Raw genomic sequence first — 112,582 nt, forward strand, 5'->3', positions numbered from 1 at the left:
CTGACTCTTGTCGAATCTTCCATCGGGCTCAGAGGAGGTCCCGCATCGCCGACGTCACCGCCGTTCCAACGGGCCTGTGAACAATACGAACCTGCGCGCACCTCGTCAAATCAATTACGCCCGCCCCCGGCTCCACGAGCCTCAGCCCCACGGGAGCCCCCACGAGAGCCCCACGGGAGCCCCCACGGGAGCCCCCACGAGAGCCCCACGGGAGCCCCACGAGTCTCGTGAAAACCCTTTGCGCCGGACGTGTGACGGAGCGCACGCTTGTTCGGTGTCGATTCTCGAGGCCGTCGATCTGAAGAAGACATTCGCCACTGTCACCGCCGTCGACGGGGTCAGCCTCGACGTCGGCGCCGGTGAGATCATCGGGTTGCTCGGGCCGAACGGGGCGGGCAAGTCCACCACCCTGCACATGCTCCTGGGGCTCATCACACCCGACTCCGGAAGCATCCGCATGTTCGGCATGGAGCTGGGCAGCCACCGCGTCGAGGCCCTCAGCCGCATCAACTTCGCCGCGAGCTACGTGGATCTCCCCGGTGTCCTGCACGTCCGCGAGGTCCTGGACGTCTTCGCCCGCCTGTACGGCGTGCGCGATCCGAAGTCGCGCGTCGAGGAGCTGATCGAGCTGCTGGATCTCGGACCGCTGCGCAGACGCAAGGTGATGGAGCTCTCCTCGGGTCAGCGCACCCGCGTGCAGCTGGCCAAGGCGCTGGTCAACGAGCCGAGCCTGCTCATCCTCGACGAGCCCACCGCCAACCTCGACCCGGACGCGGGCGACCGGATCCGCAACCTCCTGGTCCGCCTGGCCAGGGAGAACGGCCGGGCGATGCTCATCACCTCGCACAACATGCAGGAGGTGGAGCGCATGTGCGACCGCATCCACTTCATGTCCTCGGGGCGCATCGTCGCCAGCGGCAGCGCCGCCGAGCTCGCCGGTGTCTACGGCGCGGAGAGTCTGGAGGAGGTCTTCCTAAAGGTGGCCCGATCATGACCGAGAGCACGCCCATCATGACCGTCACCCATCCCCCGCTCAGCTTCGCCGCCCGCAGGGCGCGCATCGGCGGCGTCGTCATGCGGGACTTCGCCGCGCTGCGCCGCAGCCCGATCCGGATGTTCGAGATCGTGTTCTGGCCCACGGTCGAGCTGATGGTCTGGGGCTTCGTGACCCTGTTCCTGCAGTCGCAGCAGGTCCCGTTCGTGGCGGCCTTCCTGCTCGGCGCCGTGCTGCTCTGGCAGGTGCTGCAGAAGGCCAGCAACGAGATCTCGATCGCGTTCCTGGAGGACATCTGGAGCAGGAACCTGCTCAACGTCCAGGTGAGCCCGCTGTCCACGGTCGAGTACGTGATCGGCCTGATCGTGTTCTCCTTCGGCAAGGTGGTCTTCGCCATCGCGGTCATGGCGGGCCTGGCGCTGGCCTTCTACGGGTTCGGCATCACCAGCTTCGGCGTGGCCCTGGTCCCGTTCATGGCGCTGCTGCTGGTGATGGGCTGGTCGCTTGGCCTGGTGGGCATCTCGGCGGTCCTGCGCTTCGGGGAGAACGCACAGGTGATCGCGTGGTCGCTGGTCTTCGTCGTACAGCCGCTGGCCGGGATCTTCTACCCGGTGGAGGTGCTGCCCGCCCCGCTCCAGACCGTCGCCTCGCTCATGCCGGCCACCCACGTGTTCACCGGCATGCGGACCGTCCTGAACGGCGGCGCCGTACCGTGGGACAGCCTGGCGTGGGCCGCGGCGCTGGACGTCGTCTACCTGGCGGCGACGCTGGGCCTGTTCGCGTGGGCGCTGCGGTACGCCCGGGCCCACGGCAAGCTCTCCCGCTTCGGGGAGTGACGGAGGACCACGCGAAGGCCGCGCGTCAGCGCGGCACGGTGGCCGACATCGCCGCCACGATCACGCTGACCAGGCCCTCGACCACCTCGGTGCGGTCGACCTCGGGATGTTCCAGCCACCAGTCTCCGGTGGCCTGGACCATCCCGACGAAGGCGTGCCCGAGCACCTGGGCGCGGACCGGGTCGATGCCCTCCGCCGTGGCGGTGATCACCTCGCCGAGTTCCTCGCCCAGGCCGCGGACGATCGCGGCCATCTGGGAGTGGGTCCGGCTGTCCTCCGCCCCCGCCCGGTGGAACAGGAACCGGTACAGGTTGAGGTTGGAGCCGATCATGTCGAGGTAGGCGGTGATCGTCGATCTGGCCCGGCCGCGCAGGTCGGCGTCGGCGTTGTCGAACTGCTCGCGCAGCAGGCCGATCACGACGGTGATGTGCCGGTTCGCCAGGGCCTGGTAGAGCCCGCTCTTGTCGCCGAAGTGCCGGTAGAGGATGGGCTTGGTGATCCCGGCCTCGGCCGCGATCGAGGCCATGGACGCCTGCGGCCCCTCCCTCCTGATCACCCGGTCCGCGGCGTCCAGGAGGGCACGGCGGCGATCCGGATCGCGTCCGCTCACGGCTTTCCCTCTCTCGGAGGAGATCTCGGGGGACGACGGCGCTCTTCCCCCTCTTGGTCTTTCCCGGAGGAAATCGATCCTTTCCGGAGAGAACAGCATAGGTGCGAAGCTGATCCACAAGCCTTCGGAACCAGGCGTTCAAGTGGGATGAAAGCGAGTTTCCGGTAATCTTTCCGATCTCTCCAGGAGGTGGCAGGTGACCGGAACAGGCGCCGTGGCGGTACCGGGTTACGAGGTGGCCGGCGTCCTCGGTCAGGGCGGTTTCGGAATCGTCTACCGGGCCCGGCAGCTGGCCGTGGACCGGGAGGTGGCGCTCAAGATCGACAACCGGGTGCTCGTCTCCGAGCGCGACCGGCGCCGCTTCATGCGCGAGGTCACCTCGGCCGGGGCGCTGTCCGGCCACCCGCACGTCGCCCACGTCTACGACGCCGGGGTGCTGCCCGACGGCAGGCCGTACATGGTGCTGGAGCTGTGCCCGGGCGGGTCCCTGCTGGACAGGATCCGCGCCGAGGGACGGCTGGCCCCCGCCGAGGTCGCCGACATCGGCATCCGGATCGGGGACGCCCTGGCGGCCGCGCACGCCGCCGGGGTGCTGCACCGCGACATCAAACCCGCCAACATCCTGATCAACCGCTACGGCAACGTGGTGCTGTCGGACTTCGGGCTGGCCACGATGCCGTCGTCGGGCGGCGAGGTGTCGGTGACCCGCGAGTCGCTCACCCCCGCCTACGCGCCGCCCGAGGCGTTCGAGCTGGTGGAGCCCAACGCGCTGGGGGACGTCTACTCCCTGGCCGCCACGCTGTACGCGCTGCTGACGGGCCGTCCGCCGCGCTTCCCGGAGAGCGGCGTGGTCAACATCGCGGTCATCATGGCCCTGCACCGGCAGCCGATCCCGGACATCCCGGGCGTGCCGCCGGAGCTGACCGAGGTGCTCCGCCAGGCCCTGGCCACCGATCCGGCCCGCCGCACCCCGTCGGTGGCCGCGCTGCGCGACGCCCTCACCGACCTGCACCTGGAGCGGCACGCCTCCGCCTCCCGGCCGCTCCCCCCGCGCCCGTCCGGGTCCGTCTCCGCGCAGGCGCACCCGTCGCTGCCGAGCCTCGGGGGCCCCGCGCCGGCGCACCGGCCGGGTGCCGCGCAGGCTCACCAGCCGGGTCCGGCGCTCCCGCATCTGGCCACCGCTCCCCCGCCGTACGGCGCACCGCTCGGGCAGCCGGGAGCCGGGCCGTACGGCAGGCCGGGCGGGGGCGTGGAGCAGATGCGCGCGCACATGACCTCCCCGGGGGCCCGCGGCGCCGCCAGCACGCAGACGCCCGCGGCCGTCCCGGCGGCTCCCGGCGGTCCCGGCACGAAGGTGTTCGTCGCCGTGGTGGCGGCGTTCGTGATCCTGCTGCTGGCCGGGGCCGGGCTGATGTACCTGGAGGCGAACCGCGACACCGATCCCGGGACCACCCAGAACGGCCCCGGGGCGCAGAACGGGACCAAACAGAACGAGACCCAGCAGAACGGGACCGGGCAGAAGGACACCTCGGACACCCCGCAGGTCGCCAGACCCGAGACGGTCACCGCGGCCTGTCCCGCGGCGGGAGTCTCCGGGGCGGGCGCCGCGTGCGTGGCGGAGGCCGAGTGCTGGAGCGGCCTGGTCATCAACGCGGGTGACGCGAGTGCCGCGCGGCTCGGCTGCGAGGAGAAGCACGCCTGGGAGACCTACGCGATCGCCACACTCCCCGCCGACGCCCAGACCTACCACCAGCAGACGCTGGAGAGGAACCCGACCGTCAAGCAGGTGTGCTCGGCGCGGATCATGCTCGCCTCCCGGTACGGCGACGCCCGCGCGATCGCGGCCGGGAAGTGGCGGTCGACGGTGCTGCCGCCCTCGAAGGCGCAGTTCGACAAGGGCGACCGCACCTACCGCTGCCTCGGCGGGGTCCTCGGGTCGGAAGAAGCGGGCAGCGTTTTCCGCCCATACTGATCCGTAGCGGGACACAGCCTGGCATCGTGGCCGTGAAGGGAGTGACCCACGATGACTCAGGCTCGTATAGGCGTGACCGGCCTCGCGGTGATGGGGGCGAACCTCGCCAGGAATCTGGCCAGGCACGGGCACGTGGTGGCCGTGCACAACAGGTCGCAGTACCGCACGAAGACGCTGGTCGAGGAGTTCGGCCACGAGGGGGAGTTCGTCCCGTGTGAGACGCCGCAGGAGCTGGTCGCGGCGCTGGAGCGTCCCCGGCGCATCCTCATCATGGTCAAGGCGGGCGTGCCGACGGACGCGGTGATCGAGGAGTTCGCCCCGCTGCTGGAGCCGGGCGACATGCTCGTCGACGGCGGCAACGCGCACTTCCTCGACACCCGCCGCCGCGAGGCGGCGCTGCGCGAGCGCGGGATCCACTTCGTCGGGGCCGGGGTGTCCGGCGGAGAGGAGGGGGCGCTGCTCGGACCGAGCATCATGCCGGGCGGGTCCGCGGAGTCCTACGCGGCGCTCGGCCCGCTGCTGGAGGACATCGCCGCGAAGGTCGACGGGGTGCCGTGCTGCACGCACATCGGTCCCGACGGCGCCGGGCACTTCGTGAAGATGGTGCACAACGGCATCGAGTACGCCGACATGCAGCTCATCGCCGAGGCCTACGACCTGCTCCGGCAGGGCCTGGGCATGTCCCCGGCCGAGCTGGCCGACGTCTTCGCCGAGTGGAACCGGGGCGAGCTGTCGTCCTATCTGATCGAGATCACCGCCGAGGTGCTCCGGCAGGTCGACGCCCCGACCGGCAAGCCGTTCGTGGACGTCGTCGCCGACCGGGCCGAGCAGAAGGGCACCGGCCGCTGGACGGTGCAGATCGCGCTGGACCTCGGGGTCCCGGTGAGCGGCATCGCCGAGGCGGTGTTCGCCCGCGCGACCTCCGGTGCCGTGGAGCTGCGTCAGGCCGCGCGCGGCCTGCCCGGCCCCACTCCCCACACGACCGGGCCCGCGCGCGAGGCCCAGGCCGGCACGGACTTCGTGGAGGACGTACGGCAGGCGCTGTACGCCTCGAAGATCGTCGCCTACGCCCAGGGCTTCGACCAGATCCGGGCCGGCAGCGCCGAGTACGGCTGGAACGTGGACCCGGGCGCGCTGGCCACCATCTGGCGGGGCGGCTGCATCATCCGGGCCGTCTTCCTCGACCGCATCCGCGAGGCCTACGAGGCGGCGCGGACGCCCGCGACCCTGCTGGTCGCGCCGTACTTCACCGACGCCCTGGCCGTGGCGCAGGACGCGTGGCGTCGGGTGGTGGCCCGGGCCGTGGAGCTGGGCATCCCGGCGCCGGGCTTCTCCAGCGCGCTGGCCTACTACGACGCGCTGCGCGCCGAGCGGCTGCCCGCCGCCCTGATCCAGGGCCAGCGGGACTTCTTCGGCGCCCACACCTACCGGCGCATCGACCGCGAGGGGGTCTTCCACGTCTTCTGGTCCGGTGACCGCATGGAGATCGAGGGCTGAACCCCGGTGACCGGCCCGGTGACCCTCCGGCCGGGGCCGGTCACCGGGCCGCACCGTCAGGACCGCTCCCCCGGCCGGTCCACGATGGCCGAGGCCGTCTCCGCGGAGCTGTAGACGCTGCCCGAGGGGAAGACCAGCTCCGAGCCGATCCGCTCGTCGCGCAGCCACACCCTGGAGGACCCGAGGCAGCGGAAGGTCTCCGGCTGCAGGACGAGATACTCCCGCATCAGGGGCTGCCCCGCGGGCGTGTGGAAGACGCCGATGCCCGGCCGGCCTACCGCGTCCCGGACGTCGAGCGCCACCCCGACCCCGGGGATCCGCGCCATGGCGCGGTAGATCGCCGCCTCCAGCTTCGGCGGCATGGCGGCCGCCTGCCCCAGATAGACCGCCTGCTCCAGATAGAGCGAGAGCACCCGGAAGGCCCGCACGTCGGGGTCCTCGGTCAGGTGCGCCTCCTCGGCCGGCAGGTCGATCCAGTGCCGGTCCCCGCGGACGTGCGCGAGGAGCTTGTCCGGGTCCCGGGGCAGCTTGCGGAGTTTTTCGGCGTACGCCTCGGGTGAGAGGTCGTCATTGCCGGGATCCGGCGGGACGTCGGTGACCTCGAACCGTCCCATGGGGTCATACCCGGCCCTCTGGCGGCCGTCGTAGCGGGTCCACTCCTCGAACACCCGCGGTTCGGAGTCCTGCCCGGGCTGCCGGACGATGTACTTGCGGTACAGCCACTGGTCCGGGCGCGGTTCCGAGGCCGTCGACCGGGACTCGGCGACGAGGGCCGCCTGTTCGAGCACCACGGCCTTGTCGGCGTACCGCACGGCCTGCGGAGGGTCGCCGTGCGCCGTTCCCCCCTCCCCGCCGGACCGTCCGCCCGCCTGCGTGACCACCAGCACGACGGCCGTCACGAGGGCGAGGGCCCCGGCGAGCACGACCCCGGCCCGGCCGATGGACCGGCGCCGCATGACTGCGCCCCGGCCGCCGGACCGGCGCCACGCCCGCCGTACCCGCCCCCGTCCGGCCGGCACGGCGGCGGCCTCCGTCAGCAGGCGGTCCCGGGCGGGCCGCAGCCGGTCGGCCTCCGCCCTCGGCGCCTCCGCGCGCATCCCGCGCAGCGTCTCCAGGTCATCCATGACGCGTCCCCTCCTCGACAGCCGTCGGATCGACGCCGCCGAGCGCGGCGCGGGTCCTCTTCCTGGCCCGGTGCAGCCGTGAGCGCACCGTGCCGACGGGGATGTCCAGCGCGTCGGCGACCTCTTCGTAGCTCAGGTCGGCCCACGCGACCAGCAGCAGCACGTCCCTGTCCCCCACCGACAGGGACGCCAGCGCCCCGGCCAGCTCGCGCTGGGCGGCCGAGGCCGTCACCTCGGCCTCCACCCGGTCGGCGTAGCTCTCGGCCACCTCGTCGGCGCCGGTCCTGGCCAGCGCCCGGTAGGAGCGGACCTCCGTGCGGCGGTGCTTTCCGATCAGGTTGGCGGCGATGCCGTACAGCCAGGGGCGGGCGTCCGGCCGGGTCGTGTCGTAGCGGTCGCGCCGACGGAACGCGGCCAGGAAGGTGTCGGACACGATGTCGTCGGCCAGGGAGTCGCCCAGCCGCCGGGTGACGTACCGGTGGAGTTCCGGCGCGTGCCGGTCGAACAGCAGCGCGAAGGCGTCCGGTTCGTCGAGGGAACGCCGGATCACCTCGGCGTCGTCGGCGCCGTGGGCCGCACCTGGGCGGTCTGCGTGCGCGATCAATCGGGCTCCGATCGTCCGGCCCCGGATCGGCCGGGGTCCGCGGTGTCATCACCCTCTCTCACCCGGTGCCCCGCTTCGAGTTCACGGTCCCCGCCTCCCTCCGCGCCTGCGCCCCGGTGGCGTTCGGCAGGATGGCAGGGTGCGCATACGTCCCATTTCCCCGTCGGCGCTGGTCGAGGAGATCACCGATCTGGTCATCGCGAGGCCCAGGGACTCCTGGACGCGGGTGGCGGTCGACGGCGCGCCCGCCGCCGTGCCGGGCGACCTCGCCGACGCCCTGGTCGAGCCGCTGCGGATGAGCGGCCGGGGGGTGCTGCGGGTCTCCGCGGCCGACTTCCTGCGCCCGGCGTCACTGCGGTTCGAGTACGGCAGGACCGACCCCGACGCCTTCTACACCGACTGGCTGGACGTCGGCGGGCTGGACCGCGAGGTCCTGGGACCGCTGGAGCCCGGCGGCTCGGGCAAGGTGCTGCCCTCGCTCTGGGACACGACGATCGACCGGGCCACCCGCGCGCCGTACGTCACCATGCCCCCGGGCGGGGTGCTGCTGCTGGACGGCGCGCTGCTGCTGGGACGCTGGCTGCCGTTCGACCTGACGGTCCACCTGCGGCTGTCCCCGGCCGCGCTGGCCCGCAGGACCCCGCCGGAGCTGCACTGGACGCTGCCCGCCTACGAGCGCTACGAGCAGGAGGCCGAGCCGACGGAGACCGCCGACGTCGTCGTCCGCATGGACGACCCGAGGCATCCGGCGCTCGTGATCCGGTGATCTCCCCCGGGCGCTCGGGGTGCGGGAAGCGCATTATGTGTAGAGTGCACATCACTTCCGACGTCCGGCAAGAAGGGCGACCCACGTGGACGAGCCGGGTTCCGGTCCCCGCCCCAACGGAATCGTCACCGTCATGGCAGTGGCCGGCATCGTCGCCTCGCTCACCCAGACCCTGGTCATCCCGCTGATCGGCGAGCTGCCGCGGATACTGGGCACCACCGCCTCCGACGCCTCCTGGGTGGTCACGGTCACCCTGCTGGCCGGGGCCGTGACCACCCCGGTGATGGGACGGCTGGGCGACATGTACGGCAAGCGGCGCATGATGCTCGCCTGCGCGGTCCCGCTCATCCTGGGCTGCGCCGTGTGCGCGGTCGCCGGATCGCTGACCCCGATGATCATCGGCCGGGGTCTGCAGGGCATGGGCATGGGCATGATCCCTCTGGGCATCAGCGCCCTGCGCGACGCGCTGCCGCCCGATCGGGTCGGCCCCTCCATCGCGCTGATGAGCTCGTCCATGGGCATCGGCGGCGCGCTCGGCCTGCCGGTCGCGGCCGCCGTCGCCGAGTACGCCAGCTGGCGGGTGCTGTTCTGGGCCACCGCCGTACTGAGCCTGCTGGTGGCCGTGCTCATCCGGGTGCTGGTCCCGGTCACCTCCGCCACGGCCGGGGGCCGCGTCGACGTCGTCGGCGCGATCGGCCTCGGCGCCGGTCTGGTGTGCCTGTTGCTGGGCGTCTCCAAGGGCGCGGACTGGGGCTGGGCGAGCGGCACCACGCTCGGGCTGCTGGCCGCCGCGGCGCTCGTCCTGCTCGTGTGGGGCTGGTGGGAGCTGCGGGCCGGGGACCCGCTGGTCGACCTGCACGTCACCGCCCGGCCCCAGGTGCTGCTGACCAACCTGGCCTCGATCGTGGTCGGCTTCGCGATGTACGCCCAGGCTCTGATCGTCATGCAGATCCTGCAGCTCCCGTCGGCCACCGGGTACGGCCTGGGCCAGTCGATGCTGGCCGCGGGGCTGTGGATGGCCCCCTCCGGCCTGATGATGATGCTCGTCTCCCCGGTCGGCGCCCGTCTGTCGGCCGCGCGCGGCCCCAAGGTCACCCTGGTGGTCGGCAGCCTCATCATGGCGCTCGGGTACGGCTCGTCCGTGCTCCTGCTCGGCTCCGCCTGGGGCCTGCTGATCGTGACCTGCGTGTGCGGCGTCGGCGTGGGGTTCGCCTACGGCGCGATGCCCGCCCTCATCATGGGCGCCGTGCCCCGCTCCGAGACCGCCGCCGCCAACAGCTTCAACACCCTGATGCGCTCCATCGGCACCACGGTCTCGGCGGCGGTGGTCGGCGTCATCCTGTCCCAGATGACCATCGCGTTCGGCGGCCACAGCCTGCCCTCCGAGGCCGGTTTCCGCACCGGCATGCTCGTCGGCTGCGGCGCCGCCCTCCTCGCCACGGCGATCACCTCGGCCCTCCCGGCCCGCCGGTCCGGGCGGGCGGTCGTCCCCGTCGCGGCCTCCGCCCCGGCCGTCAAGCCCTGACGTCCGGGAGCCGTACGGGGACGTGAACCGTCACGGCCTGCCGTACGTCATGGTCGTTGGCGGTTCCGGAACCCCCAGGAGGTCTCATGCGCCGCGTTCTCGGTCTCACCGCAGGTCTGGCCCTCGCCTTCACCGCGCTCGCCCCGGCCGCCCCCGCGGCGACGGCCTCCGCCCCGGCCTCGGCCCCGGCCGACCCGCTCATCTCCATCGCCGTGAAGGTCCGGGCCACGCCCCTGGCCCGTCCCGGCGGCAGGGTCACCTACGTCATCGACTACGCCCAGACCTGGACGCCGTCCTTCGCCCCCTACTGGGGCGCCTTCTGGGTGGGGGGCAGGTTCCCCGCGGGGGCGCGCGGCCCGTCCAAGGCCACGCTCTACGACACGGCGGGCAAGCGCCTGGCCGTACTGCCCTGCCGCCGGTACGCCGACGGCACCTGGTGCGACGCCCACGTCCGGATGCCGCACCAGGGACGGATCGTCATGTCCGCCCGGCTGTCGGCCAAGGCCGGGCGGACCGCCACGGCCCGCCTGGGGTTCGACAGCTTCGAGCCGCTGAACGAGGCGCAGTACGCCAGGCACTACAGCCGCAAGCAGGCGCGGGAGAGGTTCCGCGAGTTCCGGTTCACCAAGACCGTCACCACGAGGGTGCGCACCCGGTGACCCCCGGAGATCACCCGGTGGTCACCTGATTGACCGAGCCGGAGGAACGCACGTAGATGCGGCCGCCGACGGGCTGCTCGGCGGTCAGCAGGCCGAGCGCGGCCTCGTCGCCGTCGGCGGTCACGGCCAGGAAGCGGCGGCCGTCGGCCTCCAGCCGGCCGACGACGATGCCGGTGCGCTTCCCGCTGCGGCGGTGCTTGACGGTGTAGGTCTCGATCGTGGCCCAGCCGTCGGCCATGACGGCCTGCTCGACCGGGGGCGCGGAGTCGATCTCGGCCTGGAGCTCGGCGCTGCGGTCCGGGCGCCAGGGGGCGGGGGTGGTGGAGTAGACGCCGACGGAGTACTTGCTCAGCGAACCGCCGTTGGCGCCGACCATGCCGTAGGCGCCGGGCAGCGCGCGCATCCGGTGCACGACCTCGGCGATGGCGTGCATGGAGTAGTTGTTGCCGGGCCCGCCGAAGAAGGGCAGGCCGCCGGTGAGCGTCAGCTCCCGCGATCCGTCGACCGGCAGCCCGAGGCCGTCGCAGACGTTGGTCACCGCGATGGGGAAGCAACTGTACAGATCGATGACCTCCAGTTCGTCCACGCCGATGCCGGCCTGCTCCAGGGCGTGCCGGGCGGCGGTCACGGCGGCCGGGCCGGCGCTGAGGTCGGGACGGTCCAGCAGGTCGCGCTCGCGCAGGTCGGCGTGGCCGTGCAGGAAGACCCACCGGTCCTCCGGGACGCCCAGCCGCCGGGCGGCGGCCACGGACATCAGCAGGACGGCCGCCCCCTGGTTGACCTTCTCCCGGGCGACGATGTAACGGGTGTACGGCTCGGCGATGATCCGGTTGGCCTCGGTCGGGGTGACGAGCTCCTGCGCGCTGCGCTCGGTGGGGGCGGCGGCGTGCGGGTTGGCGGCGGCGACCTTGGTGAACGGGGCGAACAGCGCGCCCATGCCGGCGGCGTACTCTCGCCTGCCCTGGCCGAGCCGGGCCCGTCGCGCGTTGTCGAACAGCGCGTACTGGCTGGGCGCGTCCATCAGGCGGTGGGCGACCTGCACCGGCGTGACCAGGCCCTCCAGCCCGTATCCCCGGTCCTCCAGGTCGCCGCCGACGGTCTCGCCGAAGTCGGGCCTGTCCGGCGTCCCGGCCAGGTGTCCGATGGTCGAGATGGCCTCGGACCCGAAGATGAGGGCGACCTCGGCCGATCCGGCCGCGATCGTCGCGGCCAGCTCGTTGACCAGGTGCTGGGGCGCCTGCCCGCCGACCACCTCCAGGATGGCCCGGCGGGGATCGGCTCCGACGCGCCCGGCGACCGAGCGGGGGTAGTTGTCGGATCTGCCCAGCGGCGAGGGGATGCCGGGGGCGGAGATCTCGAACTGCCGCACGCCCGCCACGGTGTCGACGGCGGCGGCCACCGCCGCGGCGTCCGCCCCGGTGTCGGCCAGCGCCTCCCGCGCCGCCGCCGCGGCCAGCCCGACCGGTGACAGGCGGCGGTAACCGGGCTCGCCGATCCGCTCCGAGGCCTGCCCCACGCCGACGATGACCGGCGTGCGGGGGTCGAGGTCCGGCAGTGTCATCTTCATGCTCCAGCGGCGGATTGGCCTGGTGCCGTACCGTACGACCAGGCGATATTTATAGACATTTTTCGTCTCTAACCGGTCGGAGCGTAACCCCGCCGGAGGAACGGGGCAAGGGCGTTACTGTTCTGTCCGGGACTGCTGTCCGGGACTGCTGTCCGGGACTGCTGTCCGGCACTGTTCCGTCCGGGAGGTGACGCCGTGTCCGAACCCCTGGCCGCCGCCACCGGACCGGGCCGGCCGCGCGACGCCGAGGTGGACCGCAAGGCGCTGCGGGCCGCCGTCGAGCTCTACGCCGAGCTCGGCTGGGCCAAGTTCACACTCGACGCGGTGGCGCGGCGCGCCGGGATCGGCAAGGCGGCGATCTACCGGCGCTGGCCGACCCGGGAGAGGCTGATCACCGAGGCCCTGGAGCAGGCCCTGGTGCTGCCCGCCATCGCCATCGACACCGGCTCGCTCCGGGAGGACCTGCTGGAGCTGGCCCGCTCGGCGATGGGTTACTACCTGGGCCCGTACGGGCTGGCGGGCCTGCGCCTGCGCGTGGAGGCGCACGCCTGCCCGGAGCTGCTGGCCGGGCTGGCGGCGGGCGCGCAGCGCTCGCGGGTGCTGGAGGCCCGCGCCGTCGTCCGCCGCGCCATCGCCCGCGGCGAGCTGGGTGAGCGGGCGTCCCCGACGCTCATCCTCGACACCCTGCTGGGCGCGCTGCTCAACCACGTGCTGGCCACGCCCGAGGACCTGCGGGCGGAGATGACGGCGCGCAGCGAGCAGTACGTCGAGGACGTCACGGCGTTCGTCCTCACCGCCGCCACCTCGATCTACCCGGGTTCCTCGCCCGACCGCGCGGCGAGCGAGGTGTAGACGGTCACCTCCTCGGGGCGGATCAGCCCGTCCTGGATGGCGCAGATGAGCAGTTTCTCCTTGGTGGGCGCGGGCCGTCCCGCCGCGGCGTACTTGACCCTGGCCCGGTCGATGTACTGGCGCACGGTCCGCTCCTTGATCCCCATCCGCGCCGCCACCGAGGCCTTCGACATCGACTGGAACCAGAACAGCAGCGCGGCCCGCTCCTTGTCCGACAACTGCGGCCGGTGCGGGCGCTCGTCCGTCGCGATCGCCTGCGCCATCGGCGGCGTCACGCTCGGCCGGTCGGCGGCCACCTCCAGGATGGTCTCCAGGCAGGAGTCCCGGGTGGCCCGCCCCTTGCCGATGAACGCCGAGGCCCCCGCGTCCAGCACGGCGCGCACCGTCTCCGGCTCCTCGTGCTCGGAGAAGACGACGATCCGCTGCCCGCCCGCGCACAGCTCGGCGACCCGGTCGACGACCATGGTGCCGTTGAGGTTGAGGTCGAGCAGCAGCACGTCGGCGGTCGTGCCCAGGACCGACTCGATCGTGGGGCCCTGGGCGACGAGCTCCACCGGGCCGGGCGTGGCGAACCATGATCTGACGCCGTCCACCACGACCTGGTGGTCCTCCACGAGCGCGACCGTCACGGGCCGGGCCGCGGGCACTCCCAGATGCTGTTGACCCATATCTCCCCTTCCTGCCGCTGGTAGGTGACGACGACCCCGCTGGGCTCATGCACCGCCTCGGCGGTGACGGGCAGGTCGTCGGTGTCGGCCACGACGGCCACGCTCACCATGGTGGACATCGCCGACACCGTGACCCTGGCCCGCGATCGGGCCCCGTCCAGCGCCCGGATGGGCGCCCTGAGCAGGTCCTCCCGCACGCCCTCCGGCAGCTCGGGCAGGTTGCCGCCGAGCGGCGGCGCCGTCACCAGGACCTTGCGCCGCTCGGCCGCCTCGATGCGTTCGCGCAGCGCCGAGACCAGCTCGTCGGGCATGTCCTCGCGCTCGGTGATGAGCCGGCGCAACCGCATCGCCCCGGCCGTGCAGTTCTCGCGCACCCGGGGATCTCCGGGGTCGGCGCCGTCGGCCAGCTCCCTCAGCAGCGACTCCGCCGCGTCGCGGATCGCGTCGTAGCGGCGCAGCCGGTCGGCGTGGATGCGCCAGGCGGACTCCCGCCAGGCCTCGTCGGCGGCGAGCCTGCGGGCCAGCAGCACGGCGTCCTCGGCGCGGGCGCGCAGGGTGTCGCAGCCCGCCGCGTAGCCGAGCTGCATGGTGGTGCCGCCGACGATGACCACCAGGTACTTGGCGATGGAGACCCGGTCGAGCGTCCCGGTCACGATCATCGCCGCCAGCATGATGCCGGCGTTGGCGGCGAGGAAGGCCGCCAGCTCCACCCGCCAGCGCGGCCGGTCCCAGGTCAGCATGACGCCGAGCCAGCCCACCGACCCCCAGGCCCAGTCGCTGATGCCGAGCAGATCCTCCGGACGGCAGGCGGCGATCACCGCGACGTCCACGGCCAGCGCGGCCACTGCCAGCTCCCGTATCCTGGCCGGCCCGCGAGAGGTGCGCCACAGCGACAGCGTGGCGATCGCGGCGATGACCGCGTAGACGACCCAGGCCGCCGCCGCCAGCTCCGGCCGGCGGAAGGAGTCCCATCCCAGGAACGTGACCGTCAGGTCGTAGCCGATGTGCCACAGGATCGCGATGACCGCCGCGCCCAGCGCGGTGTAGCGGGCATAGCGCCGCGCCACCTGCTCGATGTCGTCGATCATGGCCGCCACCACAGGCTCACCCGGGTGCCGTGGGCCCCCGAGGAGATCTCGGCGCCGCCGTTCGGCACCGAGCGCATCATGTCGATGATCGATCCGCGGACGCCGAACCGGTCGGGCGGCAGCCGGTCCTGGTCGAAGCCGCGCCCCCCGTCGGCGACCTCCACGCGGACCTCGCCGTTCCTCCTCGTCGAGACCAGCTCGGCCTCGCGCACCCCGGAGTGCAGCGCGATGTTCGCCAGCGCCTCGGCGACGGCGCGGGCGAACCGCTCCGCGACGTCCTCGGGCACCGTCTGCGGCGTCAGGTTCTTACGGACCTGCAGGCTCGTGGCCCGCCCGGCCACCTCCTCCAGCAGGGTGTCCAGGGCGATGGGGGCGGAGGCCGCGCGCGGCGTGTCCCGCAGCTTCTCCAGCGCCGCCAGATCGGCCTCGGCCTGCCCGCGCAGGGTGGGCGTGGGCTTGTCGTAGACGCCCAGGCCGATCATCGTCAGCGTGTGCAGCGACGTCTCGTGGATGCTGCTGATCTGCCCCAGCTCGTCCTCGCGCCGGAGCCTCTCCACCATGAGCGCGACCTCGGCGCGCGCGCCCTGTCTCAGGAAGGCGTCGGCCGAGGCGGCGGAGCGGCGCAGCAGCGTCATCAGCACCACGATCGCGAGGACCTGCACCAGGTGGATCCCCAGGGTGCCGACCACATCGTGGGAGGGTGAGGCGAGCCGTACGCCGGCCAGGTGGGACCCCGCCACGGCCAGGCCCAGGGGGATCGCCACGGGAGGCAGCCAGGTGACGCCGGCGATGATGATCGTCATCGTGACCCGTCCCGCGACCCAGCTCGATCCCGTGTCCAGCGACTCCGGGGCCACGAGATGGCGCTGGGCCAGGCACAGCGCGACGATGATGGCCACATCACCGGCCGCCAACCATCGGGGTATCGCCTCCCTGCGCCAGGCCAGGCGCATGAACAGCACGGTCCACACGAGGTCGAGGGCCAGCATGGGCGCCAGCCACAGGGCGGAGACCGGCGGGACGGCGCCGAGCAGCGCGGCGACGACCGCCACCAGGCCCACCGTGCCCCGCGCACCGGCCCCGGTGCGCGCGACAGCCTTGTCCAGCTGCCTGGCCGCCGAGTCGTATCTCGTGGAAGCACTGTGAGGCATGAGCCGCCCGCTCGCGATGGGAGCACCGGACGGATCTCACCATAACGCACCGGATATGGATGAGCAGGGTGTGCGCAGAGCAATGGGAATGCGTCTCCCGGGTCGCGGCGGACGGGGTCATGGTTCGCATGTCGTTTCCCTCGGACCGGCTCGTGCCGACGGCTGTGCACCGTCCCTTCGCACCCTGGGCCGCCGCCGGTTCCGCGGCACGACGGCCGATCGGCCGTCAGTCGCATCTCCTCGCGCGGGCGTGTACTGGGCACGTGTCGCGAGGGGCGCGGCGAGAGGAGGTTTCATGACCTTCACCGTGATCACGATCCTGCTCGGCTGCCTGTCCGTGATGGCCGTCCGCGGCCGTCAGGGGCCCTGGCCTCCCGGCGCGCCGGCGGCCCGGCCCCGGCTGGTGGTGGCCGGCGGCACCTACGAGGGCTCGCACGGCTACCCCTCCGACGAGTACGTCGTCCAGGAACGGCTGATCGCGGCGGCCGACGGCGGGGGCGGCACGCAGTTCGGCCACACCGCCGCCGCCCTGACCCTGGGCGCCGTGGTCGTCGCCCGCCCTCAGTACAGCGACAGGAGCGAGAAGGGCATCGGCGACTGCGCGCAGGCGGCGCACCGGGCCGTGCGCACCGCCGCCCTGCGCAACCCCGCCATGTCCGGCCTGACCAGCACGCTGGACGTGGTCGTCCTCGACGCGGGCGAGGACCCGTGCCTGCGCTTCGCCCACGTCGGCGACGGCGCGATCTGGCACTGCGCCAAGGGCGGCAGGCCCCGGCCGCTCACCACCCTGCACTCCTCCGAGGACGGCTCCTCGCTGCGCGGGATCGGCCTGCTGCCCGACCTCAGCCCCGAGATCGGCACCGTGGCGCTCCAGCCGGGCGACCGCATCGCCATCGTCACGGACGGCGCGATGCGGGCCCTGGGCGTCTCGCGCCTGACGGAGCTGTTCACCGCCGGCGCCTCCCCCGCCGCCTGCCTGGACGGGCTGTACGACGAGATGGCCGCCGTCGAGCCGAAGGAGGACGCCACGATGATCATCGCGGACTTCGTCACGGTCTGACCAGCCACCGAGGAAAAGGGGGGTGGGGACGGCGCGCCGTACCGGAAGGGTGGGGGCCGGTACGGCGCGCCGCACCCCGGCCCCGCGGGCGTTCAGCCTCCGGCGCCGGGATCGTCCCCCTCTCCCGGCCGCCGGGCGGACTCCCCGGTCCCGCCGGTCTCCCGCGCCCGGCGCTCGCGCCTGCCCCTGGCGAGCTCGGTGCCCAGGGCGTCAAGACGCTGGGTCCAGAAGCGGCGGAAGTTCTCCAGCCACACGTCCACCTCCTGCAGGGGTCCGGGATCGACGGAGTACAGGCGGCGGGTGCCCTCGGCGCGCACGGTCGCGAAGCCGCTGTCGCGCAGCACGCGCAGATGCTGGGAGACCCCCGGCTGGGAGATCCCGAACTCCTCCTGGACGACGGCGCCGATCTCCCCGGCCGCCCGCTCCCCGTCCGCGAGCAGCTCCAGGATCCGGCGGCGCACCGGGTCGCCGAGAACGTCGAACGCGTGCATGGACCCAATATTTCAGGGCTCGCTTATATAAAGCAACATGAACTCACATGGCGGCCGGCCTCGTGGCGCGGTTGGACCTCGCGGCGGCGGTCAGGGCCAGCTTGCCGAAGTGGCGGTTGCCGATGGTGCCCCACCACGGGTGCCGGTTGAGCGCCTCGGCCAGGCGCAGGCGCCGCTCGCGGGCCTCGGCGAGCTCGCGCCGGTGCTCCTCGGTGAGCTCGGCCCGCCCGGCCGCGACGTCGGTGGGGCGGGGATGCCCGGCGGAGATCTCCGCGCAGCGGGCGTCGGCCTCGTAGTAGGCGCGCTGCAGGACGATGAGGTCGCCGGGGACGAGATAGCCGCGGGACTTGCGCGGCGTCACGTAGTCCTCGGCGGGCGCGGCGGGCAGCCAGTCCGAGGCGTCGATCGGGTCGCCGCTGTCGCGGGGACGCGCCAGCTCCTCCAGGAGCTCGTCGGTGCGGTAGCGGGGCAGCGGAGCGCCCTCCCGCCCGCCCGCGACGGCTCCCCCGGCCTCCGGCGGCGTCTGCTCCGGGCGGCCCTGCAGGAACATCTCCTTGTCCGCGGGAGTGACCCACAGGTACCACCGGCGGCGGCCGTCCGCGCGCTCCATGTACAGCGGCACCAGGTCCCCGGAGGCCGTCTTGACGATCACGTCGTCGTAGTAGAGGCCGCGGGCGGGCTCCCAGCTGCCGTGGCGTCCCCCGCAGCGGCCGTAACCCAGCTGCGGGCACGGCGAGGGGTTGTCCCAGTCGCAGGTCACCATGCGCAGTTTCTTGACCCCGCCGCGCACGGGCAGCGCCTCGCGCCCGACGTCCTTCCAGGTGAAGACGTTCAGCCGGGCCCAGGGGGCGCGGTCGATGGGCATGGCGTTCTCGTCGTTGACCAGCCACAGCGGGGTCAGGCCGCCGGAACGGGCCATCCGGGTGCGCTTGTCGACCGATCCCGTGGCGATGGCCGACAGCTGGATTTCGTAGCCGAGTTTCCTTCCTCCCTCACCGGTGACGACGACGTCGGTACGGCCCCGGCCGTTTGCGGGGCGCTCGTCGACATCGGCGGTGAATCCCTCGCGGTCGGCGGTTCGCGCGGTGTATTCCCGGAGCGCCTTGTGCAGATCGCTTTGCGCACCGGTCTCTTTCAGCTCCCCCGTGGGGACGTGCATCGCGTGGGGGCGGCCGTTCTTTTTCCTGATGGTCATGAATCCCGGGCAGGCCATGCCGTCGTGCTCGTAGGGGTCCAGGCAGTAGAGCAGGTCCGGGTGGTAGTTGCGGTAAAGCTCGTCGAGGAGACCTGGGCGGTCGGGATGGCCGAGGTCGTCTTCGGTGAGATCGAGATCGATCCCATACCGACGATGAAAGACACTGTGCGCCATTCCTCCACGGTATGGTCCTTCACTGACATTTCCGAAAGACAGCGCATCAAGACAGCGCATCGGCCACCCGGGAACGGAGATCTCCCGGCGGATCGGGCTCCCTCAAATGACGGCCCGCGCATCCGGGGAAACTCCGCTTTCTCCCGCACCTCGACCGGCCTTTTCCTCGCGAGAAAGACCGCCCTGCGGTCACGTGCCCCGCCGGTTCCGCGTGGGTACGGCGGGCGCGGTCAGGCGGCCAGGTCCAGGGAGATGACCTGCCCGGCCGTACGGCGCAGGCGGCGGCTCAGGGCGCCGGAGCGCGAGACCACCACGACCTGGACGCCGCTGTGGCGCAGCCACTCGGCGAGGTCGGTGAAGACGCCGTCGCCGGAGCCGATGACCACGCGCTCGAAGCGGGTGTCGAGATGGTCGAGGCGGATCACCTCGCACAGCGCCTCGTCGGCGCCGTCGCGACCGGAGCGGACCAGGATCTGGATGCCCGCCAGGGCGAGGCCGACCGGGACCAGGGCGCCGTGGTTCACCGCGGCGACATACTGATCCATGAAACCGGCGGGAACACGGCGGCGGTAGTGGTCCATCATGGTCACCACCTCCGCGGTGGCGGGGCGCGGGGCGCCGACCAGGTTCTCCACATCCAGCAGGTGAACGGAACGGCCGTGCGAGATGTTACGCATCGCGATGCCCCCTTGCCTCTGTGCTACCACCACATGGGACGCACTTTAATGCTGGAAATCGCTGGAACTCAAGGGAGACACGTGGAAACAGGCGGAACTCCTGTTACCATCCGGCCCGTGAGTGAATCGTGAGCGAATCGCTGGACGCGTTGGAGCGGCGCATAGCCGAGCTCCGCGCCGAGGTGCGCCGCGCAGTCAAGGCGCGTGACGGCGCGCTGGCCCGCTCCCTCCGGGCGGACCTGCGCCGGGCCGAGCTGGCCTGGGACGAGGCGGTCGTCGCCGAGGAGCCCGCGGCGGTCAGACCGGCTCCGCGCGAGGCCGAGACGTCTCTGATGCCGATCCGCGAGCAGGTGCACCAGGCGCTGGTCCTGCTCGGCGTGCCGGCCGCGGCCAAGCTGATCGTCACGGTGAACGAGGCGTTCTTCTCCGGGGCGCTGCGGGGCCCGCAGCTCACCAGCCTGCGCAGGGACGAGGAGCGCTCCTTCCGCGCCGACCCCTACGCCAGGCCGTACTACCTGTGCGCCGTGCTGACCGACCGCCTCTCCCCCGCCCGCGGGCTGCTGGCCGACAGCACCTGGCCGCCGGAGGCGCGGGTGGTGGGGCCGCTGAGCCCGCGCGTCGACTACCTCACCGCGACCATGCGCATCGCCGAGCACCTGACCCGGCTGACGGATCCGCCGCCCGGCGCGGTCCGGCTGCTGACCCGCATGGCGCAGAACATCCCCGGCGCGGTCGAGGGCTTCGCCCCCGCCGACCCGCTGGCCGCGATCCGCGCGGCCCGCGCCGAGCTGGAGGTCCACCTGCCCGCCGACACCGCCCAGCGGGCCGAGGTCGCGGCGCGGGCGAGCAGGCAACTGACGGACGCGGAGCGCCTGTTCGGCGCCTCCGCCATGACCACGCTGAGAGGGGCCTGTTGATGGACAGGCACGACAGGGGCGTCCGGTGAAGCGGCTGGACGCGCTGCGCGGCCCGGTGCCGCCCCGCCCGCACGACGCCCGCGCCATCGCGGCACTGGCGGCCAACCCCGGGTGCGCCCGGCGGGCCGTGCTGGACGCCGCCGGGGTCGACAAGGACGGCACGGCCCGGCATCTGGGCTTCCCCGCCCCGTTCGGCCAGTCGCAGTTCGCCATCACCCGCGGGAACGTGTTCGAGACCCTGGTGAAGGAGAACGGCTGCGCCGAGCTGCTGCGCCTGATGCGGGAGCTGCTCGGGCTTCCGGTGGCCCAGGTGGGCTACCAGGACGTGGAGAACGTCGGCTCGCATCTGCGCGCCTCGCACACCCGGGCGCTGATCGACCGGGCAGCGCGCGAGAGCGAGGACAGCGCGGTCTTCTACGACCACCCGCTGTTCAGCCTGGAGATCGCCGGGCACACCTGCTACCTCGAACCCGACGTGGTGGCCTTCCAGCTCGGCGGGCGCTTCCACATCGTGGAGATCAAGTCCTTCGCCGTGATCGACGGCCAGGCCGAGCCCGAGAAGGTCGCGGCCGCGGCCCGCCAGGCGGCGGTCTACGTGCTGGCGCTGCGCACGCTCATGGCCGAGCTGGGCCACGACCCCGAGCGCGTCTCCCACGACGTGGTGCTGGTCTGCCCCGAGAACTTCGCCAACCGCCCGACCGCGACGCTGCTGGACGTGCGCAGGCAGCTGGCGGTGCTCAAGCGGCAGCTCACCCGGATGACCCGGGTCGACCGGCTGGTGGAGGACCTGCCGCCGGGGCTCACCTTCTCCCTCGACCCGGACTCCGAGGGCGTGCCGACCCGCCCGGCGGCCGAGCTGGCCGAGGCCCTGGCGCGCGTACCGGCCCGGTACGCGCCGGACTGCCTGTCGACCTGCGACATGTGCATGTTCTGCCGGGACGAGGCCCGCGCCTGCGGCTCGACCGACCTGCTCGGCCGGCAGATCCGCGACCAGCTCGGCGGGGTGTCCCGGATGACCGAGGCGCTCGCCCTGGCCGAGGGCGCGGCCGAGCCCGCCGAGGACCAGGAGGAGGTCGCCCGCCTGCTGCGGCTGGCGAACCGCCTGCGGGAGGAGTGCCTGGCGTGAGCGCTCTGACCGCCCTGGCCCGGCTGCGCGCGGTCCGCGAGGGCGTGGCCCAGCCGATCACCACGGTCCGGCACTGCCACCTCTCGGACCGCCCCATGGTCTTCATCCCGCTCCGGATGGCCGGTGAGGCCGCCGCCCCACTGGGGGCGATGGTCGGCACCGATCCGGAGCACCCCCGGCTGCTGGTGGTGCCGCAGCCGCGCAACCGGGACCTGCGTTTCGCCTTCGCCGGAGAGCTGGCCGAGGTGCTGCTGCCGTACATCGAGGGGTTCGGCAAGACCACCGAGACGGTGGAGAAGCGGGGCGGCGAGCCGTACGAACGCTGCCTGGACGCCCCGCAGATCCTCGTGCCGAACCGGCCCGCGGTGGCGTTCACCGGGCTGCTGGGCCGCTCCACCCGCTTCCGGCGGGCCGACGGGCCCTACCCGGTGCACCCGTCGGTGCCGCTGCTGGGCCGGTGGCTGACCTACTTCGCCGACCGCTCGGCCCAGCCGGGCTCCTCGCTGCTGCCGGCGGTGACGGAGGTCCTGGGCGCGCACTGGGCCACCGGGCAGAGCGGCCTGGAGGACGCCAACCTGGCGGCGCTGCTGGGCTGGATCGATCCACCCGCGGGGATGGACGGCCGGCGCGCCGCACAGGAGGCGGAGGACCCGCTGCTGTGGCCGCCCGCCGGCCCCGCGACCGACCCGGGCTTCGACAACGAGGTGCTGGCCCCGGCGATCCGCGCCTACGAGGAGGCGCCGACGAGCCGGGCCGTGGAGCGGATCGCCCGGGCGCTGCGGACCCAGCTGGAGCCGACCTGGCGGCTGATGTGGCGGGCGGTGGAGCTGCTGCGCGCGCTGCCGGAGGGCTCGCGGGTCGCCGACCGGTGGGAGGTCGACCGGGGGTCGTTCACCCGCTTCGTCGAGCGCATCGCCGAGGGCGCCCCGCCGCAGGCCCGCAGGGACGGCGCGGTGAGCGCGGCGGCGCGGCTGGCCGGGCTGGAGCGGGCGCGGGCCAGCTACGACGTGCAGCGGGCCTACGACGACCCGCTGGTCATGGCCGAGTACCGGCTGACCGGCGAGGCGTTCGCCGGGGTGGTCACCGGCGCCGAGCCCGAGCACTTCGAGGGCGAGGGCCGCTCCCGCAAGCTCAGGCCGCTGATCAGGGTGCGCACCGACGATCCGGTACGGCTGGCGCCCGGCACCGCGGTGGGCAGCCCGGACCGGCGCGGCCACGGGGCCGAGGTCCTCGGGTTCGCCGACGGCGAGATCCTCCTCAAGATCACCAAGGGGATGGGCCGCGGCAAGGTCCCCGCCCCCGGATCCGTGCCCGAGCCGGGCGAGCGGGTCTGCTACACCTCGCTGACCGACGACTTCCAGAGCTCGGCCGCGCTGCCCGACCCGGAGAACACGCCGTGGACCCACGGGGGCCCGCCGCAGGAGTACGTCCCCGATGACGACGACGCCCAGGAGGAGTGGTCATGACGCTGAGGGTCGTCGAGCCCCTGACCCCGCAGCAGGAGGCGGCGGCCGTCGTCTCCGACGTGCTGTCCGACCTGCCGCGCCACCGCGGCGTGGTCGTCGACTCCCCGCCGGGCGCGGGCAAGTCCACGCTGGTGGTCAGGGCCGCCGGGCACATCGCGGAGACCGGCGAGCCGCTGATGATCGTCGCGCAGACCAACGAGCAGGTCGACGACCTGGTCGAGCGGCTGGCGAACGAGCACCCCGACCTGACGATCGGCCGCCTGTCGGCGAGCGGATACGTCACCCCGCAGCGGATCCTCGCCCACTCCAACGTCTCGGTGGCGACCAAGCTGCCCGACCTGGGCGACCCGGCGGTGGTGATCGCCACGGCGGACAAGTGGGCCTGGATCGGCGACCGGGTCTGGCCCTGGGCCATCGTCGACGAGGCCTACCAGATGCGTTCGGACAAGCTGCTGCGCATCGCCTCGCTGTTCGAGCGGTCGCTGTTCGTGGGCGACCCCGGGCAGCTGGACCCGTTCTCGATCGTCGACGGCGACCGCTGGGCGGGCCTGTCGTGGGACCCGGTGCAGAGCGCGGTCTCGGTGCTGCTGCGGCACAACCCGGACCTGCCGGTGCACCGGCTGCCGGTCTCCTGGCGGCTGCCCGCCTCGGCGGGGCCGGTGGTCTCGGAGGCGTTCTATCCCTTCACCGGGTTCCGGTCGGGCACGGCGCACGCCGACCGGTCGCTGGAGCTGACGGTCAACGGCATGCGCACCTCCTACGACCGGGCGCTGGAGGAGGCGGCCGCCTCGGGCTGGGCCCTGTACGAGCTGCCCAGCCGCCACACCGTGCGCACCGACGCCGAGGCGGTGCAGGCCACGGCCCTGCTCGCCGTACGGCTGCTGCAGCGGGCCCCGGTGGCGCACTCCGAGCGCGGCAGCCACCGGGTCACGGCCGACCGGATCGCGATCGGCGCGGCCCACCGCGACCAGGTGGCGGCCATCCGCGCGGCCGGGGTGCCGCCGGAGATCACGGTGGACACGGCCAACCGCCTCCAGGGCCGGGAGTACGACGTGACGATCGTGCTGCACCCGCTGTCCGGGCGGCGCGACGCCACCGCCTTCCACCTGGAGTCGGGGCGGCTGTGCGTGCTCACCTCCCGGCACCGGCACGCGTGCATCGTGGTGGCGCGGGCGGGGATCCCCGAGCTGCTGGACGCCCACCCCTCGGCCGAGCCGGTCCAGCTGGGCGTGCCGGTGAAGTTCCCCGACGGCTGGGAGGCCAACCAGTCCGTCCTGGCCCACCTGTCCAGGCACCGCGTGACGCCCTGACCCCGCGGGCCGAGTAGTCTCCGGCGACGGGCGGGCGGCGCGCGCCGCGGTCAGTGAGTGTGGTCGGTCGCCGGGATCCCGGGATGGGCCAGCAGCCAGGCGATGCGCTCGCGGCTGTCGTCGTCGACCGGCGTGTAGACCACCATCCGCGTCTCGGGCGGCGCGGCCAGGGTCATGCTGGTGGATACCGTGCGGACCAGTCCGGCCACGCAGTGCTGGAAGATCTTCATCCGGCTGCCCGGGCTGGCCACGTCGTGGGTGGCCCACATGCGGGCGAACTCGGGGCTGACGGCCGACAGCCGGCGGACGAGGTCGGTCCAGGCGGGCTCGCCGACGTGCCGCCCGAACCCGGCCCGCAGGGTGGCCACCATCTGCGGCAGCTCCTCCGCCCGGTTGACCACGGGGTTGCAGCACTCGCGCGTGACGAACAGCTGCCAGAGCGCGTTGCGGGTGGCCGGCGGCTGCCCGGTCATATTGGGGAACAGCCTGTCGTAGGCGGCGTTCCAGGCCAGCAGGTCGTAGCGGGCGTTGTATACCGCGGCGGGGATCGGGGTGAGCTGGTCGAGGATGACCTGCGTCTCGGGTTCCAAGCTCCGGCACCCACCGGACTCGGGAACGGCCGGCACCCCGGCGAGGCGGTAGAGGTGCTCGTGCTCGGCCTGGTCCAGCCCCAGCGTGCGGGAGATCGCGTCGAGCACCTGCACGCTGACGTTGATCGGCCGCCCCTGCTCCAGCCAGGTGTACCAGGTGACGCCGACCCCGGCGAGCTGGGCGACCTCCTCACGGCGCAGCCCGGGCGTACGGCGGCGCAGCCCCGGCGGCAGGCCGACGTCGGCCGGGGTGATCCGCTCGCGGCGGCTGCGCAGGAAGGCGGCCAGTTCGGTACGGCGCGCCCGCGGCCGGTCCTCCGGCGGGTTCCCGGCCGCGGTCTCCACCGACCGGCTCCCCGCCCCGGCCTCGACCGCCTTCGGGCCGCCGGCCTCCGGCGACCGGCCCTCGGCCCCGGCCGTCTTCCGGATCCCGGCCCCGGCCTCCGCGGGCCTGAGGGGGCGCGGGGTCCTGGCGGCGGGGCGGGTGGCCGGGCCGGTTGCGTCACGGGTGTCCGGCTGCGTCACGGTCACCTCCCCATGGTCGCCGACGGGCGGTCCGCCTGCCAGGTGCTGGTGGTACCAGGATCGACAGGCTCTCACCACCGGTATCCGCCCGGCCCCAGGCTCGTCCCATGACCGCGATCTCCACGAGGGCCCCCGCCCTGCGCACGCCGTGGCTGCTGACGATTCTCCTGACCGGGCAGTTCATGGCGATCTTGGATGTGTCCATCGTCAACGTCGCCTCCCCGGTGATCCGTTCCGACCTCGGCGCGTCCGGATCGGGGCTCCAGCTGATCATCTCCGGTTACACGGTCGCCTACGCCATGCTGCTGATCACCGGTGCCCGGCTCGGCGGCCGGTACGGCGGGCGGCGGCTGTTCCTGTCCGGGCTGGCGCTGTTCACCGCCGCCTCGCTCGCCTGCGGCCTGGCCGCCTCCGCCGGGCAGCTGATCGCCTTCCGGCTGCTGCAGGGGGCCGGGTCGGCGCTGATGGTGCCGCAGGTGCTGAGCCTGATCCAGACGAACTTCACCGGCGCGGCCAGGGCGCGGGCGCTCAGCCTCTACGCCACCGTGATCTCCGGGGCCGCGATCGTCGGTCAGGTGCTGGGCGGCGTCCTGGTCTCCGCCGACCTGTTCGGCACCGCCTGGCGGCCGGTGTTCCTGGTGAACGTGCCGATCGGCCTGGTCCTGCTGGCGGCCGGGGCGCGGCTGCTGCCCGGCGCCGGGCCGCGCGCCGACCGCGCGCTGGACGTGCCGGGGATCGTCACCCTCTCGCTGGCGGTGAGCCTGCTGGTGGTGCCCCTGGTGCTGGGGCACGAGCAGGACTGGCCGCTGTGGGGCTGGGCGGCGATGGCCGCGAGCGCGGTCTTCGCCGGGATCTTCGTGCTGGTGGAACGGCGGGCCGCCGCCCCGCTGGTGCCGGTGCGGGTGCTCGGCGCGCCCGGGGTCGTCCCGTCCGCGCTGGCCGTCTTCGGGGCGATGGCGACCTACGGCGGCTTCCTGTTCTGCGTCGCGCTGCATCTGCAGGGCCGGCTGGGCGCCGACCCGGTCGAGGCGGGGCTGACGTTCCTGCCGGCGGCGGTGGCGTTCGCGGCGGTCAGCCTCAACTGGCAGCGGCTGCCCGAGCGGCTGCGGCGGCGGATGATCGTCGTGTCGTTCGCCGTGGCCGCGCTCGGCTACCTGCTGCTGGCGCCCGCGCTGGAGAGCGGGCGGTGGCCGCTGCTGGCGGTGGCCCTGGCGGTGACGGGGGCGGGCCTGGGCGGGACGTTCAGCCCGGTGCTCGCGGTGGCCCTCACCCACGTCGCCCCCGCCGACGCCCCCGACGCCAGCGGGTTGTTCGTGATGGTGACCCAGCTGGGCCAGGTGGTGGGGGTGGCCACGTTCGGCACCCTGTACCTGGGCGGAGGGTCGGCCGCCGCCACCGCCGCCGCGCTGGCGGCGGCGGCCCTGGCCGCGGGGGCGTGCGCGCTGCCCCTGCTGCGGGTACGGCTCTCGCGCTGAGCCGTACCCGCGACCGGTCCGGTGAGGAGGCAAGGCACCGGGCCGGGGTCAGACCGTGCGGCGCCAGACGTCGATGGCCAGCACCTGGCGCATGCCCACCGACAGATAGAGGTCGAGCGCGGGGGTGCTGTTGTTGGCGTCGACGTGCAGGTAGGTGCCGGCCCGGCCGCGCCGCGCGTCGGCGGCGAACGCCGTACGGAGCATGAACCGGCCCAGGCCCCGGCCGCGGAAGGCGGGCAGGACGGCGAGCTGGCGGACGTAGCCGCAGTTCTCGTCCCCGGCGAACATGTCGGTGCCGAGCAGCATCGCCGCGGGCTCGCCGTCCACCCGGGCCACCAGCAGCTGCGACCAGTCGGTGCTGCTGGAGGAGTCGAGGTCGGCGAACCACTCGTCGAAGCCCTTCGGGGTGAAGCCGAAGTGGTCGGCGAAGCCCGCCTGCTGGACCGCGTGGCCCTGGCGGCGCACCTCCTCACCGAGCCCGTCGTGCAGCGTCACCCCGTCGGGCGGGGCGGGCGCGGTGACCGTGCCCTCGTGGTCGACGAGCATCCGGATGAAGCTGGTGGCCGGGGCGAACCCGCGGGCGGCGGCCACGGCGCGCTTGCCGCTGTCCTCCCGGTACAGGCCGATGTCCACGACGGCGTGGTCGTGGCCGAGCTCCGCGGCGATCTGCGAGGCCCGCCCGATCGCCGCGTCCCACAGCCGGTCGGTGATGGACCGGGCGTCGGGGTGGACCACCACGTCGATGTCCACGTTGGCGCTGCGGCCCTTGCGGCAGGCCCAGGCCCAGCCGACCAGCCGCCCGTCCTCGTCGTGGACGACCCAGCCGTCCCTGTCCCTGTCGAAGGCGGGCTCGTTGATCTGGTCGGCGACGTCCTCCAGGGTCATGTCCGCCTTGCCGATCACCTGCGTGTCGCACAGGGAGATCAGCTCGTAGATGGCCGTGACGTCCTGCGTCACGGGCCGCCGGGTGAGGTGTCCGGCGGCGGTCGCGGTGGTGGTGTCCATGACGCCGAGTGTTCCCCGGCCGACTTGCTTTCCGCTGGGCCGCCGCTTGGCGGCTCAGTCGAGGGCCGCCGGGACCGGGGCCTTGTCCTTGTCGTCCTGCCCGAAACCGCTGCGCAGCGGGATCTCCTTGATGAAGGCCGCCAGCAGCGGGACCAGGACGGCGAAGGGGATCGCCCACCAGAACACGGTGGAGATGGAGGTCGCCAGCGACTCCAGGAAGCCGTTCAGGACGGGCGCCGGCAGCTCGTGCAGGGCGGCGGGGTCGAACTGGCCGCCGCTGGAGGCGAGCTTCTCCCCCGCCGAGCCGAGCTTGGCCGTCAGGTTGTCGCTGAGCTGGTGGTTGAAGATCGCACCGAACAGCGAGACGCCGAACGAGCCGCCGATGGACCGGAAGAAGGTCGAGGAGCTGCTGGCCACGCCCAGGTCCTTCTGCTCCACGCTGTTCTGCGCGATGAGCATCGTCGTCTGCATCAGGAAGCCCATGCCCGTGCCGAGGACCGCGATGAAGACGCCGGTCTGCCAGAGGGAGGTCTCGACGTCCATCAGCGACAGCAGCCACATGCCGAACGCCATGCCGACGCCGCCGATGATCGGATAGATCTTGTACTTGCCGGTGGTGGTGATGGCGCGGCCGACGAACAGGGAGATCACCATGGCGGCGCCCATCATCGGCAGCATCAGCAGGCCGGAGTTGGTGGCCGAGGCGCCCTGGACGGTCTGCTGGAACAGCGGCAGGAAGTTGATCGCGCCGAACATGGCGAAGCCGAGCAGGAAGCCGATCGCCGAGATCAGGGTGAAGTTGCGGTTGCGGAACAGGGCGAGCGGCATGATCGGCTCGGCGGCGCGGCGCTCGACCGGGATGAACAGGGCCAGGGTCACCACGGCGAGGCCGATCAGACCGAGGATCTGCGGCGAGCCCCAGTCGTACTCGTTGCCGCCCCAGGTGGTGACCAGGACCAGCGCGGTGATGCCGACCGACAGCAGGATGGCGCCCAGCCAGTCGATGCGGTGCTCGGTGCGGTGCCTGGGCAGCTTCAGCTTCACCGCGAGCAGGGCCAGGGAGACGAACCCGATGGGCAGGTTCACGTAGAAGGCCCAGCGCCAGTCGAGGTGGTCGGTGATGAAGCCGCCGACGAGCGGGCCGGCGATCATCGCCAGCGACATGACGCCCGCCATGATGCCCTGGTACTGGCCGCGCTCGCGCGGCGGGACCAGGTCGCCGATGATGGCCATCGCGTTGACCAGCAGGCCGCCCGCGCCCAGGCCCTGCAGCGCGCGGAAGGCGATGAGCTGGGCCATGCCGCTGCCGGGACCGCCCAGCATCGGCGAGCCGGCCATGCCGCACAGCGCCGAGCCGATCATGAAGATGACGATGGAGGCCAGGAAGATGGTCTTCCTGCCGTACAGGTCGCCGATCTTGCCCCAGATGGGGGTGGAGACGGTGGTGCCGAGCACGTAGGCCGTCACCACCCAGGACAGGTGGGTCAGGCCGCCGAGCTCCGCCACGATGCGGGGCATCGCGGTGCCGACGATCATGTTGTCGAGCATGGCCAGGACTATCGCGAGCATCAGCCCCGGTAGCACTACCATGACCTCACGTCGCCGTGCCGGCACGGCTTCGACCTGCGCCATGTGTTCCGCCCCCATGAAGAACCCTGATCGATCTTGCTTACTTGCCGACCGGCAAGTGTCGGATATGCTCGGAATGTAGGCCGGTCACTTACCGGCCGTCAAGTAGATTTCGCCGTGAAGGAAGCCATGAGGGACCAGGCCGACACCCGCACGCGGATCCAGGAGATCGCCCTGACGCTCTTCACCGAGCAGGGCTACGAGGCGACCTCGCTCCGGGAGATAGCCGAGGCCCTCGGTGTGACCAAGGCCGCCCTCTACTACCACTTCAGGACCAAGGACGACATCGTCGCCAGCCTGGCCGAGAAGCGGCTGCACGCGGTCGAGGAGCTGCTCGCCTGGGCCGAGAAGCAGCCGCGCACCGAGGAGACCCGGCGCGAGCTGATCCGCCGCTACGCCGACGACCTGTACAGCGGGCGGCACCGCGAGATCATGCGCTTCTTCGAGCGCAACCAGACGGCGCTCAAGCACCACCCGGTCATGGGCAAGACCAGGGAGCGGATGTTCGAGCTGATCACCTTCATGGTGGAGCCCGGCGACCCCGTCGCCACCCGGCTGAGGAACTCCATGGCCGTCCTCGCCCTGCACGCCGCCTCCTTCATCCTCGACGAGGAGGTGCCCGAGGAGGAGCGCCGGGCCGCCGGCCTGGAGGTCGCCTTCGATCTGCTGCGGCGATGAGCGTTCTCATCGACCCGCCCAACTGGCCGGGTCCGCGCGGACTGCTCTGGTCCCACCTGGTCAGCGACTCCTCCGTCGAGGAGCTGCACGCCTTCGCCGCGCTGCTGGGCGTCCCGCCCCGGGCCTTCGACCGCGACCACTACGACGTGCCCGAGACCGTCTACGAGCGCGCGGTCGCGCTGGGAGCCGAGGCCGTCTCCTCACGCGAACTGGTCGCCCGGCTCATCTCCTCAGGCCTGCGCAGGCGCAAAACTCGTTCTTGAGTCGCCCACATCCCGCATGGATCGCCTCCTCGGGGGCACGTGCCGCTAGGACGCAAGCTGAAAAGCCACGCGAGACGTCATAGGGGAACATCATGCTCAACGGTAAGACGATCGCCTTCCTCGTGGCCCCCGAGGGCATCGAACAGGTGGAGCTCACCGAGCCGTGGAAGGCCGTGCAGCAGGCCGGCGGGACCCCCAAGCTGATCTCCACGCAGAGCGGCACGGTCCAGGCCTTCAACCATCTGGACAAGGCCGACCGGTTCCCGGTGGACGCCACCGTGGACGGGGCATCGGCCGGGGACTTCGACGGGCTGGTCCTGCCCGGCGGCGTCGCCAACCCCGACTTCCTGCGGACCGAGCCCGGCGCCGTGCAGTTCGTCAAGGGCTTCTTCGACGCCGGCAAGCCGGTGGCCGCCATCTGCCACGCGCCCTGGACGCTGATCGAGGCCGACGTGGTGCGCGGCCGTACGGTCACCTCCTGGCCGAGCCTGCAGACCGACCTTCGCAACGCCGGCGCCACGTGGGTGGACCAGGAGGTCATGGTCTGCACCGAGGGTCCCAACCCCTTGATCACCAGCCGTAAGCCCGACGACCTCAAGGCGTTCTGCCAGGCCGCAGTGGACGCCTTCACCCGGTGACGACGTCCCGGCCGGTGCGGGGCGCGCCCGCGCCGGCCGGGTCCGCCGCCGTCGCGGGCGGGAGACCGCCCCGAGTCCAGGGCTTCGAGACCCATCTGAGGAGAGAACTGTGGAAGCCACGATCGCTTTGCGCCTGCCGCGCGACGCAGCGAGTGTTCCGGTCATCAGGCAGATGCTGGACTCGTCCCTGGACGCCCTGGGCGTGCAGCGTCAGGTCCGCGAGGACATCCAGCTGATGCTCTCCGAGGCCTGCTCCAACGTGATCAAACACGCCGACGACAGCGACGACTACACGGTCCGCACCGAGCTGAGCCGCGACCGCTGCAGCATCAAGGTCGTGGACGCCGGGAGCGGTTTCGAATTCTCGGGGACCTGTCAGGTCGCCCCGGGCGCCGAGTCCGGCCGGGGGCTTCTCATCATGCAGGCGCTGGCCGACGACGTCCGCTTCGTCAGGCGGGATGACCACGGCTCGATCGTCTGCCTGGAGAAGACCCTCCTGTTCGAGGACGACGCCCCCGGCAGGTCGCTGCTGCTGACCGACGAGGACGCTACGTCTCGGCGATGACCATCAGCTCCGACAGCTCCTGCTTCAGGTAGTCGGTGATCGTCCACACGTCGGGCACCATGTCCCGGCAGGCGATCACCCCCACGTCCAGGGAGCCGTCGTAGGAGAAGACGGTGATGTTGAGGCCCCCGCTGGCGTCGGTGACGACCGACACCGGGTGGTAGGCGGTCAGCCGCGCGCCGCACACGTAGAGCGGGATCTGCGGGCCGGGGACGTTGGAGATCACCACGTTGATCGGCCCGGCGGTCCCGGCGAACAGGTTGAACGCCGCGCGGGCGGCCAGGCCGGTCAGCGCCGCGGGCATCATGTCGCTGACCTGCTGGAGCCAGGAGGCGGGGGCGAGCGCGGAACGGTCCTTGATCTTCTTCATCGCCTCCTGTACGGCGCGCAGCCGCTCCACCGGGTCGGCGATCTGCGTGGCCAGCGTGGTGATCATTATGGTGACCTGGTTGCCGCCGCTCTGGTCGCCCGGCGCGCGCAGCGAGAACGGCACCCCGGCGATCAGCGGCCGGTCGGGCAGCGCGTCGTGCTTGAGCAGCCACTGCCGCAGCGCCCCCGCGCAGAGCGTCATCACCACGTCGTTGACCGTGACGCCGAAGGCGTTCTTGACCCGCTTGACGTCGGCCAGCGGCAGCGCGGCGAAGGCGAACCTGCGGTGGCCGCTGATGCGCCCGCTGAAGGGGGTGCGCGGGACGACCATCCTGGGCAGGTCCGGCACCGGGTTCCCGCCGGTCAGACGGCGCGCCAGGTCGCGGGTGAGGCGGGAGACCAGCCCGGCCCCGGGCACCTGCGACACGACGGGGATCTCGTCCAGGTGCGGGACGGCCTCGACCAGGAACCTGACCGTGGTGGCCGGGTTGACGACGGCCCTGGCGACCGCCCTGCCGATCATGTCCCGCGTGCCGATCCGCTCCTCCCCCGCACTGGAGGGGGAGGGCAGGCGCTCCGCGGGCTCGGGTGAGGTGTCCATCAGCGCGGCGAGCACGTCGGCGCCGGTGACTCCGTCGACCGCGGCGTGGTGGACCTTGGTGTACAGGGCCATCCTGCCGCCGGACAGCCCGTGGATCAGGTACATCTCCCACAGCGGGCGGCGGCGGTCCAGGCGGCGGGAGTGGATGCGGGCCACCTGCTCGCCGAGCTGCTCCTCACTGCCGGGGAAGGGCAGCGCCAGCTCGCGCACGTGATAGTCGAGGTCGATCGAGGAGTCCTCGGTCCAGTACGGGTGGTCCAGGCCGAGCGGGACGGAGACGAGCCGCCGGCGCAGCGGCGCCGCCGCGTGGAGCCGCTCCGCCATCAGGGACAGCAGGTCCGCCCGGGTCAGCTTGCCGTCCAGGATCGCCAGCCCCGCGATGTTCGCCACGTTCGTCGCGGTCTCGAAGTTCAGGAACTGCGTGTCCACCGCACTGAGCTGCCGCATCGCCTACCTCCAGGGAGTCTGCGCCTCGTCACGCTCCCGGCCGGTGGTCACGGCCAGTACCGCGAGCACGATGAGGACGATCACTGAGATGGCGAGCAGCGCCATCCCGGTGAGCCCGAACACGATCAGAATCGTGAAAATCTCGTCGACCAACTGCCGCACCGCACAACTTTGCCCGGATTAGCCCCTCGCTATACCACTTTGGAGGGGTGAGTTGGCCGCGAGACGAACTTCTAACCGACGGGTGCGCTCCCGCCCCGGTCAGAGCGCGTCACGCATCCGCAGGAGGATGTCCTCGGTCTTCGATGCCGGCTCGGCCTCGATGCACAGGCGCTCCATCACCTCGAGGTAGCGGTCGACGTCGGTGCGCTTCTCCAGATAGACCGCGCTGGTGAGCTGCTCCATGTAGACGATGTCGGGCAGGTCGGGCTGGGCGAAGCGCAGGAGGCTGAAGGGGCCGCCGGCCGCGGCGTGCCCGCCGATGCTGAACGGCGCGATCTGGACGGTCACGTTGGGCTTGCGGATCATCCGCAGGATGTGGTCGATCTGGCCGCGCATCACCTCGGCCCCGCCGAGCGGGCGGCGCAGCACCGCCTCGTCCAGCACGGCCCACAGGTGCGGGGACTGGGCGCCGTCCAGGATCCGCTGGCGGGCCATGCGCAGGTCCACCCGGCGCCGTACCTCGTCCTCGGGGGCGTCGGGGAAGCCGAGCCGGACGACGGCGCGGGCGTACTCCTCGCTCTGCAGCAGGCCCGGAACGAACTGGACCTCGTAGTTACGGATGACGGAGGCGGCCTCCTCCAGGCTGACGTAGGTCTCGAACCACGTGGGCAGCACGTCGCCGTAGTCGTGCCACCAGCCGGGCAGATTGGCCCGCTCGACCAGGGCCAGCAGCGGCGCGCGGTCCTTCTCGTCCCGCACGCCGTACAGCGTCAGGAGGTCGGCCACGTCCCGCACCCGGAAGCTGACCCGGCCGTTCTCCATCCGGCTGACCTTCGAATGGGAGGCCCGGATGGCGTTGCCCGCCTGGTCGAGGGTGATGTGCCGCTTCTCCCTGAGCCGGCGCAGCTGCGTGCCGAGCACGATCCTCAGCACCGTCGAGCTGCCCCGAGCCTGTCCCATTAAGGCAGGCTCGACAGGCTCTTCGTGGGCATTCGATGTGATCATCTACAGGTCCTTCGTGCGCGTACTGCGAACCTCTGCCCACCGTGTGTGGCTGTCGCGGGCCTTTACGCTACTCCGGTCGTCCCTTATATGCCAGATGGAACTTTATTCTTCAAGTATCACTCTGGCGAGGTCGTCGAATTCCCCGTTTTTCACCCCGCGGATGAAGGCATCGATCTCCCCGTGCGCATAGACCAGTGCAGGACCTTCCGGATCACGTGAGTTCCGCACGGCGACCCCGCCGCAGGGCAACTGCGCCAACTCCACGCAGTTGCCGCTGGGGTTGCTGAAGCGGCTCTTGCGCCACACGACCTCGCCGAGCAAGGTCGCCGGCATCCCGTTACGGAGCTGATCCATCCTCGCCTCTCGCCGAATCGGCAGGAACCATTGGAACCAGCATAGACTTTTGTGCATCTGCACGTGCATCTGTACTTGCGGATGCACATGTTGGCGTGCAAGATTACTAAAAGAGTCACTCTGTACGCGATCACCGTCTCCCCCCAGGGTCGCCGATGACTGGTTTACACAAGTACGACCTCGCCCCCGTCCGAACAGAGATAAGCGGATGGGAGCGCTGGTTGTCGATGCTCGACCACGTGCTTCCGCCGAGCGGCCTGCCGCCGTGGTCGGACGGCGAGGAGCGCCTGGAGTACCTCCAGCTCGCGGTGCGCGCCATCCACCAGGAGCCCGAGGCCCCGCGTGTCGCCCGGCGCTTCACCGCCGCCTCGCTCCACTCGTGGGAACTCGACCTCCTCATCGACGACACCAACGTGGTCGTCTCGGAACTGGTCACCAACGCCCTGCGGCACGGCATGCGCACCGCCCTCGCCACCCGTCCGGCCGCGCAGCACGTCAGGGTCGTGCTGTGCCGTACGGAGCACTCGGTGCTCTGCGCGGTCACCGACCCCAGCGACCAGGGCCCCTGCCTGCGCGAGCCCGGCGACGACGCCGAGAGCGGGCGCGGGCTGCAGGTGGTGCAGGGAATCAGCCAGATGTGGGGCTGGTCCCCGCTGGAGGGCCGGGGAAAGGCCGTGTGGGCGGCGTTCGCCCTTCCCTCGCTCAACGGGCGGCGCCTGGAGGCCTGCCGCTGATCCGTCGTCCGGCGCATACCTGTAACAGTTCACCGCAATACGGCCGGAATGCAGGTCTGAGCGCGGAGAAAAATGGATAATCTCCGCTGAGACCTGAAGCCGTTGGACGGAGAACACAATGGCATCCTCGGGGCGGGAACGGGCGAAGCTGGACACCTCGATTCCGAATGAGGGCCGGATCGCCGACTATTTCCTCGGCGGCAAGGACAATTTCGCCGCCGACCGGGCCGCGGCCCAGCATGTGCTGAGCATCGCCCCCGAACTGCCCGCCATGAGCCGGGAGGGCCGTCGTTTCCTCGCCAGAGTGGTCAGGTTCCTCGTCGCGGAGGCCGGCGTCCGGCAGTTCGTCGACATCGGCTGCGGTCTGCCCACGCAGGGCAACGTCCACGAGATCGTGCACTCCGTCGCGCCCGAGGCGCGGGTGGTCTACGTCGACAACGACCCCATGGTCGTCACCCACGGCCAGGCCCTCCTGCAGGACGACCGCAGGACCGTGGTCGTGGAGGCCGACGTGCGCGATCCGGCGGCGATGCTCGGCCACCCGGAGCTCACCCGGATGATCGACTTCGACCGGCCCGTGGCGGTCCTGCTGTTCGCCCTGCTGCACGTCCTGCCGGACGACGACACGGTCACGCAGATCATCACGCACCTGCGCAAGGCGATCGCGCCGGGCAGCTATGTCGCCTTCTCCCACGCGGTCTCCGACCTGTGCCCGGAGACGACGGCGAGGCTGGCCCGCGTCTACTACGAGCAGGGCTCGATCAGCGGCGGGTGGCGGGCGAACCTGCGCACCAAGGCCGAGGTCGAGCACTTCCTCGACGGCTTCGAGCCCGTCGAGCCCGGAGTGGTCTACATCCCGCAGTGGCGCCCCGACGAGGAGCTCTCCCCCATGGCCGACGCGGTGTGGGTGGTCGGCGGGGTGGGCCGCAGGACCAACCGGTAGGCGCGGGCCGTACGGCGGGCCTCAGGCGATCTTGACGGTGATCTCCCCGCCGAGGCGGAAGCCGTCGGTCAGGTCCAGGTCGTCCCCGCTCCAGAAGCGGCCCGGGTCGTACCAGTTCGGGCGGCGGCCGCCGGGCAGCAGTCCCATGGCCTCGTAGGTGACGGCCACGACCTCGGCGCAGTAGGCGCTCTCCAGCGCGCTCTCCTGGCCGCCCCGCTTCAGCAGCTTCGGCACCCGGCCGCGCATCCACCGCCCGGCCAGCCGCGCCGTGGACGGGAACGGCGTGCCGTCCAGCCGGGCGATCGTCCGCAGGACGGCGTCCTCCATCTCGGCCGTGACCTGCGGCTCCAGCTGGCGCAGCCAGGCGCGCTGGCCGTACTTGGTGGCCCAGACGGAGACGGCGTCACGCATGTCGTGCAGCTGGACGCCGCGCTGATGGGTCCCCGTCCACATGTCGGGCAGGGAGCGGCCGAGCTCGGCGTGCCACATCAGCGGGGGCATGTCCTCGATGACGACGGACATCCCGACGTGGTTGACCGGGCTGTTGGTCACGGTCTGGATGGCCCGGTCCGGCGCCGAGCGCCCGCGGAACAGCCACACGTCGCCGGTTCTCGTCAGGTTCAGCGCCTCGTCGAGGCCGATGGTCGTAGCGGGCATTCCCATACTCTAGATACATGCGCTGGTGGAAGATACTCGGTCTGGCAGGTGTCGCGGGCGTCGCCGCGACGGGAGTGGTGGTCGCCCGGGCGGAGCGGCGGCGCCGTTCCTACACCCCGGACGAGATCCGGACGCGGCTGCGCGCCCGTCTGGATGAGGCCGGTGAGGAGACCGCCGAGAAGGAGGCCCGGGAGAGTTCCTAGTCGCCCCCGGGCGCAGGCGTCCGGATGACCCTCCGGGGCCTTCCCGCCGAGCGCGGAGGCCTTTCCGCCGAGCGCGGAGGCCTTTCCGCCGAGCGCGGGGCCGGGCGTTCAGGCGTGGGCGGGCTGCTCGTGCTGGACGTGGGTGGGGGGTTCGAGCTGGAAGGTGGAGTGCCGCAGGTCGAAGTGCCCGCTCAGGCACTCCTGCAGGGCGTCCAGCATCTGCGGCGCGTGGCCGTCGGCGAAGCACTCCTCCTCGACCACGACGTGCGCGGTCAGCACCGCCATGCCCGAGGTGAGCGTCCAGGCGTGCAGGTCGTGCACCCCCCGCACGTGCGGCACGCCCATGATGTGCGCGCGGACCTCCTCCAGGTCGATGTGGGCGGGGGTGGCCTCCAGCAGCACGTTGACGGCCGAGTACAGCAGCCGCAGCGCGCGGGGCACGATGAGCAGGCCGATCAGCACGGCCACGATGGAGTCGGCGCGGGTGAAGCCGGTCAGCCACGCGACCAGGGCCGCGATGATGACGCCCAGGGAGGTCAGCGTGTCGGTGGCCACCTCCAGGAAGGCGCCGCGCATGTTCAGGCTCTCTCCCCTGACCCGCACCAGCAGCAGCATCGAGAACAGGTTGCCCACCAGGCCGATCACACCGAACACGAGCATGGAGCCGGCGGCGATCTCCGGCGGCCTGGCCAGCGTGAGCCGGGTGACCGCCTCGTACAGCACGTAGGCGCCCAGGCCGAACAGGACGGCGGCGTTGACCGCGGCGGCCAGGATCTCCGCGCGGGCCAGGCCGAAGGTCCATCTGGGCGTGGCCGGGCGCCCGGCCAGGGTGATGGCCACCAGGGCCAGGGCGACGCCCGCGGTGTCGGTGAGCATGTGCCCGGCGTCGGCCAGCAGGGCGACGCTGTCCGAGACCAGCGCGCCCGCGAACTGCAGGAGCATGACGCCGCCGGTGATGGCCAGCACCCCGGCCAGCCTGCCGCGGTGGCGTCCGGCGCCGGTGAGGTGCCCGTGACCATGACCGTGACCATGACCGTGACTGTGGTTGGCGCCCACAGCGACTCCCCCTTGGTCGGATTGTCGGCTTGACTCGGCCCGGAGGCCTACTCGGCCTGAAGGCTTACTCGGCTCGAAGGCTTACTCGGCTCGAAGGCCTACTCGGCCGGGAGGCGGGGGGAGGCGACGCTCGCGGGTCCCGCGCAGGCCCGCTCGCTCTCCACCGCCACCACCGCGGCGCGCAGGTCGTCCAGGGCGTGCCCGAGCCGGTCGTCGGCCAGTTCGTACCGGGTGCGGCGGCCGACCGGCACGGCGACCACCAGACCGCAGTCCCGCAGGCACGCCAGGTGGTTGGAGAGCCGGGTCCGGGAGATGCCCAGCCGGTCGGCCAGATCGGACGGGTGCGCCGGCGCCTCACGCAGGGCCAGCAGCAGCCGACAGCGGATCGGGTCGGCGAGCGCGCGCCCGAACCTGGCCAGCACCTCCACCTCGGATGCGATCGTCAGCATGCCGCAAAAGATACAGGAAACCGTGAATTCAGGGGAACATGTATCAACTGTCCGGGCCCGGCGTGTCGCACGCGATGCCGTCTGCCGCCTGCGCCGCCCGGGCGACGGGCGAGGCCGCACGGGTGACGCGGGCGCCGAGCGCGGCCAGATACTCCACGAGCTCGGGCGGCCCGTGCACCTCGAACTCGCAGCCGAGCATGGCCAGCCGGAACGCCAGCCACTCCAGGGTGTCGGTGTGATCGCGCAGGCGGCAGGTGCGCTCGTCGATCGGTTCCACCACCCCGGAGGCCTCGCCGAGCCGGGTGATCGCCTCGGCGGCCGGCATGTGCAGGGTGGCCACCGCGCTGTAGGTGGGCGCCAGGGAGTAGAGCGTGCTGGTGACGTAGGCGGCGGCGTCCTCTCCGGGCAGCTCGCGCGGCGCGTTGCGCATGCCGGTCGGGTGCGGCTGCCGGATCCGGTCGACGCGGAAGATCCGCCAGTCGTCCCGGTCGTCGTCGTAGGCGACCAGGTACCAGCGGCGCTCGGCCACCACGAGGCGATAGGGCTCCACCAGGCGCCTGCTCCCGGCGCCGTCGGCGGCCTGGTAGGCGAAACGCAGCCGCTCCCGGTTGGCGACGGCCGCGGCCAGGACCGCCAGGTCCTGCGGGTCGACGCTCGGCCCGCCGGCCGGGACCATCGGGACGGTGGCGGTGTTCAGCGTGCCGACCCGGCGCCGCAGCCGCGAGGGCAGCACCTGCTCCAGTTTCGCCAGCGCCCGCACGGACGCCTCCTCGATGCCGGCCACGGGATGGCGGGCCGCCGTACGCAGGCCGACCGCGATGGCCACCGCCTCCTCGTCGTCCAGCAGCAGCGGCGGCATGGCCGTACCGGCGACCAGGCGGTAGCCGCCCACCGCGCCCATCGTCGCCTCCACCGGGTAGCCCAGGTCGCGCAGGCGCCCGATGTCGCGGCGGATGGTGCGCGTGGTGACCCCCAGCCGCTCGGCGAGCTCGCTGCCGGGCCACTCGCGCGGAGTCTGCAGCAGGGACAGCAGGGCCAGCAGTCGTGCCGGGGTGTCGCTCATGCGCTCCAGAATGCCGGACGTCCAGGACAGGATCTGACCTACATCGGCTCTAGTGTCGTGGCCATGGACCCGACCATGAACCCGACCATGGAACCGACCATGGAACCGACTGCGGCCCCGCAGACCTTCGAAGGCCGCCAGGCTGACGTACCCCGGGATGTCCTCCGGGACGTCCCCCGCCTGTCATGGGAGCAGGTATGCGCCGCCCGCCTGCGGCGGCACTCGCTGTCCGCGCCCGCCGCCGGGGCGGGGCCCGCCGACGTCACCGCCGCCCTGGCCGGCGTGCACGCCCAGATGCTCCCGGCCGCCGAGCTGTCGATCGCGCTGCGCATCGCCGGGGCCACGCGCGCGGACGTCCGCGCGGCGCTGTGGGAGGAGCACAGCCTGATCAGGACGTTCGGGCCGCGCGGCACGGTCCATCTCCTGCCCGCCCGCGACCTGCCCAGGTGGATCGGCGCGCTGGCGGCGATCCCGTCGGTCCCCAGCACCTTCCCCAAGGACGTCCAGCTGACGCCCGACCAGACGGAGGAGGTCGTCCGGGCGGTCGCGGACGCGCTGCGGGACGCCGAGCTGACGATCGACGAGCTCGACGAGGCGGTCGCCGACCGTACCGGCCCCTGGGCCGCGGACCTGGTGATGCCCGCCTTCCAGACCCTGTGGCCCCGGTGGCGCCAGGCCCTCCACCTGGCGGGGATGCGGGGCGCGCTGTGCTTCGGGCCCAACCGGGGCCGCAAGGTCACCTACACCGGCCCGCACCGGTGGCTGCCCGATCTGCGGCCCGCCGAGCCGCGCGAGGCCCTGGCCGCCGTCGTACGCGACTATCTGCTCGCCTACGGCCCCTCCACCCCGCAGCGGTTCGCGCAGTGGCTGACCGTGCCGGTGCGCTGGGCGAACGAACTGTTCGCGTCCCTGGCCGGGGAGATGCAGCGGGTGGAGGTGGAGGGCGTGCCCGCCTGGGCGGCGCCCGGGGATCTCACGGCGCCGCACGAGCCTCCCCGGGGCGTACGGCTGCTGCCGTACTTCGACGGCTACGCCTACCGGGTCGGCAACCAGCCGCCCGGGCTGCTGTACCCCGGACGCGCCGCCGAGCGCGTACTGCCCGGCAACTTCCAGATGCTGCTCGTCGACGGGGTGGTCGCCGGGCTGTGGCACCAGCGCCGCTCCGGCCGCACGATCGACATCACCGTGGAGCCGCTCGTCGAGCTCACCGCCGCGCGCCGCCGTGAGCTGGACGAGCAGGTGGAGCGGGTCGGGGAGATCCTGGAGGGAAGGCCCCGGCTGACCATCGGCACCGTCACCGTGGGCGGGCACGCGTGAACCGCACGCGCAGGGGCCCGGGTCAGGCCCGGCCCGCGCCGGCCCTGGCGTCTGCCGAGGCCCCGCTGGCCCGCGCGGTCGCGGAGTCCCCGGCGGCTCCGGCGGCTCCGGCGATCGCGCGGGCGTAGCGGCCGGACAGCTCCCGCAGGTGCTCCACGAGGTCGGGCGGTCCGGTGACCTCGAAGTCGGCCTCCAGCATGCCGAGGTAGAGGGCGAGCATGTGGGGGCTGTCGGATCCGGCGGCGATGACGCAGGCGTGCTCCCCGACCGGATCGACCGCGATCGAGGACGGCAGCCGGGCGGCGACCTCCTCGGCGGGCGCGTGGACCTTCACCCGGGCGACGTACTTCCAGACCGCCTTCTCCAGGCCCTTGGCGACATAGACGGCGTAGTCCCCCTCGGGGGGCTCGCGCGGGACGAACCGGGGCCCGTTGGGTGTCCGCAGGCGGATCCGGTCGGCCCGGAAGGTGCGCCAGCCGTCGCGGCCGGTGTCCCACGCGACGAGGTACCAGCGGCCGCGGGCGTGCACGAGGCGGTGGGGCTCGGCCTCCCGGAGGCTGCCGGCGCCGTCGTGGTCGACGTAGTCGAAGCGGAGCCGTTCGCGGTCGCGGGAGGCCGCGGCGATGGCGGCCAGCAGGTCCGCCTCGACGGTCGGGCCGGTGCCGGGGAGCCGGATCGTGTGGGCGTGCAGGGCGTTGACCCGGTGGCGCAGCCGCGAGGGCAGCACCTGTTCGAGCTTGGCCAGGGCGCGCAGCGACGTCTCCTCGATGCCCGAGACCGACCCGCCGGCGGCCGTGCGCAGGCCGACCGCCACCGCCACGGCCTCCTCGTCGTCGAGCAGCAGCGGGGGCAGGCTGGCGCCCGCTCCCAGCCGGTAGCCGCCCGCCGCTCCGGGGGTGGCGTGGACGGGGTAGCCGAGGCCGCGCAGCCGTTCCACGTCGTTGCGGATGGTCCGGGTGGTCACGCCGAGCCGCTCGGCGAGCTGGGGGCCCGACCAGTCGCGGGGGGTCTGCAGCAGCGACAGCAGGCGCAGCAGGCGCGCCGAGGTGTCCGGCATCCTCCAAGCGTGCCACACGACGCCGGCGGAGGCGGAAAGGTTCTTTCCGCATCGGCGTCCGGATCGATATCCGGACGCTCGTCGAAATGCCGGGAACCCGGGTATGTAGCGTTTCCAGTGACGACCCAAGGAGACTCCGATGACGCATGAGCGTGCCGGGCAGCTCGCCCGACCGTCCGATCTGGTGGACGTGGCCCGACTGGTGACCGCCTACTACGCCCTGCATCCCGACCCGGCGGAGCCCGGCCAGCGGGTGGCGTTCGGCACCTCGGGGCATCGCGGCTCGTCACTGAACGCCGCCTTCAACGAGGACCACATCCTCGCCACCAGCCAGGCGATCGTGGAGTACCGGGCGGCGCAGGGCGTGGACGGCCCGCTGTTCCTGGGCGCCGACACGCACGCCCTGTCCGAGCCCGCCCGCGTCTCGGCGCTGGAGGTCTTCGCGGCCAACGGGGTCACGGTCATGATCGACTCCCGTGACGGCTACACCCCCACCCCGGCGGTCTCGCGGGCCATCCTCGCCCACAACCGAGGGCGGAGCACCGGACTGGCCGACGGTGTGGTCGTCACGCCCTCCCACAACCCGCCCTCCGACGGCGGGTTCAAGTACAACCCGCCGCACGGCGGACCGGCCGACACCGACGCCACCTCCTGGATCCAGGACCGGGCCAACGCGCTGATCGCGGGCGGGCTGAAGGAGGTCAGGCGGATCCCCCACGCCCGGGCGCTGACCGCCGAGACGACCGGCCGCTACGACTTCCTGTCCGCCTACGTCGACGACCTGCCCTCGGTGCTCGACATCGACGCGATCCGCTCGGCCGGGGTGCGCGTCGGCGCCGACCCGCTGGGCGGGGCGAGCGTGGCCTACTGGGGCGAGATCGCCGAACGGCACCGGCTGGACCTGACGGTGGTCAACCCGCTGGTCGACCCGGCGTGGCGGTTCATGACGCTCGACTGGGACGGGAAGATCCGCATGGACTGCTCCTCCCCCTACGCCATGGCCTCGCTGATCGCCAACCGCGACGCCTACGCCGTCTCCACCGGCAACGACGCCGACGCCGACCGGCACGGCATCGTCACCCCCGACGCCGGGCTGATGAACCCCAACCACTATCTGGCCGTGGCGATCTCCTACCTCTGCTCCCACCGGCCCGGCTGGCCCGCCGGCGCGGGGATCGGCAAGACCCTGGTGAGCAGCAGCATGATCGACCGGGTCGCCGCGGACCTGGGCAGGCGGCTGGTGGAGGTGCCCGTCGGCTTCAAGTGGTTCGTGCCGGGACTGCTGGACGGCTCCCTCGGCTTCGGCGGCGAGGAGAGCGCGGGAGCCTCGTTCCTGAGCCGCGACGGCTCGGCGTGGACCACCGACAAGGACGGCCTGATCCTGGCCCTGCTCGCCGCCGAGATCATCGCGACCACCGGCCGCTCCCCCAGCGAGCACTACGCGGACCTGGTGTCCCGCTTCGGCGCCCCCGCCTACGCCCGGGTCGACGCCCCGGCCACCCGCGAGGAGAAGGCGGTGCTGTCCCGGCTCTCGTCCGAGCAGGTCACCGCCGACACCCTGGCCGGAGAGCCGATCACCCAGGTGCTGACCACCGCCCCCGGCAACGGCGCCTCCATCGGCGGGGTGAAGGTGTGCACCGAGAACGCCTGGTTCGCCGCCCGCCCCTCCGGCACCGAGGACGTCTACAAGATCTACGCCGAGTCGTTCAAGGGCCCCGAGCACCTGGCCGAAGTCCAGCAGGCCGCCAGGGAACTGGTGTCGGCCTCCCTCGGCTGAGGCCGGACCCGCCGGACCCCCGGACCCGCTGGATCCACCGGACACTCACGCCGGCCTCCCCGGCCCGGGACCGTCCCACGCCGCGCTCCCGGCCTCCCCGGAGACCCGGGCGCTCTCAGGCCCGGGTCTCCGGGGAGGCCGGGACGAGGCGGAGCCGGACCGGGGCCCCGCGGACGGGGCCGGGCAGGCGCAGCGGACCCCGGCCCGGAGTGATCGTGCCCAGCACCCGCGGCCCCGAGGCGCCCGTGCAGCCGGGCACCGTCGCGGGGAGCCCGTGCGCGGTGAACCAGCCCAGCAGGGAGAAGGCGATCGCCTCCTTGGCGTCGGAGGGCACGCCCAGTTCGTCGCTCGTGATGAGGCGCGCCGTACCGGCCCGTTCGCGCAGCATGTCCATGACGACCGGATGGCGCGCCCCGCCGCCCGACACGACGACCGTCTCCAGCCGGTGCCGCCGGATCTCCGCGCCCGCGGTCTCGGCGGTCAGCGCGGCCAGCGTCGCCAGCAGATCCTCCAGCCCGAGGCCGTACGGCGCCGCGAAGCCGTCGAGGTAGCCCAGGCGGAACAGCTCCTTGCCGGTGCTCTTGGGCGGGAGGCGGCGGTAGTACGGCTCGGCGAGCAGCTCCGCCAGCAGCGGCTCGCACACCTTCCCCGCCGCGGCGAGGCGGCCGTCGCCGTCGTACGGCCTGCCGGTGGCGGCGAGCACCACCGCGTCCAGCAGCGCGCAGGCGGGCCCGGTGTCATAGGCCACCGCGGACTCCGCGCCGGCGGCCCCGGACGTCTCGCCGCGGACGGTCAGGTTGGCGATCCCGCCGAGGTTGAGCGCGCCGCTCCGGCCCGGGAGGCCGGCCAGCAGGAGCAGATCGAAGCAGGAGACCAGCGGCGCCCCCTGCCCGCCCGCACTGACATCCCGTACCCGCAGGTCGGAGACCACCGGCACGCCGAGCCGCTCGGCGATCCAGGCGGGCTGGCCGAGTTGCAGGGTGCCGCGTACTGCGCCGTCCTCCACCCAGTGGAACAGGGTCTGCCCGTGCGAGCAGACGAGGTCGGCCGGCGGGCACTGGCTCGCGGCGTCCGCGAAGGCCTGACCGATCAGGGTGTCGAGCCGGCAGACCTCCTCCATGCCGACCCGGTCCGGGGGCAGCGCCGCGACGATCCGGGCGCGCAGCGACGGGTCGTACGGCGTCGCGCCGGTGTGCTCGACGGTTCCGGTGAGCACGCCGGCCTCGTCGAGGGACCAGTCCACCACCGCGCGGTCGATGCCGTCGTGGGACGTCCCCGAGATCAGCCCGAGCACCCGCATGCCGCCCCCTGACAGAATTCTTCACGAGAAGCCACTCAATAGGAGAATTCCTACCAGAATGCGGTTCCGGGCTCCAGCCTCGCGATACGCTCCGGCGTGCGTATGGGTGCTCCGGCGATGTGTCCGGGGACGGGATAAGAGGCGGAGCGGGCGTGACGACACTGTTCATCGGCGTCGACGGAGGCGGGACGAGCACCCGGTGCGTGGTGGCGACCGAGGCGGGCCGGATCGCCGGGCGGGGCAACGGCGCCGGCGCCAACATCCTGTCGGCCGCCGACCCCGGAGGGAGCCTGCGCGCGGCGCTCGGCCAGGCCCTGGAGGGCCTCGTCCCCGGACAGGTGGCGGGCGGAGTGTTCGCCCTGGCGGGCGCGGAGTCGGCGCGGGAGCGGGCCGAGTCCCTCGTCACCGGAGCCTGGCGTGCCTGCGGGCTGCCCGGACGGCCCGAGATCGTGCCCGACCCGCTGGCGGCCTTCGCCGGGGCCACCGAGGAACCGTCGGGCACGGTCCTGATCGCGGGCACCGGGGCCGTGGCGGCCCGCGTCGCCGACCGCCGCCTCGCCCGCCGGATCGACGGCCACGGTTGGCTGCTCGGCGACGACGGCTCGGGCGTGTGGATCGGACGGCGGGCCGTGCGCGCCGTGCTGGCCGCCCTCGACGGCCGGACCGGCCCGACGTCGCTGCTCTGCGCCGTCGCCGCCGCCGTCGTCGCCCAGGAGGCCGCGGCGGCCTCGGACTCGGGGGAGGTCACAGCGGCGGGCCGGCAGGCCGCGGCGGCGGACTCGGAGAAGGCCGTCATGACGACCCAGCGGGTCGTGCGGGCGGTCCACGAAGGTCTGGCCCAGGCGGGGCCGGCGTGGCTGGGGAGGCTGGCGCCCGCGGTGGAGGCCGCGGCCGGGGGCGGTGACGCCGCGGCCCTGGAGATCCTCGGCGAGGCGGCGGACCGGCTCGTCGCCACCACCCGCTCCCTCGGCCCCGGCCACGGTCCGCTGGTCCTGGCGGGCTCCCTGCTGACCCAGCCCACCCTGCTGGCCGCGAAGGTCCGCGGCGCGTTCGGAGACGACGTGATCGCCGCCCGTGACAACGCCGCCGGCGCCGCCGCCCTCGCCCTGCGCACCGCCGCCCCGGACGCCGCCACCGCCCACCGCACCCTGATCGCCTGACCCGGGCCGGGAGCCGGGAGCCGGGGGCCACCGGGGCGGCGCGGGGGTCAGGTGATCACGCGGTGGCCGTTGCTCGGGGGGCTCTGGCGGCTGACGCGGTCGACGGCTGTGACGTAGTAGTGGGCGCCCTTGGTACCGGACGGGTCGGTCCAGCGGGTGTGGCGGGCGGCGGGGATGACGGCGACCAGGTGGCGGGCGTCGGTGAAGTCCTCGGGGCGGGCCCTGCGGTCGAGACGGAAGACGGCGAACTGGAAGGGGATCTCCCGGCCGGTGGCGACGATGCGCAGGTCCACTCCCCCGGAGGTGGTGTGCGCCGTCGCGAGGACCGGGCGGCGCGGGCGGCGGCCGTCGGCCAGGCGGGGCAGCAGCGGCGGGAGGGCGGGCCCGGTGTAGTGCTCGGCCACGACCGTGCTGATCGAGCCGAGGCGGTCGGCCCGCAGGTCGCCGGAGTTGTACCAGATGTCGCCGCCGACCACGGGATGGTCCCGGTTGAGGGTCAGGTGCCGGGAGAGCTCGTCCGGCTGGAACCACTCCGCGGGCTGACCGGCCGCCCCCGCCTTGTAGGCCGCCTGGCCGATCCAGAGCTGCACGCCGGTGCCCGCCGCCACGTCGGACCACCACGGGACCAGCTTGGCGTAGTCGGCGTTGGACTGGCCGATGTACCAGTAGAGCTGCGGGGCGATGTAGTCCAGCCAGCCCTTCTTGACCCAGCCCCGGGTGTCGGCGTGCAGGTTGTCGTAGGACTGGCCGCCGGCGGTGTCGGAGCCGAGCGGGTCGGTGGATCTGTTGCGCCAGATGCCGGACGGGCTGATGCCCCAGGCGACCTCCGGCTTGGCCCGCCGTACCCGCTGCTGCATCTCCTGGACCAGCAGGTCCACGTTGTTGCGCCGCCAGGCCGCCAGGTCGGGGAATCCCTGGCCGTACCTGGCGAAGGCGGCGCTGTCGTCGAAGGCGGTGGTGTTGACCGGATAGAAGTAGTCGTCGAAGTGCAGGCCGTCGATGTCGTAGCGGGTGACCGCGTCCATCATGGCGTCCTGTACGAACGCGCGGACCTCGGGCATGCCCGGGTTGTAGTAGAGCCTGCCGCCGTAGGCGACGATCCAGTCCGGGTGCCTGCGGCCGGGGTGGTCGGGGTGGAGGTTGGCCGGGTCGCCCTGCATCGACACGCGGTAGGGGTTGAACCACGCGTGGAAGGCCAGGCCCCGCCGGTGGGTCTCCTCCACCAGGAACGCCAGCGGGTCGTAGCCGGGGTCCTGCCCCTGGGTGCCGGTCAGATACTGCGACCAGGGCTCGTACGGCGAGGGCCAGAAGGCGTCGGCGGTGGGCCGGATCTGCACGAAGACCGAGTTGAGTCTGCGCGTCTGCGCGAGGTCCAGCCAGCCGAGATACTCGGCCCTCTGCTCCTGGACGGTCAGGCCGGGCTTCGACGGCCAGTTGATGTTGAGCACCGAGGCGATCCACATCCCGCGCATCTGGCGCAGCGGCGGGACGTACTCGGCGGCCGGGGATCCGGCGGCGCCGAAGGCGGGACCTCCGGCGGTGAGGGCGGGCAGCGGCACGGCGGTCGCGGCGGCGGCCAGGGCGAGACCGCGCAGGAGGGTGCGCCGGGTGGGTGAGCTCATGCGGACTCCCGGGGGACATGAAAAGAGGGGGTGCCGACGATGACGGTGGCAGAAATTTACTTTCAGATCAATGATGATGAAAGAAAGTGTCGCCGATGTGTAACCTGCTCCGAGACGCCCGCCCCCACGGCGTCATCGGCGGGCCACGCCCCGCACTGCGCCTGACGGGAAGGTCGGACCATGCCCCACAGCAGCCCCGATCTGGCCCGGCTCGCCATGACCGTGCTCCAGCCGGGTTTCGAGGGCACCTCCCCTCCCGGCTGGCTGCGCCGGGCTCTCGGGGAGGGGTTGGGCGGCGCGGTGCTGTTCGCCCGCAACCTCGCCGGCCCCGCCCAGACGGCCGAGCTCGTGGCCGGGCTGCGCGGCGAGAACCCGGCCGTGGTGGTCGCGGTCGACGAGGAGGGCGGGACGGTCACCCGGCTGGAGGCCCGGACGGGCAGTTCCTTCCCCGGCAACCGGGCGCTCGGCGTGGCCGACGACCCGGGGCGCACCGAGCGGGTCGCCCGCGCGATCGGCCGTCTGCTGGCCGGGGCGGACGTCACCCTCGACTACGCCCCGGTCGCCGACGTCAACGCGAACCCGGCCAACCCGGTGATCGGCGTGCGTTCCTTCGGCCCGGACCCCGGTCTCGTCGCCCGGCACACCGCCGCCTGGGTCCGGGGACTGCAGAGCGCGGGTGTGGCCGCCTGCGCCAAGCACTTCCCCGGGCACGGCGACACGGTCACCGACTCCCATCTCGCGCTGCCGACCGTGCACGCCCGCCTCGACGTGCTCCACGAGCGCGACCTGCCGCCGTTCCGCGCGGCGGTCGAGGCCGGGGTCAGGGCCGTGATGTGCGGTCACGTGCTGGTGCCCGCGCTCGACCCCGCCGTCCCGGCCACGCTGAGCCGCCGGGTCCTCACCGGCCTGCTCCGCGAGGAGCTGGGCTTCGAGGGCGTGCTCGTCACCGACGCGATCGAGATGCGCGCCGTGGCCGCCCTCCACCCGCCCGGCGAGATCGCGGTCCGCGCGCTGGCGGCGGGCGCGGACGCCGTCTGCGCCGGGGTCTCCTCCCCCGGCGGCGAGAGCGTCCTCGCGCTGCGCGACGCGATCGTCGAGGCCGTGCACGACGGGCGGCTCGCCGAGGAACGGCTGGCCGAGGCGGCCGCCCGCGTGCTCGCCCTCGCCGCCTGGCACGCCGCCCGCGCGGACGCGCGAAGGGCCGCCGTACAGGAGATCGCATCCCTCTCCCGGGCGGAGACGGCCCTTTCGCGAGCACGGCCCGTGCGGGACGAGGACGAGGAGCTGGGGATGGAGGCCGCCCGCGCGGCGCTGCGGGTGGTGGTCGCCGACGGCCGCGGCCGGGATCCGGTGCTCTCCGGGGCTCCGCTGGTCGTCGACATCGCGCCCCGGCTGAACATGGCGGTCGATCCCTCGACCCCCACCGGCCTGCTCGGCGCCCTCGGTGAGCTGCTGCCCGGTACGGCGGGGCGCACCGTCGTCTCCGGTACGGCCGGGCTGCCGGAGCTGCCGGACGACCGGCCGATCGTGCTGGTCGTGCACGACGCCGGGCGTCATCCCTGGGCGCGGGAGCTGCTGGCGCAGGCCGTACGGCGCCGCCCCGACGCGATCGTGGTCGAGACCGGCATTCCCGATGAGCCGATTGGAGCGGTATATGTCGCTACACATGGGATTTCGCGGGCATCCGCCCGCGTCGTCGCGCGACGGCTGACCGGTGACAAATAAGCTGATCTCGACACGAGAGGGTGGACGCATGAACGAGCACGACGGTCCCACCGGGACCGTAGCCGGACGTCTTCACCGTGAGGGACGCGCATGAGCGACGACGGCCCCACTCCGGTGAACCTCGTGGCGACGGTCCGGGCGGTCCTGCCCTCCCTCACCCCCGCCGCCCAGTCCATCGCCCGTCTCATCCTCGACGATCCCGCGATGGTGGCGCGCAGTACGATCACCGAGTTCAGCGCGGTCTCCGGGACCAGCGAGGCCACGATCGTGCGCACCGCCCGGGCGCTCGGCTTCGCCGGTTACTCCCAGCTGCGCTTCGCCCTGGCCGCCGCCGTGGCCAGGGAGACGCCCGAGCGGCTGGTCCCCGGCGACCTGGGCCCCGACGACCCGCTCACCGACGTGATCGCGAAGGTCACCCGGGCCGAGTCGGAGGCGCTGGCCGACACCGCCGCGCAGCTGTCCCCCGACACACTGGACGCGGTCGTGACGGCCGTGTCGGCCGCCCGCAGGGTGGACGTCTACGGAGTGGGCGCCTCCGGGCTGGTGGCGGTCGACATGGCGCAGAAGCTGATGCGGATCGGGCTGTCCGGCCACTCCTTCACCGACGCGCACCTGGCGGTCACCAGCGCCGCGCTGGTCAGGGAGGGCGACGTGGCGGTGGGCGTGAGCTGCACCGGTGAGACCCCCGACGTCCTGGGACCGATGCGCACGGCGCGCAAGGGCGGGGCCGCGACCGTGGCGATCACCAACAACCCGCGCTCGTCCCTGGGCGAGCTCGCCGACCACGTCCTGGTCTCGGCCGGGCGCGAGACCGCCTTCCGGCCCGGCGCCCTGGCCAGCCGGATCAGCCAGCTCCTGATCGTCGACTGCATCTTCGTCGGGGTCGCCCAGCGCACCTTCGAGACCGCCGACCCCGCGCTGCGCGCCACCCGCGACGCCCTGGAGGACTATCTGGGCGACGCCCGCCGCCGCGGCCGGTCCTCGTGACACGGTCTCCACCCGAGGCAGAGGTCACGACGCGGAGGTGAAGCGTTCGCGGCCCGGTCTCTCGTGGAGGCCGCCCGTCGTGTGCACGGCCTCCTCTGCGGTGGGGTGGACCTCGAACGCGCTGCGCAGTCCCGACAGCGCCAGCACCCGGGCCACGGGCCCGTGGACGCCGGTGAGCACCAGCCGGGTGCCGCGGGCCTGGCTGCGCTTCAGCGTCCTGACGAGTTCGCCCAGACCGGTGGAGTCGCAGAAGGCGACGTCCGTCAGATCCAGGATGAGCAGGGAGGCGCCGGGCAGCTCCCAGACCCCGTTCAGGTGCTCGCGCAGCAGCGGTGCGGAAGCGAGGTCGAGCTCTCCTCGGGCTCGGACGATGATCACCTCGTTGTACGTGCTCGTGGTGACCGTGAACTCCGCGCCGCTCCCAGCCGCGTCCCGCATGTCCCGCTCCCTCCGCCGGACCTGTGAAGGGACTTGTCTCCCTGCCCGGGCCGACCGGCTTTTAACACGATCCCGGCCTCTGCGGCGACGGGATCGCGGGACATGGGGAGGTCACTTCGCGGCGGGCCGGTAGACCGCGGACAGCGCACCGGTCTTGAAGGCCGTCGAGGAGACGAGCGCGAGCGGGATCTGCCCGGTGTCCTCGAACAGCCGCTGCCCCTCGCCGACCACGACCGGGTGGATCATGAGCATGAGCTCGTCGAGCAGGCCGTGCTTCAGCAGCGAGCGCACGAGGGTCGCGCTGCCGTTCATCGAGATGTTCCTGCCGGGCTGCCGCTTCAGCTCGGTGATCTCCTCGACGAGGTCGCCCTTGAGCAGGGTCGTGTTGTTCCACTCGACCGTGTCCAGGGTCGTCGAGACGACGTACTTGCGGACGTTGTTGATGAAACCGGCGAACGAGTCCTGCTCCGCGCTTCTGCCCGGCCAGTAGGCCGCCCACTCCTGATAGCCGACCCGGCCCATGAGCAGCGCGTCCGACTCGGCCATCTGCGCCCCGACCGCCGCGCCCATCTCGTCGTCGAAGTAGGGGAAGTGCCGCTTCTCGGGGGCTTCCACGACGCCGTCCAGCGAGATGTAGAACCCTGCCACGATCTTGCGCACCCTGGTCTCCTTCACCTCTCGGAGCGCCCGTCCCGGCGAAGCGTGCCGGACCGGACCGGCGCCTCACGGGCGCCTCAGAAGGCGTCCTCCGAGCCGAGCGGGATGCGCAGGGTCACGGCGCCGCGCAGGTCGAGCCAGGCGCTGCCGGGGCCGCGGACCAGGCGCAGCACCACCTCCTCGCAGCCGGGGCAGCGCGCCACCAGGCCGGGCGCGGGGCCGTACAGCCGCAGCGACGCGACCGGCCCGGCCAGGCCGCAACCGGCGCAGCGGCACTCGGCCACGGTGAGGTCGACGGCGAACAGCTCGCCGAGCGGTCCGGCCAGCGCGTTGCCGTCCTGGTAACCGTCCTGTGCCGGTGCTGTCATCTCAGCCTCCCGTCGGGCCGAAGCGTTCGGTTCTGATCCTGCCGGGCTCGTGGCCGAGGGAGACCAGGAGTTCGGCCGCCTTCTCGACGAAGCCGGTGGGCCCGCAGACGTAGCAGTCGGGTTCGTACTCCGGCGGCCGTCCGCTGCCGGCCAGGTCGGCGGCGGTGAGGCGGCCCGGCCGGCGGGCGAACCCGTCGGGCGCGGTCCGGGTGTAGACGCGGGTGACGTCCAGCCCCGGGTCCGGGTGGCGCAGCTCGTCGGCGTAGTAGGCCTGGCCGGGGTCGCGCAGCGAGTAGACCAGGCGGAACGGGGCACGGCTCCCGGCCGTGCGGCGCGCGCGGATCATCGCCATGAGCGGCACGACGCCCGCCCCGCCCGCCACCAGCAGCACGGGCGTCTTGGCGGCGGGCTCCCAGACGAACCACCCGCCGACCGGCCCGCGGAGCTCGACCTGGTCGCCGACCTCCATCACCTCGGTCAGGTACGGCGAGACCTCGCCGCCGGGCACCCGCTGGACGGTCAGCTCGACGTGCTCGCCGTCGGAGGGACCGGCCAGCGAGTAGCTGCGCTGGGTGCTGTAGCCGTCCTCGGCGGTCAGCCGCACGTCGACGTGCTGGCCCGCCAGGTGGCCGGGCCAGCCGGGCACCCGCAGGACGAGGGTGCGCGCGGTCGGGGTCTCCTCGCGGATCGCGGTCAGCTCCGCGACCCGCCAGGCGAGGCGGCGCATCAGTCGTCCTGGTAGCGCTGCTCGCGCCAGGGGTCGCCGTAGTCGTGGTAGCCGGCGGTCTCCCAGAAGCCCGGCCAGTCCTCGTCCAGCAGCCGGATGCCGCGCACCCACTTGGCCGACTTCCAGAAGTACAGGTGCGGGACCAGCAGCCGGGCCGGGCCGCCGTGCGCGGGCGTGATCTCCTCGCCCTCGTAGCGGTAGGCGATCCAGGCCTTGCCGTCCAGCAGGTCCTCCAGCGGCAGGTTGGTGGTGTAACCGCCGTAGGAGTGGACCAGGGCGTAGTCGGCGGCGCTCTCGACGTCCTCCAGCAGCACGTCCAGGGAGACGCCCCGCCAGGTGGTGCCGAGCTTGGACCACTTGGTCACGCAGTGGATGTCCACGGTGGGGGTCTCGTACGGCAGCGCCAGCAGCTCCGCCCAGGACCAGCGGTGCGCCTGCCCGCTCTCGGTCTCGACGGTGAACTCCCAGCGGTCGGTGTCGACCCTGGGGGTCGGCCCTGCCGACAGGACCGGGAAGTCGTCCGTGAGGTACTGCCCGGGCGGCAGCTTCCCGCCCCCCTCCCGCGCCCTGCCGCGGAAACCCCGCGAGATGATCGCCATCAGTCCTCCCCTTCCGTCTGCCGCCGTGGAACCCGCAGGGACGGAAACCGCGGCCGGAGGGCGGCCCGCGCGTCGCGCGAAGGCGTGGGATCCGGGCGCCCGCCGTACCGGGTCCGTGTCAGGCGTTGCGCACCGCGGCCGCACCGTGCAGCCCCAGCAGCTCGACGCCCCGCTCCCGCATCTCCACCTTGCGGATCTTACCGGTCACCGTCATGGGGAAGCCGTCGACCACGTGGACGTAGCGGGGGATCTTGTAGTGGGCGAGCCGGCCGGCGCAGAACTCCCTGACGGCCTCGGCGGTCAGCGGCTCGGCGCCGGCCCGCACCACGATCCAGGCCATGAGCTCCTCGCCGTACTTCTCGTCCGGCACGCCGACGACCTGCACGTCGGCGATGTCGGGGTGACCGTAGAGGAACTCCTCGATCTCGCGCGGGTAGATGTTCTCGCCGCCGCGGATCACCATGTCCTTGATCCGGCCGACCACGTTGACGTAGCCGTCCTCGTCCATGGTGGCCAGGTCGCCGGTGTGCATCCAGCGGGCCTCGTCGATCACCTCGGCGGTCCTGCCCGGCTCGTCCCAGTAGCCGAGCATCACCGAGTAACCCCGGGTGCACAGCTCGCCGGCCTCGCCGCGCGGCAGCACGAGCCCCGTCTCCGGATGCACGATCTTGATCTCGACGTGCGGCATGACCCGCCCGACGGTCTCGGTACGGCGTGCCAGACCGTCGTCGCTCCTGGTCATCGTCGAGACGGGCGAGGTCTCCGTCATGCCGTAGCAGATGGCGACCTCCTCCATGTTCATCTCGCCGACGACGCGCTTCATCACCTCGACGGGGCACGGGGAGCCGGCCATGATGCCGGTGCGCAGGCCGGCCAGGTCGTACTCCCCGGCCAGGGCGAGCTCGGCGATGAACATGGTCGGCACGCCGTACAGCGAGGTGCAGCGCTCATCCTGTACGGCGCGCAGGGTCGCCGCGGGGTCGAAGCCCGCCGAGGGGATGACCACGCACGCGCCGTGGGAGGCGGCCCCGAGGTTGCCCATGACCATGCCGAAGCAGTGGTAGAAGGGCACGGGCAGGCACACCCGGTCGGTCTCGCCGTAGTGCAGGAGCTCGCCGACGAAGTAGCCGTTGTTGAGGATGTTGTGGTGCGACAGCGTCGCCCCCTTGGGGAATCCCGTGGTCCCCGAGGTGTACTGGATGTTGATCGGGTCGTCGAAGGCGAGCGTGGCCGCCCGCTCGCGCAGGCTGTGCGCGGGGGCCCGCTCCGCCAGGAGACCGGTCCAGGACTCCTCGCCGACGCAGACCGCGTCGCCGAACCCGATCTCCTCGACCATCGCCCGGTAGTCGGCCCCCCGGTGGCCGGCCGTGCTGATCAGCAGCCGCATCCCGGACTGCTCGACCACGTACGCCAGCTCGTGGCTGCGGTAGGCCGGGTTGACGTTGACCAGGACGGCGCCGATCTTCGCAGTCGCGTACTGCACGAACACCCACTCGGGGACGTTGGGCGCCCAGATGCCCACCCGGTCGCCCTTGGCGATCCCCCGGGCCAGCAGTGCCAGGGCGAGCCCGTCGACCTCGGCGTTCAGCTCCGCGTAGGTCCACCGGCGCCCGCTCGGCACGTCGACGAGCGCCTCCCGGTCACCGAACCGCCGGACGGTCCGCTCGAAGTTCTCTCCGATGGTCTCGCCGAGCAGCGGGCTGTCCGCCGTCGTGCTGGAGTAAGACAACATGCGCACAGTGTCCGTCCGCGGAGCCGCCCCGGCCACCCCGCGGAGCCCGCGGGCCGCAGCCGGTCAGGCCCGCCGGCCGACCGGCGGCGCCCGCTTCCGCCCGGTTCCGAGGTGCCCGGTCAGGACTCGGACGACTCCCCGGGCACGGCGGTGTAGGCGGCCGTGACGCGGTCGGCGGCGGCCCGGGCCTGCGCCTCGTCCGTGCCCGCCGCGATGCTCGCGTCCCGCCACGCCTGGCTGCTGAGCGTCGTGAAACGCCTGCCCTCCTCGGACATCGGCCAGGCCGCGGCCTCCTGCGGGTCGACGCCCGCCCCGGACGACAGGTGCAGGGCCAGGCCCATCAGCGCCATGTCCCAGCCGATGCCGACCGCGCCCGGGCCGTACTCGGCCCACAGGTGGTCGTCGACGTGGGCGACGTGCTCCAGCTCGAAACGGGTGCCGCCACCGGCCTCCGGCGTCAGCCGGACCTCGATCCAGCTGACCATCCCGCCGTTCTCCCACGTGGCGGCGAAGCTCCGCGGCGGGTCGCACCGCTCGATCGTCCCGCTGGCGTTGCCCTCGATCCGGTAGTGGCCGCCGACCTTCAGCTCCCCCGAGACGGGCATGAACCACCGGGAGATGCGCTCGGGGTCGGTGCAGGCGTCCCAGACGTCCTCGACGGGGGCGTCGTAGGCCTGGCCGACGGTCATGGTGCGGGCCTCTCCCGCCTCCAGCACCCGGCTGCCGAGCGTGCGCCGCACCGCGTTGATCTGACTGGTCACATCGATCATGAGCTTCTTCTTCCCTTCTCCGCACGCCGGTCGCGCGCACAGGAAGGAAACTAACAGCGGCTACTTATATAAGTCAACGGCTATAGGGGGCGGATTCGAACATCCGGCCGAACACGCGGGAGCCCCCGGTCCCGGACCGGGGGCTCGTGGCGACCGCCGGACCGGTGCCTCGTCCGGCCGGCGGTGCGTCGTCAGATCTGGGTTCCGGTCGGCGAACAGTGCGTCGTCCTGGTGATCTCCGTACACGTCGTCTTGTTCGTCTTGGTGATCGTGCAGCAGGCCGCACGGCCGTGCACGCCGAGCTCGGCGAGCCCCACCTCCGGCAACATCTGCAGAGCGGACACCGAAGTGACCACGTTGCCCATGGTCTTCACCTCCCTCCTACGTCCTCAGTCGGTCATGAACGGGCTCGCTCCGCCGTACTGGAGGCGGTGCAGGAAGGCGAGCGCGCCCGAGAGACCCACGCCGTAGTCGGGGACGACCGCGACGCCGGTCTCATCCGGGATGAGCAGGCGGCCCTCCCGGACGATGTACTGCAGGCACATGCACACCGCCAGATCGTCCGCCCAGCGGCGGTAGCGCCCGTCGCCGGTGAGATCTGCCATGTCCAGCAGGAAGTGGCCGTTGCCCGCCAGCCCGTGGCAGATCGACGGCGTCATGTGCCAGCGCGTGCGATGGACGGCGACGGCCGCGAGCGCGGCCAGCTCGCCGTAGCGTTCGACGCCGGTGGCCCGCCACAGCCGAGCCAGGAACAGCCCGGCCCCGGCGGCGCCGTTGCACCAGTAGGCCAGCCGGCCCGGGTCGTCGGGCGCCTGCCCCCACCAGGCGGCCCCCTCCTCGCGGACGGCCGCGGCCACCAGGGTGTCCCCCGCCAGGCGGGCCAGCTCCAGGCAGTCGGACCGGCCGGTGACCTGCGCCGCGTTCAGCAGCGCGTACCCGACGCCCGCGCTGCCGTGCGCGAAGCCGTAGTGCGTCGCGCCGGCGAAGTGGGAGTCGAGCTCCGCCGGCACCGGCCAGAACACGCCGTCGTCCCGCCGCGAGGCCGCCGCGACCAGCCCGTCGGCGCACCGGTCGATCCGGTCCCGCAGCTCCCGCCGCCCGCCGTCCCGCCACAGCCGCACATGGGTCAGGGTGCTGCCGGCCGTGCCGTGGCACACGTCGGAGATGGGCCAGGCGATCGGCAGGCCCATGGCCAGCTCGGCCGCCCGGCCGGCCAGCCCGGCGTCGTCCAGGACCCGCGCCGCCTCGTGCAGCGCCCAGACGGTGCCCGAGCGCCCGAACTGCAGGCCGGGCAGCGTGACCGGCTCCCGGGCCGCGCGCCGTTCCATCCAGCCGCACGCCGTACGCAGCGGTCCGGCCAGGGCCGGGTCGGTCGCGGTGAGGCGGGCCAGCACGGCGACCACCCCGGCGGCGCCGTGCTGGACGTTGCACGGGTCGGTGCTCTCGCCGAAGCGGCCGGAGGGCCACAGGCGCTCGGGGTCGTCGGGCCTCATCTGCGCCAGCAGGTAGGCGGTGCCGTCGGCCAGCAGCCGTCCGGGGTCGGTGGCGGAGCGCCGGGAGGGCGGCGGCGTCCCGGGACGGCGCACGAACGCCCCGGCCCGCAGGGCCGTCCAGCGCCGCCCGGGGTCGCCGTCCATCAGGCCGGAGATCAGCGGGGCCAGGCGCCGGGCGGCCTCGCCGTGCTCGGCGGCCAGTGTGGTCCAGTCCTCCAGGACGTCCCTGGCCGGGCGGCCGTACGTCTCGTCCTCGGGGAGCACGGGCTTGCGCCCGGTGGCGACGAGGAAGACCAGCGCGCCCAGCCCGTAGCAGTCCGCCTCGGGGGTGGCGGCCACCGGGCCGGGGCCCCCGAGGCACTCGGGGGCGATGTAGCCGGGGGTGCCGACCACCTCGACGACCCGCCCGGCGGGGACCGCGAACTCCAGGTCGACGAGCCGGACCCGGCCGTCGTCGGAGACCATCACGTTCCCCGGGGAGATGTCGCGCAGCACCAGCCCGGCCTCGTGGACGGCCGACACCAGCCGGACCAGGCCGCCTGCCAGCGCGCGGGCCATCGGCCAGGGCGGGCCGGGCTCGCTGCCGGGCCGCTCGCCGACCCAGCGCTCCAGCGAGCGGCCGGACACCAGCTCCTCCACCAGGAACAGGTGCCCCTCCTGCTCGAACAGGTCGATCCTGCCCGGCACGACGCCCAGGGGCGCCAGCCGGTCCAGGGCGGCGGCCTCGTCGCGGAGCCGGTCGCGGATGTCCGTCCCGTCGGCGCTCGCCTCCAGGTACGGCCGGGCCTGCTTGATGATCACTTCCCGGCCGGTGCGGGTGTCGGTCCCCCGGAAGACGCCGCCCTTGGTGGTGTGGCGGTAGGCCACACGCGCCAGGTAGCGCCCCTTGAGCAGCACCTCGGGGGGCCGCTCGGGCCGGGGCTCGGGGGCCACGTAGCCGGGGAACGGGGACGGGGCCCACCGCGGCGCGCTGAACCAGGCGTTGCGCCGGTCCTCGACGGGGGAACCCGCGGGATCGACGAGCAGGTACCTGTAGTCCCCGTCCATGGTGAGCTCGCGGCGGCCGTGGAAGACGCCGTAGCGGTAGTGGACAAGGCTTCCCGGCCGGTAGGGGCGGTCGGAGAGGATCTCCGGCCCCTGTAGGCCGCGGGTGGCACGGTCCAATTCCGCGGCGAGCTCCCGGAAGTGGTCGTCGTCGTCGGGATAGGCCGTGATGAACTTGCCCGCCCCTCCCCGGTCGAACATGCGCGAGCCGAGCAGGTCGACGTGCTCGGGGGTGCGGGCGAACTTGAACGCGCAGCCCCGGCCGGCCAGCACGCCCGCGCTCCGGTCCAGGACCGCGGGCGCCGAGCCGCCGGTGGCCGACACGTGCAGCTTCCAGCCCTGGTCGCGGGCGCCGTGACCGTCGGGGGTGACGAAGCACCAGAACTCGTCCGTCCTGATGTCCCAGGTCCGGGCCCCGTCCGCGCGGGACAGGGCCGCGCGGACGATGTCGATCAGCGGTGAGCCGTCCATGCGCAGACGATGACGGGGCGCCCGGACGCCGACTACGTATTTTTATGGATAGACGGATCGGTTATCCCGGGTTGCCCTCAGAACTTCTTCGACCGCCGCAGCCCGGGCGGACGGCCGTCGGGGTCCACCGCGATGCGGTACATCGGCAGGGCCAGCGTCCTGCGCAGCCGGCTCAGCTTCGGGTTCGGGTGCGGGCGCAGCCGTCCGGGCGGGCGCGGGCCCGCGCGGCCGCCGCGGTGCCACGCCTCCAGCTCCGCCGCGGTCCTGGCGAACTCCTCGAAGGCGATCTTGGGATCGCACAGGTCGTCCACGTCGGACGGGTCGCGATCCAGGTGCTCGGCCGCCAACGCCAGGCGCAGCTCCCGGGGGAAGCGGCCGGCCCCGCCGGGCGGGCGCGGGTCGGGCTCCTCGTCGATCACCGTGCAGCTCAGCTCCGAGTCGTAGGTCCACGACCGCAGGTTGACGTTGTCCGAGCCGATCGAGGCCCACACGTCGTCGACCACGCACACCTTGGCGTGGACGTACACCGGCGTGCCCTCGTGGTTCTCGATGTCGTAGACAGCGACCCGGTCCCCGCCGGCCTTCTGCAGCCTGACCAGCGCGTCGGCCCTGCCGATCAGGCTCGCCGGCCCGGCGAGCCAGCCGTCCTGGTCGGGGTGGCGGGGCACCACGATGATCATGCGCAGCTCCGGCTCCCGCTCCAGGGCCTCGGCGAACGGCTCGATCACCTCGGTGGACCACAGGTACTGGTCCTCCAGGTAGACGAGCGAGCTCGCCGCCCCCAGCACCTTGTGGTAGGCCCTGGCCACGCTCCGCTCCCCCTGCGGCGCGAACGGGTAGGCGCTGCGCCGGTAGGGATAGGTCCGCAGCAGCTGTACGGCCTGCGTCCCCACGGGCTCCGGGGGCGGTCCCGGGTCCGGCAGCGGCGGCACGTCGTCCATCCGCTCGAAGTGGTCGCGCAGGCGCTTGATCGGGTGGCGGGTCTCCGGGGCGGGGTCCTCCCAGCGCTCGTAGAAGACCTTCTCCACCTCGGCCACGGCCGGGCCCCTGATCATCGCCTGGACGTCGTGCCAGGGCGGCCGGTCGCCGTAGACCCCGGGCATGGCCACGGTCTGCGGGTCGCCCCGGTGCATGCCGTCGTCCCGGCGGCTGTGGCACAGGTCGATCCCGCCGAGGAAGGCCACGTCCCGGGAGGCGTCCTCGTCGTGGCGCATGATGACGAACTTCTGGTGGTGCGACCCGCCGGGCCGTACCCGGGTGTCGAGCAGGCACTGGCCGCCGGCGGCCTCGATCTTCTCGCCGAGATGCCTGTTCTCCTCGGAGCTGAAGCGCAGCCAGTCCAGGTGCGAGCGCCAGATCAGCCCCCTGACCAGCGCTCCCCTGCCCGCCGCCCGCGCCATCGCCTCCGCGATCGCGGGACCTCCGTCCGCGAGCCGCTCGTCGGGATCTCCGCGCCAGTCGGCGAACAGCAGCAGGTCGTCCTCGCCGAGCCGGTCGATGTGGGCCTGGAGCTCGGCGAAATAAGCGGCACCGTGGATGAGCGGGCGCACGAGGTTGCCCGTCGACCAGGCGTCGAGCTTGGTCGCGGGGTTGCCCCGCTCCTCATCGGTGAGGAACCAGTCCTCAAGTTTCACGTGCTTCTGCTACCCGGTCACCGCGCGGACATTCCCCTCCGGAGATCGGCTGACAGGAAACTGGCCCCGCCCGGCAGCTTGCGGCCAGCGTCCGCCCTGCTCTCCGGGCCGTCCGGAGCGGAGCATTGCCATGAGAGAACCGACCGGCTCACCGTACGATCCGTCGCCGAGCAGGCGATCAGGTCGAGGGAGCGACCACAGAAAGCAGCGGACATGGCCATCCACGACATCCAGCAGATCTCCGGGCGAGCCGGTTCCGGAGCCGCGGGCTCCGAACTCCGCCACGGCGCACGCCCCCAGACCCGCCCCACCGCTCCGGACGGCGCAGGCCCCGCGTCGCGACCGGCTCATCGCGACGGGGACGTGGCGCTGCGACCGGCCCGCCGGGACACCGGGGGCGGGCCGGCGATCCGCCGTGTCTCGGTGATCGGGTGCGGGCTGATCGGCACCTCCGTGGCGCTCGCGCTGCGGCGGCTGGGCGTGCGGGTGACGCTGGCCGACCACGACCCGCGGTCGCTGCTGCAGGCGGTGCGCATGGGGGCGGGCGTCGCGCTGCCCGCCGACGCGCCCCCCGCCGACGTGGTGGTCATCGCCACCCCGCCCTCGGCGGTCGCCGCCACGCTGCGCGAGGCCCAGGCCCGCGGGCTGGGCGCCGTCTACACCGACGTCGCCAGCACCAAGGCGCGCATCCTCGCAGAGGCCGCGCTCGCCGGGTGCGACCTGACGAGCTACGTGCCCGGGCACCCGATGGCCGGGCGCGAGCTGTCGGGCCCGGGCGCCGCCCGCGCGGACCTGTTCGACGGCCGGCGCTGGGCCCTGTGCCCGCACCCGCGGGTCTCGCCGCACGCGATGCGGGCCGTGGGCGAGCTGGTCGCGGCCTGCGGGGCGCGGGCCGTGCCGATCGGACCGCAGGAGCACGACCGGGCCGCCGCCGCGGTCTCGCACGCGCCGTACGTGGTCTCGGCGGCGCTGGCGGCCAGGTTCGCCGACGGCGACCGGTCGGCGCTGTCGCTGGCGGGGACGGGGTTGTGGGACGTGACCCGGGTCGCGGGCAGCCCCGCCGGTCTGTGGTGCGACATCCTCGGGCAGAACGCGGAGCCGGTCGCCGAGCATCTGGAGGCCGTGGCGCGCGACCTGGCCGCCGTCGCCTCGGCGCTGCGGGCTCCGGGAGGTACGGCCTCCGCCACGGTGGCCGAGCTGCTGGGCCGGGGCAACCGGGGCCGCGAGCTCATCGCCGGCGCCTACCCGGCGGTCACGGAGCCGGCGCAGGAGACCGCCGCGGCCTGAGGGCCGGGGAAGGCCGGGAAAAAGACGCTCCGCGGCCCGTGTGACGGGCCGCGGAGCCTTTCCAACCGGCGGGGAGGCGCGGGGTTGGGAGCTTCGATGTCCTCGGGCGCTTCCGGGTGTCCCCGAAGGCGCCGGACGCCTCAGATGTGCCTCAGATGTAGAGCGTGTTGGGCGGCAGGCCGCACAGGACCCTGCCGTACAGCTCCGTGTTGGTGTTGGGGTGCATGAGGGCGTGCAGGTTCATGCTCTGGATGTCGCGCAGGATCCGCTGGATCGGCACGTCGGCGTAGATCGACGACCCGCCGCTCGCCGTGGCGAGGATGTCCGCCGCCTCCTTGGCCAGCTTGCAGGCGGCGCCCATGTCGGCGCGCACCCTGGCGCGCTCCTCCAGGCTCCACTGCTCGCCCAGCTCGCTCTTGCGGTCGACCGTGTCCGCCAGGCGCTCGGCGTGGAACTGCGCCTGGTCGATCTTCAAGGTGGCCTCGGCGACCTGCAGGTGCGTCAGCGGCGCCTCGCTCTGGTTCTCGTAGCTGGTGTAGGTGATCTTTCGTCCCGGCAGCCGCTGCAGGAACGCCGTCCTGGCCGCCTTGGCCAGTCCCACGGCGGTGCCGACCGAGGAGGCCGAGGCCACCGGGAGCAGGGGCGCCCGGTAGATCGGCGTGCCGGCGTTCAGCCGGGAGGCGTACTGCTCCTGGAGTACGGCGGGCAGCGGCAGGACGCGCTCGGCCGGGACGAACACGTCCTGGGCGACGGTGCTGACGCTGCCGGTGCCCCGCAGGCCCGTGGTGTTCCAGTCGTCGATGATCTGCAGGTCCGACATCGGGACCAGCGCCATGATCGGCATGGGCTGCTGGTCCGGTCCCACCTGGATCGCCACGATCTCCTGCCAGTGGCTGTGCCAGGCACCGCTGACGAACCCCCACTTGCCGTTGACCACCACGCCGCCCTCGACCGGGGCGGCCATGGCGGTGGGGCTCAGGGTGCCGCACACCCGCACGTCCGGCGTGGAGAACACCTCGTCCTGCACCTCGTCGGGGAACAGGCACGCCATCCACGTGGGGATCCAGTAGACCGCCGCCGTCCACGCGGCCGACCCGTCGGCCTGGGCGAGCTCCGCGGCCACCTCCACCAGGGTGCGCGTGTCGCACTCGTACCCGCCGTACCGGGCGGGGACCCTCAGCTTGAAGACGCCGGCGTCGGCCAGAGCCTCGATGGACTCGTCGTGGATGCGCCGGTTCTCCTCCGCCCAGGCCGCGTTCCGCTGCAGGACCGGCGCGAGCCCGGCGGCCCGCCGCAGAAGTTCTTCCCGCGCCGGGACCTCGGTCGTCAACATCATTTCCTCCTAGTCGTCATCGGACGAGACGCTGAAGCCGCACGCCCGGCTCTCCGGCCCGCGAAGCACGCGCATCGCAACCGTTCAGGCCGCGGTCGAGACCCGTCCCTGCTCCGCGACCGTGGTGATCAGGGCGGTCAGGTCGGGGTCGTTCTCGAAGATGTCGCCCACCTCGATCGAGATGCCGCACTCCTCCTCGATCCGTGAGACCAGGCGGACCGCGGAGATCGACTCGCCTTCCAGGTCGAAGAAGGTGGCGTCCTCCATTCCGTCCGGCACGTCCAGAACGTGCCGCCAGATTTCACCGACTTTCTCCTGTATGAAGGAGAAAGTGAGTTCACTGGGACGATTTCCATTCATCCGCTGTCCTCCCTTGCCGGATAAACGTGGCCCATGGCGTGCAGGTCATGGCGGGGCGGCTTTAATGCCGGTTCCTGCTGATATATCGTCACAATTGAAAGGGCTGGGCACATCTCTGAAATTGCGCGGCGGGCGCCGGGGCGCTCAGCCCGTGTACACCCTCGGGCCGCTCAGGGCGGCCGAAGGCGCCGGGAAACCCGCGGGGGCCGCGAAGGGGGCCGGCGCCGGAGAGGCGGGCGCAGAGGAGGCCAGCGGTGGAGAGGCCGGCGGTGGAGAGGCCGGCGGTGAAGGGGCGGGGACGGCCGCGGGCGCGGCCCGGTCCGGGAGCGGGAACGGCAGCGGCCCGCCCGCCAGGGCCCGGAACATGGCGGCCTCGACGTCCACACCGGTGGCGGCCTCGATGAGCGACAGGACGCGTTCCTCGGCCTGCCGCGTCTGCGCCTCGACCACCAGCGGCCCGGCGTCGCCCAGGATCACCTCGGTGCGGGTGGGCCCGAACCGGTACCCGGTGGCGTCCAGGAAGGCGGTCACGAGCTTGACCGTCTCCGTACGGGCGGAGGCGGGCAGCCACGTGGGATACAGGTGTCCGGCGTCCTCGGGACCGTCCGGCTCGCCCGGCCCCACCGGGCCTTCCCGCATGCTCCGGCCGCCCGTCTCCGGCAGGCGGAACGGGGAGATCACGGCTTTGGGCCGGATGTCCACCACGTGATGGCGCCCGTCCACCGTGAGCGTCTGCACGGTGAGCACCGGGCCGCGCAGGAACTCCTCGACCGAGGTGACGAAGGGAAGGCCGGCCTCGCTCAGCAGCCGCCGCATCCGCCGCCTGTCGTTGATCAGGAGCAGGCACCCGGGCGGGTGCGGCGACATCCCCAGGACCCGCGCCTCCTCGCACACCGCCAGCTGCGTGTCGTGCCATCCCAGGTGCAGGATGTGCGCCACGTCCCTGCGCACGGCGGTCGTGAACACCAGCGTGCGCAGGGCGGCCACGTCGGTGAAGTCGGTGAGCACCAGCTGCTCGGCGTCGCGGGCCACGTCCTCGAGGTGATCGCGGCCCTTGAGGGCCGGATCCCAGATCGCGTAGACCCGCAGGCCCTCCGCCACGGCCTTGCGGACGTGCCGCCGGTCCGGCATGACCATGAGGATCCTGTCGTTCCGCATCACGGGCCTCCGTTCGTCGGCGATCTTCTTCGAGACGGCCTGGTATCCATCGTCCTTCGGGGGCTTATGCGGCACATCTCCCGGATTGCGTGCCTGTCGCGGCCCGGGAGCGGGCACCGCACGCCGAGAGATGCGCCGCGGCGTGCGCAGCGAACACCATGCGAAGGTGAGGGCCGGTGGCCGGGCCCCGTTCCGGCGTCCGCGCCGGTCCGTTCCCTCCCCTTCCCCGTCCCAGCCGCTGAGTGAAGGAACGAACCATGAGCCCTGCATCGACCACCATCGACGAGACGACGGCCATCCGGCAGGTGCCGCAGCGCATCATCGCCGCCTGGGCCGCCAACGACGGCGACGCCTTCGCCGAGGTGTTCACGGAGGACGCCACCATGATCCTTCCCGGTGACATCTACGTCGCCGGCCGCGAGGGCATCCGGGCCTTCATGGGATTCGCCTACTCCGGCCCGCTGAAGGGGACCCGGGTGGCCGGCGAGCCCCTGTCGGCGAGGTTCGTCACCGAGGACGTCGCGGTCCTGGTCACCCGGGGCGGCGTCCTGCACGGCGAGGAGACCGAGGTCGCGCCCGAGCGGGCCATCCGGGCCACCTGGGTGCTCGCCAAGCAGGACGGGCAGTGGCTGGTCACCGCGTACCAGAACACGCCCATCGGCGCCTGACCCCGTCGTCGGCGCGGTCGTCGGCGTGAAGGCCCCCGGTGGGAGGACGCTCCCGGCAGCGTCCTCCCACCGGGGGCCCGCTCGTTTCCGGGAGACCGGCATCGCTTTACGGGAGACCGGCACCGCGCGGAGATCGCCCGGGACACGGTACGGAGACGGCCCGGTGAGTCCGTCACGGCGCATAGATCACCCGGAGAGGCCGCCGGAGCTCAGACGACCGGGACCCGGACGGAGACCGAGGACGACCGGGACCCAGACGGAGACCGAGGAGACCGGGACGACGACCGGGACCCAGATGGAGACCGAGGAGACCGGGACGACGACCGGGACCCGGACGGAGACCGAGGAGACCGGGACGACGACCGGGACTCAGATGGAGACCGGGATCTCGATCCGCGTGTTGTCGCCCACCAGGAGCCGGTGGCGCATCCCGTCACGGTCCGCCGGCCGGACGACGGCCGAGCGCCCGATGATCGAGCCGTGCATCCCCCGGACCTCCTCGATCGACGCCCCGTCGAGCACGATCGAGTCGGACAGCCGGGTGCCGCGCAGGACGCAGTCACGGCCGATGGAGACGCCGGGGCCGAGGTGGCAGTCCTCGATGACGGTGTTCGCGCCGACGATCGCCGGACCCTCGATCAGGGAGCGCACCACGCGGGCCGTGGGATGGACGACGGCTCTGCCGCCCAGCCCGCCCAGCAGGTGCCGGTTGCACTCCAGCACGTCGTCGGCCTGGCCGGTGTCCTTCCAGTAGCCCCCGTACTCGACGGCCGCGACCTTCGCCCCCCGCGTGACCAGCCACTGGATCGCGTCGGTGATCTCCAGCTCGCCCCGCCTGCCGGGGGCGACGGCGGTGACCGCCTCGTGGATGGCGGGGCCGAAGAAGTAGACGCCGACCAGGGCCAGGTCGCTGCGCGGCCGCCGGGGTTTCTCCACCAGCCGCCGTACGGCGCCGCCCGCGTCCAGCTCCACGACCCCGAAGCCGCGGGGGTCGGCCACCCGGTGCACCACGACCTGCGCCGCGGGCCGCTCGGCCCGGAACCGCTCGGCGAGATCGGCCACGCCGTCCGGGAGCATGACGTCGCCGAGGTACATGACGAAGTCGTCGTCGCCGAGGAACCCGCGCGCCGTCCGCACCGCGTGCGCCAGTCCCAGGGGCCTGTCCTGGCGGATGTAGGTGACGCGCAGACCGAGACGCGAGCCGTCGCCGATCGCCGCGGCGATCTCCCCCGCCCAGGCGCCCACCACGATGCCGACCTCGGTCACCCCGAGATCACGGATGTTGCCCAGCACGTGCTCCAGGACCGGTCTGCCGGCGATCGGGATGAGCTGCTTGGGCATGGAGTAGCTGAAGGGACGCAGGCGGGTCCCGGACCCGCCGGACAGTACCAGTGCCTTCATCTGTTCACTCTTCCGGATCTGCCGGGGGCGTCAGGGAAGGCCGCCGATCTCGCCGCGGCCCGGACGGTCACCCGCGCGCTCGCACGAAGTCCTTGAAGGAGGCCACGACGTAGTCGATCATCTCGTCGGTCAGCCCGGGGTAGACGCCGATGTGGAACGTCTGGGTGGTGATGATGTCGGTGTTGGTCAGCTCGCCGACGACGCGGTAGTCCTGGTCGGCGTAGGCGGGGTGGCGGATCAGATTCCCGGCGAACAGCCGGCGCGTGCCGATCTTCCGGTCCTCCAGGAAGTCCACCAGCTCCTTGGCGCCGAACGGCGCCTGCGGGTCGACCGTGACGACGAAGCCGTACCAGCTCGGGTCGCTGCGCGGGGTCGCCTCGGGCAGCAGCAGGTGGGGCACGCCCTCCAGCCCCTCGCGCAGCCGGCGCCAGTTACGGCGGCGGGCCGCGCAGAAGTCGTCGAGCTTGTCGAGCTGGCTCAGGCCCAGCGCGGCCTGCAGCTCGGTGATCTTCAGGTTGTACCCGACGTGGGAGTAGATGTACTTGTGGTCGTAGCCGTGCGGCAGCGTGCCCATCTGGTAGTTGAAGCGCTTGAGGCAGGTGTTGCTCTCGCCCGGCTCGCACCAGCAGTCCCGGCCCCAGTCGCGCAGCGACTCGACGATCCGGGCCAGCAGCAGGTTCGAGGTCAGGACGCAGCCGCCCTCCCCCATCGTCATGTGGTGCGCCGGATAGAAGCTCACGGTGGTGAGGTCGCCGAAGGTGCCGACCGGCTCGCCGTCGTAGGTCGACCCGACGGCGTCGCAGCTGTCCTCGATCAGGAACAGCTCGTGCTCGTCGGCGAGCCGGGCCATCTCCGCGACCTCGAACGGGTTCCCGACCGTGTGCGCGATCATGATCGCCCTGGTCTTCGGCCCGATCGCCCGCGCGACCGCCTCCACCGTGGGGTTGTAGGTGCCGAGCTCGACGTCCACGAAGACCGGGACCAGGCCGTTCTGCAGGATCGGGTTCACCGTGGTGGGGAACGCCGCCGCGACGGTGATCACCTCGTCGCCCGGGCGCAGGCGCGCGTCCTCCAGCCGGTGGGAGGTCAGGGCCGACAACGCCAGCAGGTTGGCCGAGGAGCCGGAGTTGGCCAGCAGCGCCTTGCGCCGCTTCATCTTGCGCGCGAAGACGGACTCGAACCTGCGCGCCCTGGACCCCCCGGCGACCCGCAGTTCGAGCGCGGCCTCGACCAGGGCCACGCGGTCCTCGACGTCGTGCACCGCGCCCGTCGGCCAGATCTCGGTGACGCCGGGCACGAACTCCCCTGAGACCTCGATGTCCTGGTGGTACTTGCGCACCTCGTCCAGGATCAGCGCCTTGTGCTCGTTCATCTCCGGCCCCTCACTCATCGGGTCGACGAGGGAGATCACCCCCTCTGATCGCACCTTCACAGGATCGTTCTCCGCAGTTGCCCGTGCATCTCCTGCATTGCGGCGCGAAAGCCGCCGAGCACCGCAGACACCCGTCCGGCACGCCAAGAGATGCGGTACGGCCGACCCGCGCTATGTGCTTGTGAAAGGAGAGGATCCGAGGCGGCTGGTGTCCATTGTCCGGAATCAGAAAAATCGGCCGCATTCCTGTTGTAGGGAGATTCACATGCGTTTTCTACCTGCCAGCGAAGACCCGAAAGTGGCGATTATCGGCCTCGGTTATGTCGGCTCCTGTTTCGCGGCGGTCCTGTCCGAACGCGGCTGGGACGTCGTCGGAGTGGACACCGACTCCCGGCTCGTCGAGGAACTGACCGCGGGCCACTGCCGCTACCAGGAGGACGGCCTGGCCGGCCTGCTGCGGGACGGCATCGCGGCCGGGCGGCTGCGCGTCACCACCGACTACGCCGCCGTCCGCGACGCCGACGTCCTGCTGATCGCGGTCGGCACACCGGTCGGCGCCGACGGGTCCCTGATGGACGAGCAGCTGCGGGAGGCGTGCCTGCGGGTGAGCCGCCACCTGCGCGAGGGGCACCTGCTGGTGCTCAAGAGCACCGTGCCGCCGGGCACGACCCGCGAGTTCGTCCTGCCCCTGCTGCAGGAGAGCGGGCTCGTCTGCGGCGAGCACTTCGGGCTCGCCTTCACCCCCGAGCGGTTCGCCGAGGGTACGGCGCTGCGCGAGCTGCGCTCGCTGCCGATCGTGGTCGGCGGGATCGACGCCGACAGCACGCGGGACGCGGCGGACTTCTGGCGCCGGGCGCTCGGGGTCGAGGTGATCCCGCTGGCCTCGCCGGAGACCGCGGAGATCGTCAAGCTGGCCGACAACTGGTGGATCGACCTGAACATCGCGCTCGCCAACGAGCTCGCCAAGTTCTGCGGCCTGTTCGAGGTGGACGTCCTCGACGTGATCTCGGCGGCCAACACGGTCCCCAAGGGCACCGGGAAGGTCAACATCCTGCTGCCCAGCGTCGGCGTCGGCGGGTCCTGCCTGGTCAAGGACCCGTGGATGGTCTGGCACACGGCCCGGGAGCGCGGCCTGGAGATCCACACCGCGCCGACCGGCCGGGCGGTCAACACGGGGATGCCGGAGTACACGGCCCAGTTGATCATCGACGGGCTGGTACGGCTCGGCAAGGACCCGGCCAGGTCGACGGTCGCCGTGCTGGGCGCGGCGTTCAAGAACGACACCGGCGACCTGCGGGCCACCCCGGTGGAGGGCGTCGTCACGACCCTGACCAAGGCCGGGGTCACCGTCCGCGTCTACGACCCGCTGGTGGACCCCCTGCAGGCGGAGGTCCTGCTGGGGATCGTCCCGTCGGCGAGCCTGGGCGAGACCGTCCGGGACGCCGACTGCGTCGCCCTCATGGCCCTGCACCAGGAGTTCGCCTCCCTCGACTTCGCCGGCCTGCCGGTGGCGGACCCGTGCCTGGTGCTGGACGGGCGGGCCTACTACGGCAAGGAGAAGATCTCCGAGCTGCGCGGGCTGGGCTACGCCTACGCGGGCGTCGGACGCTGAGAGGGCGCATCCGCCGCATGACGGAGGCATGACACAGACGAGGACACGACGCAGGCGTGACGGAGGGCCGTCGCCGATCCGATCGGCGACGGCCCTCCGGCGTTCCCGCCCGGCTCCCGCCTAACGCGGGCTCGTGAGCACCGGACGGGCCGCCGCCTGATCCGCGGACGCCGGACGGACCGGGCGCGATACCGGCCGGTGCGCCCGTACGGCGGCCAGCTCGGCGTCCAGGGCGTCCATCGCGGCGTCGAGCTGGGCGTCCGACAGGTACGGCGCGGGACCGAGCCGCAACACGTCGCCGCGGCTGTCGGCGAGCACGCCCCGGGCGGCCAGCCCGTCGCACAGCCGCGCCGCGTGCGGTGACCGCAGGGCGAGGAACCCGCCCAGGCCCTCCGGCGGCGTGCCGGTGTCCCTGCTGATCAGCCCGCCGGTGTCCATGGCGTCGAAGCGCGCGCACAGCCGGGCGAGCTGGCGCTGGGAGGCCCGGCGCAGCAGGGCGGGGGTCAGGCCGTGCTCGTCGAAGAAGCCGAACACGCGGGCCGCGCGGTAGTGGCTGGTCGGGTCGTAGGTGGCGCCGGAGAAGGCCTGCGCGCCCGGCGGATAGGCCACCCGGTCCGGCCTCGTCTCGGCGGACAGCTCGGCGAACTCGGCGAACCAGCCGGTGATCACGGGGCGGTACCCGGCGGCGTGCGGCGGGACGCGCAGGAAGCAGTTCCCCTCGCCGAGCTGGAGGTACTTGTACCCGCCGCCGACGATCCACGCCGAGGGGATCGCCGCGGCGGAGAAGGGGACGACGCCGAGCGCGTGGTAGGCGTCGACGAGCAGCTGCGCGCCCCTGCGCTCGCACTCCGCCGCCAGCGCTGCGAGGTCCGGCACGATCTTGGCGGTCTCGTACATCACCGCCGAGACCAGCACCGCGGCGGTCCTGTCGTCGACCGCCGCCGCCAGCCGTTCCGGCAGGGTGGCGACGGGCTCGGCGGGCACGCGCACCAGCTCCAGGCCCTCCTCCGCCAGCCGGCCGAGCTGGCGGCGCAACGTGTGGAACTCCCCGTCGGAGGTCACCAGCCTGGGCCGTTCCCCGAGCGGCAGCGCGGAGAGGAAGCGGAGCACCAGCTCGTGGGTGCTGGAGCCGAGCGCCAGGTCGGCGGCCGGGTCGCCGAGCGCGCGCCGGAAGCCGGCCCGCACCTGCTCCGCCTTGTCCATGGCCCGGCCCCATTTGGCGTCCACGTCGAGCGCGGCGTCCTGGAAGGCCTCCAGCTGGCCGTCGAGCGCGACGTCCGGCCAGGCCTGGTGCGAGTGGCCGGTGAGAAGCAGGCGCTCCGAGACGCGGAACATCGTGTAGTGCGGCGCGAGGTACGCCGACAGGTCGCCGTTCATGCGCCGCGCACCTCCCACAGTACGGGGAAGGTCGGGGTGGCCCAGGTCGTGGCCAGGTGGGCGGCGCCGGAGCTGCCGCCGGTGCCGCGCCGGGCCCCGATCATGCGCTGCACCATCTTGGTGTGCCGGTAGCGCCACTCCTGCAGCAGCTGGTCCAGGTCCAGCAGCCCTTCCCCCACCTGGGCGGGCACCATGTCGTCCCGGTTGACCTGGACGAGCACCTCGCGTACCGCCTGAGTGGCCTCGAAGGGCAGGGCGGGATCCCTGCGCAGCACCTCGGCGGGCACCGGATAGCCCTGCAGCGACAGATAGCACAGGAAGGAGTCGAGCACGGACCGCCTGCCCATCGCGGCCTCGATGCGCAGCCGTTCGGCGCCGCCCTCCTCGTAGTGCTCCAGCGCGGCGTGGTCGCGCAGCCCCAGCACCGCCTCCAGCTCGCGGAACTGCGCGGACTGCGCGCCGCTCGCGGAGCCCAGGCAGCCGCGGAACCCGGCGAACTGCGCGGGCGTCAGCGTGTCCATGACGTCCATCTGGTCGACGGCCACCTGCAGCACGGCCACGCAGCGCCGCAGCGTGTGCAGCGCCGGGCCGCTGTCGCCGGCCTCCAGGCGTTCCTGCAGGCGGCTCAGCTCGTGCAGCAGCAGCTTGAACCACAGCTCGTAGACCTGGTGCACGACGATGAACATCATCTCGTCGTGACCGCGCGAGCGGGGCCGCTGCACGTCGAGCAGCCGGTCGAGCTCAAGATAGGAGGAGTAGGTCAGGCGGGTCCCCTGAGCCAGCGCGGAGCCGTTCATGCCACCGCCTCCAGGGCTCGCCTGTTCACCTTGCCGGAGGCGGTCTGCGGCAACGCGTCCACGAACATCACATCCCTCGGATACTTGTACGGCGCCAGCCGCGCCCGCACGTAGTCCTTCACCTCCTGGGCCGTCAACGGCGCCGCGGCCACCACGTGCGCGCGGGGCAGCACCAGCCCGCCGGCCTCGTAGCCCACCACCGCGCAGTCGGCCACCGCCGGATGGCCGCGCAGGCAGTTCTCGATCTCGGCGGGCGCCACGTACACCCCGCCCACCTTCAGCAGGTCGTCGACGCGGCCGCGATAGTGGAAGAAACCGTCGGCGTCCCTGCTCACCAGATCACCCGAGCGCACGGTGCCCGGGGCCACGAAGGTGGCCGCCGACCTGTCGGGGTCCCGCCAGTACTCCATCGCCGTCGCCTCTCCGGTGATCTCCAATCGGCCCGCCTCGCCGTCCGGCACCGGCCCGCCGTGCTCGTCCACGACCCTCAGCCGGTAGCCGGGCACCGGGGTGCCCAGGCTGCCGGCGCGGCTCTCACCGGGCCGGTTGGACAGGAAGATGTGATACGCCTCCGAGGAGCCCAGCCCGTCGGCCACCTCGACGCCGAAGGTCTCCAGCCACCGGCGGTGCAGCTCGGCCGGCAGGGCCTCACCCGCCGAGACGCACACCCGCAGGCTGCCGAGGTCCTGCCGGGCGGCGTCGGGATGGGCGAGCATGGCGCTCATCATGGTCGGCACGTTGACCAGGATCGTGGGCCGGTGCTCGGCGATCAGCTCGAAGATCCGCTCCGGCGTGCTGCGCTCGGGGAAGACGATCCCCGCCGCGCCCACGCCGAACGGGAACAGCGCCGTCAGGTCGCGCGCGTAGCCGAAGAACAGCTTGGGCACCGGCAGCACGACGTCGTCGGGCGCGATGCCGAGCACGCCTTTGGCGTACCCCTCGAAGCTCAGGTGCGGGCTCCTGGCGGGCAGGACGCACGCGCGCGGCGCGCCCGTGCTGCCCGTGGTGAACTTCCACAGCGCGACGTCGCCGGCCGCCACGGGGACCGGCTCCAGCAGGTCGTCCTGGGCGTCCACCAGCGTGCCGAAGTGCCGTTCGCCGGGCAGCAGCTCGCCCTCCGCCACGCCGGCCACCAGCAGGCCGCGCGCCCCCGCGGCGCGCAGCCCGCCGAGCGCGGCGGCGCCGGTGACGATGACGCGCGGCTCGGCGTATTCGAGGAAGTAGCGGTAGTCCTTGGGCTGGAGGTAGGTGTAGACCTCGGCGGTGACCGCGCCGATGAGCTGGGCGCCGTACCACGTGGCGACGAACTCGGGACCGTCGCTGAGGCAGATCAGGACGCGGTCGCCGCGGCGAACCCCCAGGGCGCGCAGCGCGTTGCCGGCCCGGGCGGCCAGCGAGCGCAGGTCCGCGTAGCTGAGCGGGCCCGATGGGGTGATGAGCGCGGTCCTGTCGCCGTCGTTCCCGTCGAGGAACCGCTCCGCGATGTTCAGGGAATTCATGGGTGCCTCCTTCACCTCTCACGGTGCCTGGCGGACCGTGGCGAAGGGAGGCGTGAGGGAGTCAGCAAGATGGGGGGTGCTGACAGTTTTGTGCCAATTTATTGCTGGGTGCGGAATCGCTCCGGGCACGCTGAATCCGGCCGGCGCCTTCGACCGGCCGGAAGAGAAGAACGGTTCTCAGACGGCGACCTCGTCGATGGCGGCGCGGACCGCGGGCCAGGCGCGGGAGAGCGGGTCGATGAGCTTGAAGTGCCCGACGTCGGGCAGCTCGACCAGCTTGGCGGCCGGGTTGCGGGCGGCGTAGTCGCGGCTCATCTCGACCGGCACGACGCGGTCCTTGGCGCCGTGCACCAGTACCAGGGCGCCGTCGCCGCGCCAGGGCAGGCGCATGGTGTCCACCTCGGGCAACAGCTCGGTACGGCCGCCGACCAGCGCCGCGGCGGCTCCCCCGCCGAGGCCCTCGGCGTGCGTCCTGCCCACGTCCGACAGGGCGGCCAGGGCCACCACGCCGGCGATCCCGCCCGGGCAGCCGTGCCGGAGCGCGAGGTGGCCGCCGGCCGAGTGGCCGGCCAGGACGACGGGGCCGCGGGCGGGCGCCTCGGCCAGGACCGCGGCGACGGCGGCGGCGATGTCGTCGAACGTGCCGGGATGGCCGCCGCCCTCGTGGCCGATGCGGCGGTACTCGACGGAGCAGACCGTGTAGCCGCCGGCGGCCAGGGCGTCGGCCATGGGGCGGACGTGGAGGCGGTCGTACTCTGCGCGCCAGAACCCGCCGTGCACGAGGATGACGACCCCGCGCCCGCCTCCCTCCAGCAGGTCGACGACCTGGTCGGGGTGGGGTCCGTAGCGGATGACCCGGTCAGGCGTTCTGACGTGACGTGACAGCAGCTCGTAGTAAGGCATGCGCGGGCCCGTGAAGGTCGGCGGCCGTCGCCCGTGACCACCGCCGGCGGGGGTGCCCGCGGGCGTCATCGGGCGGACGGCCGGTGATGACGGGTGGCCATGAGGCGACGGCCTCGGTGTCCGGGGAAGGGACGTACGCGATCCCCGGGCGCGATCCCCGGGCGCGATCCCCGGGCGCGATCCCCGGGCGCGATCCCCGGGCGCGGTCAGAACAGTTCGAAGGCGTACGGCGAGGTGTGCCACCTGAACGCGGTCGAGGCCGCGGCGAGCGCGCCGGGCCGTACCTCCTTGACCTGGCCCGTCTGGACCAGCGCCGACAGCGAGGTGCCGCCCATGTAGACCGCGCCGAGCGCGCGGACGTCGAGCCACAGCTCGGGCTGCTCCGAGGTGGGCGTGCAGGTGGCCGACTCCGGCGAGCCGGTCAGCCGGTAGGTGCCCGAGTTCTCCGGCATGAACTCGTCGGTGACCTCGATCACGATGTCGACCGACGTCGCGTATCTCCGGGCGGCCAGCGCCCCGGGCACGTCGACGACGCGGATCCACAGCGCGTCGCACAGGTGCGCGTCGAGCTGACGCGGCTCGCCGACCCAGTGGAACAGGGGCTCGTCGACGCCGACCGCCCAGGTCGAGGCCGAGCGGGTGAGGTCGACCGACAGCAGGAAGCGCCACAGCGCCCGGTAGGCCTCCGGGGTGGTCGAGACCTGCTCCACCACCACGACGTCACCGATGGGGCCGTTGGCGGTCCAGTTGCCCCTGACCCGCCACAGGGCGTAGCCGTCGATGCCGTCGTCGCCCTCGTGCACCACGACGCGCAGCGCCGAGGCGCCCTGGCGGGCCGCCATGTGGTCGGACAGCCGGTAGTCCCAGTGCTCGGCGGTCCGCTCGGACCAGCCGGGGCGGTCGGCGTAGACCTGGTCGTACACCTTGACCAGCGCGTCGCGCAGGTCGGCGACCGTGCCCTCGACGATCCTGCCGGGCTCCTCGCCCCTGGGCACGGTGACCTCGCGGGCGTTGACGTTGAGCCCGAGCCTGCGCACGGCCAGGCCGTAGCCGAAGCGGCCGTAGATGCGGCCCTCGCTGGCCCAGCAGAGCGTGATGGGCTCGCCGAGCGCCCGCGCGTCCTCGAAGTGCCTGCGCATCAGGCGGGTGAGGATGCCCTGGCGGCGCACGGTGGCCGAGACCGCGCCACGGCAGCCGTGCGCGGCGGGCACCACGGCTCCGGGGACGGCGATCTGGCGGGTGTTGGCGCCGAGCGTGCCGACGACGCGGTCACCGGCGCGCACGATCAGCGAGCGCTCCGGCTCGAACAGCGGGCGCTCCGCCTCCAGGCTCTGCGGGTCGCCGTCGATGTTGATGCCGGCGGAGAACATCGCATAAATGTCCTCCCAATCCTCTCGGGTGGGTACCTCGATCGTCACTTCGTCGTTCTGACCAGCCACAGCCATGACCAAAGCCTCCGGATTGTCGATGCTTTCGTATCGTGACCTGGCCGCGTACCGTGAATCACCTTTTGAATTGCGCAGCGCCTCTTCCTGCGTGCGTTACGCCATTCGCGGAAAAAGCATGCTGGAAGAAGCCCGGCCGCCATGCTTACGGCATCTTTGAGTGACCTGTGCCCGGCATCCGGTCCGGGTTGCCTTCAGCGAAGGGGAGAGCGCATGGACGTGAAGTCGGCGGACGGCACCACCATCGCCTACGACCGGTCCGGGTCCGGTCCGGCCGTGGTGCTGGTCCAGGGAGGATTCAGCGACCGCACGCACCCGATCTGGGCCGGTCTGGCGGCCGCACTGTCGGGTGAGTTCACGGTCTACAACTACGACCGGCGGGGACGGGGCGGCAGCTCCGACAACGAGTCGTACGAGGTGGAGCGCGAGATCGAGGACCTGGCCGCGATCATCGAGGCGGCCGGGGGTTCGGCGGCGGTGTTCGGGGGGTCCTCGGGCGGCGCGCTGGCGCTGCGGGCGGCCGCGGCCGGCCTGCCCGTCACCAAGGTGGCGGTGTACGAGCCGCCGTTCATCGTCGACGACTCCAGGCAGCCGATCGCCGAGGACTTCCGCGAGCAGCTCGCCACGCTGGTGGCCGAGGGCAAGCGGGGTGAGGTCGTCGAGCGGTTCATGGTCGAGGCGGCCGAGGTGCCCGCCGAGATGGTCGGGCAGATGAAGGAGTCCCCCTACTGGGAGGGGATGACGGCGGTGGCGCACACGCTGGTGTACGAGGCCGCGGTGTGCGGGCCGGGCAACAGGCTGCCGGTCGAGGATCTCGCCAGGATCAAGGTGCCGACGCTGGCCCTGGCGGGCGGCAACAGCGGCGCCTGGATGCAGGGCGCCGCCAAGGCGGTGGCGGAGGCGGTGCCGAGCGGCGAGTTCAAGGTGCTGGAGGGCCACGGCCACGACATCTCCCCCGAGGCGCTGGCGCCGCCCGTGGCCGAGTACTTCCGCGGCTGACCCGGGCGGCGACGGCCAGGAGAGATAGTCGTCCCCGGCGGCCGGGACAGCGGAACGGGACGTCGACGGGGCGGGTCGCCATGCCACACGCCCCGGCGTCCGTCGTGTTCGGGCGTCCGTCATCTTCGGACGTCCGTTCTTTCATGTCCGTACGGGCGGACGTTCTGTCACGTCTGCATGGGCATGTCTGTACGGGCATGTCTGTACGGGCATGTCTGTACGGGCGTGCGTTCCGTCCGCCGCGAGCAGCCCCGGAGCAGAGACCCGGAGCACACAGGGCACACAGGGCACATGGGACACACCGATCGGGCGGCCGGCGAGGTCTCCCTCGCCGGCCGCCCGGGGCCGGTCCCGCCTCAGAGCCGCAGCGGCCCGTGCGGGTCGGAGGTCAGCTCCTTCAGCAGGGCGCCGAAGTCCTCGATCATCCTGTCGACCGTCTGCTCGGCGTACAGGTTGGTGTTGAAGGCGAACGAGCCCACGATGTCACCGGTGGAGTCGATCTCCAGGTGCCACATGCCGCCGTCGGGCACGTCGCCGCCGTCCCACTGCGACAGCCGCCTGCGGTGGATGACCTCGTACGCCAGCCCGCCCACGCGCCCGCGCTCGCCGCCGGGCGGCGACTTGAAGACCTGGAAGGCGACCACGGCGCAGTCGTCCTTGGTCACCGGGGTCATCAGCTCGGGCGCGACGCCGAGGATCTGCCCGAACGGCAGGTCGTTGGCGTAGGCCTCGACGCAGGTCAGCCGGGTGCGGGTGATGACGTCCCGGAAGGTGCCGCAGTCCTCCAGGTTCACCCGGAACGGCAGGTAGTTGAAGAACGACCCGACGGTCTCGTGGAAGCGGGCGGGCCCGCGTCCCGAGGAGAAGCTCGGCACGACGACGTCGTCGGTGCCCTCGCGCCGGCCCAGATAGACCGCGTAGGCGGCGAGCAGCACCATGAACGGCGAGCTGCGCGTCTCCTTCACGATGTCCCTGACGGCCCCGGTCAGCGTGCCCGGCAGGCTGAAGCGCCGCCAGGCCGTGGTCTTGGGCAGGCCGGCCGAGCGCAGGTGGTCGGTCACGGTCCCCAGGACCTGCGCGCCCGCCAGCTTCTCGCGCCAGTACGCCAGCGCCTTGTCGTTGCCGTCCCCGCCGGCGCCCGCGCGCTCCCAGTCCACGTAGTCGCGGTACTGCGACACCTCGGGCAGGGCCGGCGGCCGATGACCGGTGCGCACGGCGTACCCGTGCGCCACGTCCCGCATGATCAGCCGGATCGACCACTCGTCGACGGCGGTGTGGTGGGCGACCAGGCCCAGCACCGCGTCCTCGTCGTCGAAGCGGCCGAGCACCGCGCGGATCAGCGGCAGCTCCCTGATCGGGAACGGCTCCGCCTCGGCGTCGTTGAGCAGCTCCTCCGCGCGCCGGTCCCGGTCGTCGCCGGGCAGGTCGCGCACGGTGATCCGGACCCGGCTGGGCGGGTGGACGACCTGGTGGCCGTCGCCGTCGCGGACGATCTCGGTGCGCAGCGCCTCGTGCCGCGCCACGACCTCGTCCAGCGTCTCCTGCAGCACCGCCGGGTCGAGAGACCCGGTCAGCCGGTAGCCGCAGACGATGATGTAGCGGGGGCCGAAGGGGCCCGTCTGGTCGCCCTGGTCCCAGGCCCGCAGGAATCCCTGGTTCCAGGAGAGCGGAAGCAACTCGGTGACGCTCACGGCTTCGCACTCCTCGCCAGGGTCCGGTCGTTCTGGGCCGGCCGGTGCTTCGACCGCGCGGGCGTGCCGACCCAGGGCAGCGCGTTCCACAGGATCCGGGCCAGCATCGGCGGCTTCATGAGCTCCTCGGGCCCGTCGATGAGGCCCGCGCCGCGCATGTAGGCCCCCGCCACGACGGGGTCCTTGGTGGCCGCCTCCTGCACGAGGCCGAGGAAGGCCCCGGCCACCCGGACGGCGGGGCCGCGCTCGCCCTCCACGCCGGGGAAGCCCATGTCGACCGTGTGCGTCATCTCCCACGGCTGGTTGATGGCGTTGCCGGCCAGGTCGGCGAAGTACTGCAGGGGGTCGGGCAGCGCACCGGTGTGCAGGTGCTGGCGGATGACCAGGGCGGACAGCGCGGCCACGGTCATGCCCTGCGCGTAGACGGGGTTGAAGCAGCACACCGCGTCGCCGGTCACCAGCAGGCCGTCGGGGAAGCGCGTCATCTTCTCGTACCGGCGCCGCAGCGTCGTCGGGAAGCGGAAGGCGACGGGCTCGTCCAGCGGCTCGGCGTTCTGCACGGCGTCATAGATGTCGGGCGTGGCCAGCGTCTTCAGCCACGCGTACAGGCCCTCCTGGTCGGTGGGCGGGTGGTCGCCGAGGATTCCGTACGTGGTCAGCTCGACGCGGTCGCCGTCGGTCTTGGTGAAGATGGCGCCGCGCGGAAGGTCCTTGTTGGCGACCGGGTTGATCGACAGGTCGCCGTGGTAGGGGTCCTCCTTCAGGCGGTAGTGCTGCGTGACGTACCCCAGGCCGATCTTCGTGCGCTCCTCCTCGACCCGCGGGTAGCCCTGGGCCTCCAGCCAGATCGGCGTGCGGGAGCCGCGCCCGGTGGCGTCGACCACCAGGTCGGCGGAGAGCACCTGCGGCTCGCCCTCGCCGTCGAGCGGCTGCACCTTGGCGCCGGTGACACGGCTGCCGTCGGGGCTGAACTCCAGGCCGAGGATGTCGTGCCGCTCGGCGAAGACCACGCCGGGCAGGACCCTGGTCCGCTCCCTGATGTGGTGCTCCAGCTTGGGGCGGCTGGCCGCCACGCAGACCAGGCCCGCGTGCTGACGCTGGAGCGGCTTGCCGTTGAAATACCAGCGCACGTCACCGGCCAGGTCGCCGGTCGGCACGCCGTCGGCGAACAGTCCCTCGGTGATGCCCGGATACAGTTCCTCCATGACCTGCTGGCCGCGGGCCAGCAGACCGTTGATGTGCCGGCTCTGCGGGCATCCCCGCCGCGGGCCCTGCACACCGATCAACTCGTCGCGGTCGACGATGACCACCTCGTCGTAGGCGTCGGAGAGCACTCTGGCGGCGAAAAGCCCCGCGAGACTGCCGCCGAGCACCACCGCACGGGTCTTTGCCACATCACCCATCGGATCGCCTCCTGCGCGCTTTAGCGTTCACCAAAGGGTCACACCGGAGGCGATTCGTAACATCTTCTGAATTGCTGGCCGCGCGGCAGCGCAATTCTTCGGAAATCCCGCGCGGGACGCCGTGTGATTCTGGCCCCATGAACGAGTTTTCCGACAAAGCGGTTCTCATCACCGGCGGTGGCAGCGGCATGGGGCTGGCCACCGCACAGCGGCTCCTCTCCGAGGGCGCGCGGGTCGTGCTCGCGGGACGCAGCCCCGAGCGCCTGGACAAGGCGGTGCGCGAGCTCGACGCGGGCGACCGGGTGCTCGCCGTGCCCACCGACGTGTCGCGTCCCGCCGAGGTCGGTGCGCTGGTGTCGCGCATCGAGCAGGGCTTCGGCAGGCTCGACGGTGTGTTCGCCAACGCGGGCGTGGCCGGCTTCTCGCGCAGCGGCGACGTCACCGAGGAGGCCTTCGACGACATCGTCGCCACCAACCTCAAGGGCGTCTACTTCACCGTCCAGCAGTCGGTGCGGCTGATGACCGGCGGCGGTTCCGTGGTCGTCAACGGCTCCTGGCTGGCCCACCGCGGACTGGCCTTCACCTCGGTGTACGCGGCCAGCAAGGCCGGCGTGATCAACCTGGTGCGCACGCTGGCGGCCGACCTGGCGCCCGGCGGCATCCGGGTCAACGCGATCAGCCCCGGCTACATCGTCACCGAGATGTTCGAGGCCATCTCCAACACGCCGGAGGCGCAGGAGGCGTGCCGGGCGCAGGTGGCGCTCGGGCGGCTCGGGACGGCCGAGGACGTGGCGGACGCGGCGGCGTTCCTGCTCTCCGCCCGCTCGTCGTACATCACCGGGCAGGAGCTGCGGGTGGACGGCGGGCTGACCACCTCGGTGCCCCTGTGAGCCGAGCCCCTGCAAGCCGTGCCTCTGTGCGTCGGTGAGCTGCTCATCCGTAAGTCCGCACGTGGCGAGATGCGGCGGGCAGATGGCCGCTCGAAAGATGGAGCAGGGCATTCCCAGAGAAAGGAACCCAACGTGTCCTCCACACCCCCTGCCGTACGCGGAGATCTGCCCGCGCTGACGGGAATGCGCATCATCGCCGCATTACTGGTTTTCCTGAGCCACGTCATTTTCCCCTTCACGATGGGAAACCAGAATCCGGCGACCCCGTTCGCGGACGACGGCATCACCCAGACCCTGATGTGGCTGTTCTATCCCGGCGGTTCCATCGGAGTGTCGTTCTTCTTCATCCTGAGCGGCTTCGTGATCACGTGGTCGGCCAAGCCGGGTGACCGGATCCGTGCCTACTACCGGCGCCGCGTCGTGAAGATCATGCCGAATCACGTGGTGACGTGGGCGCTCGCCATGCTGCTGTTCGCCGGGTCGTACACGGCGCTGTGGGGCCTGCCGAACCTGCTGCTGCTCAACCCCTTCACCACCGACAACGGCATCTGGGGCGGCGCGAACATGCCGGCCTGGTCGCTGAGCGCGGAGATGCTGTTCTACCTGCTGTTCCCCGCGTTGATCATTCCGATCAGGAAGATCGCCGACAACCGCCTGTGGCTGTGGGCGGGCCTGGCCGCCGTCGGCATGGCCCTCGTGTGCCTGGTCACGCTGACCCTGGTGCCCGACGCGCCGAAGTACCCGGGCGAGGCGCTGTCGCTGACGCAGTTCTGGTTCGTCTACCTGTTCCCGCCCGTGCGGCTCTTCGAGTTCGTGCTCGGCATGATCCTGGCCAGGATCGTCATGGCCGGCAGGTGGCCGCGCATCGGGCTGCTCCCGGTGACGGCGCTGGTGCTGGCCGGCTACGCGGCCACGCTGTACATCCCCTGGCCCTACAGCGTCTCCCTGGTGACCGCCGTCCCCTTCGCGCTGGCCATCGGCACCTTCGCCAAGGCCAACCTCGAGGGCCGCAGGACGTTCTTCGGCACCCGGCCCATGGTCTGGCTGGGACAGATCTCCTTCGGCTTCTACCTGACCCAGTCCATCGTCCTGTACTGGCTGCGCGAGGCGGTGCTGGGCCAGGCCGAGTACGGCCCCGTGGGCGGCACCCTGCTCGTGATCGCGCTCGCCGCCGCCACCGTCGTGACGGGCTGGCTGCTCTACACGCTGGTGGAACGGCCGGCCATGAAGTACTGGAGCAAGTCCCGCAAGCCCGCCGTGAAGCGGGAGACCGTCGAGCAGCCGCCCGTGGGCGCGCTGACCAACTGAGAAGGGACCTCGATGGACGTGAACGCACCGGTGAAGGCCGGTACCCGCGAGTGGCTGGCGCTGGCCGTCCTGGCCCTGCCCACGCTGCTGCTCTCGATCGACATGAGCGTGCTGTACCTGGCCCTGCCGCACCTCAGCTCGGAGCTGGGGGCCTCGCTCACCCAGCAGCTGTGGATCACCGACATCTACGGCTTCGTCATCGGCGGGCTCCTGGTCACCATGGGCCGGCTCGGCGACCTCATCGGGCGGCGCAAGCTGCTGCTCATCGGCGCCGCCGCCTTCACCGCCGCCTCCGTGCTGGCCGCCTACTCCCCCAGCGCCGAGATGCTCATCTTCTCCCGCGCGCTGCTCGGCGTGGCCGGCGCCACCATCATGCCCTCGACGATGTCGCTGATCGCCACCATCTTCAAGGACCCCGCCCAGATGGGCACCGCGATCTCGGTGTGGATGGCCTGCTTCATGGGCGGCATCGCGCTGGGGCCGGTGGTCGGCGGCGTGATGCTGGAGAACTTCTGGTGGGGCTCGGTGTTCCTGCTGGCCGTACCGGTCATGGTGCTGCTGCTGGCGACGGGGCCCGCGCTGCTGCCCGAGTATCGCGACCCCGAGGGCGGCCGGCTCGACCTGCCCAGCGTCGCGCTGTCGATGGCGGCCATCCTGCCCTTCGTCTACGGGCTGAAGGAGCTGGCCAAGCACGGCTGGCAGCCGTGGTACGGCGTCGCCGTCGTGGCGGGGCTCGTCTTCGCCCTGGCGTTCGTACGGCGGCAGCGCAGGCTGGAGTCGCCGCTGCTCGACCTGGGACTGTTCAAGCTGCCGGTCTTCCGGGCCGCGGTGTCGATCATGGTTCTCGGCGGCATCGTCAACGGCAGCTTCTTCCTGGTCAGCATGTTCCTGCAGACCGTGGTCGGCCTGTCGCCTCTGGCGACGGGGCTGTGGGTGGTGCCCTCGACCGCGGCGACCATCGCGAGCGTGCTGCTGGCGCCCGTGATCGCGCGGAAGGTGCGCCCCGGGTACGTCATCGCGGCGGGCCTGGCGGTCATGGCGGTCGGCTACCTCGTGCTGAGCCAGGTCGACGCCGCCTCCGGCGTGGGCCTGGTGCTGACCGGCCTGGTCATCGGCTCGATCGGCGCGGGACCGATGGGCGCGCTCGGCAACGCCCTGATCTTCGGTTCCGTCCCGCCCGAGCGGGCCGGTTCCGCCTCCGCGGTCTCGGAGACCGGCGGCGAACTCGGCATCGCGCTGGGCGTGGCCGTCCTGGGCAGCGTCGGCACCGCCGTCTACAGCGCCCAGATCTCCGGCGCCCTGCCCCCGTCCGTGCCGCCGGCTCTGGCGAACACCGCCGGTGAGGGCATCGCGGGGGCGATCAACGCGGCGCAGCAGGCGAGCGCGCCCGTGGCCGCCGAGCTGCTCGCCGCCGGGCGCGAGGCCTTCACCACGGCGGTGAACGCCGCCACCGGCGTCAGCGCGGTCCTCGCCCTGGGCCTGGCCGCCGTCGCGCTGGTCACGCTCAGGAAGGTGCCGGCGACCGGCCAGGAACAGGCCGCGCAGGAGCCCGCCGCGCAGGAGGCGACCGCGGAACCCGCCGCGCACGCCGCCGAGGAGCCCGAGTCGGCCAAGGTCTGACTCCGTCCGAATCGCTGAGTTCTATGGAGACCACAGTGGAAAGACGCTGCCCCGTTCTCGACACCACCGGCCGTGACATCCATGCGGAGACCGACTTCCTGCGCGCTCAGGGCCACGCCGTCCAGGTGGAGCTCCCCGGTGGGGTGCTCGCCTGGTCGGTCAACACCCACGAGGCGGTCAGGCAGCTGCTCGCCGAGCCCAACGTCACCAAGAGCGCGCGCAACCACTGGCCCGCGTTCATCAACGGGGAGATCCCGCCGGACTGGGAGATGATCAGCTGGATCGCCATGGACAACATGGTCACCGCCTACGGCAAGGACCACGTCCGGCTGCGCAGGCTGGTCGGCAAGGCCTTCACGCCGCGCAGGACCGAGGCGATCAAGCCGCGCATCACCGCGCTCACGAACCACCTCCTGGACGCGCTGGAGGCGGTGGAGCCCGGTGAGGTGGTCGACCTGCGCGAGCGCTTCGCCTACCCGCTGCCGGCCATGCTGGTCGCGGACCTGATCGGCATGTCGGAGGAGGCACGCGCGGCCACCGCCAAGGTCATCGACATGATGGTGGACACCACCGTCACGCCGGAGCAGGCCCAGGCGATCCTGTCCGGATGGCGCGGCGCCATGGCCGAGCTCATCGCGGAGAAGCGCAGGAACCCGGGTGAGGACATCACCACCGACCTGGTGACGGCGCGCGACACCGACGGCTCGCGGCTGTCCGAGGTCGAGCTCACCGACACGATCTTCGCGATCCTCGGCGCCGGCTCGGAGACCACGATCAACTTCTTCGACAACGCGATCACCGCGCTGCTCTCGCACCCCGAGCAGCTCGAACTGGTCAGGTCGGGCCGGTCCACCTGGGACGACGTGATCGACGAGACCCTGCGGGTGGAGTCGCCGCTGGCGCACCTGCCGCTGCGGTACGCGGTCACCGACATCCGCCTCGACGGCGTCACGATCCCCCAGGGCGACCCGATCCTGATCAACTACGCCGCGGTGGGCCGCGACCCGGCGCTGCACGGGGCGGACGCGGGCCGCTTCGACCTCACCCGGCCGGACAAGGAGCATCTGTCGTTCGGGTACGGGCCGCACTACTGCCTCGGCGCCTCGATCGCCAGGGCGGTCGCCACGATCGGGCTGTCGTCGCTGTTCGAGCGGTTCCCCGAGCTCAGCCTGGCGGTGGACCGGCAGGAGCTGGTGCCGCTGCCGACGTTCATCATGAACGGGCACCGGGCGCTCCCGGTGCGCCTGACCGCTCCGGTGCCGGCCGCGGTGTCGTAACCCGGCTCCCCGCGACCGGGCGCCCCGTACCGCGAAAGAGCCTCCGCACCGGGTCCGGTGCGGAGGCTCTTTCGCGCGATCAGCTCGCCGCGGCGACGGGGACGCCCGAGTCGGGCTGGGCGAGCCACCACGGGTTCGCCCTGGCCCACTCGACGGTCCGCGCGACGCCCTCGGCCAGCGGGGTCGTCGCCGTCCAGCCCAGCAGGCGGCGGGCCTTGGAGCTGTCGGGCGCGCGTCGCGGCACGTCCTCGTAGGCGGGGCCAAGCGCGGCCCGCGCGTCCACCTCCACGGTGACCGCCCCGGTCAGCGCCGCCACTGTGGTGACCGCCTCCCGGACGGTGCTCTCGGTCATGCTGCCCAGGTTGAACACCTCGCCCGCGGCGCCCCTGTCGGCGGCCAGCACGGTGCCCGCCACCGCGTCCTCGACGTAGGTGAAGCACCTGGTCTGCCGGCCGCCGTCGTACAGCGCGAGCGGCTGCCCGTTGAGCGCCCGGTGAACGGTCCGGCTGATCACGAAGGCGGGCCGCTGACCGGGGCCGTAGGCGTTGAAGTACCGCACGATCGTGGCGTGCAGCCCGTACTGCCTGCAGAACGCCAGCGTCAGGTGCTCCGACATGGCCTTGGCCGAGGAGTAGGTCCAGCGGTCGGCGGCGGTGGAGCCGAGCACCCGGTCGGCGTCCTCCGCCCACGGCACGGCGGGGTTCTTGCCGAACACCTCGCTGGTACTGGCCACCACCACGCGGGCGCCGACCGCCGCGGCCCGCTCCAGCACGTTCCTGGTGCCCTGGAAGTTGACGTCGATCACGTCGAGGGGGCGCGCCAGGTACCGGTCCACCCCGACCTCGGCGGCCAGGTGGTAGACCACCTCCACCCCGGCGCCGATCGCCTCGGCCAGCCGCGCCCCGTCGCGGATGTCCCCGGCGACCGTGCGCACCCCCGGATCGGGTTCGCGGTCGAAGACCGTCACCTCGTCTCCGCGGGCGAGCAGCCGCCGCACCAGATGCCTGCCGATGAAACCGGAACCGCCGGTCACGACCACGCGTGCGCCCGCCATGTCAGCCGGTCCCGGAACGGTCAGCGGGAAAACACATGAGACACTCCTTAAAATTGCACGACATATACAGAAGAGCATCTCCTATCGTCGGCGCGCCGCATCTCGCGCATTGCCGGATAACTCGCAAGCCAGGAGATGCACCGCGAATTCCGGCGCCCGATGCTGGTTAGGGGAATTCCACTCCATCGAGGAGTTCGCGAGGAGCGCTAGATGCGAATCATGCTCACTGTGTGGCCCCAGACGTGCCACCTTTATCCCGCCGTGCCGTACGCTCAGGCGCTGCAGCTGGCCGGGCACGAGGTCGTCGTGGCCTGCCCGCCCGGCGCGGCCGACGACATCGTGGCGGCGGGCCTGACGGCCGTCACGTGCGGCGAGCCCGAGACCGGCGGGTGGGTCCGCGACGACCTGCCGCCCGACCCGCAGGAGATGGAGCACCTGGCCGCGGCCCTGCAGGTGACGGCGGAGGAGCGCGACACCTGGGACGTGTTCTTCCAGTACTACCTCATGGGGGTCAGGTTCCAGCTCCCGCCCGTGCCGAGCGGGCAGAACAAGGCGCTGGTGGAGTTCGCCCGCGCGTGGCGGCCGGACCTGGTGCTGTGGGACCCGTGGTTCCCGGCAGGCGCCGTCGCGGCCAAGGTGGCCGGCGCCGCGCACGGCAGGGTCCTGATGGGCCCGGACTACAGCGGCTGGGCCGTCGAGCTGTACGCCAGGCAGACCACACCGCCCCCCGTCGACCCGCTGGCCAGGGCGGTGCGCCCGCTGGCCGAGCACTACGGCGTCGAGGTGGACCGCGAGCTGCTGGTCGGCCAGTTCACCATCGACCCGATGCCGCGCGAGATGCGCCTGTCGCGCGACCTGGCCGCGGTGCCGGTGCGCTGGAGCCCGTACAACGGCGGCGGCGTCAAGCCGGCCTGGCTGTACGACAAGCCGCGGCGCCCGCGCGTGGCCATGTCGGTCGGGTTGTCCACCAGGTCGTACCACAAGGGCGAGTGGCGCACCCCGAAGGTCTTCGAGGCGGTCGCCGACCTGGACGTGGAGCTGGTCGCCACGCTCAACGCCGACCAGCTCGAAGGCATCTCCTCGATCCCCGCCAACGTCCGCACCGTGGACTACGTCCCGCTGCTGCAGCTCCTGCCGACCTGCTCGGCCAGCATCAACCACGGTTCGAGCGGCACGTTCTGGGCCTCGGTGGCCGCCGGGCTGCCGCAGCTCGTCGGCGACACCGACGAACCGCAGCGCGTGATCGTGGCCGACGGCGAGAACAGCCGGATGGCGGAGCGGCACATCCTGTCCAAGCCCGCGATCGCCTACCTCGAGTCGCGCAACGCCGGCCTGCGCCTGGACCACCAGAAGCAGTCGGTCGAGGAGATCAGGGACGCGATCGTCGCGGCGCTGGAGGACCCCCGCTACCGTGACGGCGCCGCCGCGGTGCACCGGGAGTGGCTGGACCGGCCGGGCCCGGCCGAGATCGTGCCCGCCCTGGAGAAGCTCGCCGCGCTGCACCGCTGACGGGCTCCGGCAGGACCTCTACGAACCTGCGCGAACCTTCACCAGCCGATGCGAAGGGCCGCGGACCTCTCCCGAGGTCCGCGGCCCTTCGCATCGGTACGGGTCAGCGGTGCAGCTTGACCACGGCTTCCATGTCGGCGGCCGAGTAGTCGCGCCCGGCCCGCATCTCCTTGAACGCCTCCACGCTGAGGCTGGTCGGAGGGCTGTTGCCGGGGTCGCGGAACCCCGACGACAGCGCGTACTCGTTGTAGGCGTCGAGGAGCTGCTGCGCCTCCACCGTGGCGAACGCCATGCGCTCGGCCGGGTCGGCGCCGCGGGCGAGCACGTCGCCGATCGCCCTGGTCATCACGTCCTGGTTGCCGGCGAAGTCGCCGAACAGCGCGCCTTCGGAGACGGGGACGCCGCTCTGCCCCGTGGGGAAGCGCATGACGTGGTCGTAGGCCAGCCTGTGGTGCGGGTTGGCGGCGTACCAGCCCTCCTCCTCCAGCAGGTCGTGCGCGGCGTGGGTGAGCGGCAGGAAGCTGTTGGCCCTGTGGCGCTCGGCGGCGTTGCGCGGACTGTGCAGGTACATCAGGAACGCCAGCGCGCCCTCCTGCGTGGCCTCGTCCAGCCCCTCGGCCATCCAGAGCGCGGTGCCGGCGATCGCGTTGCCCACGTACGGCACGCTCGCGTCGTAGGGGAAGATGCCGGCCTCGGCGGCGAAGCCGTTGTCCTCCGCGGCCCTGAACATGTAGTTGACGTCGTTGGAGGAGGAGATCCTGATCGCCACGTCCTGGTCGGCGAACGCCTTCAGGGTGCCGGCCCAGTCGGGGATCCTGCCCGTGTAGTAGTAGTGGCCGTCGCGGTGCAGCCCGCGCCACCACTCCACCCAGCGCAGCATCTCGGGCGAGGACAGGTCGGCGACGGTGGCCCGGCCCAGCCTGCCGTTGTGCTCGTTCACGATCAGGCCGCCCTGGGTGGCCAGCGCCTGCTGGATGAACGTGCCGTGGTTGGACCAGGTGATGGCGTGGGAGGGGCCGTCGCGCAGCGCCGCCACCCTGGCGCACACCTCCTCCACCTCCTGCCAGGTCCGCGGCAGGCCCTCCACGCCCGCGCGCCTGAGCAGGTCGGTGTTGGCGTACAGCAGGCTCGTGGTGCCCACGGTCGGCATGCACGTCAGGTCGCCGTCGAGCGTGTAGTAGTCGCGCAGCGGAGGGATGATGTCGTCGAGCACGACGGGCTCGCCGAGCACCTCGGTGCGCCCGCCGATCGCCTTCTCCACCGAGGTGAACAGCGGGCGGCCGTCCTGCTGCCGCGAGTCGCGCGCCACCTGGGTCATGTAGAAGTAGTACTCCGACAGAGCCGGGACGTGCCCTTCGGCGGCGGCCTCCGCGACCTGCCTGGGCAGCTGCCAGAAATCCTTGCCGTGCACCACCACCTGGTATTCGGGGTGCAGTCTCTCGAAATCGGCGGCCTGCTGATACCACCGATCCATCCAGCCGGGAAACGTCAGGTCTGGGACCCATACTTCGATCGGAATCCTGTTCTTCATGAATCCATGGTTTATCCGTCTCCGCACCGCCGCATCTCCGCTATTGCGCTCGATTCCTCCCCGCACGCACGGAGATGACCCGCCGGCCGGGCCGGTGTGATGCTGAAAGGCGTTTCGCGCGAAGGGATTTGATATGAGCGTTGACACCACGTACGCGCCATCAATGCTTGTCGAGGAGTTCACGGGTGCGGCGCCCGGCGGACTCGACGCGGCCTACGCGCGGCTGGTCGGCGCGCTCTGGTCGCCCGGCACCGCCGAGGACCGGACGCTGTGGGACGGCGGCACGCTCACCGAGCGCGCGCCGTCGGCGATCCCCGAGCTCATCGACGCGCTGGACGGGCTCGACGAGGCACGCGCCGGCCGCCTGCTGATCCTGCTGGGCCTGATCGCGGAGGCGGGGCAGACCGAGGCCGTGCGCGCCGGTCTCGACCGGTACCTCGCCCTGGCCGAACACGCCACCCCCGCCCTCGGCCAGGCCCTGGCCTACCTGCTCGCGCACTTCCCGCACGACCGCGGCCGGGTGCTCGGCGTCGCCGGCCGGCTCGGCCTGGACTCGGGCGACCGCTCCAGGCTCGACCGGTGCCTGACCCTCATGGACGAGCGGCGGACCGGCCTGGGCCGGGTCTGGCCCGCCCCCGAGATCTGGCGGCTCACCGACGCGGAGCGCGCCTTCGACGAAGCCTGGATCGGCGCGCTCACCCAGGAGCAGGCCGAGGTCAACTGGCGCAACGACAGCAGGACCGTGTGGGGCTACATGGGGCTCAAGGCCTACTGGTCCGTCCGGCGCGGCCCGGTGGTCGCCGTGCCCGGGCCCCAGGCGCCGCCGCAGGAGGACGCGACCGGTGACGACCCGCGCCTCGGCCTGTTCGGGCGGCACCTGTCCGCGCTGGTCTGCCCGTCCTGCCGCGGTCCTCTCGACATCGGCGGGGCGGCCGTGCGGTGCCCGGCCTGCGCGGTCGCCTATCCGGCCTCCCGCGGCATACTCGACCTCACGCAGGCCGTACGGGACGACGCCGACGAGGCGACGGCCGGCCTGCTCAAGAGCCTGGCCGAGATGCCCAGCATGGGCCTGTACTACGAGGCGCTGCTGCGCCCCGAGTACCTGCGCGTGGCGGGCGGCAACTGGGGCGGCGCGGTCACGCTGGCCGACGAGGACGCCTACATCGCGCGCAGTGTGCGCCCCGTCGACGGCCCCGTGCTCGACCTCGGGGCGGGCGCGGGCCGCTGGACCGCCGTCGTCGCCGCCGCGGTCGGCGCCGACCGGCTGCTCGCCCTGGACCTGGGCCTGCCGATGCTGAACGTGCTGCGCCGCCGCGTGCCCGACGTGCCCGCGGTGCGGGCCAGCGCGCTGGACATCCCGCTGGCCGACGCCAGCATGGGCGCGGTGGTCTGCTGGAACGCCCTGCAGGCCTTCCCCGACGAGGCGGCGACCGCGATCGCCGAGGTGGGCCGGGTGCTGCGGCCGGGCGGCACGTTCACTTTGATGACGTTCGTGTGGGACGAGGACCCCGTCTGCCGTCACTTCCAGGCCGCGCACTACTTCCCCAGCAGGCCGGCCGGCACGTTGCTGTTCGAGCGCGCGGAGCTGGAGCGCTGGCTGGCCGACGCCGGCATGGTGGTGGTCGAGAGCTCGGGACCGGAGTCGTTCGTCTTCGTCACCGCGCGGCGGGTGAGCTGAATGCCCATCGCCAGGCCGGGACAGCCCGGCTACGAGGCGGCGACCGCGGTCTTCGCCCTGGGCGCGGTGCCGCGACCGGCCGCGGCCGCCGTGGTGCGCACGGTCGAGGAGGTGCGCGAGGCCGTCGGCTTCGCCCGCCGCGAGGGGCTGCCGGTCCGCGTGCACACCACCGGCCACTGGGCGGCCGCGGCCCGTCCCGTGCGCGGGGGGCTGCTGCTGCGGACGGAGATGACGGGCCCCGTCGAGATCGACCCCGAGCGCCGGGTGGCCCGCGTGCCCGCGGGGACCCGCTGGGGCGCGGTGGTCAAGGCCGCCGCCGAGCACGGGCTGTCGGTCGCGCACGGCTCCTCGCCCACGGTCGGCGTGGTCGGCTACCTGCTCGGCGGCGGGCTCAGCTTCTACGGCAGGCGCACGGGCCTGGCGGCCAACAGCGTGCGCGCGGTGGAACTGGTCACCGCCGACGGCGAGCTGCGCAGGGCCGAGGGCGCGCTGCGCGGGACGGCGGGCGCGTCACGCGGGACGGTGAGCGCGTCGCGCGGGACGTCAGCGGACACGGCGGGGATCGGCGCGGGCACCGGCGCGGACGCGGACGCCGAGCTGCTGTGGGCGTTGCGCGGGGGCGGAGGCGGGTTCGGTGTCGTGACCGCCGTGGAGGTCGCCCTGTTCCCGGTCGCGAAGGTGGTGACGGGGGCCGCGTGCTGGCCCGCCGTACACGCGCCCGGGTTGCTGCGGGCCTGGCGGGAGTGGACGCTGACCGCTCCGCGCGAGGCGACGACCAGCGTGCGGATACTCAACCTGCCCGACCTGCCGGAGGTGCCGCCCATGCTGTCGGCGGGGCCCGTCCTGTGCGTGGACGGCGCCGTGCTGGCCGGGACGGACGACGACGTGGCGGCCGCGCGGGCCATGGCGGAGGACCTGCTGGGCCCGCTGCGCGACCTCGCGCCGCCGGTGCTCGACACCTGGCAGACGACCGCGCCCGCCGGGCTGCTCGACACGCACATGGACCCGTCCGACCCCGTGGAGGTCATCGGCGACCACCTGCTCCTGGGCGAGCTCGGCGACGCGGGCATCGACGCGCTGCTGGAGGTCGTCGGCGCGGGATCGGGCTCCCCGCTGATCGCCGCCGGCCTGCGGCAGCTCGGGGGCGCGTACGGCGAGCCCGACCCCTCCGGCGGCGCCCTGAACCACCTGACGGCGCGCTACGGCTACTCGGGCGGCGGCGTGCCCGGGCTGTCGGGCACGAAGGAGGAGATCCTCGCCAGGATCCCCGTCGTCCGGGACGCGCTCACGCCCTGGGACACCGGCAGGACCGCGCCCACGTTCGTGGAGCGGTTCGACCAGCCCCAGGGGCACCTGGACGCGGAGACCGTGGCGGCCGTGGACGCGGTGCGCGACCGGGTGGACCCCGGCGGCCTGTTCCGCGACGACGTCATGCGGGGCGCCACCCGCAGGTGAGGTTCCCCGCACACGAGAAGGCGGCCCGCCACGGTTTCCCGTGGCGGGCCGCCTTCATGGTGAGCCCGAGTCACAGGATGCGGACCTCGGGGATGTAGACGATCCACCGGCCGGTGAAGCCGCTCTCCTTCTCCATGATCTCTTCGGCGTGGTTCCACGCGAACAGGACCGCGTAGTCGGGGCGGTCCCGCCGGAAGACCGACGGCGGCACCACGGGGATATGCGAGCCCGCGACCACCCTGTTCTGCTTGGACGGCGTGGAGTCGCACACGTACGGGATCAGGTCGGCGCCGATGCCGCAGTAGTTGGTCACCGTGGTGATCTTGGCGGGCGCCCCGTACCCGGCCACCCGCTTGCCCTCAGCCCGCAGCGAGCGCAGCAGCGAGGTCAGGTCGTCGCGCACGCGCTCGGCCCGGCGGTTGAGCTCCTCCAGCGTGGCGTGCCGGTCGAGCCCGCGCGCCCGCTCCGCGGCCAGCAGTTCGGCGACGGCCGGCGTGGGCCGCCGCGCGCCGCGCTTGGCGAGCGTGTAGCGCATGGACCCGCCGTGGATGGCCAGCGGTTCGGCGTCCACCAGGTCGAGCCCGAAGAGCCTGGCGGCGGCCCGGATCGAGCTGACGGAGAAGACGAAGGAGTGCTCGTCGTAGAACAGGTCGAAGGCCGTCTGCTCGACGACGGCGCCGAGATAGGGCTCCTCGAAGACGAACACCCCGTCGGGGCCGAGCAGCGTCACGGCGCCCTTGAGCACCGAGTCCAGGTGGGAGATGTGCGCGATGACGTTGGCGCCGAAGATGACGTCGGCGGGGCCGTACCCGGCGCGGATCTGCGCGGCCGTCTCCTCGTCGAAGAAGCGCGGCAGCACCTCTATTCCCCTGGACCTGGCCAGCTCGGCCACCTCCTGGGAGGGCTCGACACCGAGGTGCCGCACGCCGGCCTCGGCGATCGAGGCCAGCATGACGCCGTCGTTGCAGCCGATCTCGACGATGAACCGGTCGTGGCCGGTCAGCTCGGTACGGAGCAGCCGGTGCGCCACCCCGGCGAAGTGGGCGCTGTGCACGGTGGAGTTGGAGGCCCGGTACGGGTACTGGTCGTGATATCTGACTTCCTGCGGGATGTCGGCCATCAACTGCACCATCGCGCACGAGTCACACATTCCGACGATGAGCGGGTAGAAGAATTCCCCGGCCAGTCCGTCGGGCTTGGGGAATGCGTTTCCGCGAGGCTGGACCCCGAGGTCGATCGACCCTTTCACCGGCCCAGAGCAAATGCGGCAGGAAGTCTCCATGAAATGACGCTAACACCGGCGGCGATAATCCTTTTATCGCCGCTTGCGAGGTTTCGCGGAGCACCCGGGCATACGACGAGGGCGCGGCCTCAGCCGCGCCCCGCCTCGATCGCATGATGTGCCCCGGCCCATCGGCGGCCGCTGGATGCCCGGCCGCCCGGCCGCTCAGGGGAACTCGCGCACGGCCTCCCGGCGCGTTACTTGATCTTCTTGACGTACTCGCCGAGAGCGTCGAAGAAGAAGCCCCAGCCCTCCTCGGCCCGGGGGATCTCGTCCTCGGGGAGGTTGCCCTCCTGCACGAAGACCATCTCGGTGCCGCCGTCGACGTCCGAGAACGTGACGGTCACCGTCTCGGGGCCGAGGGCCTGCTGCTCGGCCGGCTCCCGGCCGCTGAGGTCGACCAGCGTGTAGACCAGGCGCTCGTCCGGGACGACCTCCTGGTAGGTGCCGGCGAAGGGGACCTGGTTCTCCTCGTCGACCACGATCGTGGCCCGCCACTCGCCGCCCGGCCGCACGTCCATGGAGATGGTCTCCAGGGGCGCGCCCCACCAGTGCGTGAAGTGCTCCGGCTGGGTCCAGGCCGCGTAGACCACGTCGCGCGGGGCCTCGATCACGCGGGTGATCTCGATCTTGCCACTCATCGCGTCATCCTTTCTCGTATGCCGGATCATCATTGTGTCCGGCCGGGCTGTCTCGGTCTTATTCGGAAATGCTCACTTGGGAGGCCGGGACCAGGTCGCCGAGCGCGGCGCGCCGGGCCTCCTCCGGCTCCAGCCAGATGTAGGGGTCGTTCATCTCCAGCCAGCCCACGCCGGGCGGGCACCGGTCGTACCCGAGGAGCCTGCGCACCTCCTCCGGGTACTCCAGCACCCGCTCGCGCGGCACCGCGAGATACTGGTTCTCCTCCTGGCGGAGATTGCCCAGGTCGTAGGCGACGGTCATGCCGGTGCGGGGCGTGTCGGTCACGTTGCTCCCGCCACCGTGGTAGACGCCGCCGAGCCAGATCAGCCCGCCGCCCGGCGGCATCTCGGTGGGTACGGCCTCCTCGACGGCCGGTGCGCGCTCGTCGTCCCAGTGGTGGCTGCCGGGGATCACCAGGGTGCCGCCGTTGGCGGCGGTGAACTCGCTCATCGCCAGCATGACCATGACCCTGGTGGTGGGGCCAGGGTGGGGGCGCAGGTGCAGCGCGTCGTCGCGGTGCAGCGGCTGCTTGCCCTGCCCCTTGTGGATCTGCACGAGCTGGGTGGCGCTGATCTGGATGGTCGGGACCATCTCCTGGCGCGACCTGCCGATCCACATCGGGACGGGCTTCTGCATGATCGCCCTGGCCGCGCCCAGGAACAGCCGGTGCGTGACCACGGGGGTCAGCCGCCTGGTGCGGGCGAACAGCGACGACACCCGCCGCGTGCGCAGGCCGTCGTACCAGTTGCCGCTGTAGTCCTGGGCCTGCAGCGCGGGCTCCAGGTCCGCCCACAGCCCCGCGAGCGTCTCACCGTCCAGGAAGTCTTCCACGATGACGGCCCCGTCCCGTTCCAGGACGGCCACCACGTCGCCGAGATCGGCGTCGGACCTGACTCTGGTCAGACTCGCCACGGTCATCACCTTTCTTTGTGATCGGCTTTCGACGGAACCGCGCGGAGGTCCTGCCGGGTCAGCGCACGAGCACCGGCGTGCTGGGCTCCACCGAGCCCTTGCCGAGCTTGTTGCGCAGCCGCAGCGCCGGCCGCTCGACCGCGTAGTAGCTCACCACGGCCGCGGCGAACGCGGTGCCGTGCACGAGCAGGAGAGCGAGCGGGAAGTTCGTGGAGCCCCACAGGTTCCAGATGTAGATGGCCGGGATGTGCCACAGGAACATCGCGTAGGAGACGCGGCCGATGAACTGCAGCGGCCTGACGGTCAGGACGGCCGTGATGAACCGCGAGCGCACGTCGGGCACGGTCAGCGGCGCCAGCACCAGGAACACGATCAGCAGGTCGATCGGCTGGTTGAACAGCACGACCTCGGTGGGCGGGAAGTTGGAGGTGCCCTGGTCGCCCATGGGCGAGAAGCAGTAGAGGACCGTGATGCCGAACGCGAGCGCCCAGGTGCGGCCGGGGAAGCGGGCGATGAGCCGGTACGGGGCCAGCCAGGCGCCGCCCTCGGCCGCGGCCGACAGCGTGGCCAGCGCCATGCCGACGGCCAGGTAGCCGAACCAGCCGATGGGCCAGTTGCCCTGCACCGGGTACTGGCCGAGCGAGGGGTGGTGGCTCCAGGCGCTGAAGGCGTAGCCGATGAGCACGATGGCGAAGATCGGCACCAGGACCCTGCGCGCCTTGGCCGCCGGCGTCGCCGCCCCGGCCGCCAGCCGGTGGAACAGCCAGGCGAACACCGGCAGCAGCACGTAGAACGCGATCTCCGTCGCCATGCTCCACGTCGACTCCATGCCGGGCGGGATGCCGCCCGCCTCGTAGACGTGCTGCATGGTCAGCACCCGCACGACGTACCAGAAGCCCTGCTCGGCCCGCTCCTGGCCCATCAGGAACAGCGGCGTGGCCAGGGCCACCACGGCCAGCAGCCAGTAGGCGGGGAAGATGCGCAGCGCGCGCCGCCACGCGTAGGAGCCGAGGTTGTAGGTCTGCCGGGCGCCCGCGATGGTCGCCAGCGCGAAGGGCCGGTAGAGCAGGAAACCCGACAGGGCGAAGAGGATCGGCAGCGACTCGCGGGTGAACCTCTCGATCACCACGCCGATCCAGCCGTTGCCGGGCTGATCGCCGAATCCGATCTGGCCGGCGGCGAAGGCGGAGTGAACGGTGACGACGGCCAGCACGGCGAGTGCGCGTATTCCCTGAAGCTCGGGAAAATACTGTCCTCTGGTTTCACGTGCGGACCTGAAATCGCCGACAATGGTGGCTGTCATAGGGGCGCTCCTCGGGGTTGAACGGCCCTTTCAGCTTCATGCGCCGCGCCGGACGTGCGCATCTCCAGAATTGCCGTCATCACGGCGGTGATTTCGGCGGCGCGATCGCGTACGAAGAAATGGTCACCGTCGTAGACCCGCAGCCCGCGAAAATCGGTGGTGTGCTCCCGCCACTGCGCCATGCGCGCCTGCGGGGCCACCGGGTCGCGCGTGCCGCAGAACGCCGCGACGGGCACGGTCAGCGGGGGTTCCGGCCGGTAGACATAGGACGCGCACAGCGTGAAGTCGGCCCTGGCCACCGGCAGCGTCCGCGCCAGCGCGCCCGGGTCGTCCGCGATCTCCTCGGGCAGGCCGCCCAGCGCCCGCAGCGAGGCGATGAACCGCTCGTCGTCGTGGCGCGGGTCGGGCTGCGCCACGGCGCCGCGCACCGGCCAGGCCGCCACCGCCAGCAGCTCGGGCGGGCGCCCGCCCGAGGACTGCAGCTCGCGCACCATCCGGTAGCCGAGCATGGCGCCCATGCTGTGGCCGAACACGACGTACGGCGTGCTCTGCCCGGCCAGTCCGGCGGCCAGTGCGCGCGCGGCGGTGTCGCAGTCGGTGTGGGCGGGCTCGCGATGCCGCCCGGGACGGCCCGGCAGGGTGAGGGCGCGCAGCTCCATCCAGGGGGGCAGGTGCCGGGTCCACGGGCGGAACGCCGAGGGCCCGCCGCCCGCGCAGGGCAGGGCGTACAGGTGCACCCTGGCCGACGGCCTGGGCTCGAAGGCCAGGTACCACGGGGGCGTCCTCATATCAGCGCGTGCCCGATCAACTCTTTCATGATCTCCGTGGTGCCGCCGTAGATGGTCTGCGCCCTGGTGTCGACGAACGCCCGCGCCACCGGGAAGTCGCGCACCACCCCGTAGCCGCCGTGCAGTTGCAGGCAGCGGTCCACGACCTTCTGGCACAGCTCGGTGTTCCACCACTTGGCCATCGCCGCCTCCTCCGCCGCCAGCCGGCCCGCCGCCTCCTCGGCGACGCACCGGTCGGTGAAGGAGCGGGCCACGGCCACCGCGGTGGCCAGCTCGGCCAGCACGAAGCGGTTGTGCTGGTGCGCGCCGACCGGCCGGCCGAACACCTGGCGGGTACGGCAGTGCTCGATCGTGTACTCCAGCACCCGTTCCGCGGTGGCCAGCGCGGAGACCGCGATCATCATGCGTTCCCTGCGCAGCGTGCGCATGAGGTAGGCGACGCCCCTGCCCTCGCGGCCCAGCAGGTTGGCGGCGGGCACCTCGACCTCGTCGAAGAACAGCTCGACGGTGTCCATGGCGCGCATGCCGATCTTGTCGAGCGCCCGCCCGCGCGCCAGCCCCGGCCGGTCGGACTCCACGGCGATCACGCTCAGCCCGCCACCGCCACCGCCACCGCCGCCGTCGCTGCCGCCGCCCGTGCGGACGGCCACGAGCAGCAGGTCGGCCACCGCCCCGTTGGTGACGAACGTCTTCTGGCCGTTGATCACGTAGCCGTCGCCGCGCCGTACGGCCCCGCACCGCAGCCGCGCCACGTCGCTGCCCGCGTCGGGCTCCGTGATGGCCACCGCGGTGACCAGCTCTCCGGTGCAGAAGCCGGGCAGCCAGCGCGAGCGCTGCTCGGGCGTGGTGAGCGTGCGCAGGTACAGCCCGGCGATCTCGTTGTGCAGCGACAGCGCGGGCGCGTGGACGCCGGCTCGGCCCAGCTCCTCCGAGACGATCACGTGGTGCAGGTAGTCGGGGTCGCCGCCCCCGCCGTACTCGGCGGGCACGTCCATGCCGAGCAGCCCGATCTCGCCCGCCCTGCGCCAGACGTCCTTCGGGACGGCGCCCCGCTCCTCCCACTCGCGGAGGTTGGGCTCGATCTCCTTGCCCACGAAGGCCCGCACCAGCTCGCGGAAGGCCTCGTGGTCGGCGGTGAACAGCTCACGCCGCATGGTGCACCGCCGGCAGCACCGTCCACGAGGGGACGATGTCCCGCATCCTGTTCATCATGACCTGGCAGTAGCCCGCGTTGTAGTCGAGGCTGCGGTGCTTGGGATAGGGCATCTTGCGCCGGCCCACGTGGTCGACGCGCAGCCGTACCGCGCCGTCGCCGTCGGGTTCCGGCAGGTCGGGCAGCTCCAGCAGCGCGACGGCCTCCCGCGGCAGCTCGGCGACGAAGGTGTAGCGGTCCTGCTCGATCACCCTCAGGTGCGTGAGCGGCGCGCTCGGCGCGACCACCGACTCCCGGTAGACGTACGGCCTGGCCAGCAGGTCCAGCTCGAAGGCCGCTCGCACGCCCGGCAGGTCCAGCCAGCCGTGCTCGCGCAGGAACCCCTCGAGCAGCAGGTCCATCTCGCCCCGGTGGGAGTGCAGGACGTAGTGCAGCACCTTGCCGATGTTGTTGATGTCGTAGTTGCCGAGCGTCTCCACCGAGTCGGCGAAGAACCTGCAGATCTCGGTGTCGGTCCTGGTCTTGAAGTAGTCGGCGGCCCGCCGCAGGAAGTCGGTGTAGGAGCACACCCCGCCGCGGTCGAGCAGGCGCGCCACGTAGAAGCCCGCCCGCGCGTTGTAGAGGCTGATGACCGCGTAGTAGAACCAGGCGCCCTCCTTGAAGTCCTCGTAGGTCACCCACTTCGTGCCGACGACCACGTCGGCCTCGGCGACGGGATCGTCCACCCGCACGGTGACGATGCCAAGCTCCTCCTGCTGCCGGTACATGGGCGTGTTGCGCAGCAGCAGCTGGGGGTAGGACACGACGGCGTCGGCGCCGGAGGCGCACAGTTTGCCGATGCCCTCCTGATAGGAGGTCAGCGTCTCGCCCGGCAGCGGCCAGATCAGCTCGGTGTAGGAACTGATCTTCTTGTCGCGCAGCTTGACCTGCAGCTCGACGTAGGTGGACTCCTTGATGTTGGCGCGCTGCACCATCTCCAGGGCCTGCGGGCTGGTGGTCTGCAGCGAGACGGGCTGGCTGGTCAGCATGCCGCCCTCGACCAGGATCTCGGTGATCTCGGTGACCCGGTCGGGGCGGTTCTTGGCCGCCTGGATCGCCACCATCGACGGGTAGCCGTTGCGCTGCTTGCACTCCACCAGGTGGCGGGTCAGCTCGACGTCGCGCGGCAGCGCGCCCCAGTTGGCGTCGGCGATGAAGATGCTCTCCACGCCGTGCTCGCTGATCCACGACAGGTCGGCCTTCACCCGGTCCAGCTCCCACCGGTGGACCTTGTCGTTGGTGGCCGCGCCCCAGTAGCAGTAGGAGCACCGGTACGGGCAGCCCCGGTTGGTCTCCACGACGGCGAAGGTGTACTCGCCGCCGTCGAACACCCCGGCCGCGAACGGCGAGGGGATCTCGTCCAGGTCCTTGATGCGGTCGGGCTGCTTGGTGGTGACCAGCTCGCCGCCGGCCCAGAAGCTGACGCCCGGCACCTCGTGGAAGTTCCGCTCCCCCGCCACCTCGCGCAGGAACGCGGTGAACGGCTTCTCCCCCTCGCCGTTGCACACCAGCACGTTGCCCGCCGACGGCGGCACGTACTCCGCGGCGTGGTGCATCACCTGCGGCCCGCCGAGGATGACGTAGGCCTCGGGCCGCAGCCTGACCAGTTCGTCGAGCAGCTCCTTCATCCGCCGCATGTTCCACAGGTAGCAGCTCAGCCCGTAGACGTCGGCCTCCTGCGCGAGCAGGTCGGCCACCAGCGTCTCCAGCGGCGTGCCGACCTCGACCGCGTGGATGGAGAACTCGAAGTCGCGGGCCACGTCCGGGTCCTGCTGCGCGTAGGCCTGCAGGTAGCCCGAGGCCAGCGGCAGCGTGTTGGGATAGACCGTCAGCTCGACCAGGCAGGTCTTCATCACCCTCACGTTCCCGGGCTCGCGGCGCTGACGGATGCGGCCAGCTCGTGCAGCACGTCGTACTCGAACAGGTCGTCGGCCACCATGCGCAGCCCGCGCTGCCTGGCGCGCGAGGCCAGGCGGATGGCGAGCAGCGAGTCGCCGCCGCTTTCGAAGAAGCTGTCATCCCGCTCGACGGAGCCGACCTGGAGCACCTCGCACCACAGCTCGGCCAGCACGCGCTCGGTGTCGGTGCGGAAACCGCCGCTCTCCTGCGCCGGCGCGGCCGGCTCCTGCGGCCTGGCCAGGGCCTTCCTGTCGACCTTGCCGTGCGAGGTCACCGGCAGCGCCTCGAGCACCGTGACCGCCGCGGGCACCATGTAGTCGGGCAGGTGCCGGGCCAGCTCGCGGCGGAGCCCCACGGGGTCGGGCAGGTCCGCCGGATCGCTCGGCACCACCGCGGCGATGAGCTGGTCGGCCTGCTCGCTCTTGACCACCACGGCCTCGCGCACCCCGGCCAGCCCGCGCAGGGCCGACTCGACCTCGCCGGGCTCGACGCGGAAGCCGCGCACCTTGACCTGGTCGTCCGCCCGTCCGGCGAAGGCCAGGCCGCCCTCGGGCAGCTCGCGCGCCAGGTCGCCGGTGGCGTACATGCGGGCGCTGAGATCGACGGGGTCGGGCATGAACCGCTGCGCCGTGAGCTCGGGCCGGTTGAGGTAGCCGTGCGCCACGCCGGTGCCGCCGATGTACAGCTCGCCGACCGAGCCACGCGGCACCGGGCGGCGCTCCTCGTCCAGCAAGTAGGCGCGCATGCCGGGCAGCGGATGTCCGATGGGCGGCGTCCCGCCCTCGGGCCCCACCTCGGCGAAGGTGGCCACCACGCTGGTCTCCGTCGGTCCGTACAGGTTGAACAGCTTGTACGGCAGCCCGGCCGGCGGACGCCGGTTCAGCTTCTCCCCGCCGGTCAGCAGCACCCGCAGCGACCCGCCCACCTGCTGGTCGAGCAGGTCGACGGCGAGCACCGTGGTCAGGAAGCACACCGTGACGCCCTGCGTGGAGATCCAGCGGGCCAGCGCGTCGGACGAGCCGGGCAGCCGGCTCTCCATCAGGTGCAGCGTGGCGCCGGCCGCCAGGCACGGCCAGACCTCCAGCGCCCAGGCGTCGAAGGAGGGCCGGGCGATCTGGCTGACCCGGTCGCCGGGGCGCACGTCGAAGGTCCGCTGGTGCCAGGCCGCCAGGTTGGCGACGCCCTCGTGCGGCACGAGCACGCCCTTGGGCGCGCCCGTCGAACCCGAGGTGTACACGACGTAGCACAGGTCGTCCGGCGTGATCTCGGGGCCCTCCCGCAGGGCGGGCACGTCGCTCTCCAGCGCCCGCTCGACGGGCAGCACCTCGGCCGCGAACCGCGCGGCGTCGGCCTCCCTCGCGATCACCAGGCGGGCGCCGGAGTCCGCGACGACCGAGGCCAGCCGCGCGTCGGGGTCCTCGACGTCCACGCCCACGTACGCGCCGCCGGCCAGCAGCACGGCCAGCGCCGCCACCACGAGGTCGGGCGAGCGCTCGAGCGCCAGGACCACCAGGTCGCCCTTGCCCACACCGCGCGCCCGCAGCACACCGGCCAGCCGGGAGGAACGTTCGTCGAGATCGGAATAGGTCAGCACCTCGCCGCCGCAGACCACGGCGTGCTGATCCGGCTGCACCTGCGCCCACCATCGCACTCCCGCGGAAACGACGGCGAACGGGCGAGTCGCCGTCGCGGAGCTCGAACCGGTCAATTCAGCCTCCCGGAGCTACGTTTATTCGCCTCATATTCGCCGGGCCGTCGCGCTTTCCGCATCTCATGAATTGCCCATCGATCTGCGCAACGAAAAAGGTGTCCGGGCGGCCACAGAATGACATGGTCCTGGTACCACTGTTTCTGTGAGAATGCGGAGCCGCACTATGACGCTGGCGCACGGGCCCTTACTCGACGAGCGGACGGTGACCGCCTATCTGCGGCGGATAGGCGCCCGCCGGCCCGACGGGCCGACCTCCGCCGCGCTGCGCGACCTGCACGAGCGCCATGTCATGACGGTGCCGTTCGAGAATGTGGACTTCCACCTGGGCGAGCCGATGGGCATCGGCGCGGCCGCCCTCGGGAAGATCGTCGGCAGGCGGCGCGGCGGCACGTGCTACGAGCTGAACGGCGCGTTCTTCGAACTGCTGCGGGTGCTGGGATTCCAGGTGGAGGTGCTGGCGGGACGGGTGGCGGACGACGGCGCGCTGGGGCCCGTCATCGGCCACATGGCGCTGCGCGTGCACACCGCCGACTCGCCCGACCCGTGGCTGGTGGACGTCGGATACGGCCGGGGCGCGCGGCATCCGCTGCGCTGGGCGCCCGGCCTGCCGCAGCGGGACCCGCACGGCGCCTTCGAGCTCGCCCGCGCGCCGTACGGCGACGTGGACCTGCTGCGCGAGGGCCGGCTGCAGTACCGGCTGGAGGACAGGCCGCGCCTGGTGGCCGACTTCGAGGCCATGTGGTGGTGGTACCAGCACTCCCCCGAGTCCCCCCACCTGCGGCACCTGTACTGCACGATCCCGACGCCGGACGGCGGGCGGGTCACGCTCAGCGGGACGACGCTGACCGTCAGGGAGGACGGCGGCAGGAGCACCACGGTGATCGAGGACGAGGACGAGCTGCGCGAGACCTACCGCACCCGCTTCGGCGTCGAGCTGTCCGACCTGCCGCCGGTCGCCCGGCGGTGACTCCCGGCGGTGGCGGGAGGGCCGCGCCCGGCGGTGGCGGGAGCCGGTCGGCCGCCGGTGCGCGGCGGCCGATCACTCCAGCGCGGCCGGCCTGTCTAGTGCGCGGCGGTGAGGGCGCGGCGGTTGATCTTGCCGGACGCGGTCTGCGGCAGGGCGTCCACCAGGTGCACGTCCTTGGGGCACTTGTGCGGTGACAGGAGCGAGCGCACATGGTCGCGCAGCTCCTGCGCGGTCGTCCCGCCGCGCGCCACCACGTACGCGCGCAGCAGGGTGAGCCCGTCGCGCTCGAATCCCGTCACCGCGCACTCCACCACGGCGGGATGGGTCAGCAGGCAGTTCTCGACCTCGCTGGGCGCGATCCACTTGCCGGCCACCTTGAGCAGGTCGTCCGCCCTGCCGCGGAAGGTGAAGTAGCCGTCCTCGTCGCGTGAGAACAGGTCGGCCGAGCGCACGGTGTCCGGGGCGACGAAGGTGGCCGCCGTCTTCTCGGGGTCCTGCCAGTACTCCAGGGCGGCCGTCTCGCCGGTGATCTCGAGGCGGCCCACCTCGCCGTCCGGCAGCGGCACGCCGTGCTCGTCGACCACCCGCACGTCGTAACCCGGCACGGCCCGGCCGAGCGTGCCCATCCTCGCCTCGCCCAGCCGGTTGCACACGTACCCGTGGAACATCTCCGACGAGCCGATGCCGTCCATCACCTCCACGCCGAAGGTCTCCAGCCACCGGCGGTGCAGCTCGAGCGGCAGGGCCTCCCCGGCCGAGATGCACACCCGCAGGCTGCCGAGGTCCTGCCGGGCGGCGTCGGGATGGGCGAGCATGGCGCTCATCATGGTCGGTACGTTGACCAGGATCGTGGGCCGGTGCTCGGCGATCAGCTCGAAGACCCGCTCCGGCGTGCTGCGCTCGGGGAAGACGATCCCCGCCGCGCCGACGCGGAAGGGGAACAGTGCCGTGATGTTGTTGGCGTAGCCGAAGAACAGCTTGGGCACCGGCAGCACGATGTCGTCGGGCCCCAGGTCGAGCACTCCCCTGGCGAACCACTCCATGCTGAGCGCGGCGCTGCGGGCCGCCAGCACGCAGGCCTTGGGCCTGCCCGTGCTGCCCGTGGTGAAGCGCCACATGGCCACGTCGCCGGGTGTGGTGGGCGCGGCCTCCAGCTCGGTGGGCGCGGCGGCGGTCAGCGACTCGAAGTGGTGCTCGCCCTCGCGCAGCTCCTCCTTCGGCACGCCGACCACCAGGAGGTCGCGGACGCCGGCGGCGCGGAGCCGCTCCAGGGTGAACCCGTCGGCGACGACCACGGCGGGACGGGCGTACTCGGCGAAGAACCGGTACTCCTGCGGCTGCAGGTAGGTGTAGACCTCGGCGGTGACCGCGCCGATCTTCTGCACGCCGTACCAGGCGGCGACGGACTCCACCCCGTCGCCGAGCGCCAGCAGCACCCTGTCCCCGCGCCGTACGCCCAGCCCGCGCAGCACATGGCCCACCTGGTTGGCCAGCGCCTGGATCCTGCCGTAACGCACCGGGCCCGCGGGGGTGAGCAACGCGGTCCTGGCGGGGTCGGTGCCGTCGAGGAAGTGGGTGGCGATGTTGAACGTCCCCGGCAGGTCCTTGGCGCGTATCGTCATGCCGCCCATCGTCGGAGGGCCCGCTCCGCCGTACATCTCACAGATTGCCGCAATCGCGAAGATGCGCGGCACGGGGGACGGGGCCGACGCTGAGAACGATCTGCGGAGGAGGTGGGTCGTGAGCATCAGCGCGTTCGATGCCCTGATCGCGGCGGATCAGAAGATCGAGAACAAGGACTGGATGCCTGACGGCTACCGCGAGAGCCTGATCAGGCAGATCGCGCAGCACGCGCACTCGGAGATCATGGGCATGCAGCCCGAGGCGGCCTGGATCAGCCGGGCGCCCAGCCTGGCGCGCAAGGCCGTCCTCATCGCCAAGGTGCAGGACGAGGCCGGGCACGGGCTGTATCTGTACGCGGTCGCCGAGACGCTGGGCGCGCGCCGGGAGGACCTGCTCGACGCGCTGCACGAGGGCCGGCAGAAGTACCTGTCGTTCATCAACTACCCGACGCTCACCTGGGCCGACGTCGGCGCGCTGGCGTGGCTCACCGACGGCGCCGCGGTGGTCAACCAGGTATCGCTCTGCCGCACCTCCTACGGCCCGTACGCCAGGGCGCTGGTGCGCATCTGCCGCGAGGAGTCCTTCCACCACCGGCAGGGCTTCGACCTGCTGCACACGCTCTCGCGCGGCACGCCCGCGCAGCGGCGCTCGCTGCAGGAGGCGGTGGACCGCTGGTGGCAGCCCGCGCTGGCGATGTTCGGGCCGCCGGACTCGCGCTCGACGCACTCCGCCTCCTCCATGGCGTGGCGGATCAAGCGGGCGGGCAACGACGAGCTGCGCCAGCGGTTCGTGGACCTGTGCGTGCCGCAGGCCGAGGCGCTGGGGGTACGGCTCCCGGACCCGGCGCTGCGCTGGAACCCCGAGCGGGGGCACCACGATTTCACCCCGCCCGACTACGACGAGCTGATGCGGGTCGTGGCCGGCCACGGGCCGCGCAACAGGCAGCGGCTGGCGCACCGCAGGCGCGCGCACGAAGAGGGCGCCTGGGTCCGCGAGGCCGCCGCCGCCCACGCCGCGAAACAAGCCGCCGGACAAGTCGCCGGACAAGCCGTACGGCGGGCGGCCGAGCGGGAGGCCGGGCAGGCCGCGGCCCCGGACGACGGCCGCGCCGCCGTACGGGAGACCGGCGCCCCCAAGGAGGGGTGGCCGCTCTGGGAGGTCTTCGTACGGCCGCGCCGCGGCCTCGGCCACACCCACGCGGGCAGCCTTCAGGCCCCCGACGCCGCCGTCGCGCTGCACAGCGCCCGCGACCTCTACACGCGCAGGCAGGAGGGCGTGTCGCTGTGGGTGGTGCCCTCGCGCTCGGTGACCTCCTCGGATCCGGAGCACAAGGACGCCTACTTCGCGCCGGCCGCGGACAAGCAGTACCGCCACGCCTCCTCCTTCCCGCCGCCCGAAGGGGTTGAGGGCCTGTGACCGGCCTGCTGGAGTACCTGCTCGGGCTCGGCGACGACGCGCTCGTGGCCGCGCAGCGCACCGCCGAGTGGTGTGCGAGGGCGCCGCAGCTGGAGGAGGAGGTTGCGCTGGCCAACCTCGCGCTGGACCAGCTCGGCCAGGCGCGGGCGTTCCTGACCTACGCGGGCGAGCTCGAAGGCGAGGGCAGGGACGAGGACGCGCTGGCGTTCCTGCGCGACGAGCACGAGTTCCGCAACGTCCAGCTCGTCGAGCTGCCCAACGGGGACTTCGCCGTGACCGTGGCCAAGACGCTGTTCCTGGCCGCCTACCAGAACCTGCTCTACACCCGGCTGGCCCGCACGGCCGAGCCCCGGCTGGCCGGCATCGCCGCCAAGGCGGCCAAGGAGAGCGCGTTCCACGTGAGCTACGCCTCCCTCTGGACGGTCCGCCTGGGTGACGGGACGCCGCTGTCGCACCGGCGGATGCGCGACGCGGTCGAGGAGGTGTGGCCGTACACGCACGAGCTGTTCGAGCCGTGGGCGCCGCCCGAGGCGGGCCTCGACCCGGCCGCGCTGCACGGGCCGTGGCTGGAGGCCGTCGGGCGCGTGCTCGGCGAGGCGACGCTGACCAGACCGCAGGACGGCTGGGCGGCCACGGGCGGCCGGAGCGGCCGGCACACCGAATGGTTCGGCCCGTTGCTGGCCGACATGCAGTCCGTACACCGAGCGCATGTGGGGGCACGATGGTGAAGGAACGAGTCGAGGCGGCGGTGGCGGCGGTGCCCGACCCCGAGCTGCAGGTGCTCTCCATCGGAGAGCTGGGCATGCTGCGCGAGGTGAGCGTGGACGACGACGGCAACGCCGTCGTCACCCTCACCCCGACCTATCTGGGCTGTCCCGCGCTCGAACTGATCAAGGCGGACGTGGCCGCGGCGGCGCGGGCGGCGGGCGCGGAGCGGGTGGAGGTCGTGGTCTCCATGTCCCCGCCGTGGACGACCGACTGGCTGAGCCAGGCCGCGCGCGCCAAGCTCACCGAGGTCGGCATCGCGCCGCCGGGACGGGCGTCGCTGCCGCTGCTGCAGCCGGGATGCCCGCGGTGCGCGTTCCCGGACACCGAGGAGCTGTCGAGCTTCGGCGCCGCCGCCTGCATGGCGCTGCGGCTCTGCCCGGGCTGCGGCGAGCCCTTCGAGCATCTGAAGGCGCACTGATGGCCAGACCGCGCTTCCACCGCGTCCGTGTCGAGTCGGTCACGCCGGTCGCCGCGGACGGCAGCGCGGTCGAGGTGACCTGCCTGGTCCCGGACGAGCTGACCGGCGCCTTCGCCTTCACCCCCGGCCAGCACGTCACGGTGCGGCTGCCGGTGGACGGGCGGCAGATCCGCCGTTCGTACTCGCTCTGCTCCACCCCGCGGGAGCTGGTGGGCCGGGGCAGGCTGCGCCTGGGCGTGCGGGTCGTGCCCGGCGGCGCCTTCTCCACCTACGCGGCCGGGGAACTGGCAGCGGGCGACCAGCTGGAGCTGCTGTCGCCCGTCGGCACGTTCGGGGTGCGGTTCGACCCCGCGCGCCGCCGGCACTACGCCGCGGTGGCCGCCGGCTCGGGGATCACCCCCGTGCTGTCGCTCGTCGCCACGGCGCTGGAGACCGAGCCGGGCAGCCGCTTCACGGTCCTGTACGGCAACCGCGCGGCCGGCTCGGCGATGTTCACCGACGAGCTGGGCGATCTGAAGGACCGCCATCCGCGCCGGCTGCACCTGGTGCACCTGTTCTCCCGCGAGCAGCCGCGGGTCGGGCTGCCCCGGGGCCGCCTGGACCGGGACACGCTGGAGGGGCTGTTCGCCCGCCTGCTGCCGCCGGCCGAGGTCGACGAGTGGTTCGTGTGCGGGCCCGCCGGAATGGTGGACGGGACGCGCGCCGCCCTGGCCGGCCACGGTGTGGATCCCGCGGCGGTCCACACCGAGCTGTTCCACCCGGGTGAGCCCGCCCGTGAGAGCCGTACGGCCCCCGCCGCCGGCGCGGCCTCCGGAGCGGACGCTGTGGACGCTGTGGACGCTGTGGACGCTGTGGACGCTGTGGACGCTGTGGACGCCTCGGAGGTGAGCGTCGTCATGGACGGCCGGGTCACGAGCGTGCCCCTGGAGCCGGGACGCACCGTGCTCGACGCGGTCATGGCCGCCCGCCCCGACGTGCCGTACTCCTGCCAGACCGGTGTCTGCGGAACCTGCCGTGCCCGCGTCGTCGAGGGCCGGGTGCGCATGGCGCGCACGTGGGCGCTCAGTGAACAGGACCGTACGGCCGGCGACATCCTGACGTGCCAGGCGGTGCCGCTGACCGCCCGGGTGCGTATCGACTTCGACGTCCTGTGATCCTCGCATCGGGAGTGCCCATGACCATCGCACACAGAACCTGTCCCATTTGTGACGCCGTCTGCGGCCTGCGCCTGCGACTGGACGAGACGGGTCACGTCCTGTCGGTCAAGGGGGACGCCGACGACCCGTTCTCGCGGGGGTACATCTGCCCCAAGGGCGCCAGCCTCGGCGCGCTCGACGAGGACCCCGCCCGCCTGCGCCGTCCCCTCGTCCGGCAGGACGGGGAGCTGCGCGAGGCGTCGTGGGAGGCGGCCTTCGAGGCGGTCGAGCGCGGCCTGGGCCGGGTGATCTCCGAGCACGGGCGGGACGCGGTCGCCGTCTACTTCGGCAACCCGACGTTCCACACGATGGCGGGGTTCATGTACCGGATGCCGCTGACCCAGTCGCTCGGCACCCGCAACGTCTACTCCGCCAGCACCATCGACCAGGCCCCCAAGCAGGTGGCGTGCGGCCTCATGCTCGGCGACCCCTTCGCCATCGCGGTGCCCGACCTCGACCGCACCGACTTCCTGCTGGTCATCGGGGCCAACCCGGCCGAGTCGCACGGCTCGCTGTGCGCGGCTCCGGACTTCCCCGGCAGGCTCAGGGCGCTGCGCAGCCGCGGCGGCAAACTGGTCGTGGCCGACCCCCGGCGCACCAGGACCGCCGTGCTGGCCGACGAGCACCTGTTCGTCCGCCCGGGCACCGACGCCCACCTGCTGCTGGCCGTCGTGCACACGTTGCTGGCCGAGGGGCTGGCCTCGATCGACGTCGAGGTCGGCGGCCTGGAGGAGCTGCGCGAGGCGGTCGCGCCGCACACGCCGGAGGCGGCCGCGGAGATCTGCCGCGTGCCCGCCGGCCGCATCGTCGCGCTGGCCCGCGAGCTGGCCGCCGCGCCCACGGCGGCCGTCTACACCAGGATCGGCACCTGCACCTCCGAGTTCGGCACGCTCACGCAGTGGCTCGTCGACGTGGTCAACGTGCTGACCGGCAACTTCGACCGGCCCGGCGGCGTCATGTTCACCCGGCCCGCCATCGCGGAGATCTTCAGGCCGCGCGAGCCGTTCACCACGGGGAACTGGCGCAGCCGGGTGCGCGGCCTGCCGGAGGTGATGGGCGAGCTCCCGGTCGCCACGCTGGCCGACGAGCTGGAGACGCCGGGAGAGGGCCAGGTCAGGGCCATGGTGACGGTGGCGGGCAACCTCGTGCTGTCCGCGCCGAACGGGCCGCGCCTGGACCGGGCGCTGGCCGGCGTCGACTTCATGGTGTGCGTGGACCCCTACCTCAACGAGACCACCCGGCACGCCGACGTCATCCTGCCGCCGCCGCGGATGCTGCAGATGCCGCACTACGACTTCCTGCTGTCCACGGTGACGGTGCGCAACTACGCCAGGTTCTCCCCCGCCGTCCTCCCGCTCGATCCCGACCAGCGCTCCGAGGCGGAGATCCTGGCCAGGCTCACGCTCATCGCCGCGGGCCAGGGCGCGCAGGCGGACCCCGCCGCGCTCGACGAGATGATCGTCGGGCAGGTGCTCGGCGAGGCCGCGGACATGCGGGCCGAGCTGTCCGGCGACAGCGGGCCCGAGCTGATGCTCGACGCCCTGCTGCGGCTCGGCGCATACAGGCTGTCGCTGAAGGAACTGCTGGCCCGGCCGCACGGCATCGACCTGGGCCCGCTGGAGCCGCGGCTCGGCGAGCTGGTACGCACGCCCTCGGGGCGGGTGGAGCTGGCGCCGGAGGCGATGGTCGAGGAGGTGCGCCGGCTGCGCGCCCGTCCCGCCGCGCCCGGCTCGCAGTTCCTGCTGATCGGGCGGCGGCAGCTGCGCTCCAACAACAGCTGGCTGCACAACGTGCCGGGCCTGGTCGGCGGCAGCAACCGGTGCACCCTGCACGTCCACCCCGATGACGTGGCCGGGCTCGGGCTGGGCGAGCACGCGCTCGTGCGCTCGGCGGCCGGGGAGGTCGTCGTTCCCGTCGAGCCCACCGAGTCGATCATGCCCGGGGTGGTCAGCCTTCCGCACGGGTGGGGCCACGCGGGCGGGAACCAGCCGGTGGCGGAGCGGCACGCGGGCGTCAACGCCAACGCCCTGACCGACGAGTCGGTCATCGACCCGGTGTCGGGCAACGCCGTCTTCAACGCGGTGCCCGTGACGGTCGCGAAGGCACCCCTCCAGGAGATGCCCGTCAAGGGGACCCCGGTCCAGGAGGCCACCGTCTGACGGCACGCCGTCCGATCCGCGCGGCCGCGGCCCGAGCTCCCGTGAGGGGGCGACGGCCGTGGCCGAGGGGTTCTACCAGCCGGATCTGATGGTCCGCGCGATGTGCTCGCGCTCCTCCTCCGACAGCCACCAGCCCACCGGGATGTTGACCACCCGGTCGTGCACCGCCTCCAGCCCGGGCAGCGTCCGGGCCGCCTGCGGCACGCAGCCGTGCGCGTCGTTGCGCCGGGAGACCACGCTGACCGCGATCCCGGCCTCGGCCATCTTGCGCATGAACCCCGGCCGGTCGTCCACTTTGACGGGGTAGAGCCAGAACGACGACTCGAGCCCGGGCGTCCGGACGGTCGGCTCCAGGCCCGGCACCGCGGCCAGCTCGGCGTCGTAGAAGGCGGCGTTGCGACGGTGCCGGGCGATGCGCTCGTCCACGACGGCCAGGCTGCTCAGGCCGATGGCGGCGCTGATCTCGTTCATGTAGAAGTTGTAGCCCCACTCGGGCACGTCGTAGTCGGCGTGCACCCGGTCGGCGTCCCGTTCGATGCCGAAGAAGCGCAGTCTGCGGGCGCGCCGCAGGGAGCGCTCGTCGGGCAGGACGATCAGCCCGCCGGTGCCGCAGCTCAGGTGCTTGGTCGCGTGGAAGCTGTAGACGCACAGGTTGCCGTGGTTGCCCAGCGGGCGGCCGCGGACGGCGGCCCCCCAGGCCTGGGCGCAGTCCTCGACGACCACCGGGCGGTGGCCGTACGACGCCTCGGCGTCGTCCAGGATGCTCGTCAGGCGGTCCACGTCCACGGGGTTGCCCGCCCAGTGGACCACCATGATCGCCCGGGTGTCGGGGGTGATCTTCTTCGCCAGGTCGCCGAGGTCCACGTTGAGCGTGTCCGGGTCGATGTCCACCCAGGTGACGCGCTGGCCGGAGGCCAGGATGCTCCAGTTCGTGGCCTCGAAGGTGAGGGGCGTGCTGAGGACCTCGCCGCCCGGCGTGTCCGCGGCGCCCGCCAGGCGCAGCGCGAGCTGCAGGCCCGAGGTGGCGTTGTTCAGCGCGGCCACGCGGGGGTTGCCGAGCCGCTCGCCGAGCTCCCGCTCGAACTCCTCCACCAGCGGCCCGTGCCCGAGCATGCCGCTGTCGAGGACACTCGTGACGCGGTCCGCCGCGTCGGCCGGGACTTCGACCTTGAACAGAGGGATCACCGCGCGGTTCCGTCCTGTCGTACACCGATGAACAGGCGGCGCCCGTCCAGCATGGCGCCGGTCTCCTCCAGGCAGGTGGGCGTGAAACCCGCCCGCTCGAAGGCCGCCGCGTACTCCTGCCGGGAGAAGAGCGTCATCACCTGCGTGTGCCCGAAGCTGCGCACGCCGTCGCCGTCGGCCACCAGGAAGTGGGCCTGCCGCCGCACGGTGTCGCCCACCCGGACGGACTTGGCCACCCTGGCGACGGTACGGCCCTCCTCGCGCACGACGTCGTCGCCGATGTGCCCGTCGACGAAGCCGTCCTTGAAGTACCAGGGCTCCACGATGAGCACCCCGCCGGGCGCCACGTGCCGGCCCATGCTCGCCACCGCGGCGTCCAGCTCGTCGGTGTCGGCCATGTACCCGACCGTGCCGAAGAGGCTGCTCACCGCGTCGAAGCGCCAGCCGAGCCGGAAGTCGCGGATGTCGCCCGGGTGCACCGGGACTCCGGGCAGCTTGGCCTGGGCGCGGGCCCGCATGCCGGGCGAGAGCTCCACCCCGGCGACGCGGGAGAAGCGCTCGCGCAGCGTCCTGAGGTGCTCGCCCGTCCCGCAGGCCACATCGAGGAAGGAGTCGGCGTGGGGCGCGCGCTCGCGGACGAGGCTGGTCACGACGTCGGCCTCCTTCGCGTAGTCCTTTCCACGCCGCAGATAGAGCAGGTCGTAGATCTCGCTGATCTCGTCGTCGTAGACGTTGGCGTCGCGGTCTGCGTCGTTGTCAATGGTAAAAGCCAGCGCGGTCATCGCATTTCCTCTTTCTTGCGGTTTCATCTCCGTTGTTTCTCGGCACCTCCAACTC

At 72.4% G+C, this 112,582-nt stretch carries 101 protein-coding genes and 2 pseudogenes; 44 read left to right on the top strand and 59 right to left on the bottom strand.

All coding sequences use genetic code 11. The annotated features are described in order from the left end of the window. Positions 1 to 274: 274 nt before the first annotated feature. Positions 275 to 994 carry an ABC transporter ATP-binding protein gene (locus Psi01_RS26875; RefSeq protein WP_204066901.1) on the top strand — a complete coding sequence of 240 codons (720 nt, stop codon included), beginning with the start codon at positions 275 to 277 and terminating at the stop codon, positions 992 to 994. Next, positions 991 to 1,830 carry an ABC transporter permease gene (locus Psi01_RS26880; protein ID WP_204066902.1) on the top strand — a complete coding sequence of 280 codons (840 nt, stop codon included), beginning with the start codon at positions 991 to 993 and terminating at the stop codon, positions 1,828 to 1,830. Before Psi01_RS26875 ends, Psi01_RS26880 begins: the two co-directional genes overlap by 4 nt. Positions 1,831 to 1,855: 25 nt before the next feature. On the opposite strand, the gene Psi01_RS26885 is transcribed toward Psi01_RS26880, so the two are convergent. Next, positions 1,856 to 2,440, bottom strand: a complete 585-nt coding sequence (locus tag Psi01_RS26885; protein WP_239128040.1) for a TetR/AcrR family transcriptional regulator — start codon at positions 2,438 to 2,440, stop codon at positions 1,856 to 1,858. Between the two features lie 196 nt (positions 2,441 to 2,636). Here Psi01_RS26885 and Psi01_RS26890 point away from each other — a divergent pair, with 196 nt between their 5' ends. Both Psi01_RS26890 and gnd read left to right on the top strand, forming a co-directional pair. Further along, positions 2,637 to 4,412, top strand: a complete 1,776-nt coding sequence (locus Psi01_RS26890; RefSeq protein ID WP_204066904.1) for a serine/threonine-protein kinase — start codon at positions 2,637 to 2,639, stop codon at positions 4,410 to 4,412. 51 nt (positions 4,413 to 4,463) lie between these two features. Continuing rightward, entirely contained in the window at positions 4,464 to 5,909 is a 1,446-nt protein-coding gene (gene gnd / locus Psi01_RS26895; protein WP_204066905.1) for an NADP-dependent phosphogluconate dehydrogenase, read from the top strand. 56 nt (positions 5,910 to 5,965) lie between these two features. On the opposite strand, the gene Psi01_RS26900 is transcribed toward gnd, so the two are convergent. Both Psi01_RS26900 and Psi01_RS26905 read right to left on the bottom strand, forming a co-directional pair. Next, positions 5,966 to 7,033, bottom strand: coding sequence for a CU044_5270 family protein (locus tag Psi01_RS26900; protein ID WP_204066906.1), 1,068 nt, complete (start codon positions 7,031 to 7,033; stop codon positions 5,966 to 5,968). Next, positions 7,026 to 7,637 carry an RNA polymerase sigma factor gene (locus Psi01_RS26905; protein WP_239128041.1) on the bottom strand — a complete coding sequence of 204 codons (612 nt, stop codon included), beginning with the start codon at positions 7,635 to 7,637 and terminating at the stop codon, positions 7,026 to 7,028. The genes Psi01_RS26900 and Psi01_RS26905 overlap by 8 nt, the downstream gene beginning before the upstream one ends. Positions 7,638 to 7,776: 139 nt before the next feature. Between Psi01_RS26905 and Psi01_RS26910 the strand changes: the two genes are divergently transcribed. The 3 genes from Psi01_RS26910 to Psi01_RS26920 all read left to right on the top strand — a co-directional run bounded on the left by Psi01_RS26910 (position 7,777) and on the right by Psi01_RS26920 (position 10,587). Then, positions 7,777 to 8,403, top strand: coding sequence for a nucleoside/nucleotide kinase family protein (locus Psi01_RS26910; protein WP_204066907.1), 627 nt, complete (start codon positions 7,777 to 7,779; stop codon positions 8,401 to 8,403). A gap of 133 nt (positions 8,404 to 8,536) precedes the next feature. Further along, positions 8,537 to 9,928: an MFS transporter gene (locus tag Psi01_RS26915; protein ID WP_204066908.1), complete on the top strand. Its 1,392-nt coding sequence runs from the start codon at positions 8,537 to 8,539 to the stop codon at positions 9,926 to 9,928. Between the two features lie 86 nt (positions 9,929 to 10,014). After that, positions 10,015 to 10,587, top strand: coding sequence for a hypothetical protein (locus tag Psi01_RS26920; RefSeq protein WP_204066909.1), 573 nt, complete (start codon positions 10,015 to 10,017; stop codon positions 10,585 to 10,587). Between the two features lie 10 nt (positions 10,588 to 10,597). Here Psi01_RS26920 and Psi01_RS26925 read toward each other — a convergent pair whose 3' ends face one another. After that, entirely contained in the window at positions 10,598 to 12,148 is a 1,551-nt protein-coding gene (locus tag Psi01_RS26925; protein WP_239128042.1) for an acetyl-CoA acetyltransferase, read from the bottom strand. Positions 12,149 to 12,349: 201 nt separating this feature from the next. Between Psi01_RS26925 and Psi01_RS26930 the strand changes: the two genes are divergently transcribed. Then, positions 12,350 to 13,006, top strand: a complete 657-nt coding sequence (locus Psi01_RS26930) for a TetR/AcrR family transcriptional regulator (RefSeq protein ID WP_204066910.1) — start codon at positions 12,350 to 12,352, stop codon at positions 13,004 to 13,006. Here the strand turns inward: Psi01_RS26930 and Psi01_RS26935 are convergent. Genes Psi01_RS26935 through Psi01_RS26945 form a run of 3 tightly spaced genes read right to left on the bottom strand, consistent with a single transcriptional unit; the run spans position 12,964 to position 15,913 of the window. After that, a complete protein-coding gene (locus Psi01_RS26935; RefSeq protein WP_239128043.1) occupies positions 12,964 to 13,674 on the bottom strand; it encodes a response regulator in 711 nt (236 codons plus the stop codon). The two genes, Psi01_RS26930 and Psi01_RS26935, sit on opposite strands and share 43 nt — an antisense overlap. Further along, a complete protein-coding gene (locus Psi01_RS26940) occupies positions 13,632 to 14,762 on the bottom strand; it encodes a hypothetical protein (RefSeq protein WP_204066911.1) in 1,131 nt (376 codons plus the stop codon). The genes Psi01_RS26935 and Psi01_RS26940 overlap by 43 nt, the downstream gene beginning before the upstream one ends. After that, a complete protein-coding gene (locus Psi01_RS26945) occupies positions 14,759 to 15,913 on the bottom strand; it encodes a sensor histidine kinase (protein ID WP_204066912.1) in 1,155 nt (384 codons plus the stop codon). The genes Psi01_RS26940 and Psi01_RS26945 overlap by 4 nt, the downstream gene beginning before the upstream one ends. Before the next feature lie 295 nt (positions 15,914 to 16,208). Between Psi01_RS26945 and Psi01_RS26950 the strand changes: the two genes are divergently transcribed. Beyond that, positions 16,209 to 16,973 (top strand): PP2C family protein-serine/threonine phosphatase, encoded by a 765-nt coding sequence (locus tag Psi01_RS26950; RefSeq protein WP_204066913.1) that lies wholly within the window; start codon positions 16,209 to 16,211, stop codon positions 16,971 to 16,973. 92 nt (positions 16,974 to 17,065) lie between these two features. Here Psi01_RS26950 and Psi01_RS26955 read toward each other — a convergent pair whose 3' ends face one another. From Psi01_RS26955 to Psi01_RS26965, 3 genes are all read right to left on the bottom strand, one after another. Further along, positions 17,066 to 17,464, bottom strand: coding sequence for an ArsR/SmtB family transcription factor (locus Psi01_RS26955; RefSeq protein WP_204066914.1), 399 nt, complete (start codon positions 17,462 to 17,464; stop codon positions 17,066 to 17,068). A 43-nt stretch (positions 17,465 to 17,507) separates the two neighbouring features. Then, the gene (locus Psi01_RS26960; RefSeq protein WP_204066915.1) at positions 17,508 to 18,833 is read right to left on the bottom strand and encodes a DUF8825 domain-containing protein; all 1,326 of its coding nucleotides are present in this window, start codon (positions 18,831 to 18,833) and stop codon (positions 17,508 to 17,510) included. Positions 18,834 to 19,063: 230 nt separating this feature from the next. Then, positions 19,064 to 19,510, bottom strand: a complete 447-nt coding sequence (locus Psi01_RS26965) for an NYN domain-containing protein (protein WP_204066916.1) — start codon at positions 19,508 to 19,510, stop codon at positions 19,064 to 19,066. Positions 19,511 to 19,638: 128 nt separating this feature from the next. Here Psi01_RS26965 and Psi01_RS26970 point away from each other — a divergent pair, with 128 nt between their 5' ends. From Psi01_RS26970 to Psi01_RS26985, 4 genes are read left to right on the top strand one after another with little or no spacing between them, the layout of a single operon-like run. Further along, complete coding sequence (locus tag Psi01_RS26970) at positions 19,639 to 20,427, top strand: hypothetical protein (RefSeq protein ID WP_204066917.1); 789 nt, start codon at positions 19,639 to 19,641, stop codon at positions 20,425 to 20,427. A 25-nt stretch (positions 20,428 to 20,452) separates the two neighbouring features. Continuing rightward, positions 20,453 to 21,553 (top strand): hypothetical protein, encoded by a 1,101-nt coding sequence (locus Psi01_RS26975; RefSeq protein WP_204066918.1) that lies wholly within the window; start codon positions 20,453 to 20,455, stop codon positions 21,551 to 21,553. Then, on the top strand, positions 21,550 to 23,019 hold the full coding sequence (locus tag Psi01_RS26980; protein WP_204066919.1) for a hypothetical protein: 1,470 nt from the start codon (positions 21,550 to 21,552) through the stop codon (positions 23,017 to 23,019). The genes Psi01_RS26975 and Psi01_RS26980 overlap by 4 nt, the downstream gene beginning before the upstream one ends. Continuing rightward, entirely contained in the window at positions 23,016 to 24,329 is a 1,314-nt protein-coding gene (locus Psi01_RS26985) for an AAA family ATPase (protein ID WP_204066920.1), read from the top strand. The genes Psi01_RS26980 and Psi01_RS26985 overlap by 4 nt, the downstream gene beginning before the upstream one ends. A gap of 50 nt (positions 24,330 to 24,379) precedes the next feature. On the opposite strand, the gene Psi01_RS26990 is transcribed toward Psi01_RS26985, so the two are convergent. Continuing rightward, positions 24,380 to 25,450 (bottom strand): helix-turn-helix transcriptional regulator, encoded by a 1,071-nt coding sequence (locus Psi01_RS26990; protein WP_239128044.1) that lies wholly within the window; start codon positions 25,448 to 25,450, stop codon positions 24,380 to 24,382. 101 nt (positions 25,451 to 25,551) lie between these two features. Between Psi01_RS26990 and Psi01_RS26995 the strand changes: the two genes are divergently transcribed. Beyond that, the gene (locus Psi01_RS26995; protein WP_204066921.1) at positions 25,552 to 26,919 is read left to right on the top strand and encodes an MFS transporter; all 1,368 of its coding nucleotides are present in this window, start codon (positions 25,552 to 25,554) and stop codon (positions 26,917 to 26,919) included. Positions 26,920 to 26,967: 48 nt separating this feature from the next. Here the strand turns inward: Psi01_RS26995 and Psi01_RS27000 are convergent, their stop codons facing one another. Beyond that, the gene (locus Psi01_RS27000) at positions 26,968 to 27,924 is read right to left on the bottom strand and encodes a GNAT family N-acetyltransferase (protein WP_204066922.1); all 957 of its coding nucleotides are present in this window, start codon (positions 27,922 to 27,924) and stop codon (positions 26,968 to 26,970) included. A 54-nt stretch (positions 27,925 to 27,978) separates the two neighbouring features. After that, the gene (locus Psi01_RS27005) at positions 27,979 to 29,514 is read right to left on the bottom strand and encodes an MDR family MFS transporter (protein WP_239128045.1); all 1,536 of its coding nucleotides are present in this window, start codon (positions 29,512 to 29,514) and stop codon (positions 27,979 to 27,981) included. Between the two features lie 156 nt (positions 29,515 to 29,670). Between Psi01_RS27005 and Psi01_RS44180 the strand changes: the two genes are divergently transcribed. The 4 genes from Psi01_RS44180 (at position 29,671) to Psi01_RS27025 (ending at position 31,697) form a co-directional block, all read left to right on the top strand. Further along, positions 29,671 to 30,231 (top strand): TetR/AcrR family transcriptional regulator, encoded by a 561-nt coding sequence (locus Psi01_RS44180; RefSeq protein WP_275424601.1) that lies wholly within the window; start codon positions 29,671 to 29,673, stop codon positions 30,229 to 30,231. After that, positions 30,228 to 30,494 carry a DUF4031 domain-containing protein gene (locus Psi01_RS27015; RefSeq protein ID WP_204066924.1) on the top strand — a complete coding sequence of 89 codons (267 nt, stop codon included), beginning with the start codon at positions 30,228 to 30,230 and terminating at the stop codon, positions 30,492 to 30,494. The genes Psi01_RS44180 and Psi01_RS27015 overlap by 4 nt, the downstream gene beginning before the upstream one ends. 92 nt (positions 30,495 to 30,586) lie before the next feature. Beyond that, positions 30,587 to 31,132, top strand: a complete 546-nt coding sequence (locus tag Psi01_RS27020; RefSeq protein WP_204066925.1) for a type 1 glutamine amidotransferase domain-containing protein — start codon at positions 30,587 to 30,589, stop codon at positions 31,130 to 31,132. Between the two features lie 109 nt (positions 31,133 to 31,241). After that, on the top strand, positions 31,242 to 31,697 hold the full coding sequence (locus Psi01_RS27025) for an ATP-binding protein (RefSeq protein WP_204066926.1): 456 nt from the start codon (positions 31,242 to 31,244) through the stop codon (positions 31,695 to 31,697). Here the strand turns inward: Psi01_RS27025 and Psi01_RS27030 are convergent. From Psi01_RS27030 to Psi01_RS27045, 4 genes are all read right to left on the bottom strand, one after another. Beyond that, a complete protein-coding gene (locus Psi01_RS27030; RefSeq protein ID WP_204066927.1) occupies positions 31,681 to 33,114 on the bottom strand; it encodes a WS/DGAT/MGAT family O-acyltransferase in 1,434 nt (477 codons plus the stop codon). The two genes, Psi01_RS27025 and Psi01_RS27030, sit on opposite strands and share 17 nt — an antisense overlap. Before the next feature lie 3 nt (positions 33,115 to 33,117). Next, positions 33,118 to 33,276, bottom strand: a complete 159-nt coding sequence (locus Psi01_RS27035) for a hypothetical protein (protein ID WP_204066928.1) — start codon at positions 33,274 to 33,276, stop codon at positions 33,118 to 33,120. A gap of 99 nt (positions 33,277 to 33,375) precedes the next feature. Continuing rightward, positions 33,376 to 34,236 carry a Sco1979 family transcriptional regulator gene (locus tag Psi01_RS27040; protein ID WP_239128046.1) on the bottom strand — a complete coding sequence of 287 codons (861 nt, stop codon included), beginning with the start codon at positions 34,234 to 34,236 and terminating at the stop codon, positions 33,376 to 33,378. 147 nt (positions 34,237 to 34,383) lie between these two features. Further along, positions 34,384 to 34,635, bottom strand: coding sequence for a DUF397 domain-containing protein (locus Psi01_RS27045; protein ID WP_204066930.1), 252 nt, complete (start codon positions 34,633 to 34,635; stop codon positions 34,384 to 34,386). Positions 34,636 to 34,790: 155 nt separating this feature from the next. Between Psi01_RS27045 and Psi01_RS27050 the strand changes: the two genes are divergently transcribed. Continuing rightward, on the top strand, positions 34,791 to 35,369 hold the full coding sequence (locus Psi01_RS27050; protein WP_204066931.1) for an ATP-binding protein: 579 nt from the start codon (positions 34,791 to 34,793) through the stop codon (positions 35,367 to 35,369). Between the two features lie 118 nt (positions 35,370 to 35,487). Continuing rightward, positions 35,488 to 36,312 (top strand): SAM-dependent methyltransferase, encoded by an 825-nt coding sequence (locus tag Psi01_RS27055; RefSeq protein ID WP_204066932.1) that lies wholly within the window; start codon positions 35,488 to 35,490, stop codon positions 36,310 to 36,312. Between the two features lie 21 nt (positions 36,313 to 36,333). On the opposite strand, the gene Psi01_RS27060 is transcribed toward Psi01_RS27055, so the two are convergent. Beyond that, positions 36,334 to 36,969 (bottom strand): hypothetical protein, encoded by a 636-nt coding sequence (locus Psi01_RS27060; RefSeq protein WP_204066933.1) that lies wholly within the window; start codon positions 36,967 to 36,969, stop codon positions 36,334 to 36,336. A gap of 17 nt (positions 36,970 to 36,986) precedes the next feature. Between Psi01_RS27060 and Psi01_RS27065 the strand changes: the two genes are divergently transcribed. Further along, complete coding sequence (locus Psi01_RS27065; RefSeq protein WP_204066934.1) at positions 36,987 to 37,172, top strand: hypothetical protein; 186 nt, start codon at positions 36,987 to 36,989, stop codon at positions 37,170 to 37,172. Positions 37,173 to 37,280: 108 nt separating this feature from the next. On the opposite strand, the gene Psi01_RS27070 is transcribed toward Psi01_RS27065, so the two are convergent. The 3 genes from Psi01_RS27070 to Psi01_RS27080 form a co-directional block, all read right to left on the bottom strand. After that, the gene (locus Psi01_RS27070; protein ID WP_204066935.1) at positions 37,281 to 38,228 is read right to left on the bottom strand and encodes a cation diffusion facilitator family transporter; all 948 of its coding nucleotides are present in this window, start codon (positions 38,226 to 38,228) and stop codon (positions 37,281 to 37,283) included. Positions 38,229 to 38,326: 98 nt separating this feature from the next. Continuing rightward, complete coding sequence (locus tag Psi01_RS27075; protein WP_204066936.1) at positions 38,327 to 38,677, bottom strand: ArsR/SmtB family transcription factor; 351 nt, start codon at positions 38,675 to 38,677, stop codon at positions 38,327 to 38,329. A 43-nt stretch (positions 38,678 to 38,720) separates the two neighbouring features. Then, entirely contained in the window at positions 38,721 to 39,740 is a 1,020-nt protein-coding gene (locus tag Psi01_RS27080; RefSeq protein WP_204066937.1) for a helix-turn-helix transcriptional regulator, read from the bottom strand. A gap of 63 nt (positions 39,741 to 39,803) precedes the next feature. Between Psi01_RS27080 and Psi01_RS27085 the strand changes: the two genes are divergently transcribed. Beyond that, entirely contained in the window at positions 39,804 to 41,057 is a 1,254-nt protein-coding gene (locus Psi01_RS27085; RefSeq protein WP_239128047.1) for a winged helix DNA-binding domain-containing protein, read from the top strand. A gap of 22 nt (positions 41,058 to 41,079) precedes the next feature. Here Psi01_RS27085 and Psi01_RS27090 read toward each other — a convergent pair whose 3' ends face one another. After that, entirely contained in the window at positions 41,080 to 42,114 is a 1,035-nt protein-coding gene (locus Psi01_RS27090) for a helix-turn-helix transcriptional regulator (RefSeq protein WP_204066938.1), read from the bottom strand. Positions 42,115 to 42,253: 139 nt separating this feature from the next. Between Psi01_RS27090 and pgm the strand changes: the two genes are divergently transcribed. Continuing rightward, positions 42,254 to 43,891: a phosphoglucomutase (alpha-D-glucose-1,6-bisphosphate-dependent) gene (pgm, locus tag Psi01_RS27095; RefSeq protein ID WP_204066939.1), complete on the top strand. Its 1,638-nt coding sequence runs from the start codon at positions 42,254 to 42,256 to the stop codon at positions 43,889 to 43,891. Between the two features lie 115 nt (positions 43,892 to 44,006). Here the strand turns inward: pgm and Psi01_RS27100 are convergent, their stop codons facing one another. Further along, positions 44,007 to 45,191 carry an anhydro-N-acetylmuramic acid kinase gene (locus Psi01_RS27100; RefSeq protein ID WP_204066940.1) on the bottom strand — a complete coding sequence of 395 codons (1,185 nt, stop codon included), beginning with the start codon at positions 45,189 to 45,191 and terminating at the stop codon, positions 44,007 to 44,009. 152 nt (positions 45,192 to 45,343) lie between these two features. Between Psi01_RS27100 and Psi01_RS27105 the strand changes: the two genes are divergently transcribed. After that, positions 45,344 to 46,351, top strand: a complete 1,008-nt coding sequence (locus Psi01_RS27105; RefSeq protein WP_239128048.1) for an N-acetylglucosamine kinase — start codon at positions 45,344 to 45,346, stop codon at positions 46,349 to 46,351. A gap of 47 nt (positions 46,352 to 46,398) precedes the next feature. Here the strand turns inward: Psi01_RS27105 and Psi01_RS27110 are convergent, their stop codons facing one another. Continuing rightward, on the bottom strand, positions 46,399 to 47,973 hold the full coding sequence (locus Psi01_RS27110; RefSeq protein WP_204066941.1) for a glycoside hydrolase family 10-like protein: 1,575 nt from the start codon (positions 47,971 to 47,973) through the stop codon (positions 46,399 to 46,401). A 180-nt stretch (positions 47,974 to 48,153) separates the two neighbouring features. Between Psi01_RS27110 and Psi01_RS27115 the strand changes: the two genes are divergently transcribed. Both Psi01_RS27115 and Psi01_RS27120 read left to right on the top strand, forming a co-directional pair. Then, a complete protein-coding gene (locus Psi01_RS27115) occupies positions 48,154 to 49,698 on the top strand; it encodes a glycoside hydrolase family 3 protein (protein WP_204066942.1) in 1,545 nt (514 codons plus the stop codon). A gap of 90 nt (positions 49,699 to 49,788) precedes the next feature. Beyond that, entirely contained in the window at positions 49,789 to 50,685 is an 897-nt protein-coding gene (locus tag Psi01_RS27120) for a MurR/RpiR family transcriptional regulator (protein ID WP_204066943.1), read from the top strand. Positions 50,686 to 50,709: 24 nt separating this feature from the next. Here the strand turns inward: Psi01_RS27120 and Psi01_RS27125 are convergent, their stop codons facing one another. The 10 genes from Psi01_RS27125 to Psi01_RS27170 all read right to left on the bottom strand — a co-directional run bounded on the left by Psi01_RS27125 (position 50,710) and on the right by Psi01_RS27170 (position 60,618). After that, positions 50,710 to 51,123: an anti-sigma factor antagonist gene (locus Psi01_RS27125; RefSeq protein ID WP_204066944.1), complete on the bottom strand. Its 414-nt coding sequence runs from the start codon at positions 51,121 to 51,123 to the stop codon at positions 50,710 to 50,712. Between the two features lie 111 nt (positions 51,124 to 51,234). Next, positions 51,235 to 51,783, bottom strand: a complete 549-nt coding sequence (locus Psi01_RS27130; protein WP_204066945.1) for a dihydrofolate reductase family protein — start codon at positions 51,781 to 51,783, stop codon at positions 51,235 to 51,237. A gap of 74 nt (positions 51,784 to 51,857) precedes the next feature. Continuing rightward, positions 51,858 to 52,148: a DUF6510 family protein gene (locus tag Psi01_RS27135; protein WP_204066946.1), complete on the bottom strand. Its 291-nt coding sequence runs from the start codon at positions 52,146 to 52,148 to the stop codon at positions 51,858 to 51,860. Between the two features lies 1 nt (position 52,149). Beyond that, entirely contained in the window at positions 52,150 to 52,875 is a 726-nt protein-coding gene (locus tag Psi01_RS27140) for a ferredoxin reductase (RefSeq protein WP_204066947.1), read from the bottom strand. Then, entirely contained in the window at positions 52,875 to 53,474 is a 600-nt protein-coding gene (locus Psi01_RS27145; protein ID WP_204066948.1) for a sulfite oxidase-like oxidoreductase, read from the bottom strand. The genes Psi01_RS27140 and Psi01_RS27145 overlap by 1 nt, the downstream gene beginning before the upstream one ends. A 118-nt stretch (positions 53,475 to 53,592) precedes the next feature. Continuing rightward, a complete protein-coding gene (locus Psi01_RS27150) occupies positions 53,593 to 55,206 on the bottom strand; it encodes an AMP-binding protein (protein ID WP_204066949.1) in 1,614 nt (537 codons plus the stop codon). Between the two features lie 119 nt (positions 55,207 to 55,325). After that, the gene (locus tag Psi01_RS27155) at positions 55,326 to 55,976 is read right to left on the bottom strand and encodes an SRPBCC family protein (protein WP_204066950.1); all 651 of its coding nucleotides are present in this window, start codon (positions 55,974 to 55,976) and stop codon (positions 55,326 to 55,328) included. Positions 55,977 to 56,167: 191 nt separating this feature from the next. After that, a complete protein-coding gene (locus Psi01_RS27160) occupies positions 56,168 to 56,341 on the bottom strand; it encodes a hypothetical protein (protein ID WP_204066951.1) in 174 nt (57 codons plus the stop codon). 24 nt (positions 56,342 to 56,365) lie between these two features. Beyond that, positions 56,366 to 58,984 (bottom strand): class IV lanthionine synthetase LanL, encoded by a 2,619-nt coding sequence (gene lanL, locus Psi01_RS27165; protein ID WP_204066952.1) that lies wholly within the window; start codon positions 58,982 to 58,984, stop codon positions 56,366 to 56,368. A 77-nt stretch (positions 58,985 to 59,061) separates the two neighbouring features. Next, positions 59,062 to 60,618 (bottom strand): phospholipase D family protein, encoded by a 1,557-nt coding sequence (locus Psi01_RS27170; RefSeq protein WP_204066953.1) that lies wholly within the window; start codon positions 60,616 to 60,618, stop codon positions 59,062 to 59,064. Positions 60,619 to 60,831: 213 nt separating this feature from the next. On the opposite strand from Psi01_RS27170, the gene Psi01_RS27175 reads away from it, so the two are divergent. Then, positions 60,832 to 61,905, top strand: coding sequence for a prephenate dehydrogenase (locus tag Psi01_RS27175; RefSeq protein ID WP_204066954.1), 1,074 nt, complete (start codon positions 60,832 to 60,834; stop codon positions 61,903 to 61,905). A 151-nt stretch (positions 61,906 to 62,056) separates the two neighbouring features. On the opposite strand, the gene Psi01_RS27180 is transcribed toward Psi01_RS27175, so the two are convergent. From Psi01_RS27180 to Psi01_RS27190, 3 genes are all read right to left on the bottom strand, one after another. Beyond that, entirely contained in the window at positions 62,057 to 63,238 is a 1,182-nt protein-coding gene (locus Psi01_RS27180) for an acyl-CoA dehydrogenase family protein (protein ID WP_204066955.1), read from the bottom strand. Positions 63,239 to 63,322: 84 nt separating this feature from the next. After that, positions 63,323 to 63,598 carry an acyl carrier protein gene (locus Psi01_RS27185; protein WP_275424602.1) on the bottom strand — a complete coding sequence of 92 codons (276 nt, stop codon included), beginning with the start codon at positions 63,596 to 63,598 and terminating at the stop codon, positions 63,323 to 63,325. Positions 63,599 to 63,742: 144 nt separating this feature from the next. Beyond that, entirely contained in the window at positions 63,743 to 64,756 is a 1,014-nt protein-coding gene (locus Psi01_RS27190) for an ATP-grasp domain-containing protein (RefSeq protein ID WP_204066957.1), read from the bottom strand. A 257-nt stretch (positions 64,757 to 65,013) separates the two neighbouring features. Here Psi01_RS27190 and Psi01_RS27195 point away from each other — a divergent pair, with 257 nt between their 5' ends. Beyond that, entirely contained in the window at positions 65,014 to 65,424 is a 411-nt protein-coding gene (locus Psi01_RS27195) for an SgcJ/EcaC family oxidoreductase (protein ID WP_204066958.1), read from the top strand. Positions 65,425 to 65,793: 369 nt separating this feature from the next. Here Psi01_RS27195 and Psi01_RS27200 read toward each other — a convergent pair whose 3' ends face one another. Both Psi01_RS27200 and rfbH read right to left on the bottom strand, forming a co-directional pair. Next, positions 65,794 to 66,825 (bottom strand): glucose-1-phosphate thymidylyltransferase, encoded by a 1,032-nt coding sequence (locus tag Psi01_RS27200; protein WP_204066959.1) that lies wholly within the window; start codon positions 66,823 to 66,825, stop codon positions 65,794 to 65,796. Between the two features lie 67 nt (positions 66,826 to 66,892). Further along, the gene (gene rfbH, locus Psi01_RS27205; protein WP_307819274.1) at positions 66,893 to 68,257 is read right to left on the bottom strand and encodes a lipopolysaccharide biosynthesis protein RfbH; all 1,365 of its coding nucleotides are present in this window, start codon (positions 68,255 to 68,257) and stop codon (positions 66,893 to 66,895) included. Between the two features lie 238 nt (positions 68,258 to 68,495). Here rfbH and Psi01_RS27210 point away from each other — a divergent pair, with 238 nt between their 5' ends. Next, a complete protein-coding gene (locus Psi01_RS27210) occupies positions 68,496 to 69,809 on the top strand; it encodes a nucleotide sugar dehydrogenase (protein ID WP_239128049.1) in 1,314 nt (437 codons plus the stop codon). 120 nt (positions 69,810 to 69,929) lie between these two features. Here the strand turns inward: Psi01_RS27210 and Psi01_RS27215 are convergent, their stop codons facing one another. The 5 genes from Psi01_RS27215 to Psi01_RS27235 all read right to left on the bottom strand — a co-directional run bounded on the left by Psi01_RS27215 (position 69,930) and on the right by Psi01_RS27235 (position 75,830). Next, positions 69,930 to 71,186 (bottom strand): kynureninase/PvdN C-terminal domain-containing protein, encoded by a 1,257-nt coding sequence (locus Psi01_RS27215; RefSeq protein WP_204066961.1) that lies wholly within the window; start codon positions 71,184 to 71,186, stop codon positions 69,930 to 69,932. Beyond that, positions 71,183 to 71,983, bottom strand: a complete 801-nt coding sequence (locus tag Psi01_RS27220; protein WP_204066962.1) for a tryptophan 2,3-dioxygenase — start codon at positions 71,981 to 71,983, stop codon at positions 71,183 to 71,185. Before Psi01_RS27220 ends, Psi01_RS27215 begins: the two co-directional genes overlap by 4 nt. Beyond that, complete coding sequence (locus Psi01_RS27225) at positions 71,980 to 73,482, bottom strand: benzoate-CoA ligase family protein (RefSeq protein WP_204066963.1); 1,503 nt, start codon at positions 73,480 to 73,482, stop codon at positions 71,980 to 71,982. The genes Psi01_RS27220 and Psi01_RS27225 overlap by 4 nt, the downstream gene beginning before the upstream one ends. 177 nt (positions 73,483 to 73,659) lie before the next feature. Further along, positions 73,660 to 74,385 carry an alpha/beta hydrolase gene (locus Psi01_RS27230; RefSeq protein WP_204066964.1) on the bottom strand — a complete coding sequence of 242 codons (726 nt, stop codon included), beginning with the start codon at positions 74,383 to 74,385 and terminating at the stop codon, positions 73,660 to 73,662. Positions 74,386 to 74,591: 206 nt separating this feature from the next. Beyond that, positions 74,592 to 75,830, bottom strand: coding sequence for a GNAT family N-acetyltransferase (locus tag Psi01_RS27235; RefSeq protein WP_204066965.1), 1,239 nt, complete (start codon positions 75,828 to 75,830; stop codon positions 74,592 to 74,594). A 213-nt stretch (positions 75,831 to 76,043) separates the two neighbouring features. Here Psi01_RS27235 and Psi01_RS27240 point away from each other — a divergent pair, with 213 nt between their 5' ends. Continuing rightward, a complete protein-coding gene (locus Psi01_RS27240) occupies positions 76,044 to 76,829 on the top strand; it encodes an alpha/beta fold hydrolase (RefSeq protein WP_204066966.1) in 786 nt (261 codons plus the stop codon). 356 nt (positions 76,830 to 77,185) lie between these two features. Here Psi01_RS27240 and Psi01_RS27245 read toward each other — a convergent pair whose 3' ends face one another. Further along, positions 77,186 to 78,520, bottom strand: coding sequence for a condensation domain-containing protein (locus Psi01_RS27245; RefSeq protein ID WP_204066967.1), 1,335 nt, complete (start codon positions 78,518 to 78,520; stop codon positions 77,186 to 77,188). After that, positions 78,517 to 79,923, bottom strand: a complete 1,407-nt coding sequence (locus tag Psi01_RS27250) for an FAD-dependent oxidoreductase (protein WP_204066968.1) — start codon at positions 79,921 to 79,923, stop codon at positions 78,517 to 78,519. The genes Psi01_RS27245 and Psi01_RS27250 overlap by 4 nt, the downstream gene beginning before the upstream one ends. 137 nt (positions 79,924 to 80,060) lie before the next feature. Between Psi01_RS27250 and Psi01_RS27255 the strand changes: the two genes are divergently transcribed. From Psi01_RS27255 to Psi01_RS27270, 4 genes are all read left to right on the top strand, one after another. Further along, positions 80,061 to 80,813: an SDR family NAD(P)-dependent oxidoreductase gene (locus Psi01_RS27255; RefSeq protein WP_204066969.1), complete on the top strand. Its 753-nt coding sequence runs from the start codon at positions 80,061 to 80,063 to the stop codon at positions 80,811 to 80,813. Between the two features lie 183 nt (positions 80,814 to 80,996). Next, a complete protein-coding gene (locus Psi01_RS27260; protein ID WP_239128066.1) occupies positions 80,997 to 82,121 on the top strand; it encodes an acyltransferase family protein in 1,125 nt (374 codons plus the stop codon). A 12-nt stretch (positions 82,122 to 82,133) separates the two neighbouring features. Continuing rightward, positions 82,134 to 83,741: an MFS transporter gene (locus Psi01_RS27265; RefSeq protein ID WP_204066971.1), complete on the top strand. Its 1,608-nt coding sequence runs from the start codon at positions 82,134 to 82,136 to the stop codon at positions 83,739 to 83,741. A gap of 35 nt (positions 83,742 to 83,776) precedes the next feature. Further along, on the top strand, positions 83,777 to 85,018 hold the full coding sequence (locus Psi01_RS27270) for a cytochrome P450 family protein (RefSeq protein ID WP_204066972.1): 1,242 nt from the start codon (positions 83,777 to 83,779) through the stop codon (positions 85,016 to 85,018). A gap of 79 nt (positions 85,019 to 85,097) precedes the next feature. Here the strand turns inward: Psi01_RS27270 and Psi01_RS27275 are convergent, their stop codons facing one another. Continuing rightward, entirely contained in the window at positions 85,098 to 86,072 is a 975-nt protein-coding gene (locus Psi01_RS27275) for a dTDP-glucose 4,6-dehydratase (RefSeq protein WP_204066973.1), read from the bottom strand. A 210-nt stretch (positions 86,073 to 86,282) separates the two neighbouring features. Between Psi01_RS27275 and Psi01_RS27280 the strand changes: the two genes are divergently transcribed. Further along, positions 86,283 to 87,581, top strand: a complete 1,299-nt coding sequence (locus Psi01_RS27280) for a glycosyltransferase (RefSeq protein WP_204066974.1) — start codon at positions 86,283 to 86,285, stop codon at positions 87,579 to 87,581. A gap of 103 nt (positions 87,582 to 87,684) precedes the next feature. Here Psi01_RS27280 and Psi01_RS27285 read toward each other — a convergent pair whose 3' ends face one another. Then, positions 87,685 to 89,055 carry an extracellular solute-binding protein gene (locus tag Psi01_RS27285; protein WP_239128051.1) on the bottom strand — a complete coding sequence of 457 codons (1,371 nt, stop codon included), beginning with the start codon at positions 89,053 to 89,055 and terminating at the stop codon, positions 87,685 to 87,687. 220 nt (positions 89,056 to 89,275) lie between these two features. Between Psi01_RS27285 and Psi01_RS27290 the strand changes: the two genes are divergently transcribed. Both Psi01_RS27290 and Psi01_RS27295 read left to right on the top strand, forming a co-directional pair. Further along, positions 89,276 to 90,790 carry a methyltransferase domain-containing protein gene (locus Psi01_RS27290; RefSeq protein ID WP_204066976.1) on the top strand — a complete coding sequence of 505 codons (1,515 nt, stop codon included), beginning with the start codon at positions 89,276 to 89,278 and terminating at the stop codon, positions 90,788 to 90,790. Next, on the top strand, positions 90,791 to 92,245 hold the full coding sequence (locus Psi01_RS27295) for an FAD-binding oxidoreductase (RefSeq protein ID WP_204066977.1): 1,455 nt from the start codon (positions 90,791 to 90,793) through the stop codon (positions 92,243 to 92,245). Positions 92,246 to 92,315: 70 nt separating this feature from the next. Here Psi01_RS27295 and Psi01_RS27300 read toward each other — a convergent pair whose 3' ends face one another. From Psi01_RS27300 to Psi01_RS27335, 8 genes are all read right to left on the bottom strand, one after another. Next, complete coding sequence (locus Psi01_RS27300) at positions 92,316 to 93,527, bottom strand: class I SAM-dependent methyltransferase (protein ID WP_204066978.1); 1,212 nt, start codon at positions 93,525 to 93,527, stop codon at positions 92,316 to 92,318. Positions 93,528 to 93,724: 197 nt separating this feature from the next. After that, entirely contained in the window at positions 93,725 to 94,168 is a 444-nt protein-coding gene (locus tag Psi01_RS27305) for an SRPBCC family protein (RefSeq protein ID WP_204066979.1), read from the bottom strand. Between the two features lie 58 nt (positions 94,169 to 94,226). Beyond that, entirely contained in the window at positions 94,227 to 95,126 is a 900-nt protein-coding gene (locus Psi01_RS27310; protein WP_204066980.1) for a phytanoyl-CoA dioxygenase family protein, read from the bottom strand. A gap of 52 nt (positions 95,127 to 95,178) precedes the next feature. Further along, positions 95,179 to 96,423 (bottom strand): acyltransferase family protein, encoded by a 1,245-nt coding sequence (locus tag Psi01_RS27315; RefSeq protein WP_275424604.1) that lies wholly within the window; start codon positions 96,421 to 96,423, stop codon positions 95,179 to 95,181. Beyond that, positions 96,420 to 97,211 carry a thioesterase II family protein gene (locus Psi01_RS27320; protein WP_204066982.1) on the bottom strand — a complete coding sequence of 264 codons (792 nt, stop codon included), beginning with the start codon at positions 97,209 to 97,211 and terminating at the stop codon, positions 96,420 to 96,422. The genes Psi01_RS27315 and Psi01_RS27320 overlap by 4 nt, the downstream gene beginning before the upstream one ends. Continuing rightward, on the bottom strand, positions 97,208 to 98,365 hold the full coding sequence (locus Psi01_RS27325) for an acyl-CoA dehydrogenase family protein (protein WP_204066983.1): 1,158 nt from the start codon (positions 98,363 to 98,365) through the stop codon (positions 97,208 to 97,210). The genes Psi01_RS27320 and Psi01_RS27325 overlap by 4 nt, the downstream gene beginning before the upstream one ends. Further along, positions 98,355 to 100,256, bottom strand: coding sequence for a B12-binding domain-containing radical SAM protein (locus tag Psi01_RS27330; RefSeq protein ID WP_204066984.1), 1,902 nt, complete (start codon positions 100,254 to 100,256; stop codon positions 98,355 to 98,357). Before Psi01_RS27330 ends, Psi01_RS27325 begins: the two co-directional genes overlap by 11 nt. 5 nt (positions 100,257 to 100,261) lie before the next feature. Further along, positions 100,262 to 101,953 carry a non-ribosomal peptide synthetase gene (locus Psi01_RS27335; protein WP_275424605.1) on the bottom strand — a complete coding sequence of 564 codons (1,692 nt, stop codon included), beginning with the start codon at positions 101,951 to 101,953 and terminating at the stop codon, positions 100,262 to 100,264. Positions 101,954 to 102,176: 223 nt separating this feature from the next. Between Psi01_RS27335 and Psi01_RS27340 the strand changes: the two genes are divergently transcribed. Continuing rightward, the gene (locus Psi01_RS27340) at positions 102,177 to 102,980 is read left to right on the top strand and encodes an arylamine N-acetyltransferase family protein (protein WP_239128052.1); all 804 of its coding nucleotides are present in this window, start codon (positions 102,177 to 102,179) and stop codon (positions 102,978 to 102,980) included. Between the two features lie 95 nt (positions 102,981 to 103,075). On the opposite strand, the gene Psi01_RS27345 is transcribed toward Psi01_RS27340, so the two are convergent. After that, positions 103,076 to 104,602: a benzoate-CoA ligase family protein gene (locus Psi01_RS27345; RefSeq protein ID WP_239128053.1), complete on the bottom strand. Its 1,527-nt coding sequence runs from the start codon at positions 104,600 to 104,602 to the stop codon at positions 103,076 to 103,078. A gap of 61 nt (positions 104,603 to 104,663) precedes the next feature. On the opposite strand from Psi01_RS27345, the pseudogene paaA reads away from it, so the two are divergent. The 6 genes and pseudogenes from paaA to Psi01_RS27370 all read left to right on the top strand — a co-directional run. After that, a pseudogene (paaA, locus tag Psi01_RS27350) lies at positions 104,664 to 105,632 on the top strand (1,2-phenylacetyl-CoA epoxidase subunit PaaA); the annotation flags it as partial. Positions 105,633 to 105,728: 96 nt separating this feature from the next. Further along, positions 105,729 to 106,019 (top strand): annotated as a pseudogene (paaB, locus tag Psi01_RS43540) (1,2-phenylacetyl-CoA epoxidase subunit PaaB); the annotation flags it as partial. Then, complete coding sequence (gene paaC, locus Psi01_RS27355) at positions 106,016 to 106,747, top strand: 1,2-phenylacetyl-CoA epoxidase subunit PaaC (protein ID WP_239128054.1); 732 nt, start codon at positions 106,016 to 106,018, stop codon at positions 106,745 to 106,747. The pseudogene paaB and the gene paaC, both read left to right, overlap by 4 nt. Further along, positions 106,741 to 107,205 (top strand): 1,2-phenylacetyl-CoA epoxidase subunit PaaD, encoded by a 465-nt coding sequence (gene paaD, locus Psi01_RS27360; protein ID WP_204066987.1) that lies wholly within the window; start codon positions 106,741 to 106,743, stop codon positions 107,203 to 107,205. The genes paaC and paaD overlap by 7 nt, the downstream gene beginning before the upstream one ends. Beyond that, entirely contained in the window at positions 107,205 to 108,359 is a 1,155-nt protein-coding gene (locus Psi01_RS27365) for a 2Fe-2S iron-sulfur cluster-binding protein (protein WP_204066988.1), read from the top strand. Before paaD ends, Psi01_RS27365 begins: the two co-directional genes overlap by 1 nt. Positions 108,360 to 108,379: 20 nt before the next feature. Beyond that, the gene (locus Psi01_RS27370) at positions 108,380 to 110,560 is read left to right on the top strand and encodes a molybdopterin-dependent oxidoreductase (protein ID WP_204066989.1); all 2,181 of its coding nucleotides are present in this window, start codon (positions 108,380 to 108,382) and stop codon (positions 110,558 to 110,560) included. Positions 110,561 to 110,632: 72 nt separating this feature from the next. On the opposite strand, the gene Psi01_RS27375 is transcribed toward Psi01_RS27370, so the two are convergent. Together Psi01_RS27375 and Psi01_RS27380 are read right to left on the bottom strand one after the other, a co-directional pair. Next, on the bottom strand, positions 110,633 to 111,745 hold the full coding sequence (locus Psi01_RS27375) for a DegT/DnrJ/EryC1/StrS family aminotransferase (RefSeq protein WP_204066990.1): 1,113 nt from the start codon (positions 111,743 to 111,745) through the stop codon (positions 110,633 to 110,635). Beyond that, a complete protein-coding gene (locus Psi01_RS27380) occupies positions 111,742 to 112,527 on the bottom strand; it encodes a class I SAM-dependent DNA methyltransferase (protein ID WP_204066991.1) in 786 nt (261 codons plus the stop codon). Before Psi01_RS27380 ends, Psi01_RS27375 begins: the two co-directional genes overlap by 4 nt. Positions 112,528 to 112,582 lie beyond the last annotated feature (55 nt).

Source organism: Paraplanobispora siamensis (genome assembly GCF_016863175.1).
Taxonomy (GTDB): domain Bacteria; phylum Actinomycetota; class Actinomycetes; order Streptosporangiales; family Streptosporangiaceae; genus Planobispora; species Planobispora siamensis.

Bases quoted from the DNA above. Each gene is read 5' to 3' on its own strand.
- Psi01_RS27290 (WP_204066976.1), top strand. From the start codon at position 89,276: ATGCTTGTCGAGGAGTTCACGGGTGCGGCGCCCGGCGGACTCGACGCG.
- Psi01_RS27045 (WP_204066930.1), bottom strand. From the start codon at position 34,635: ATGGATCAGCTCCGTAACGGGATGCCGGCGACCTTGCTCGGCGAGGTC.
- Psi01_RS27280 (WP_204066974.1), top strand. From the start codon at position 86,283: ATGCGAATCATGCTCACTGTGTGGCCCCAGACGTGCCACCTTTATCCC.
- Psi01_RS27080 (WP_204066937.1), bottom strand. From the start codon at position 39,740: ATGAGCGACACCCCGGCACGACTGCTGGCCCTGCTGTCCCTGCTGCAG.
- Psi01_RS27255 (WP_204066969.1), top strand. From the start codon at position 80,061: ATGAACGAGTTTTCCGACAAAGCGGTTCTCATCACCGGCGGTGGCAGC.
- Psi01_RS27005 (WP_239128045.1), bottom strand. From the start codon at position 29,514: ATGGTAGTGCTACCGGGGCTGATGCTCGCGATAGTCCTGGCCATGCTC.
- Psi01_RS27115 (WP_204066942.1), top strand. From the start codon at position 48,154: ATGCCCCACAGCAGCCCCGATCTGGCCCGGCTCGCCATGACCGTGCTC.
- Psi01_RS27190 (WP_204066957.1), bottom strand. From the start codon at position 64,756: ATGCGGAACGACAGGATCCTCATGGTCATGCCGGACCGGCGGCACGTC.
- Psi01_RS27320 (WP_204066982.1), bottom strand. From the start codon at position 97,211: ATGAGGACGCCCCCGTGGTACCTGGCCTTCGAGCCCAGGCCGTCGGCC.
- Psi01_RS27235 (WP_204066965.1), bottom strand. From the start codon at position 75,830: ATGGCTGTGGCTGGTCAGAACGACGAAGTGACGATCGAGGTACCCACC.
- Psi01_RS27295 (WP_204066977.1), top strand. From the start codon at position 90,791: ATGCCCATCGCCAGGCCGGGACAGCCCGGCTACGAGGCGGCGACCGCG.
- Psi01_RS27240 (WP_204066966.1), top strand. From the start codon at position 76,044: ATGGACGTGAAGTCGGCGGACGGCACCACCATCGCCTACGACCGGTCC.
- Psi01_RS27055 (WP_204066932.1), top strand. From the start codon at position 35,488: ATGGCATCCTCGGGGCGGGAACGGGCGAAGCTGGACACCTCGATTCCG.
- Psi01_RS26940 (WP_204066911.1), bottom strand. From the start codon at position 14,762: ATGATCGACGACATCGAGCAGGTGGCGCGGCGCTATGCCCGCTACACC.
- Psi01_RS27325 (WP_204066983.1), bottom strand. From the start codon at position 98,365: ATGCGGCGTGAGCTGTTCACCGCCGACCACGAGGCCTTCCGCGAGCTG.
- Psi01_RS27300 (WP_204066978.1), bottom strand. From the start codon at position 93,527: ATGGAGACTTCCTGCCGCATTTGCTCTGGGCCGGTGAAAGGGTCGATC.
- Psi01_RS27150 (WP_204066949.1), bottom strand. From the start codon at position 55,206: ATGTTGTCTTACTCCAGCACGACGGCGGACAGCCCGCTGCTCGGCGAG.
- Psi01_RS27345 (WP_239128053.1), bottom strand. From the start codon at position 104,602: ATGACGATACGCGCCAAGGACCTGCCGGGGACGTTCAACATCGCCACC.
- Psi01_RS26995 (WP_204066921.1), top strand. From the start codon at position 25,552: ATGACCGCGATCTCCACGAGGGCCCCCGCCCTGCGCACGCCGTGGCTG.
- Psi01_RS27370 (WP_204066989.1), top strand. From the start codon at position 108,380: ATGACCATCGCACACAGAACCTGTCCCATTTGTGACGCCGTCTGCGGC.
- Psi01_RS27015 (WP_204066924.1), top strand. From the start codon at position 30,228: ATGAGCGTTCTCATCGACCCGCCCAACTGGCCGGGTCCGCGCGGACTG.
- Psi01_RS26955 (WP_204066914.1), bottom strand. From the start codon at position 17,464: ATGCACGCGTTCGACGTTCTCGGCGACCCGGTGCGCCGCCGGATCCTG.
- Psi01_RS26945 (WP_204066912.1), bottom strand. From the start codon at position 15,913: ATGCCTCACAGTGCTTCCACGAGATACGACTCGGCGGCCAGGCAGCTG.
- Psi01_RS27135 (WP_204066946.1), bottom strand. From the start codon at position 52,148: ATGACAGCACCGGCACAGGACGGTTACCAGGACGGCAACGCGCTGGCC.
- pgm (WP_204066939.1), top strand. From the start codon at position 42,254: ATGACGCATGAGCGTGCCGGGCAGCTCGCCCGACCGTCCGATCTGGTG.
- Psi01_RS27275 (WP_204066973.1), bottom strand. From the start codon at position 86,072: ATGGCGGGCGCACGCGTGGTCGTGACCGGCGGTTCCGGTTTCATCGGC.
- Psi01_RS27020 (WP_204066925.1), top strand. From the start codon at position 30,587: ATGCTCAACGGTAAGACGATCGCCTTCCTCGTGGCCCCCGAGGGCATC.
- Psi01_RS27220 (WP_204066962.1), bottom strand. From the start codon at position 71,983: ATGAACGGCTCCGCGCTGGCTCAGGGGACCCGCCTGACCTACTCCTCC.
- gnd (WP_204066905.1), top strand. From the start codon at position 4,464: ATGACTCAGGCTCGTATAGGCGTGACCGGCCTCGCGGTGATGGGGGCG.
- Psi01_RS26915 (WP_204066908.1), top strand. From the start codon at position 8,537: ATGGCAGTGGCCGGCATCGTCGCCTCGCTCACCCAGACCCTGGTCATC.
- Psi01_RS27110 (WP_204066941.1), bottom strand. From the start codon at position 47,973: ATGAGCTCACCCACCCGGCGCACCCTCCTGCGCGGTCTCGCCCTGGCC.
- Psi01_RS26880 (WP_204066902.1), top strand. From the start codon at position 991: ATGACCGAGAGCACGCCCATCATGACCGTCACCCATCCCCCGCTCAGC.
- Psi01_RS27365 (WP_204066988.1), top strand. From the start codon at position 107,205: ATGGCCAGACCGCGCTTCCACCGCGTCCGTGTCGAGTCGGTCACGCCG.
- Psi01_RS26935 (WP_239128043.1), bottom strand. From the start codon at position 13,674: ATGGGTCAACAGCATCTGGGAGTGCCCGCGGCCCGGCCCGTGACGGTC.
- Psi01_RS27065 (WP_204066934.1), top strand. From the start codon at position 36,987: ATGCGCTGGTGGAAGATACTCGGTCTGGCAGGTGTCGCGGGCGTCGCC.
- Psi01_RS27340 (WP_239128052.1), top strand. From the start codon at position 102,177: ATGACGCTGGCGCACGGGCCCTTACTCGACGAGCGGACGGTGACCGCC.
- Psi01_RS27120 (WP_204066943.1), top strand. From the start codon at position 49,789: ATGAGCGACGACGGCCCCACTCCGGTGAACCTCGTGGCGACGGTCCGG.
- Psi01_RS26960 (WP_204066915.1), bottom strand. From the start codon at position 18,833: ATGGCGCACAGTGTCTTTCATCGTCGGTATGGGATCGATCTCGATCTC.
- Psi01_RS27145 (WP_204066948.1), bottom strand. From the start codon at position 53,474: ATGGCGATCATCTCGCGGGGTTTCCGCGGCAGGGCGCGGGAGGGGGGC.
- Psi01_RS27310 (WP_204066980.1), bottom strand. From the start codon at position 95,126: ATGACCGTGGCGAGTCTGACCAGAGTCAGGTCCGACGCCGATCTCGGC.
- Psi01_RS27030 (WP_204066927.1), bottom strand. From the start codon at position 33,114: ATGCGGCAGCTCAGTGCGGTGGACACGCAGTTCCTGAACTTCGAGACC.
- Psi01_RS27315 (WP_275424604.1), bottom strand. From the start codon at position 96,423: ATGACAGCCACCATTGTCGGCGATTTCAGGTCCGCACGTGAAACCAGA.
- Psi01_RS27195 (WP_204066958.1), top strand. From the start codon at position 65,014: ATGAGCCCTGCATCGACCACCATCGACGAGACGACGGCCATCCGGCAG.
- Psi01_RS27160 (WP_204066951.1), bottom strand. From the start codon at position 56,341: ATGGGCAACGTGGTCACTTCGGTGTCCGCTCTGCAGATGTTGCCGGAG.
- Psi01_RS27215 (WP_204066961.1), bottom strand. From the start codon at position 71,186: ATGAACGGCGACCTGTCGGCGTACCTCGCGCCGCACTACACGATGTTC.
- lanL (WP_204066952.1), bottom strand. From the start codon at position 58,984: ATGGACGGCTCACCGCTGATCGACATCGTCCGCGCGGCCCTGTCCCGC.
- Psi01_RS27285 (WP_239128051.1), bottom strand. From the start codon at position 89,055: ATGGATCGGTGGTATCAGCAGGCCGCCGATTTCGAGAGACTGCACCCC.
- Psi01_RS26985 (WP_204066920.1), top strand. From the start codon at position 23,016: ATGACGCTGAGGGTCGTCGAGCCCCTGACCCCGCAGCAGGAGGCGGCG.
- Psi01_RS26925 (WP_239128042.1), bottom strand. From the start codon at position 12,148: ATGACACTGCCGGACCTCGACCCCCGCACGCCGGTCATCGTCGGCGTG.
- Psi01_RS26950 (WP_204066913.1), top strand. From the start codon at position 16,209: ATGACCTTCACCGTGATCACGATCCTGCTCGGCTGCCTGTCCGTGATG.
- Psi01_RS27250 (WP_204066968.1), bottom strand. From the start codon at position 79,923: ATGGGTGATGTGGCAAAGACCCGTGCGGTGGTGCTCGGCGGCAGTCTC.
- Psi01_RS27180 (WP_204066955.1), bottom strand. From the start codon at position 63,238: ATGTTGACGACCGAGGTCCCGGCGCGGGAAGAACTTCTGCGGCGGGCC.
- Psi01_RS27000 (WP_204066922.1), bottom strand. From the start codon at position 27,924: ATGGACACCACCACCGCGACCGCCGCCGGACACCTCACCCGGCGGCCC.
- Psi01_RS27140 (WP_204066947.1), bottom strand. From the start codon at position 52,875: ATGCGCCGCCTCGCCTGGCGGGTCGCGGAGCTGACCGCGATCCGCGAG.
- Psi01_RS27225 (WP_204066963.1), bottom strand. From the start codon at position 73,482: ATGAATTCCCTGAACATCGCGGAGCGGTTCCTCGACGGGAACGACGGC.
- Psi01_RS27200 (WP_204066959.1), bottom strand. From the start codon at position 66,825: ATGAAGGCACTGGTACTGTCCGGCGGGTCCGGGACCCGCCTGCGTCCC.
- Psi01_RS26920 (WP_204066909.1), top strand. From the start codon at position 10,015: ATGCGCCGCGTTCTCGGTCTCACCGCAGGTCTGGCCCTCGCCTTCACC.
- Psi01_RS27380 (WP_204066991.1), bottom strand. From the start codon at position 112,527: ATGACCGCGCTGGCTTTTACCATTGACAACGACGCAGACCGCGACGCC.
- Psi01_RS27060 (WP_204066933.1), bottom strand. From the start codon at position 36,969: ATGCCCGCTACGACCATCGGCCTCGACGAGGCGCTGAACCTGACGAGA.
- Psi01_RS27230 (WP_204066964.1), bottom strand. From the start codon at position 74,385: ATGCCTTACTACGAGCTGCTGTCACGTCACGTCAGAACGCCTGACCGG.
- Psi01_RS27125 (WP_204066944.1), bottom strand. From the start codon at position 51,123: ATGCGGGACGCGGCTGGGAGCGGCGCGGAGTTCACGGTCACCACGAGC.
- Psi01_RS27305 (WP_204066979.1), bottom strand. From the start codon at position 94,168: ATGAGTGGCAAGATCGAGATCACCCGCGTGATCGAGGCCCCGCGCGAC.
- Psi01_RS27330 (WP_204066984.1), bottom strand. From the start codon at position 100,256: ATGAAGACCTGCCTGGTCGAGCTGACGGTCTATCCCAACACGCTGCCG.
- Psi01_RS27050 (WP_204066931.1), top strand. From the start codon at position 34,791: ATGACTGGTTTACACAAGTACGACCTCGCCCCCGTCCGAACAGAGATA.
- Psi01_RS27075 (WP_204066936.1), bottom strand. From the start codon at position 38,677: ATGCTGACGATCGCATCCGAGGTGGAGGTGCTGGCCAGGTTCGGGCGC.
- Psi01_RS27265 (WP_204066971.1), top strand. From the start codon at position 82,134: ATGGACGTGAACGCACCGGTGAAGGCCGGTACCCGCGAGTGGCTGGCG.
- Psi01_RS27100 (WP_204066940.1), bottom strand. From the start codon at position 45,191: ATGCGGGTGCTCGGGCTGATCTCGGGGACGTCCCACGACGGCATCGAC.
- Psi01_RS27260 (WP_239128066.1), top strand. From the start codon at position 80,997: ATGCGCATCATCGCCGCATTACTGGTTTTCCTGAGCCACGTCATTTTC.
- Psi01_RS27175 (WP_204066954.1), top strand. From the start codon at position 60,832: ATGGCCATCCACGACATCCAGCAGATCTCCGGGCGAGCCGGTTCCGGA.
- Psi01_RS26965 (WP_204066916.1), bottom strand. From the start codon at position 19,510: ATGCGTAACATCTCGCACGGCCGTTCCGTTCACCTGCTGGATGTGGAG.
- Psi01_RS27090 (WP_204066938.1), bottom strand. From the start codon at position 42,114: ATGCCGGACACCTCGGCGCGCCTGCTGCGCCTGCTGTCGCTGCTGCAG.
- Psi01_RS27185 (WP_275424602.1), bottom strand. From the start codon at position 63,598: ATGAATGGAAATCGTCCCAGTGAACTCACTTTCTCCTTCATACAGGAG.
- Psi01_RS27040 (WP_239128046.1), bottom strand. From the start codon at position 34,236: ATGGGACAGGCTCGGGGCAGCTCGACGGTGCTGAGGATCGTGCTCGGC.
- Psi01_RS27155 (WP_204066950.1), bottom strand. From the start codon at position 55,976: ATGATCGATGTGACCAGTCAGATCAACGCGGTGCGGCGCACGCTCGGC.
- Psi01_RS27085 (WP_239128047.1), top strand. From the start codon at position 39,804: ATGGACCCGACCATGAACCCGACCATGGAACCGACCATGGAACCGACT.
- Psi01_RS26900 (WP_204066906.1), bottom strand. From the start codon at position 7,033: ATGGATGACCTGGAGACGCTGCGCGGGATGCGCGCGGAGGCGCCGAGG.
- paaD (WP_204066987.1), top strand. From the start codon at position 106,741: ATGGTGAAGGAACGAGTCGAGGCGGCGGTGGCGGCGGTGCCCGACCCC.